Source organism: Paenibacillus camelliae (assembly GCF_023715345.1).
Lineage (GTDB): Bacteria > Bacillota > Bacilli > Paenibacillales > Paenibacillaceae > Pristimantibacillus > Pristimantibacillus camelliae.
On sequence record NZ_JAMBNY010000007.1, the window covers coordinates 57,672 to 173,014 of the forward strand.

Here is a 115,343-nt window from a genome sequence, read left to right on the forward strand (position 1 = left end):
ATAATGTCTATTTGTTCATTTATTGGGACAAATAAAGAATATATTAAATTAAATGATGCAATTAAAGATTATGTTTTAAGATCTGGTTATTCCTTAAATAAAGAATTTGAAGAAAGACTTATGAAAAACCTTGATGAATTCTTGGGAAATTACTCTTTTGAAGATTTTGAGATACCTGACTTTTTATTTACAATTAAAGAATCTATAAAACGAAATAAATCTATAGACACGAAATATCTAATACCTTCTCATTTTTTAAAAACAATGACTGAATTGTACGATATTCATAAAAATTATGGGGATGTAATTAGACTTGCTGATAAAGCACTAGAAAATATAGAGTTTATGGATGAAAAAATAGTATTTGAGATTAGATATTTTTTATGCCTTTCATTGGCAAGATTAAGAAATAAAAGGTTTTTGGAAGAAGTTCAAAATATAAATGGAGCGGAGCATAATTTTCTTTTAGGATACTATTATAGATTAGTAAATAATAATGAACGAGCACTTGAAGAACTTCAACGGAGTTTAGGTGTAAGACAAAATTTCTCAAGAGCTAAGCGGGAATTAGTTCAAGTATATATACAATTAGAAGAATATGAAAAAGCCAAACAATTAGCTAAGGAACATTACGAAAACGATAAGACTAATCCATATCATATTCAAGCTTATTTCACATGTATAATTAAATCAGATAGGCATTATTCAAATAAAGTGATTGTAGAAGAACTGTTGGAAAACCTAGTCAAAGTGAAATCTACCGTCGCTAAAGAGATGTTATTAAGATGTCAGGCATTGTTCAAAGCTTACTATAATAATGATAGAATAACTGCTTTATTTCTTATTGAGAAGGCGATTTCTGAATATCCTAATTTAACCTATGCTATTTATAATAAATTTGAAATTTGTGAAAGATTTAATATGGTTGACGAGATGGGGGAAATAGTTCGACATTTAGAAGATGAGAAAAAAATAAAAAAAGGTGACTATAATTTTCCTATGTATGTTAAGTCTAAAACCATATTCATATCAATGAAATATAGTTCTAATGAAGCTATGAAATTTTTAGAGTCTAACAAAAAATATCTGTCTGATTCGGTGTTTGCAAAGTTAATAAGAAGATTAGAAGATTCTGAGGATGTGACAGCCTAAAAATAATAGGTAAATAAACTAACGGCTTAAACACAACTAATCAATAGTTGTAAAAGGATATATGATTTAAAAGATGGCTTTTGAATTCATCAGAAGTCATCTTTTTATTATTCATTGTACCAACCTATTTTAACGTTAATTAAAGAGACTTGATGACACACTCATATTGTTGGCTAATTCCTCATTGAGGAATTCTACACCCGACTAGTAGTAGTATATCTCGCCAATCACAGTAAAGAATGGCACAGTTGTTGAGGCTTCTTCACTTTTTCTATCCTATGAGTATTATATAAGAAAAAGAAGACATGCTACTTAACCAAATTTGAAGCTGGTACATTTTTGATAGTTGACATGAATGAAACTAGCCTGGCTTTCGAAGAACTGTAGCGTTATTGCAGGGTTGAATTATGTGATACAATTGGAACTATCAACGATAATAAAAACAGAGAACGAACAATTTATAGATTTTAGATATAGAAATAATCATGCTTGAAGTAGTTGAATTATTTTCAAATTTTGAACAGATTGCTGCGCAGAAGATTGGTTAGGACATATGTATATTTACTGATTATGTTTTTTTCGTACTGCCTGAACTCAACTAATTAACACATGCCTAATGGAAGTGGCTTTCAACTTCACTTCTTACAGTAGCGTCATAGAACAGCTTGTTCGTCCCTGGACATGGCTAACGCCAATAAGATAATCAACTAGACCAACACTTGCACATTATTTGATAAGTTCCATGGTGTGTTGACGTACATTTTCCAGACAAAAAAGATATTAGTCATTGAGTTGCGTAATTATAAACGATTGAAAGTATTATAATTTATCGTGTTTTAATGGGGCACTAATGTTCAAATAAGTGATCGATCATTAGAAATTGATCACATAATGACGAACTTTTGGATACACTAATTAGACAGGACTGGTATATTGTTGTAAAATTTGTTGAAGGAGAGTTGTAATATGAGTGGAGCAGTAGTTTCTTTAGAGAAACATCAGCTGTGGTACAATAATATTAGAGAAAATCTTAGTGGTTTACAAATTATTAATTACTGGACCAATAACTGGATCCCAGATAAATCTAGACTCAGTGAGGGTGATACAATTTATTTTAGATTAGGCGGTGTTGAAGTAGCTCGAGGAAGTTATATGTTCTCAAAAAAACAAACCGTTGAAAAAGCGTTTTATGATTATGGGATATCAAATGGTATAAAGCAGAACCAAACTCACAGTCCGGAAGAGTTTTTATATTTGATAAATAAATCAATTGGAAAAAAAGAATTAAATTCAATAATAGGTTGTATATTAATTAAGGATCTAATTGTGTTTAAGAAGCCAGTTAGTATGAATTTGAAAAATAAAACGGTCACTAGAATTATGTATATTTAGAATTATTATTTTACGGGGGATACATATGAGTAATTACTTAACTGCTCAGCAAATTTATGAAAAGTTGATTAAAGATAATATCTATGAACATAAAGGCAGTATAACAATGTCTTTAGCTGGAATTGATGTAATAATAAAATCAACTGATACAGTAGGAAATAACATTCAAGAATGGTTAAATGACTGGTTATATGTTAACAACGTATACCACAGAACACCTGATAACAGCCAAAACTTCCCAGACTTTTACTTGTCTGAATCTCAAAATTCCAATTTATTAGAAGTTAAATCTTTTTATGCACCTAGAAGACCCGCATTCGATGTAGCAAACTTCGATTCTTATTGGAAATCGTTAGTCACTGATCCATATAGACTTGATGTAGATTATTTAATCTTTGCTTATGATCTTGTAGATGGCCAATTAAGTATTAGAAAAGTTTATTTGAAAAAAGTATGGGAAATAACAGGAAAGTCTACTGACTATGCTTTAAATTGCCAAAGGAAAAATGGACAAATATATAATATAAGACCAGTATCGTTTAACAGCACTAGGTCTAATATAATCCCTCCTTTTAATTCAAAAGAAAGATTTATTGCTGCAATTTATCGTGAACTATTATCCCATTTAAATCAAGCTGCAGTGGTTAAAAAATGGCTATCGGATGTGATTGAAGGGTATTACAACTATTCGAATCAAAACATTGAAGATGAGGTTAAGCAAATATTAAAGGATTATTAATAATAGGTAATTAGAGAGCGTTTACTAATTGATTTTTTCTGTAGATTAGACATTTATAAAAAGTATGTTCAACCTAGAGTTTTTTACATACTTGAATTTCAGAAAAGGGGATTTGGGGACACTGTGATAAGACAACTATTTTACCTAAAGAAAATAAACACACTTAGAAAATAAAAGCTTACTCATTTTACTGACCTTGACCTTATGACAGGTGAGAATATAAAAATGGTTATATTTATTTATATATGACTTATATGTCCGATTTTGTCTACCAAAGAAAAGAAATCCATACTTATAATGTCATCTGATAGAATCACATTGACATCGAAACTCACACAATGAAGAACAGTATAAATGTTATATTTCATAAAGATTCATTAAAAAATCGGACTTCAATAGCCATTAAAACGATAGCAGAGTTTTTGAAAAACTACACGGCTTGAATCAGTCCATGTAGCTGAGGGGCAAATGATGAGATAATGCCCCTCAGGTATTCTTCTTTGGTTAATTTAAAGGCTGAACTGGCTGACAAACAAATCAGTAAAAACTTTTACTGAGGTGTGAGTTTAAAGTCAAATAACTCATACATGACTCAATTACACACAGAGGAATCGCATAAAACGGCCGCTGTTCAGTTTGAATCAACTTTCAGCTGTTTTCTTTTCAGTGCTCTTGGCATAGATATTGAGATTATTATATATTTAGCCGCTCTATTCTATCTAACTGCTAAGGCTAAATTGTTCTTTATTATTAGTTTTAATATAACTCGAGCATAATCTTTCGGCAATATTAAAAATTACTGGCACAGTAACGGTATTCCCAAGTAAGTCAAAGCCTAATTGCATCTTCTTTGGATTATTATCTAAAAACTTAAGTGTGTAAGTCTCAGGATACCCGAACAAACGTAGTCCTTCTCTAAGAGTTAATTGTCTAATACCACTATTGTCAATAACCCCCAAAGTTGATACATCCATTGCAACCAATGTAGGAGCTATATCTCTGGGGTCTAATATTCGACTGAATTCAAAACTTAGCTTTCCAGAAACAATATTATAACCTTTAGGTTTTGTGATATCAGGAATTCGTTCAATCTTATATTGGTTATCAATGACAGGGATCTTCACTTGTTCTTTGGGATGCTCGTAAGCAAGATAACCTTTAGCAACTAGATCATCGAGCAACTCTAATAAATTTTTATGAGGAAAAAATGTCTCGATTTGTTCAATTGTTAGAGGCATACCATCCATCCAAGTAATACCTATTTTATCAGCCCAATGCTTTTTTCTTCTTTCTTTCAGAAGTGCGTTAAGTAATTCTTTCTGTTCAACAGTAACAGGTCCTTTTATTTCTAAATCCCAACTGTGTATGTTGTTTTTTCCGCCTCGTTTATCTTTTATTGATTTTCCATACAATTGATGAGGAGAATAGTGTTTGAACAGTGAATTTGTAAAGGGTGTATCAAGAGTAGGAAGGCCTTCTTCTAGAATATCACTTAATACAGTTTTAGATTGCTTAAAGTTATCAAGAGTAATTGATTCATGCTCGTTTAAGCTTCCTACAATATATATTCTTTTTCTTGACTGAGGTACTCCAAAATCCTTTGAATCCATAATTTTCCAGCAGACTGTATAATTTAAACTTTCTAACGATGTAACTATTGTTTTTAATGTTCGTCCGATTGGATCATGTTTGTTTTCTCTGTCATGAGTTACTAAACCTTCAACATTTTCAAGTATAAAGCCATAGGGTCTTTTAGATTGAAGTATTCTCTCGATTTCAAAAAACAAGGTACCTCTAGTATCTAAAAAACCGTGTCCTTTACCAGCTGAACTAAAGGCCTGGCAAGGGAATCCTGCTAATAGGAAATCAAAATCGGGGATTTCATCATTTTGAACTTTTGTTATGTCACCAACAAAGTTATGCTGAGGAAAATTCTCTTTTAGCGCATTAACTGCATGAGGTTTAATTTCAGATGTTAACACACACTCTGTTTTAAGACCGAACTTATTAAAAGCTTGTTCAAATCCTAATCTTAAACCTCCCATACCAGCAAATAAATCGATAAACTTTACTTTCTCATTTTGCATTAATTTTCTTTTCTCCATTTCACTGCTAATTAATCCATATACTTTTTCTGAAAAAGAATTGCCTTCACCATATTTTAATATATCTTCATAAACTGCCTGAGGAAAGTACACCTTAAAACCCTTTTTTCTTTCTTCTTCACTAAGAGGTGATCTTCCAGCTCCCACACGGGCTCCGCCTCTTTTGTAGTAAACCATCTAGAATACCTCCATAATTTTTAGTACTAGTCTATCATAATTCTTTTGAATTAGAAACCCTTAAATTCAAATGGGATGCTAAGGAAAGAAAGCTAATGTTAAATTTAATCACATAACTATAGTGATGATGCAGCATGTATTCGTTTAGCTTTGGATTATTTGGAGTAATGCTGAAAATATTCTGGAAGTAGAATTCTGGTTAAGGTAGTAACGAGGATACGGTTTGAAAAACACTTTTTAGGAAACCTATTGCATAAAAACCAAAGGTAAATCAAGGCGGAGTGGGGTAATCGCTCCGTTGATTATTTTCGTATTTTGTTTATATAAAGGGATAAAAAGAATAATTCCATGATTATAAGAACCAACACCAACTTTCATAGTCCTAAACAAGCAGTACGAATATCGGTTTATTTCATTTTAATCCGATATTCGCATTAAAACAATGGCACGAGCACGTATAATTAGGATGATTGGAGATTAAGTGTGTGAGACATTGAACTGAAGCACAGGTACAAGCAGGAACAGTATTACTAGAAAGTAAGTGAAATAGTAGCGAGGGAAACAATCATGAACGATTTGCTTAGTGAACTAGAAAGAGAAAGGCGGAAGCTCAATGAGCTTGGACAAGCCTTAATAGAACAATCCATCCCATTATGTAGTAGCAAAGAGCTCCAGCTGCAAAGCAGGCGAGTAGACGAGCTACTAATAAAGCTACATCACCTTATATCGATGGAGCATAACACATAACCTACATATTATTATTTCTTAACAACCACCATGTTAAACTCACCTCCTGCTTTCCCATCACGATCCCTTTAAACGAACAAAAACCCGACATAGCCGGGCCTAACACTCTTTTAACTCTAGAAAAATTTACACCACGATGATTTTACTGGAAGCTTCCTATGATATAATGACCGCAAACCATTATAGATGAGGGTGTGACTATGAAGCTGACGAAAGAAGAGAAATCCTGGATTCTATACGATTGTGGGAATTCAGCCTATTCGATGGCAGTGGCTACGGCTTTGCTTCCGATTGTGTTTGGCATGTTTGATAACGTTGGCACCAGTATGGATCTTGGTTATTTTAATTCATTAGCAAGCATTGTGATCGCAGTATTAAGTCCGATCCTTGGGACGATCGCAGATTATAAGAACAAGAAGAAGCGCTTCTTTATGTTTTTCGCTTTTCTAGGTATTCTATCAACGCTATCACTTGCATTTATCTCACCTGATAGTGGACAGTGGCATTTATTGATTGTCTTCTATGTGCTATCGGCCATTGGGTTCTCAGGGGCTAATATCTTCTATGATTCGTTCCTAGTAGACGTTACGAAGGATGATCGCATGGATAAGGTGTCGTCGCGAGGCTTTGCCTATGGCTACATATCTAGTGTAATTCCGTTCGGTATCAGTCTACTGCTGATCTTCTTCCTAGGCATGGATAAGGCGATTGGCTACCAGCTTGGCTTCATTATTACAGCGCTTTGGTGGGGCTTGCTGACGATACCAATGATAAGAGATGTGCAGCAGCGCTACTATGTACAGCCTGAGCCTCGACCTATTATGAACAGCTTCAAGCGATTAGGCTCAACGATTAAGCATATTCGCAGCTATCGTACGGTTGTTATCTTCCTTATTGCTTACTTCTTATATATTGATGGGGTAGACACCATTATTAAGATGGTCGTTCCTTATGCGACGTCTGTTCTTGGAGCCGATGCGCTAGATACGTTCTCGTTGCTCGGTATTCTGCTGGTCATTCAGATCATCGCTTTTCCTTGTGCGATCCTGTATGGCAACTTAGCTAAGAAATACTCGACTCGCGCATTAATTACTGTCGGGATCGTCACGTATATCATCTCTTGTATTGCAGCATTTTTTATTTCCTCGGTATGGCATATCTTTATACTTGGTGCGATGATCGGTTCCGCACAAGGCGGGATTCAAGCGCTAAGCCGGTCGTATTATGCAAGAATTATTCCAAAGGAAAACTCCAACGAGTTTTTCGGATTTTACAACATATTCGGCAAATTCGCAGCAATCATTGGCCCGCTGTTAATGTCCTTAACAACAACCTTAACAGGTAACGCTAGAGTAAGTATTTTCTCGATTATCCCATTGTTTATTATTGGCTTACTCGTATTTCTAGCTTTACCTAAGGAAAAGAGAATTGATAGTGACCCGATAGGTAGCTAAGAGGGGGAATAGGAGCCAGCGCACCGTGTAAAGTATTCGGTGCCGAAGCTCTCAAAGCTCCTGCGGGGGAGAAAACATTCCGGTAAACGGAGTGAGTCGCCTCCAAGTACTAATGCACCAAATCGTATTAACATAAGTGCATTGTCCTAAAAAATAGCACAGAAAGAAGCTTAACGAGCACCAGCGCCAGGAGCTTACAATCGAGAGCACCATCACGAAGAGCTTACAGTCAAAAGCTCCAGTGGTGGAAAAAGCAATTCCTGAAAACAGAGTGAGTCTTCTTCAAGTACTATTGCATCCAATCGCAATCACATAAGTGCAGTATCGACTGAAGCTTAGCGATCACCAGCGCAATGAGCTTACAATCGAGAGCACCAGCGCCAGATACATACAATCAAAAGCTCCAGCGTAGGAAAAAGCAATTCCGGAAAACGAAGTGTGTCGCCTTTAAGTCCTAATGCTACCTAATACATAATAATCGTAGCATTAGGATTTAAAAAGCGACTGCAGGAATGCTTTTCTCCGAAGCGCAAAAAAAGGGCGTCTCAGAGAATCCGTAAACACTGATCCTCTGAGACGCCCTTTGCATAAATATGTAGCTATAAATGCTATTGCATATAACTTATGATATCTCTTTAATCCCGCGTTGCTCAAATACGTTCATCACCTGCACCATCGCGCTGCACGCTTTAGGAAAGCCAACATATGCGGCACAGTGAATGACAAGCTCAACAATTTCCTTTGGCTTCATCCCTACATTAAGTGCGGCATTGAGGTGCAAGCCCATTTGCTCGAATGCGCCCTGTGAGATCAATGCTGTTAGTGTAATCGTTTCTCTTTGCTTCAGATCTAATGCTTCTCTAGAATATATTTCACCGAAGCCGAATGATATGAGAAAATCTGCAAAGTCAGGGTAGAAGTTTTTGAACGCCTCGATCGGCTTTGTTCCGTCTGCTCCTACCATCTCATGTAGAATGTCCATTCCCTTATTATAGCTATCAATATTTCTACTCATTGTTATCCCCTTTTCGTCGTTGGTGGAAGCTCGTATGGATCAACCATAACCTCGATCACAGCCGTTGTATTGGCCTGCTTAGCTGCTTCAATGGCCGCTCGCAGCTCTTTCGCATCGAAGCACTTGAAGGAGAGAGCCCCCATAGATTCTCCAAACCTTTGACCATCTAGCATCGTTCGATACACCGTTCCCACTGCTTTGCCTAGGTTCAGCGTCATTCCTGTATCGACCATATCGATCTTACCATTGTTGAAGATGACAAATATGACATTAGCTCCGTAATTTACAGCTGTAGAGATCTCCGTACCATGCATAAATGTGCAACCATCCCCAGTTAAGCAGACAACATGGGCTTCAGGCTTAGCAAGCTGGGCACCAACTGCATACCCAATCGCATGTCCCATCGTGCCGAATACATCGTCAAAATAAAACGTACCAGGTCTCTTAATCTCGTAATGCTTAATACCATAGAAGGTATGACTGCCATCATCACCAAAGATAATTGTCTCATCATCTAGCGTTTCGCTTAATACTTTAACCGCTTCAACGGCAGAGATTGGTGCTTTACTCTCCACAGCGGGCTCCGTCAGCTGGTAATCGCTAAGCTCGAACGGCATTTTAGTGATGTCCTTATCCTTAAGCCTTGCAAGCAGCGCTTGGAGATTCGTCTTAATATCTCCGATGACCGGCAAGGTTTCTACCTCAATCGATTTACCGATAAAGGTTGGGTCATAATCAAAATGAACCACCTGCTTCGGATACATCGAAGGCTTCAAGCCTGGGATAGACATGTCTGAAAGCTTAGAGCCGATAACAATCATCACATCTAAGCCTGACTCTACGTAGTTGCTTGCTTCCTCGGTACCCCCAAGTCCGAACGCGCCTAATGATAGATGGTGATTACTCTCAAATGCACCCTTGCCACCCGGTGTAGTCATAACTGGAATGTTGAAGATCTCCGCTAGCAGCTTCACCTCTCGATACGCTCTGCTAGAATGAACGCCCTTGCCTACAATAATCACCTTCTTACCAGGTGCATGGAGAGCATCGATGCATGAATCTAGGTTTGAAGCTACTGGATACATAACCTCTGGTAAATCAAGCTCGAATTCCTCGATGCTTTCAGCTAGCACATCTGCGGCGATCGACAGATGAACAGGGCCTTTAACGCCTGAGTAGGCTTTTTCAATCGCATGCTGAAAGTATGACTTAAACGTGTCGGCTCTCTCGACTCTGGCACTAAACTTCGTTACAGGCTCGAACATTTTAACGAGATCAGTTCCAAATATCGTGGAGTCCTGACCTAGCGCTTTACCAGTATCCTTGATCGAAGGATGGCCGGTAATGAATAATACAGGAAGATGTGACGCTTTGGCTTGTCCGGCAGAGGTTAATAGATTCGTACCACCAGGACCTGATGTTCCAATCGCAACCGCCAAGCTGTTATTCATTAAGGCGTATCCAGCGGCCTGAAAGCCAGCTCCTGACTCGTGCTTAGACAGCACAAACTCGATCCCATTGCTATGACAATCGACAATGAGTGGGGTGACGGGTTTACCTGGAATACCGAAGATGTGATGGATCCCCCATTTTTTGAAATGAATTGCTAATATCTCGGAAATTTTTTTCATTATAACTAACCTTCCATTTGATATGAGTAATTGGTCTTTATTACTTCGTTCAATTCATAAAACGTTTTTTCAAAATCATGAACAGAAAGTGGTTTACTAAAATAATATCCTTGAACAGCATCGCATTTTTTCAATTGCAAGAAATTGAGTTGATCCTTTGTTTCTACACCCTCTGCAACAACATCTAAATTCAAATTGTGTGCCATCGAAATGATCGTGCTGACGATATTGGAATCATTAACATCAATCATGATGTCTCGAACGAACGACTTGTCTATCTTTAAGGTGTGAATAGGGAACTTCTTCAAGTAATTTAAGGAGCTATAGCCAGTACCGAAGTCATCCATGCTAATCCTGACACCTAGAGCGTTTAATTGACTTAGCACATGAATGGCACGCTCAACATCCATCGTCATCGTTTCGGTAATTTCTAGCTCTAAATAGTTCGGATCCATTCCTGTTTTAATGAGTGTATTGGAGACGACGTCAACGAGCGTATCCTTTAAGAATTGCTGTGAAGACAGATTAACGGCCATTCGAAGCTTAGGAAGGCCCATATCAATCCAGCGCTTGCTTTGGCTGCACACCTCATGAAGGACCCATTCACCGACCTGCGTAATTAATCCGTTTTCCTCAAGAATCGGGATGAATACATCAGGAGAAACCATACCATGCTCGCGACTATTCCATCGTAAGAGAGCCTCAGCTCCAATGATACTCATATGCTTTAAGTCAACCTGTGGCTGATAATGCACGAAGAATTCGTTGTTTTCTAAAGCTTTCTTTAAGGATACCTCCAAAGAAAGCTTGGCCTTCTCGTCGCAGGTTGATTTCATATTTGCATCGAATAAGGTGTAATTGTTTCTACCCTTAGATTTCGATTTATACATGGCGTTATCTGCATAGACCATGAAGGCTTCTGCGTCCGTGCCGTCATTCGGATAGATCGCAATCCCAATACTAGCCGATACATGGAATCTAGAGCCGTTAATGGTGAAGGGTGTTTCGAATAAGTCGATAATTTGCTTTGCTCTATTCGTAGCTTCATGTGGCCCATGCAGTCTATGTAAGTCATGGAATAGGAAGATGAACTCATCTCCGCCCATCCGGAATACTTTGCCTGTATCACCTTGTACCTTTATAAGTCTACTAGATACCTGTTTTAGTAAAATGTCACCATTGGAATGTCCAAAGGCATCATTAATCGTCTTAAAGTGATCTAGATCCAAAAACATAAGCGTCAAGTCAATCTTGCTGCCAGATGCGATAGATGCAGAGATGTGATTAAACAATGTTTCTCGAAGTGATCGTCGATTAGGTAGTGACGTTAATTCATCGTGATAGGCCATGTAATTATGCTGCTTTTCAATAAGATAACGCTCCGTAATATCTCTAAGCTGAGCATATGAGCCGATAAAGTTGTTCGTTTCATCATAGATAGGCTGAGCGTCGAATAAGCATACAAGCTTTTCATTATCTACCGTTTGCAGCATCATCTGCACATTATCGAAGGAAACCTTGTCTTCTATAACCGTCTTCATATGCCGACTAATAAGACACTCTGTATCTCGCTCACTTCTTACGATAATATTGGTATCCTTGCGAAAGTTGAAATTCTCTTCTACAAAATCGTTCATGGAATCGATATTGCCATCAGCATTGGTTATGATAATACCATTTCTGTTTCTATTAACCATGATCTGATTTAACATATTTAGCTTTCGATTTTGCTTCCGAAGTAAAAGCTCTCTCTCGATGGAATCAACAACGGTAGATAGCATCGTTAGGAAGAATGGATTATGCATTTCTATCGCGGTCATAATACATATACTTCCGAGTAAATTGTTGATATCCGTGTAACGAAAGGCGACGCCATAGCACGCTGTGCCATGAAGAACCTTATGGTAATGATCGGAGCCTACAATCTGAACAGGATGGCTTTGCTGCAGCGATAAGCTCACGACATTCGTGCCCATATCCTCTTCTGTAAACTGCGCCCCTACCTGTATACCAAGCTGCTGCACCGTTTTTCGTATCGTTTCATCACCAATCATATGTAGCAGATAACCATTTTCATCGGACATGACAATTAATACCGGTGTTCCGCCTAAGGAGTTTAATATCTTTTTAGAAAAAAAGTTAACAACGGATAAAATTTCGCTGTAAATGCTTCGTTTATGTGCTAATTGCTGCTCTGACATATAACGTTTTGGTTGTCGAATCTCATCTGGATCCATTCCTGCCTCGAAGCATTTACGCTTGGACTCCACGATATAGTCCTCTTCATGTTTATGGTTGATATTAATCACCGCCCATCGACTTTAGCAATGTAAATAGTAATATAAAAATTATAAATAATATAGCTCTGTTTAACTGAAAATTAATAGGGAAATTATTAGTAATTATATCATTACTTAGATCAATATTTATATCATTCCAATATATGATATCACACTTTAGTCGTACATCTATATTTCAAGTGAACTAGTTATAGAAGTTTTATAGAGTTTATTCATTAATGCAAAAATAGAGCTCCGGAGAAGGCAATTCCTGAACGGAATGCTTACTCCGAAGCCTTATTTTTCTTTCATTCTCTTTCCTAGCTTAAATAAAAAATCAACCAAAATAATTGCTGCTATAGTGATAAAGACGATTCCCACCCAAAAATGAAAGCCTTCCTGTTGTGTAGCCTTGTACAAGCCAATACCAAGCCCAGCAACTATATAAAGTACTGAGCTCATAACTTCACGTCTTTCTATATCAAACAACACCCTTCTTATACTCATTCGGGCTAAGCCCAACATCCTGCTTGAATAGCTTCGAGAAGTACGAATAATTCGCATAGCCCACCTTCTTAGCAACAGCATACACCGAAAGTGTTGTCGTTTCTAGCAAATGCTTAGCTGCCGCAATACGAGCCTGCGTAATATAGCTCCCTAGGGAGATGCCCGTTTCCTTTTTAAATACTCTCGCTAAGTAATCGGGATTAAGATAAATAATTTCTGCTAGGCTGTTCCTCGATAAATCATCGCCGATATGGGAATGGATGTATTGCTTAACTTCCTCCACGACGGACTTCGATTGCTTGGTGAATTCCCGATATTCTGTAGCTGTTTCAACGAGATAGGCGATGTATTCCTCCATATTTTCAATCGAGTGGAGGGCATGCGCGAATAGCCGCTCATAGCTTTTACCGGAGTATAGCCTATGTGTCAGTATTTCCTTAGACTTCAGGAACGAATAGACAAGCTGCGTGATGTCTAGGCGGAACAGGCTTAGGATCGATTTATCGAGTACCTGATGCTCGACATAGCCTCGAAGATAGCTCGACGCTTCCTCAACAAACTCAGCGGGCTTGTTCTGATAGAGCAGCTCCTCTAACCGCTGCAGATTAGGCGGCTCATAATCTCTCTTCAGCTGACGCTCATATTGCTCCACGAAAAAGATCTGATTGCGAGACTTTGCCAGCTCTTCATTAATGCTTACTAGCTGCTTTATCGATTGACTGATTCGGCCCAGAGCAACAGCTATGCCAATGCTGCAGCTGGCATCTGCCTTCAAATACTGATTCGCCTTCACAATGAATGAAGTGCATAGCTCTTCCATGGTCTGATGATCCGGCGAGTCGCTCCACCTCACAATCGCGATCCAGTTATATTCCTTATATTCCATAATTGCCTCGACTGAAAAAGTGGAGCTCTGAAACGTCTCGTTCCACACATTGATGATTGCATAGTCGAACAAGCCCTTATCGGTAATGCCCATACTGTTGTTGTACGGAAACAGATGAATCAATAGCGAATGGAACGTATCCTCCATCCGGTATGGCAGCTGCTGCTCATCAATCGCAAGCGCAATATCGGCTGGCTTCATCGGGAACGATTGACTGCTGTTAATGAGCTGCCGCCAGAAATGCTCAAATATTTTCACTTGATTCTTCTTCCAGAAGTAGCCTTCCTGCTTGGCGAGCTCATTGCTTTGATGCTCCTTCGCTCGTGCTACCGCCTTCTGAATAATAAGCATCAGCTTGTCGAATTCGATCGGCTTAAGGAAGTATTCAAAGCTTTGCAGCTCAATCGCCTTCTGCGCATAGTTGAAATCAGCATAATTTGTTAGAATGATCGCTTGTATATCGTAGCCTTGATCGCGAATCCACGCGAGCAGCTCTAGACCGCTGCCTTGAGGCATATCAATATCTGAGATCAGGATATGAATCGGGTGATGGGTAATAATGTCCCGCGCTTGGGCGATATTGTCGGCCGTATACACCTGCTCAATCTGCAGTGTTCGCCAATCCATTCTCGTCTCCAGCGCCTTAATCACAAAGTAATCGTCATCCACAATCAATGCGTTCATGCTCCAAATCCCCTTTCTCTGTAGCTGGTAAGTAAAGCACAACACATGCACCACCACCGGTTGAATTTGAAAAGTGCACCTTAGCTCTATTGTCATACAGATACGCTAGCCGCTGCAGCGTATTCATAATGCCGATATGCTGTCCCTCCGACTGATCGAGCGGCAGACCTTTTCTCAGCTTCTCTAGTACATCCGGTGGAAAGCCAGGTCCCGTATCGGCAATGCGGATCATGGTTAGCTCTTCTCCTTCGATGAACTGCTGACTGACCTCAAGGCTGATCTCGACCTTTTTATCGCGAGAGACCGCATATTTCATCGCATTCTCAATGAACGTCTGTAGGATAAGAGGTGGGATGCACACATTAGCTGTTAATTCTGTAGAGACAATCAGATAGGTAAATGCGTTCTGATAGCGCTGTCGCTGAATATCAAAGTACACCCTTATATGCTCCAGCTCATCCTCTAAACGAACGAACTCCTGATCATTTTGGAAAATATATCTGAAGTAATTGGAGATCGACATCGTCATCCGCTGAATTTCCTCATGCATATGCATCTGCGACATACTGTAAATCGTCGTTAGGCAATTCAAGAAGAAGTGAGGCTTAATTTGCAGCTTCATGTAGCGCAGCTGCATACTTTGCTTTTCTAGCTCGCGCTCATACATCTCAATCTTAATATCCTTCAGCTGCTTTACGAGATCGATGAATTGCTTATTGGCCTTCTCTAGCTCTATAATTCTACTGTTTTCAAAGTCGATTGGCTCTCCCGTGCTCGTCAGTACGGTTAAATTTTTAGAGAAATTCTTAATCGGGATGAGCACCTTCTTCAGGAAGTACAGCATGATGAAGCATAGGTAGCAGGCAATCGTCACCGCAAGCAGTACGACGAGCAGCTGGGCGATCATAATTTTCTCAAAGGTACCGAATTGAATGACCAGCTTCACATGGAAGGTCGCATTCGAGAACGGCTGGTTCACCGTTTTGCCGAACTGGAATAGCTTGAGCAGCTTAGATTGCTCAGGGATCGGATCAGTTATACTTTCGCCATCACTTCCGATTAACGTCGCATAGCCTTCTCCGCCAAGGTCTAGCTCGCGCAGCGGAGAGATCAGCTTGTCTGCGGATATGAGACTGATCAAGTAGCTATCGTAGAATGGCACGATATTAATAATGTAGTAGCTTCCGTTAATCTCGATTGTTGTCCACTCGGAGTAATATTGCTCATATAGCATTTTGTCCTCCACAAGCTCGATAACCTGCTTCTTGAAGGCTTGATAATCGGGATAGGTTAGGTCCATCGGTGCGAAGTTGGAGAAGAATTGCTTCTCCTTGAGATAGACGAAGAAGTTGTACTCTGCACCAAGACTCTTTTGCAGCTCGGCATAGCGCCTAAACAGATTACGATTGGATTTAATAAACGCAGCATCGCTAGTCGTTTCATCATTCATGAGCTCCAGATCCTCATCGTTTGCAAGCGTCCAACCCATAAAATGATTCAGATAGGAGAAGTTATTGTTAATCCGATCGATATACAGCTCAGCCGTATTGCGCAGGTACTGAGCAGATTGCTGCTGGACGAGAGAGATCGATACGAGGCTAATGATTAGATCGAGAATTAATATAATGAAAGAAATAAAGAGCAGTCTCTTGACGTAATGCTTAATCGAAAAATTTCGGCCAGCTTCCTTCGTCTCCATTCACGAGCCCCCTATACATGTCTTCATCTATAAAGCCTTTCTAGCTACCCCCATTATAAATCGAAATCCAATGGAATAGATCACAGCTGAAGCGTTTCAAGCAAATATGTCCGAAAAGTGCTACATAAAGTCCGGATTCAAGAGGGCGGCAGAGTGCAGCGCCCGAGCCTTCAAGCGATGAAGTCCGAATCTTGAGCTTATAATGTCCAGATCTTTAATAGCGATGGTTCTATAATGAAGCTGTAGCTAGCTGTTAGATATTCACTCTAAGAAGGGAGGCGACTTGGTCTTGAGTCCATATACGCTGCGCATAAAACGTACCGCTGCGAGAATCAGTAAAAACTGGGGCTTATACCTACTGCTGCTGCCAGCTGTCGTGCTGCTCCTGCTATTTACGTATAAGCCGATGTACGGCGTGATCATTGCCTTCAAGGATTACAATCCTTCCCTAGGTATTACCGGAAGTCCGTGGGCCGGCTTCAAGTACTTTGAGAAGTTTTTTAACTCCTATCAATTCGAGGTCACGCTCAAAAACACGCTATACATTAGCCTGTACAGCTTTGCAACGTTCCCGATTCCGATTATCTTCGCGCTGCTGGTCAATCAGCTGCGGCACAATATGTACCGAAGGTTCTTCCAGACGGTAACGTACATGCCACACTTTATATCTACCGTTGTACTCGTCGGCATCATGATGATTCTACTGTCTCCAGGCAACGGACTAATTGGCAATATTTATCGCTTGTTCGGAGCTGAAGCGCCGAATTTGATGGGATCGTCCGGCCTGTTCAGCAGCCTGTATGTATGGTCCGATGTGTGGCAGCAGACGGGCTGGAACAGCATTATCTATCTTGCAGCTCTGTCAGCAATTAGCCCGAGTCTGTATGAGGCAGCGAAGGTAGACGGTGCGAGCAGATGGCAAATGGTACGGATGATCGATTTGCCGATGCTTATGCCGACGGCGATCACCTTGCTTATTCTGCGTATTGGCGGACTGCTCGGTGTTGGCTTCGAGAAGGTATATCTCATGCAGAACAATCTCAATATCTCGGGCAGCGAGGTGCTGTCGACCTACGTGTACAAAATCGGTCTATTAAGCGCCCAGTACAGCTTCTCCTCTGCCATCAACTTGTTTAATACGATCATCAATTTAATTCTATTAGTTACGGTGAATCAGATCTCAAGAAAATATAGCGAGAATAGCATTTGGTAGAAAGGGGGCCCTAAGCATGTCAGGCACTGCACAGCTAAACGTAGGCAGCAAGCGAAAACGGTGGTCCTCCGATAACATAAGCGAAATCATGCTATATGTGTGGACGGTCCTTGTACTGATCGTTACGCTGTATCCACTTTACTTTATTGTAATCGCTTCCTTTAGCGATCCGTATGCGGTGGGCAATGGACAGGTATGGCTATTGCCAAGCGGGTTTACGTTTGACGGCTATAAGGAGCTGCTGAATCATCCCCGTATATGGATCGGCTATCGCAATACGATTGCCTATACAATCGTCGGAACGCTTATCGGGCTGGCGGTTAATCTTTCAGCGGCCTATGCGCTGTCGAGAAAGGATCTATTCGGGCGAAAAACGATTACGTTATTCTTTATATTCACGATGTTCTTTAATGGCGGATTGATCCCAACATTTCTGACGATTCGCGACTTCGGATTATATGACACCTTTTTAGTGCTGGTGCTTCCATTCGCGGTTGGCGTGTTCGATATTATCGTGGCGCGCACATTTTTCCAGAATAGTATCCCTGCCGATCTGTGGGAAGCAGCTCAGGTGGATGGCTGTGGCAATCTGCGCTACTACTTCATGATTGTTCTGCCGCTGTCGAAGGCGATCATCTCGGTATTGGCACTATGGATTGCGGTCGGTCATTGGAACTCATACTTTAACGCCTTGATCTACATTAAGGATGATGCGCTGTATCCGCTGCAGCTCGTGCTTCGCAATATCTTAATTACGAACCAAATGCAGTCGGATATGGGAACGGGTGAAGCGGCACAGGTTGCACTGCGTCTGGCCAATATGCTGCGCTACTCTGTGATCATTGTCGCTACGATCCCGATTATGTGTATCTATCCCTTTGTTCAAAAGTACTTTAACCAGGGGGTGATGATCGGAGCCGTGAAGTCATAGACAAGGGTTTTTCGCCTAATTGAACGAATTTGTAATTAACCATTGAAGGGGGATTGCTTCCGATGAAAAGAGCATTGCTGTATCTTACTTTGCTATCGATGCTGGGCACTGTGCTATGGGGCTGCAGCAGCGATAACAAGAAGGAAAATACGGGAGGAACAAGTGCTACAGAAAACTTCAACAAGGAGGGCCTTCCGATTGTCAACGAGCCGATTACGCTTGATGTGCTGACGGTTCGCTGGGGCAATATGGGCGATAGCTTCACGACCAACACCTGGCTGCAGGAGCTAGAGAAGAACACTAACGTAAAAATTAACTGGCAGGTCATGTCCTCTAATGACTGGGGCGAGCAGAGATCGGTTATGCTGGCGAGCGGCAAGCTTCCAGATGTCATTATTGGCGACCAGGCATTCGGAGCCTCTGACATTATTAATAACGTAAGCTATTTCCGACCGCTGGATGACTTAATTGACGAGCATATGCCGAACCTGAAGGCCGCGATGGAGGAAACACCGCTGCTGAAGAAAATTAGTACCTTCCCTGACGATAAGATCTACTCCTTGCCTGCAAGGCTGCCAGCTCGTCCGAAATCTGGCGCTCAGCCGGTCATTAATAAAGCATGGCTTGATCAATTAGGACTGAAGGTGCCGACGAACATCGATGAGCTGTATACCGTGCTGAAGGCGTTCAAGGAGCAGGACCCGAATAATAACGGCAAGCAGGATGAGATTCCGGTCAGTAACTCGGGTGATATCGATGTCAATATGCTAAGCATCTTCGGCATTACCGATCTGCGAGGCAACAACATGATGGTTAAGGATGATAAGCTTGTCTACTATCCGACCTCCGAGGAATATAAAGAGGCGCTGAAATGGATGCATAAGCTGTACGACGAGGGCATCATTGACCGTGAGTCGTTCACACAGGATGAGACGATGCTTAGTGCTAAGCGTCAAAACCCAGATGCACCGCTTATCGGCTTCTCCTACCAATGGATTCCTGATGCTGTCTTCGGTCAATGGAGCGATCAATATATTACGATTGCGCCAATCAAAGGGCCAGATGGCAAAGGCTATCAGCTAGGTGAGCCGGATGGCTTAAGCTTTAGACGCAACGAGGTATTAATTACAACCTTCAATAAATATCCTGAGGTGACGGCTCGTTGGATTGACCAGTTCTATACGGGTGAAGCAAGTATCCAAAACTTCTGGGGCGCGATTGGCACCTCTATCGAGAAAAGTGAGGATGGTACGTACTCGTTAATGGCACCGCCTGAGGGTACGAGTGCAGACGCATGGTACTGGGAGAAGTCGCTGCGCGATTTCGGTCCGAAATACGTAAGCCCAAGCTTTGAGGAAAAGATCAAGCTAGATCCTACAACGGGTGACGGCTTAAAGCAGGAGCTCGATAAGCTAGGCGCAGATTATGTCACTGTTCCATATCCAGATGTACTGTACACAGCTGAGGAATACCAGGAGCTGCCGACTTTGACGACCGACATTAATAGCTACATTGCCAGCACACGCGCCCAATGGGTGTCGAAGGGCGAAATTGATGAAAACTGGGATGCTTATGTCAAGCAGCTAAATGATATGGGACTTCCGAAATTGATCAAAATCTACGAGGATGCGTACAACCGCTACATGAGCGTGGAGTAGGCATTGAGTAAGTGCTGAGAGTTGAATGTTTGGTGATAAGCTATGAATTTTAGAGGAAGAAGAGAGCAACAAGAAGCAAAAAAGCACAGGCAAACAACAAGTACTGGCTGATTATGTTCGCAACAAGCCTGGTAAATTGTTGCTGATAAAGAGTTGATTAAGCAGCGAGCGAATATTGATGAGTGTGAATAAGCCTGAAGTAAGCACTAGCGAAAGTGGATTAACGTTGCATATGCGATTAACAAGCATTGAATGAATGTTGATTATCGTTGAATAACCGTTAAATGAGTATTACATGAGCGCTGAATGAGTGCTGAATAAGTGTGGAGTAAGCTTACACGCAGCGCACAATCAACAAGGGTTGTCTAATAAGTAAGCTTCATAAGCCGCTTGCTCAACGCTCACCCTGAGCGAAGGAGCAAAGAGATTCTGGAAAACGATAGTGGCTCGCCTTTAAGGCCTGATTCTACCTTATTAACTCTAAGAGAATCAGGCTTTAAACGCGAGTGCAAGAACTCTTTGCTCCGTAGCGGCTTCATACGTGTCCACAGAACTTTATAGGCAACCCAATCTAAGACAGGAAACGAACAAGGAGTGTTGAGCCAACATGTTAAAGGTGACAGTATGGAATGAAAACCGTCATGAGCATCACAATCCAGCCGTAAGAGAGATATACCCAGAAGGCATTCATGGTGCGATTGCATCCTTTCTTAAGCAGGCAGGCTTTGAAGCAGGAACTGCGACGTTAGACGAGCCGGAGCACGGCTTAACTGATGACGTGTTAAGCAATACCGATGTTCTAATCTGGTGGGGACATCTAGCCCACGGTGAAGTGCAGGATGACATTGTTCGTAAGGTACAGCAGCGTGTGCTTAGCGGCATGGGACTAATCGTGCTGCATTCCGGACATTTCGCTAAAATCTTCAAAGCATTAATGGGTACGTCCTGCGAGCTAAAGTGGCGCGAGGCGGATGAGCGCGAGCGGCTCTGGGTCGTAGCACCAAGTCATCCGATTGTTGAAGGCATTGGCGAGTATATCGAGCTGGAGCAGGAAGAAATGTATGGCGAGCATTTTGATATACCAGCGCCTGATGAGCTGATCTTTACGAGCTGGTTCGAGGGCGGCGAGGTGTTTCGTAGTGGCTGTACCTATACACGAGGCAGTGGAAGGGTGTTTTATTTCCGGCCGGGGCATGAAACGTATCCAACCTATCACAACGAGCAAATTCAGCGAGTCATCATCAATGCTGTCCGTTGGGCTGCACCAGTAGATAGCGAGCGCCCGACTTATGGCAACGCAAAGCCACTAGAGCATATTTCCGCGAAATAAGGAGGAAGACAATATGAAGATCTATCGAATTGGATTAATAGGCTTAGGCGGAATGGCGCATGCTCACCGGCAATGGATGAAGGAAACAGGACGCTTTGACATTGTTGCTGTCAGTGATGTGAACGAAGAGGCACTGCAGCGATTCGGTAATCAGCTGGGGATTAATGAGGAGAAGCGCTACACTGACTTCCAGCAGCTTATACAGGATGCTGATGTTGAAGCGGTCGTATCGGTTACGCCGAACAACATTCATGCGAATATCATGCGAGCTTGTATCGAAGCGGGCAAGCCGTTTCTTGGAGAAAAGCCGTTTACGCGAACCCTCGAGGAGGCCGCTCAGCTGCTGGAGCTGTATGAGCGACAGCCCGTTGCTGCGATGATTGGCTTCAGCTATCGCTACACGCCTGCTTTCCGTTATGTACGGGAGCTGATACAGGAGGCGAGCATCGGCACAGTAAGGAGCTTCTCCCTGCAATATCTGCAAGGCTGGGGCAAGGCCGATCACCCTTATATATGGCGATACGACAAAGCGATTACCGGTACAGGCACGCTCGGTGACCTCGGCTCTCATATGATTGATCTGGCACGCTTTCTGTTTGGCGAATTCGAGGAGCTGTCGGCACAGCTGAAGACGATAATTCCTGAGCGGTTAGACGCTAAAAGCGGAGCGAAGGTCAAGATAGAGGTGGATGATTATGCAAGCTTCCAAGCTCGAATGTCTGGTGATGTGATGGGCATATTCCACACCTCACGCAATGCTGTTGGCTCGGGAAATCAGCACGAGGTATCGATCTATGGAGATACTGGCACGCTTCACGCCTCGACCTTGAATCCAGATCAGATCGTATGGATTCGAGAGGAAGCCTCCGGCCAGCTGTCGAGGATTACACTTGATGTGCCTAGCCATTGTAAGGTGAAGCAGTATAACGACTTCCTAGCCATGCTGGATGGAAAGTCCGGGGAATTGCTGCCGGGCTTCATGGATGGCTACCGTAATCAGCAGGTGCTCGATGCAATTGTAACGTCGAGCGAGAATAAGTCTGTTGTCTCGTTATAAAGTAATAACTTGAAAGGGATCTGAGCAAGGGATCTAAGCTCTGGATCTAAGAACGTGCTTTAAGCCTAAAGACTTTTAAGATTATTCACTGCGAATAATCTTAAAAGTCTTTTTTGCGTTTAAGCATCTACGCTCCTACCTGAGCTGCTCTATTTTAATTTAGATAACCAACGGTATCTTAATAATTGACAACGCTTTCTTAATATCGTTGGCTTATAGTGCCTGATCGTGGCAGATATAATGATTACAAAGGAGGGACGCTATTATGGAGGTTGAAACGAAAGTCAGTCACAGTGTCCAATGGAGTCATCGCCGAGCACAGTTTTTCAAGCAATTAAAGAAGCAAAGGGTGCTTCATCTGTTTGTTGGATTGGGAATGATATTTTTACTTATATTCTCCTACACTCCGATGTTCGGGATATTGATGGCCTTTAAGGAGTACTCCATTTCGAGTGGAATTAAAGGAATCTTTACGAGCGAATGGGTAGGACTTAAGCATTTTAATGAGTTTGTTAGCGATTATCGTTTTGGCGAGATTGTTCGTAATACACTCGTTCTAAGCTTTCTAAAGGTACTATTCACTTTTCCTGCTCCAATACTACTTGCGATTCTATTGAACGAAGCAAGAAATCTACGCTTCAAGAAAATCGTGCAAACCGTTAGCTACTTGCCACATTTCATATCGTGGGTTGTCGTGGCAGGAATCGCGTTCTCCTTTCTGTCTGCAGATATTGGCATGATTAACAAAGCTTTAATGAGCTTGGGGCTCATAGACAAGCCAATGGATATTCTGACGAACGCAGATCACTTCTGGGGGCTAGCCGTGGGAAGCGCGGTGTGGAAAGAGGTCGGCTGGTGGACGATTATTTTCTTAGCAGCTATAGCTGGAATAGATCCGACGCTGTATGAAGCCGCGCAAATTGACGGAGCAGGGAGACTGGCGCGAATTCGTCATATTACGTTTCAAGGGATGAAGGGTACCATCGTCGTAGTTCTTATTCTTACGATCGGAAGCATCCTAGGTGGAGGCTTGGTCGGTTCTAACTTCGAACAAGCATTTCTATTCGGCAACAGCATTAACAATTCCACCTCAGAAATTGTACAGACGTATGCCTTTAAGGTCGGACTAAGGGATGGTCGTTTCTCCTATGCCGCAGCGATAGATTTGATTCAGTCCATCATTGCTGTAATTTTGATCTTTTCTAGTAATTTTATTGCGAAGCGTGCATCAGGATCTAGCTTATTTTAGAGGGGAGGCATGGAGATGGGTCAAAAACAAAAGGACAAAATTATGGATAGCTTCATTACGATCATTCTGTTTCTTATTTTTATCGTCATGTTTTATCCATTCTACTATGTTTTGATTCTCTCATTTAATAAGGGAACGGACTCGCTCACGGGAGCCATTTACTTCTGGCCGAGATCCTTTACATTTGAAAACTATGAACGATTTTTGAGTGATCCTCATTGGTATAAAGCCTTTTTGGTGACGATTATGAGAACGCTTTCTGGCACTGTGCTGGGAGTGCTCCTTACGAGCATTGTCGCCTACGGGCTATCGCATCAACAGTTGTTGTTCCGCAAAACCTACTTCACCATTATTATCTTTGCAATGTACTTCTCAGGCGGCTTGATTCCATATTACGTCGTGCTACGTTCAATCGGATTACTTAACACCTTTGGCGTTTATATTATCCCTTCGATGCTCAGCACGTTTTTCCTATTGATCGCGATCTCCTTCTTTCGCGATATTCCAGGAGAGCTGAAGGAATCTGCACATATGGATGGAGCGAGCGAGCTGGTTATCTTTTATAAGGTGATTCTTCCTGTATCGATGCCGCTTATCGCCACGATGTCATTATTTACAGGTGTAGGTCAATGGAATTCCTGGCTGGACTCCGCTTACTTTGTCCAGTCGGATAACTTAAGAACACTTGCCTTCCGCATGATGGAGGTCATCAACAAAAGTAATATTCCAATGGATTCGCTTGCTATTGCAAACAGCTCTTCAGCAGGAGTTACAAGCTATTCGCTTCAGCTTGCTGCGATGGTCATATCAGTAGCTCCGATCGTATGCGTGTATCCATTTCTACAGAAATACTTTGTTCAAGGCGTCATGTTAGGCTCGGTGAAGGGTTAATGCTGATCTAAGTGCGGTATTAGAGCAGAAATGTGCTTTAATATATATTAGTTTGATGGAGGGGTGTTTAAGGATGAAGATACAGGGAACAAAAGGACTATTGCTAGCCTTGGTAACGGTATTGATGGTGTCCTTATTATCGGCTTGTGGGGGAAAAGATGCGAGCCCGAAGGGTAATAACGGCACGAATTCTAGTAATAACGGAGAAGCGGCAACAACGAAGGATGAAATTACGGAGCTGTCACTTTTTATCGATGCATCATGGTATCCAGTGAATGAATGGAAGGGACCTATTGCTGAGAAAATCACTGAAAAAACAGGCGTGAAATTAAAGGTAACGGTCGCTGCTGATGATAAGCAGCTTCCACTGATGATCTCCTCTGGAGATTTACCGGATCTTATTTTTACTTCCTCCCAGGTCACTCGACTATCTGACTCTAAGCTGTCCTATCCATGGAATGAGCTAATTGAGCAATATGCCCCTAACTTCATCATAGATGATACGAGAAAAGCTATTCATACGATGGAGGATGGGAACTTCTATACGGTAAGAAACTCCTTCGCTACACAAGAGGAGATGGCCGAGCATAAATATGCGATTGGCAGCGATGGTAACCCAGGAATTGCTGTACGTGAGGATATATTGGCTGAGCTTGGCAATCCATCGTTGAACTCGGTGGAGGATTTCGTCAATGTATTAGGCATGGTGAAGGAGAAATATCCTGATATGGTGCCGCTCACGATGGATAAGGACTGGATGGAGCAATATTTCATACAGCAATTCGGCGTTGAGGCGCTGCTCGACGGATGGTACGAGCGCGATGGGAAAATAGACTATGCAATCAAGCAGCCAGAAATACTAGAGTTCTTCAAGTTTATGAATCTATTGTATCGAAACGGCTATATTCTTGCTGAAAACTTCGCCTATACGAATGACCAAATCGATGATGAATATGCGGTTGGCGGGAAAGCATTTGCTCATAGTCATACGGTCAGCGTTGCCGATTCAGACAATGCCAAAATTAAAAACAATGGTGCTGATTATAGCTTTAAGATGCTGCCAAGTGCATTGTCCAAGGATGCTAAAATCGTAAGCTCAGGGCTAGGCTTTGCAGGAACTTTCATTACGAAGAACAACAAGAACCCAGAGGCTTCCATTAAATTTATTGAGTTTTTGGCGAGTGATGAGGGCAAGAAGCTAACGATGTTTGGTATTGAAGGAGAGCATTGGACGTGGAATGAAGAAGGATACCCGAACTTAAACTACGATCCATCGGATGCTGATTTTGTAAATGGTAATGGAATCAAATGGTGGTACCTGTACAATGATGGCGTAACGGAAGGGCTGCAGGGCTATGTGCCTGGTACGCAAAAGACGCAAGCATTGCTTGAACGAAAGGCAATCACCGTCTATAAACCAGAAATCGGATTGATTCAAACTGAGCCAGATTCTGAGGAAAGAACGATCAAAACAAAGATCGATGAAATGATTAAAAATGAGAAGGTAAAGATCTATCTAGCAAGCTCAGAGGAAGAAGCAATTGCAAACTATGAGAGCATGCTGAAAACGGCTGAGCAGATCGGTCTACAAAAGCTAGTGGACTGGGCAAACGAAACCTATCAAAAGAAAAAAGATTTATTTAAATAATTTATCAAAATCCGGTAGAGAAAGAAGGAACTCTGCCGGATTTTTCGAACTTACTGTAGTGATACATAAAATATAAGACGGAGGTTATTTAGTGATGAGTAAAAAGCAAGGCCTTAATCCTTACCTCCCATCGTGGGAGTACATTCCAGATGGTGAACCATACGTTTTCAACGGTCGAGTATATATTTACGGCTCACATGATCGTTTCAATGGACATGTCTTTTGTTTGAATGATTACGCATGCTGGTCTGCACCTGTAGATGATCTAGCCGATTGGCGCTATGAGGGAGAAATCTATGCGAAGACCGATGACCCTCTCAATCCGGATGGCAGTATGTGCCTGTATGCGCCAGATGTCACAGTAGGTCCCGATGGACGTTATTATTTATATTATGTTTTGGATAAGGTACCGGTTGTATCTGTTGCGGTATGCGATACGCCGGCTGGAAAGTATCAATTTTATGGTTATGTAAAGTATGCGGACGGTACTCGTCTAGGAGAAAGAGAAGGAGATCAGCCTCAATTCGACCCTGGCGTACTGACAGAAGGGGATGTAACGTACCTGTATACCGGATTTTGCTCCGTTGGTGATAAATCGAGAAAGGGTGCGATGGCGACTGTCCTCGGTCCAGACATGCTAACGATTGTCGAGGAGCCTGTATTTGTACTGCCAAGTGAGCCTTATAGTAAAGGCAGTGGCTTCGAAGGACATGAGTTTTTTGAAGCGCCTTCCATTAGAAAAAAGGGAGATACCTATTACCTTATCTACTCTTCTGTAGCGATGCATGAGCTGTGCTACGCGACAAGCTCATCCCCTACAGGTGGATTTCAGTATCAGGGAGTTATTATAAGCAACAGTGATCTTCATATTGATTCCTATAAGCCAGCGACTCAACCGATGTACTATGGCGGTAATAATCATGGAAGCATCGTTGAAATTAATGACAAGTGGTATATCTTCTACCATAGACATACGAACGGAACGGCGTTTTGTCGTCAGGGATGCTTAGAGCCGATTACTTTTCAAGAGGATGGCACCATTCCTCAGGTTGAGATGACCTCTTGTGGTCCTAACGGCGGGCCTCTTGTTGGCTTTGGTGAGTATCCTGCGTATTTGGCTTGTAACCTGTTCTATAAGGATCAAGCGATCTATACTGGAGGCTTTGGAGCTGGAGTATGGATGGACAGTAGATTCCCTAAAGTAACACAGGATGGAAAGGACGGAGACGAAGAGGTTGGATACATTGCGAATTTAACGGATTCGGCTACCGCTGGCTTTAAGTATTTTGATTGCAAGGGCGTTAAAAAAATAAGCATTAATGTACGCGGGTACAGTCAAGGCAGCTTCCAGGTGAAAACGACGTGGGATGGACCGGTGTTGGCCGAAATTCCAGTTGGATTTACGAATGTTTGGAAGGAATATTCTGCGGAGCTTGACCTTCCTGACGGCGTGCATGCGATATATTTAACCTTTACAGGAATGGGCAGTGCTAGCTTAGCATCATTCACCTTAGCTTAATATCATATCGTTAGAAAGCTGATTCATCGTCAGCGTACATCCGTGGATACTGAGGTAGCTTATTAGAGTAGCTAGGAGGGAAAGTATGAATATTACTCGGAAACTTACGCTAGGTTATATTATTCTCATACTAATACCTGTTATCGCATTTGGTTACCATTATTATTCTCAGATCCACGGAAGCCTGACGAAGCAGTTTGCCGAAAGCAGACAGAAGATTTTAGAGCAAGCCTATGCGAATATGAAGATGGATTTTACTCGTATTCAGTCCGTGCACCGGGTGCTGCAATACAATTCGTACGTTACTGACTATCTCGACGGTGTATATGACAGGGAGCTGGAGAGTGTATATTCATTCATTCGCTACATTAGTCCGTTATATGCTCAGTCGTATTTCGCCAATTCCGAGATTCATTCGATCGTCATCTACAAGCTGAAGGAAGATGTATTTACGATAACAGAGCATTTTGTTGATTCGACAAATCTTGATCCGCAGATAGAAGAAGCTACTCGTCATTTAAAGCCTGGATCTGGCATGTGGGTTCGGGTTAATCCAGATTCCCTTCACTCGGAGCTCATATATTACCAGCATATCTATAATACGCAATTTACCGAGAAAATCGGATTGCTAGAAATTAAAATCAACGATACGTTAATTGATAAGTTTTATGATGCTGCCGGCGTAGAAGAGCCGTGGCATGTTGTTTTATTAACCGAGCAGGATGAGCTTATAGGAGAATTTCCTAATGAAGCAGCCATTGATGAACAGACACTAGCAGACTTAAAGCAGGAGCATAACAAATTTGTCATTCATCATAAAAATATTATGAATCAATTAGAGCTAGAGGAGCTTGGGCTTCGTGTCATTGTAACAGGTAAGGTAAGCGATGTGTTCCATTCCCTTACACGTTCAGAGGTCGTAGTCATTATTATTATCGTCTTCTTATTAGTTGGTCTATCCTTCGTATATTATATGTTTGCTTCTACCATTACCAAGCGCATTTTAAGATTAGCTAGACATATGCGTACATTGGATAATGATAATTTACGACAGAACATCATCAAGCAAGATAAGCTCAAAGAGAACGATGAGATTGGATTTCTCATCGAAACGTATAATTCGATGCTTCAACGAATGGATGAACTGATCAATAATGTTCATCGTGTTGAAATGCTTAACAAAGAGGCTGCATATAAGGTTTTACAAGCGCAAATTAAGCCGCATTTTCTGTACAATACGCTGGAGACAATTAGGATGCTTGCAGAAACGAACAACGATCATGAGGTTGCGGATATATCGTTATGGTTCGGTAAATTAATGCGGTACAGCTTGTCCTCTGAGCATGAGGAGATTACGCTTGCTCAGGAAATTGAGATGGCTAAGTTTTATTTACAAATTCATAAGATGCGGCTTCAGCATAGATTAACGTATGAATTTGATGTATCCATTGATGATGCGGCGAAAGTGGTATGTCCGCGGTTTATGATACAGCCGCTAGTAGAAAACAGCATTATTCATGGAGCGTCAAAGGTTATACGTCCCGTACACATTCGCCTTGTTGCTGAGGAGAATGAGCAGGAGCTTCGCATATCGGTCATTGATAACGGTGACGGGATCGCGAAGGAAAAGCTAATCCAGCTTCAATCCACATTATCGGGAGGAACGAAGCAAGATAAATCAACATTAGTAACAGGTGTAGGCTTAATCAATGTTCATGATCGTATTAAGGCTTACTTCGGTGGAGCGTCCCGATTAGAGCTTAAGAGTGAGCCGGGGCTTCAAACCTGTCTATGCATCGTAATTGATAAAAGAGGAGCTGGTTGAGTATGAGATTATTGATTGTAGACGATGAACCATTGATTCTAAATGGACTGGTCAAGGTTGTCAGAAAAGTAGCTCCTGAAGGAACGGAGATTCGTGAAGCTCTTAATGCATACGAAGGGCTTAAGGTCATGCAGCAGTATATGCCAGATGTGACGATCACGGACATCAATATGCCTGAAATGAGCGGCTTTGAAATGATGGAAGAGGCTAAAGCACAGGAGTTATGTAACCGCTTTATCGTATTGACGGGATACGATGAATTTGAATATGTTCGTACCGCTCTGCGAGCAGGTGTCGTTGACTATATATTGAAGCCGATCGATCAAGCTGAAATTGGCATACTGCTCGAGCGTATTAAGCAGGAGCTCCCTGCTTCGACTGATGCTGATTATACTTCGCATGCCAATCGAATTCTTACCTATATGCAGGTTCACTTTAGAAAGGATCTCTCGCTTGATCACTTATCCGAGATGATGGACCTCCATCCTAATTATATTTGCAGCTTGTTTAAGAAAGAAACAGGAGAAACCTTCATCAATTATTTAAATGCGATGCGCATTCGTGAGGCGAAAAATTTACTGGAAAATGAGCATGATGCCTCTGTGAGCGCCATCGGAAAAATGGTTGGCTATGACAATAAGCACTACTTTACGAAAGTATTCAAGCGTTATACCGGTACTACACCTGGGGCATACCGGAAAAGTGTGCTTGAAGAGGAGTGTAACAGCTGATGATACCTTTTCGTTTGAAGGATGAAACTATGGGTTTAATTCTGTTATAATTAGCTAACTGCACAGCAGTCATACGAAATTACCTATTGAAGATAACATTGAGCGAGAACGAACAAACACATTAAGTGAATTTTCAGTAAGGGAGCTGCTTCTATGTCTAACATTTATCGTATTGGAATCATTGGCTGTGGAGGAATCGCGACGGGTAAGCATATGCCCGCACTGCAAAAGCAGCCAAACGCTGCAATGGTCGCTTTCTGCGATATCGATGAAGAGCGTGCCATTAAGGCTCGCGAAGCATTTGGTGCACCAGATGCGAAAGTATATACCGACTATCATGAGCTGCTAGCCGACCCAACGATTGATATCGTACATGTATGTACGCCTAATGACTCTCATGCTGAGATTTCGATTGCAGGGCTTGAAGCTAATAAGCATGTCATGTGTGAAAAGCCGATGGCCAAGACGGCAGCAGATGCGCGTCGTATGGTCGAAGCAGCAAAGCGCTCAGGGAAAAAGCTGACGATTGGCTACCAGAATCGTTTTCGCTCAGACTCTCAATATTTGAAGCAGCTTTGCGAGGATGGCGAGCTTGGTGATATCTACTACGCGAAGGCTCATGCGATTCGTCGTCGTGCAGTGCCGACCTGGGGCGTGTTCCTTGATGAGGAAAAGCAAGGCGGAGGTCCGTTAATCGATATCGGTACTCATGCACTCGATCTAACGCTATGGATGATGAATAACTATAAGCCTAAGGCTGTGCTTGGCACAGCATTTCATAAGCTTTCACAGCGAGCAAATGCCGCTAACGCTTGGGGCTCCTGGGACCCTGAAAAGTTCACCGTAGAGGATGCGGCGATGGGAATGATCACAATGCAGAACGGTGCTACGATTATGCTTGAATCGAGCTGGGCGATTAATATGCTTCAGACAGGAGAAGCGAAGACGACGCTATGCGGCACCGAAGGTGGTGCGGATATGGAGGATGGCTTGCGTATTAATGGTGAGAAGCATAGCAAGCTCTTCACAAACCGCATTGAGCTTGATGCAAGCGGCGTTGATTTCTATGAGGGCAGTAAGGATGACCCTGCGGAGGTCGAAGCTCGACTATGGCTTCAGTCGATTGAGAATGACACTGAGCCGCTTGTCACTCCTGAGCAAGCCTGCGTCGTATCTGAGATTCTCGAAGCGATCTATGAGTCCTCTAGAACTGGAAAGGCGATTTATTTCGAAGAATAGTAAAATGCAGAAAAGCCTGAGAGATCAGGCTTTTTTTATGTTTTTTGCATATAATGAGCAATAACTGTGATTAGAGGGGTTTACAGTTACAGTAGGGGCTTGTAAAATGATATTGACTTAATGTAAGCGTATACACACCAAGAGGGGATTAACCTAGTATTCTAGCTTCAACCATTTCAAAGGATGGGAGGAATGCGAAAGTAGTGTGATATAAGCTTAATTAAAGCAATAATTGATACCTCGATTTTTTCACCTCTACGTAGTAAGTGCTCATTATCCTCAACAAGAGATGCATGTTTGCCAATTCGATAAGTACTGGCGGTGCTCAGCTTGAAATACATAAATGTCATCAACTCCGATAGTGCTTGTATGCTAGTATGTATTTTACTTATGCTAATATGTTTTGTGTCTATACTTGTATGCTAGTATGGTTTTACCTATGCAACTAGCAGCATAGGGTATGGTGAATGTGCCTCCGGTCAGTCCAGAAATGTAAAGTGCCTAAAATATCTGGTATAAGGAGACTAAATCGAACATGCGAAATATGAAAAGGTACCTTTCTATCTTGCTTTCAGTTGTGTTGGTTTTTTCATTCTCCATCTCTGCAACGGCTAACGAGGCTGCTCCAAATCCATCAGAGCTACCTTCAACGGAGTCGCAGCTTCCTTCATCTGGTCTTAATTATGATCAATACCCTTCACTAAAAGACGTATATAAGGATTACTTTTTGGTCGGTACGGTCGGATCATTGAGTGGACCTAGATCTGGACTGATCGCACATCACTTCAATTCATACACACCTGAGAACGAAATGAAGCCGCAAAGTGTGCAGAACGTCAAGGGCGTGTTTACCTTTGACAACTTGAACAGCTTACTCGGTAATGTTACTGCATTATCTAACGATATACAGCTGATCGGGCACACATTAGCATGGCATTCGCAGTCGCCCAATTGGATGTGGGACTCCCCTAATTTCGATCGAGAGACTGCTTTAGACAATCTTAATACGCATATTCAAAGCGTTCTGGGCGAATATGGCGAGCAGCTTCATAGCATGGATGTGGTTAACGAAGCGATCGGTAATGCCAATCCGAATGATTGGAGAGCCTCCTTGAATAAAGGAGAAGGCTGGGTATTAGCGCTTGGCTCCGATTGGGTTGAGCTTGCATTTTTAGAGGCAGCTAGAATCGTTGACGAAAACGGCTGGGACATGAAGCTGTACTACAATGACTTCGGTCTTAACTCGGCTGCAAAAGCTCAGACGGTTTATGAGATGGTCAAGGAAATCAACGAAAAGTATGCTGACACTCGTCCAAATGGCAAGCCATTAATCGAAGGCATCGGCATGCAGGGGCATTATAATGGCAGCACGAATGCCGAGGACGTAGAGGCATCGATTAAACTGTTCGCGACTCTGCCTGGAGTTAGCGTAAGTATTACGGAGCTGGATCTGGAGTGGCCTAATCTTGGTTCGCTTACTCCAGAGCAGGAAGTAGAGCAAGCGCAAAAGTATGCTCAGCTGTTCCAAATCTTCAAAAATTATGCTGCAGGATCAGGGAATGCGTCGTCCAATCCGAAGGTAATTGAGCGCGTAACACTCTGGGGCACCAATGACGGCAACAGCTGGAAAGGCGAAGGTCGTCCGCTGCTTTTCAACGCAGTAAGCGGAGATGAGATAACGGCTAAGGAAGCATTCGTAGCCGTGCTTGATCCGGAAACGTATCTAGCAGAAAATCCAATCGTAGAAGATCCAGGATCAGAGCAGCCAATAGCTCCCATAGACGGAGTGTATGTCTATGATACAAGCAAAGGTGATGCTTATTCTGGAGCGAACATCATACTAGGCAATGACGCTAATGAGTGGCCTTGGTCAACAGCAGGCGAAGACGGTAAAGTAGCGTTTACTCCTGAGAAGGATGCAACGTATCGTATTACGGTCAACTATACGTCACTAGGTACGAGTGCATTACGTGTCCGCTGGATCAAGGATGAGTCCAATGGTGGCTATACGGCACAGGACGGTCAGGTTGTCGGTACTGCACCTCATAGCAACTCACTTACTCCAGATCAAGTGGCAACCATGATTCCTGCTTATTTTAATAGCGGCATGTCGGCTGGCAACAGCTACACGCTCGTTACAGAAATTAAGCTGGACGGAGCTCAGCAAGCTGATGGATTAATCGGTAACATTGCGATCCGCGGCGGAGCTGGAGGCAACAGCTTCTCGATTAATGAGCTGATCGTCGAGAAGGTCGGCGCTGAAGGCGAGGAGGATACGCTGCTGGTTAACTGGCCAGAAGGACTACCGAAAGCTGGAACGGAAGGGGTTCATGTCTATTCCGTAACTGACGGAGACAGCTGGTCTGGTGCCAACATTATTACAGGCAATAATGCAAGCAAGTGGCCATGGTCAACAGCAGGCGAGGACGGTAAAGTAGCATTCATCCCTGAGAAGGATGCAACGTATAGAATCGCCGTTAACTACACATCCATGGGCACAAGTGCGATCCGTGTGCGCTGGCTAAAGGATGACTCCAATGGCGGCTACACGGCACAAGATGGTCAATCGGTCAATGATAACCAGTATTCGGCCAGCGAAGTAGCTACTAAGATCCCTGCATACTTCAATAACGGCATGGTCAATGCAGGAACCTACACGTTAAATACTGAGATTAAGTTTGACGGCTCACAGCCTGCAGATGGCCTAATTGGCAACATCGCGATCCGTGGTGGAGCAGGGGGCAATAGCTTCTTAATTAACTGGATTAAGGTGGAGAAGCTCAGCATTGACGGTACACCTGATACGCTGCTCGTCAATTGGCCGGAAGGGATCGATGAGCCAATACCACAGCCTGAGCCTGAAGAGCCTGGATCGGATATTCCACCTGCAGGACAGACCTATGAAAACTACCCTGCGCTGAAGGATGTCTACAAGGATTATTTCTCAGTGGGGATATTCGGAGCGGGTGAAAACAATGCACTAATTCACAATTACGCCTCGTACGCGCCTGGCAATGAGATGAAGCCGGAAAGCACGCAACGAGAAAAAGGAAACTTCACCTATACTAGCGCAGACAATGCGTTCAACAATCTTGCTAGCAAGAACCCAGATATGCTGTTCTATGGACATACACTAGCATGGCATTCACAGTCACCTACTTGGATGTGGGATGCACCGCCAGCGAGATATGACCAGCCGGGTACGTTCGATAGAGATACCGCGCTGGAAAATCTTAATCATCATATCGAAAATGTGCTTGGATACTATGGCGAACGTCTTGTAGGCGTCGATGTGGTCAATGAAGCCGTCGGTACGGCGAATCCGAACGATTGGAAGGCGTCGCTTGCCAAAGGCGAAGGCTGGTATATGGCACTTGGCTGGGAATGGGTTGAGCTTGCTTTCCTGAAGGCAGCTGAAGTGGTCGACAGTAATGGATGGGATACGAAATTAATCTATAACGACTTCGGTTTAGACTCACCGAATAAGGCTCGCGTCGTGTACGAGATGGTCAAGGACATTAATGAGCGTTATGCGGACGTAAGGCCGAACGGCAAACCACTCATCGAAGTTATTGGGATGCAGGCACACTATAATCTAACGACGAATCCTGAAAACGTTGAGAATAATATTAAGCTATTTGCTACACTTCCAGGTGTAACACTTAACATTACTGAAATGGATATCGGTACGCCGCCAATCGGTACCCTTACACCTGAAAATGAGAACAATCAAGCGATGAAATATGCTGAGCTGTTCCATATCTATAAGAAGTACGCTGCTGGTCCAGCGAACGTGACGGATAATCCAAAGGTCATTGAGCGTATAGCCATTAGTGGTGTTAGAGACGCGGTCACTGGCTGGAGAGCTGGGGAATTCGCCCTGCTGTTCGATTCGAACGGATTGGCGAAGGAAGCGTTAGTGGCTGTACTTGATCCTGAAGCGTATCTTGAGACACATCAATACATTGAACCTGAGCCTGAGCCTGAGCTCACTCCTGTTGATGGTGTATATGTGTATGACGCAGGCAAAGGCGATGCATGGACTGGTGCCAACATTATATTAGGCGATAGCGCTGACGAATGGCCATGGTCGACCGCAGGAGGAGACGGCAAAGTAGCGTTTACTCCAGAGAAGGATGCAACGTATCGACTCTCCTTTAACTACACGGCAAAAGGAACAACAGCGATCCGTGTCCGCTGGATTAAGGATGATTCCAATGGTGGCTATACCGATGCAGATGGAGCTCTCGTTAATGAGTATCAATATGCAGCGGGCGATGTAGCTACTAAGATTCCTGCATATTTCAACAGCGGAATGGTCAATAGTGGAAGCTACACGTTAGTTACGGAGATCAAGCTGGATGGCTCAGAGCCGGCAAATGGTCTTATCGGTAACATTGCCATTCGTGGCGGTGGCGGCGGGAATGCCTACTCCATCAACTGGCTCAAGATTGAGAAGCTGGACAGTGAGGGAGAAGTCGAAGAGCTTCTCGTTAATTGGCCAAATACAGATGGATTAGCACCTGCAGTACCGGCTGATGTTTCTGCGCAAGCGAAAGGCGCAAGCGAAATTGAGCTTAGCTGGAAAGCATCGGATCGTGCAACTGGATATAACGTTTATCGTTCAGATGCAGCGGATGGAGCTTACAATAAGATCAACACTGAGACGGTAACTGAAACGACATACGTGGATACAGGTCTAGAGGCTAACTCAACATACTACTATAAAGTAACTGCTGTGAGCGGGGAAAAGGAATCTGAAAAGTCCGATCATGTAGCGGCAACAACAAGTGGTGCAAGTAGTGTGATGTACTATGAGGGCTTCGAAAACGGAAACACGCTTCAACAGAACGGCGATGCAACAATCAATCGTACAGAGGAACACGCTGCTGCAGGCACTAGCAGTTTGAGTGTAGCACCGACTGCTGCAAACAATTATAGCGGTGTTGCTCTTCGCAATAGTGCGCTTACAGAGCCAATGCTTCCAGGCGGTACGTATAAGCTAACAGCTAAAGCATTGAGTGCGAAGGATGCAACGTTGGGTGTCCGTGTAGAAACGAAGGATGCTGCGGGCGGTGATACCTACGGCACCGTTGGGCGAGCAACCGTTAATCTGACTGCTGGTGAGTGGGCAGATGTATCGCTAGAATTCACTGTACCGACAGAGCATCAGTCGGTTAGTGCCATCGTGTTCCACAATGATGCACAGATCAGTGATTTCACATTCTATCTAGATGAGGTCACGCTGCAGCTTATCAGCCCGCCTGTACCAGAAGAGCCAGGTGAGCCAGAGCTAAAAGAAGTACTGCGTATTGCATTCGATAACAAAGCTGAGCATGAAGCTCTCTTTACGTCGGAGATTTCCTCCGCTATTGAGTGGATCGATGAAGCTGGTGTTGGAAAGAACGACAGCACTGCTTTGAAGGTTAAGCATATTGCGGACACAAGCTACACGAGTGCCGATAACGCTGTGCGGCTAACGCTTGCTAATTCACTGCCTGAGGGCGGGGTTTATAACATCTCCGTATCCTTCTTTGCTCCTGCTGAAGGTAACGAGGGCAAGGGTGTTCTGACCGGACCTGGTATCGTACTCAATCAGGATTATGCGAACAGCGCAAGCAAGCTTCCAAGCAATCCTGGCACTTTGCCAATCGGTGAGTGGAAAGAGGTTAACGTTCAAACACCTCTAATGGATCGAGCGTTAGAAACGATTGATTTCCGTTTGGTGACGAACGATGCTGCTAATCATGCGGATGTATGGTACATCGACCAAATCGTCATCCATCAGGTTGGTGACCTTAAGGAGATCCCTAAGTGGGATCTATCACTTACTTCCATCGCCGATACGTATAAGGATTATTTCCTAATCGGTAACGTAATGAGTCCGAGTCAGACAATGGATGACGAGAATACGGCGATGTATAAGCATCATTACAATAGCATGACACCAGAGAATGAGATGAAGCCGCAATATTTGAGCTCGGCTAAAGGTGTGTACAACTATCGCAATGCCGATACACTCATTGAATGGGCTGAGGCGAACGATATCAACGTCCATGGTCATACGCTCGTGTGGCATTCTCAGTCGGCACCTTGGCTGACGAATGGCGAGGACAATGAGCCGCTAACTCGTGCAGAGGCTAAGGCGAATATGGAAGAGTATATTAGCAATGTTGCTGGGCATTACAAGGGTAAGCTTGCATCATGGGATGTTGTAAACGAGGCATTTGACGGTGGAAGAAGTATTCCTACGGACTGGAAAACAGTTCTCCGTAAAAATTCACCTTGGTACAGAGCCTATGAAAATGGTGCTGATGAAAGCAAGGGAGAAAGCGGCGCTGACTATATTTACGATGCGTTCGTGTATGCACGACTAGCAGACCCTGATGCGACGCTTTATTACAACGACTACAACGAGAATGAGCCTTGGAAGCGCGAAGCGATGGCGCTGATGGCTGAAGAGCTTAATGAAAAGTGGAAGACTGACGAACGTAATACAGATCCTGAGCGCTTATTAGTAGAAGGCATCGGTATGCAGGCGCATTATTGGATCCAAAGCTTGGACCCAGCTACGGTCGAAGCAAGTATTGCTCGTTTTGTTGAAGCAGGGGTGAAGGTTAGTATCACAGAGCTGGATATTCCATCATCAACAGGCACACTGACGGAGGAAGATGAGGCTAAGCAGGCAGAGCTATATGCGAAGCTATTCGTCATCTTCAAAAAATACGCAAGCGACATTGAACGTGTTACGATCTGGGGCAAGGCAGATTCTCAAAGCTGGCGTGCTTCCGGAAGTCCGTTACTGTTTGATCGAGCGTTGGCTGCAAAGCCTGCCTACTATGCAGTGATCGATCCAGAGGGCTACTTGAATATGGAGCCGGTCATTGAAGCACCGACTGGTGTTACGGCGCTATCAAAAAGCAGCAGCGAGATTGAAGTAAGCTGGACAGCAATTGAGGGTGCAAGCGGCTATAACGTTTATCGTTCTACTACCGCAGATGGCAGCTACGTCAAAGTAAACACGCAGCTAATTAATGATACGAAGTTCCTTGATCGTGGCTTATTGGCATCAACAACCTATTACTACAAGGTAAAAGCTGTTAATGACGCAGGTGAATCACTGCTATCTTCGGCAGCGCATGCAGTGACAGATATCATCTACACAGGTCCAGGTACTCCGCCAACAACACCGCCAGCACCAGTTGAATCTGACGAACTTAAAGCAGAAGTCGATTCGAACGGTCTTGCAAAAGCTACTGTTAAAGCTGAGCACTTGAAAAAAGCGTTGTCTGAAGCAAAGGCGGGCACGTTGAAGCTTGCAGTTGCTGGTGTCGACAGTGCTAAGCAGGTTACTGTCTCTATGCTTGCTGAGCAAGTGAAGGAAGCAAAAGAGGCGGGTATTAAGCGGATTGAGCTATCCTTAGGACTTGCGACTGTAGAGCTGCCTATCGCATTGCTTGAAGGAATGGCAGACACTGACAATATCCAATTAAGTGTTGCGATCGTAGATAACAGTACGCTGTCAGAAAATGCAAGAGAGCTTGTAGGGGAGAACACGGTATATGACTTCACGCTAAGTGTGAACGATAAAAATATTAGTGACTTCGGTCCAGGACAGCAAGTAAAAGTCGAGATCCCATACACGCTGAAGACAGGAGAAAATCCACATCAGATCGTGCTTTATTACTTATCTGATGAGGGCAGCATCGAAGTGATTAAAAATGCTCGTTACAACAAGGATACAGGTAAGGTTGTATTCAAAACGAAGCATTTCAGTAAATATGCACCGATCGCTAACCCTGTACAATTCCAAGATGCGAAAGCAGTAGCATGGGCAAGTGACAGCATTGAAGGTCTAGCAGCGCGCGGAATCGTAAATGGAGTAACGAAGGACTCGTTTGCACCTAACGATTCAGTGACAAGAGCAGAGTTCATTCACATGCTAATGCTTGCACTTGAACTAGATGCAGCGAATGCGACAAGCTCCTTCTCCGATGTGCAGCAGGATGCTTGGTATTACCGCTCAGTTGCAGCTGCACAGCAGCTAGGCATCGTGAACGGCCACAAGGATGGTTCGTTCGGTGTGAGCGATAAGATTACACGTCAAGAGATGGCTGCAATGGCTTACCGTGCTATCCAAACAGCAGGGCTTACGCTGAATGAGCAGACGTTAACAGCCTTCAGCGACGAGCAAGACATTGCAGATTACGCTAAGGAAGCAGTAAGTGCTATGCAGAAAGCTGGCATCATTAATGGCGTTGGCAACGGTAAGTTCGCTCCACAAGACACGGCAACTCGTGCTCAGGCAGCGGTTATGCTATACCAATTGCTAATGGAGACACTATAATATTGATCTAGCTAGGGGTTGAACAAAGCACCCTGTAAACCATTTGGTTTGCAGGGTGCTATTTTTGCATCCAATTTGTAGCCAATAGAATAAAGGCACTAAGCTGCCGGGTGTTATTCAATCTATCTAATAGTTCAAAATAACTATTAAATATTTTTATGTTAGGACTTCTATGGTAATATAAGGAATGATATTGTCGAATAAAGTATATATACCATGTAATAACGTTATACATATATTATAAGGGGGGCTGACCATGAATTATCTTATTATTCCTAGGTTTGTAAAACGAGATCAATTTGTAATAATCGGTAATTCAAGTGCCAGCTTCTTAGAACAATCAGAGGAACTCCTCTATTATCATTTGTATCAAAAATTTATTATCCATTATCAATATTTTCAGCAATGTTCAACGTTTATGCTGAAAGGTCAGTTTAGTAACTTTAGATTAAATGAGCTATTGGAGTCTAATGATTCATTTACAGTGACCAATCAAGATGATCTAGAATTTTTATATTTATCCAATGAATCCTACCAAGCTAATCTAGCAGCGAGAACAAAAAAGTTTAGTGATCAATTGGCTACTCGTTTTTCTCCAGCTTATCATAGCAATCACGCATTAAATGTCATGGACAAACCAATAAAAGCAGAGATATCAATTCCAGTCGATATTATGAAAAATGTACTAGATTTTAACTCGTGGCAAGCAAAGCAAATAAAGAGCGATACAGCGGCACCTCTCATGCTTCTGACAGTAGACAAGGAAAACAGTTGCTTATTTCATGAGCTTGCATATGAAACGTTCAAAAGCTTGCATTGGCTGCAGGACTTAATTCAATTTTTCATCGATTGCACCAACCACGACATTATGGTAGGGGTACCGTTAAGATTAAGTGATTTTTTGTATAGTGCTGAGAGTGGAATAAAAGGCTTCTGCCAATACCATCTTTTGTATCCTGCTCGTCGAACAAGCCGTGAGCTCGTTGAACAGCATAATATCCAGATGCTCATTGCCTCGCTATCTCAGATGATTAACAATGAAATTCAATTGTCCTCACAAGGCGGTCAATATATAGACGTAGGCTGGATTAATTCGCCATTTATGAAGCAATTGCTAGGTCAGCTGCCAACTGGCAAGTATCAGTATTTGCGAACTATCTTACAGGATGTTCAACAGCAGAAGGTTACTGGAGATGAACAGAGCAGGGATAGAATGAAAATTGGCGTGTTTTTAGATGCGGCTAACTTTTCCACATATTATGATATGTTTTCGATTGATTTCAATTCGATTTTAGTAGAGCTGTTCGGCAATTATATCGAGTCCAAAGTATTAAAGCGATACGGAGTAATGTTTGAACCTACGTGGGATGATGAGCAAAAAATGAAAACAGCGATGCAAAGGATGCAAGAGCACAAACAACGACTTGAAGCACAAGGCTTTCACATTGATATTGTAGGGAACGACACATCAAAGGCTAAGCAATGGCTGAACGAGGTCGAACGAGATGTGGATGATGAGCGGCTAATTGAGGAAATGGAAAAGCTGCTTCATCATCAATTTACACATGTTGTGCTGTTTACAGGAGATAAGCACTTTATTCCGATTATGCAAAGGTATAAAGAAAACGGTGTGAAGTGCGTGGTGATCGGATTTGGCGAAAAGAGTATGTCGAGTCGTTGGAAGGAGCTTTTCGAAACCTATACGTTAAGTGACTTTTATCAAACAGTTAAAATCTAACATGAACGGAAGTGCATAGTACGATGAGCCAGTTTATATCGGATATTGTCAATAATAATACGGCATCGATTATATTTATTGTTTTATTTGGCATTGTTTTTGTGAGCATTATGATTAATCAAGGCATTTACAAGCATCTGTCAAACCTAGTACAACGTTACCGCCATAAAATGACTCGAGATAAGGACACCAGTGAGTTAGAAATTGTAACCGAGTATTTATCTGTTAATAAGGATGCGGATCGAATGATGTCGCCTGCTACTTTTGTAGAGCAATATTATTCTCAATACGCACCTAAACGCGGAATGAACATAGTATCATGGTCCAAAATTATTAATCAGATGATTTCTATCTGTATATTGATTGGTGTACTAGGGACATTTATCGGCTTAACGATCTCCTTTCAATCCATCAATATTGATGACAGCTCTAGCTTGGCTAATGCATTGGCAGGAGCTAAAACCTCCTTTTATACGAGTATATTTGGTATTTGTTTTTCCTTACTGCTAACGATCGTCGTTAAGTTCTGGTATAACATCGAGCATAAGCTTACTGACCTTATGTATATTTCAGAGAATATATTAGAGTCATATTGCGAGAATCAGCTGGAGAATGAAAATCAAAAGCTATTAAAAAAACAAGTAGACCTATTAACGGAAATGGTTGCCGCTGAACGCAAGAAGCTCCCGATCATGAATAAGCAAGAGGTGTTTATGAAAAAAACGGAGGATTACTTGGCAAGTATGTCTGAGCAAGCCGTTGAGCAGTCCGATCAATTAGAGCAACTGAATGACAAATTCATGAGTCTTGATGATTTCTCAAGTAAGATGGCGCAATCAACGGAAAATCTGTCCGATGTTAATACTGTGTTCAAGACATATATCGAGGATATGCTGAGTCTAAGCAATAAGATGGAAGAAGCTCAGGACGCAAGCACTCAGCAGATCGAAGTGCTGTCCGAGAAATTTGAACAGCTTAATGAACTACTGTTGAATAAGGATGAGGAAATTTTACGTCAACGGGAGCAGCTAGAAGCTGCAATCGATCGCATGGATGAGGTTGCCAAGTCAGCGAAACAAACACAGGAAACGATAGGGACATCACAGCACTTTATTAAGCAATATTTTCAAACAGGTACGAGTCAGCTAGCTGAATTACAAGCTCAATTTATTCAATCGGTGAAGGATATTGAAGCGGAACGAGCACAGGTAAGTGCTAGCTTCGCAACGATGCTGAAGGTGCAGGAGGTTAACTATCAATCTCTAAATGGAATAACTAATGCTTTAGCTTCTATAGACAGCAGTATGAATACAGTATCTGAATCGCTCAATGTGGACGAGCTTAATGCAAACATGGATCGATTAGGAAGCAATATGGAGCAATTCAATGAACATCAGAAGCTGCTATTATCAAAACAAGATGCTCAAGTGGAAACGATAAATCGATTTACCGATTCCGTTGCGCTGAAGGATCACACGATAAAAGAAGCCGTGCAAGCCTTACACACCGTACATCATCAGCTTGAAGAGGAGCAGCAACGAGTTATGAATTCAATTCATGCTGCGATAACTTCTCTAGATCGAAGAGTAGAGCACGATACTAGATATATTGAAGACTCCGTGTCTAAGATTGAAAGCATGATGAGTGATATTGCGCTTAAGTTTAGTAAGGATAATAGTGAGCAGGTTCAGCGTATGCTTTCGCAATTTACCGATACGATCAATATATTAACGATGAAAATTGATCATAACCTTCAATCGATGGCTTCGACGAACGAATTTGTAGCTGTAGGAGGCGTATCGCAAATTACTAGCGTTATATACGAATTAAGAGAAGCAATTGATCAATTATCGCGGAAGGTAAGCTAATGGCGAAGCAAGGTGACAATTAGATGCGGAATAAATATAGACGTACGTTCGGATTAGATAAGGAAGAAGGGAACTTTTGGCCAACCTTTACGGATTTATTTGCATCCATTATTTTGTTTCTATTAATCATTATGGCGATTTATAATGGCATTCATAGTAAGAAATTAAATAGTATTGAAGAGAAGTACAATGAAACACATACGATGATTGAGAATTCATTTGGTATAAATACTAAAATTGTGGAAGCGTTGAAGGTCGCATTTGAAAAAGAAGATATTGCTGTCATGCTTGACGAAAAAACTGGTCAGCTTACGTTTACGGAAAAAATACTGTTTGAGACAGACAGTGCGACATTGACGAGTGAGTTTAAGAAGGAACTCGATCGGATTGTACCGGTATATTTTTCGGTATTGTTTAATGAAGAGTATAGAAGCATGATCGGCAGCATAGTAGTTGAAGGTCATACAGATGATGTAGGTAATTATTTCTCTAACTTGGATTTATCTCAGCGCAGAGCATTCAGTGTCGTCCGTTACATATTAAGTGAGGAATCCGTAGACTTTCCTGAAAAGCTAGAGTTAAGAACGATATTGTCTGCTAATGGTCGATCGTTCATGGACTTAAAATATGAAGAGGACGGAGTAACAGTGGATCGAGCTGCCTCCAGAAGGGTAGAAATTAAGTTTCAAATTAACGATGAAGAAACGTTGAAGGAAATTCAACGATATTTGCAGCAATCGAAGGATCAATGATATCAATTTACTGTCGAAGGGTGATTTCATGTCTGCCTTTAAGGAGCTTGGCGATGAGCTTGGTAAATTAACCGGTCAGCTATTAGGCGGTACTGTACGGGTTGCCGGTGAGTTAGTGAATAGTGAATATATTAAGGAAATCGGTGACAGCGTTGAAGCAGTGACACAAAAGACCGGAAGAATTGTTGGACAAACTGCGAGTGGAATTTTTGATGTAGGGGCAGGAGTATTACAAGGAGACGTTGAGCGAATTGACAGAGGCTTCGGTGATGTCGGTAATGCGGTAGTAACAACAGGTAAAGATCTAGTAAATGGTATAAAGTTTACTGGAGAGAGCTTAGGTCATACGGCGAATGGTTTGTTTAATGACGACCCGACACAAGTGAAAGAAGGCTTGAAAAACCTGGGGAAAGCTGCAGCGATCTCTCTAATCGGCTACGGTGTTATTGATGCGGTCGTTGATTCCAACGATGTTCTGCAGCACGAAGAGATCGCAGTGGCAGCAGAAGTGGAATATGAAGTGAATGCTTCGCCACAGCTCGCCTCGCTAACAGTCGATCCATATACGGGAACTCCTGATGTGTCGTACTCTACTGAGTTAACGTTGCCGTCAGCTGAACAGGTCTCCATTCACGAGCAAGATGTCGTGAGCATAACGACGATTAACGACTCACTTGATGGAGAGCTCCACCCTGTTACAGGCGTTCCGTATGAATCGCATAGCTTCATTCTGCCAGATGGCAGCGCAATAGAAGGTGTATTTCCTAGCTTTGATTCAGTTGCTAGCTATCAGCTGCCGAATGATATGTACTTCTCCTCGGATGCTGTCCATAATGCATACATGAACAGCCTATTATCAAATGAGGTGGCTACCAACGCCCAATTCGCAGAGCAATTCACTACAGAACAGCTGGAGGACATCTATCTCGGGCATACGCCGAGTGGTTATACTTGGCATCATTCGCAATATCCAGGCTTAATGGAGTTAGTGGATCAAGAGGATCATAGTATGTCCGCGCATACTGGAGGTAGAGAGCTTTGGGGCGGGGGCGAGGAATATCGTTAACGTTTGTCAAAAGATTATGAAAGCTGATAATATAGGGTAATATGGAAACTATACAGATTCCGATGAGTCGGTTTTAGGAGGTAATCATATGTCAAACGAAACAAGAGTGCTGGCGCCTGATCTAAGTGATGAGATATTTACATTATTGAAGGCACGCTTTGAGAAAAATATGGACCGTCACCAAGGGTTGGAATGGACAAGCGTTCAAGCCAAGCTTGAAGCTAACCCTGCAAAGCTGTGGTCGCTTTACGAGATGGAGAGAACCGAGGGTGAGCCGGATGTCGTAGGCTATGATGAAGCGACGGGCGAATACATATTTGTCGACTGCTCACCGGAGAGCCCGAAGGGCCGCAGAAGCGTATGCTATGATCGTGCTGCACTTGAAGCAAGAAAACAGCATAAGCCAGCGAACAGCGCCATGGATATGGCAGCTGAGATGGGGATCGAGATGCTGAATGAAGAGCAATATCGAGAGCTGCAGAAGCTTGGAAAGTTTGATACGAAAACGTCGAGCTGGCTAACGACTCCTCCAGAAATTCGTAAGCTCGGTGGCGCGATCTTCGGAGATTATCGCTATGGTCAAGTGTTTGTGTATCATAACGGTGCAGATTCCTACTATGGTGCTAGAGGTTTCCGTGGAACGCTGCGCGTCTGATGACTTAAAACGTTCTAAGCGAGACCGTTAACACACGGCATAGCTTACGAACAAGAGTGTTCTCTAACTATAATTTACTAAGCAAGCTGTACTGCACGTCCTAGTATCCATGCTGTCATGGAGGCTAGGACTTTTTTGGTTTGCTTTTTCTAGAGTTCAATAGGATAAAAGTTGATGTGAAAACAATAGAACGGTGAGGACAAGGATAATACTACTATTTCAATACATTACGCCATACACCCTACAGCACTCGTGATAGCTTGCGATATTCCACGGGTGGAATACCTTCGTGTTTGCGAAAGGATCGACTAAAATAATGAGCATCTTGATAGCCCACTTTCTCGCTAATGGCTTCGATAGACATACTCGTTTCACTTAATAACTGTCTTGCTAAGTGATGTCTCGTTAATTGAATGAATATTTTTGGGGAAGAACCTGTTACCTTCTTAAACAGCTTCGACATATAGTCCTCATGTACGTTCATTCTTTTCGCTAGAAGCTTATTATTCCAATCCTTCTCTGGATGAGCTTGAATCTCTTGAATGATTGCCTTTATTTGCATCGTATGTGGGGACAGATCCTCAAAGCGCTTTGTAATTTGTGTTCGAAGCAGAGCGGTTAATATTTGCAGTATAAGTGCTCTGCACATTAATTCATAGCCAGGCGGTCGTTTGCTAAATTCTTGAACGAGCGTTTTCATCAATTGAACACAGTTTGAGGATGGTTGATATAGTGGTTCCTTTGATAAAGCATGAAAGGGAGGCGTCACTGCCTCCTTTGCAATGCTTTTTTTGAGGACATGATCATCACTAATGATCATGTCCTCTTCAGTCATAATTTCAATCTCGTCAAAAAAATCAAAGTGAATGCCAATAAAGCTTGCAGTGGAGGAGATGACTTCATTCTGATGGTAAACATCAGCACTTAGAAATATTAAATCTCCTTCATGCAATACATATTGATGACCATTCATCTCGGTCGCAGCCACTCCTTTACTTACATAAAGAAGCTCAAAATCATATAGTCTTCTCCGCTCTAATTTACCTTTAGGCAACGTTTGAAATTGAGCGTAATGTATGCTTGGCGTCCAACTGCTAAATGGAGCAACAACCATCAAGATTCCCCCTCTACTCTAATTTTATCGGAAAAGTCCACCTATTATCTATTTTATCTAACGAATGTATCATTTCTTTTCTCTATAATCGTATTATATCAGAATTGATAGGGCTATATCAGATGGTGCTCGAAAGTGTGAGTTTTGGAGTAATGTCGGAAAAATACATTTGTTAAGGAGAATGATGTATGAAAAAAGGGATTAATATTTGGTCTTTTCCAGCAGATATGTCGATTGCACAGTGTATTACGACGGCTAAGGCTGCGGGCTTTGATGGAATAGAGCTCGCATTGAATGAGCAAGGGGAGCTGGGGCTTAGTGCCACAGAAAAGAATATTCGAGAAATTTCCAGCCGTTTGGAAGATGCACAATTGGAAATTGCCGGGCTAGCTACCGGACTTTACTGGGATTATTCGATGACCAGTGATTCTGCTGAAACACGCAATAAGGCGAAGGATATATGCAAAAAACAGCTGGAGGTCGCAGCACAATTAAAGGTTGATGCCATACTTGTCATTCCTGGAGCCGTTGGCGTAGATTTTATACCGAGCTGTGAAGTGATCAATTACGAGGTGGCCTATGACCGTGCATTAAGTGCAATCGATGAGCTGTCCGTAGTTGCGGAGCAATATGGTGTAAGCATCGCAATTGAAAATGTTTGGAATAAATTTCTATTATCTCCGCTGGAATTGAAGCAATTTATCGACCAGATCGGCTCTGAATATGTAGGCTCGTATTTTGATGTGGGCAATGTTGTGCATAGTGGATATCCTGAGCACTGGATTGAAGTGCTAGGAGCTCGAATAAAAAAAGTGCACTTTAAAGATTATCGTCGTCAAGCAGGTGGATTGCATGGCTTCGTTGACTTATTAGCAGGTGATGTGGATTATCCAGCAGTAGTGGGGGCGTTACAGAGGATCAACTACAACAATTACGTAACAGCAGAAATGATACCAGGCTATAACCATTACGGTGAGACGTTAATTTATAACACATCCCGCGCGATGGACGCTATTTTGGGGAGAAACTAATCCGATAAGGGGAGAGAAGAAAATGCTACGAGTTGGATTGATCGGCTTTGGCTTTATGGGGCGCATGCACTTTGATAATTATGAAAGGCTGATGCAGGAGATGCATAATGTCCAGTTAGTCGCTATTTGTGATTTGAAGATTGAGCAATTAAAAAATGAAAAAGCGAATGGAAATATGGCTACGGATAAAGAAATTTATGATTTAAGCGGCTATCGATTATATGAGCGAATAGAGGATATGCTTGCTTCGGAGCAATTGGATATGATCGATATTACGTTGCCGACACCGCTGCATGCTGACTTAGCGAGCTCTTTGCTTCAAGCTGGCTATCATGTTTTATGCGAGAAGCCAGCGGCAAGAACAGCTGCTGAAGCGCAGAAAATGTCTGATGCAGCGTTAAGCTCTGGGAAAAAATTAATGATTGGACAATGCTTAAGATTTTGGCCAGCATATGAGTACTTAAAGGAAGCGGTAAGCAGCAGACGCTTCGGCAATGTAACAGGTGCTCATTTCTTCAGGGGCTCTGGTGCGCCAGGTGGCTGGTTTATGAATGGAGCACTAAGTGGTGGCTGCTTACTGGATATGCATATACATGATACCGATATGATTCAATGGTTGTTTGGCAAGCCTGAAAGGGTATCAACGATAGGTAATAATGTTGTGTCGGAACAAGGCTATGATATTGTGTCTACTCATTACGATTATGGCGATGGAAAGCTGATTAATGCTCAAGCAGATTGGACACTCGAAGGTGATCATGGCTTCGAAATGAGCTACCGTGTCAACTTCGAAAAAGGTAACATCTTGTTCAAAAACAATGAGGTAAAGGTAAATCCTAACAATGAAGCAGGATTTACTGCTCAATTGGAGCCGGATACAGGCTATTACCGTGAACTACTCTACTTCATTAATGCTATTACCAATGATCAAACAATTGATATTAGCTCGCCTGAAAGTTCTGTAGTTACATTGAAAATTATTGAGGCTGAGGAGCAATCAGCTAATTTGAAGGGGCAATGGGTCAGCTTAACAAGCTGAACAGATACGCTGAACAAAAACGCTGAACAAAGTCCCTCTACATGTTAGCATTCAAGTCATAACGATTGACGCGAAGGAACCATTACTGCCTATGCAGTGATGGTTCTTTTTTATAGGCATAGTTAGCTGGCAGCCCATTATTTTTCGTAAAGCACGAAAAACGTTATAATATAGCTAATCAGAGAGACAGAGAGCTAATGGAGAAAGGAATGCATCATGAAAAAAGTAATTGTTATCGGTGGGGGAATACTTGGAGCTTCGGCAGCCTATCAGCTGAGTATGCTAGGTGCTGAGGTAACTATTATAGATCGTAAGGACACAGGGCAGGCAACGGATGCTGCTGCTGGAATCATCTGTCCGTGGTTATCACAGCGCAGAAATAAACGCTGGTATCGTCTCGCTAAAGCGGGAGCAAGGTTTTATCCATCGCTAATCGAAGAGCTGGAGAAGGCAGGGGAAGGAAATACAGGCTATGCAAAGGTCGGTGCAATCTGTCTTCATCACGATATGCAAAAGCTAGAAGCAATAAGGGAGAGGGCAGAGCAGCGCAAGGCTGATGCACCTGAGATTGGTGAGCTTACGATGCTAACAGAAGCAGAAGCGAACAAGCTGTTTCCTTTATTGTCGGAAGGCTACTATGCACTTCATGTATCGGGGGCAGCAAGGGTTGATGGCCGCGAGCTGAGAGACGCTTTGCTGCGAGCAGCAAAGCGTAACGGTGTGTGCTACATAGAGGGAGATGCAGAGCTGCAGCAGGAGCAATCTGAGATTACGGGTGTAAGGGTTGGAAGCGAGACCTATACAGCGGATGAGGTCATCGTATGTGCTGGCGCTTGGTCTAACGCTTTGCTGCATCCACTCGGAATCATGATGCAGGTTACGTATCAGAAGGCACAAATTATGCACTTGCAGCATGAGGAAGGCAGGGCTAATACCACTCAATGGCCAGTCGTTATGCCCCCTACTGATCAATATTTGCTTGCCTTTGCTGATGGGCGTCTCGTCATCGGTGCTACGCATGAAAATGATGTCGTAGGCTATGATACCTCTGTAACTGCAGGCGGCATGCATGAGGTTCTTAGCAAAGGTCTCCAGACAGCAGCTGGTCTTGCGACCGCAAGCCTCAAGGAGATTAGAGTAGGCTTTCGTCCGTTTACGGCAGATTTTCTACCTGTGCTGGGGAGAGTAGCGTGCTGGAACAAGTTAATTGTCGCTAATGGTTTAGGAGCATCGGGGCTGACGATGGGGCCATATCTAGGCCAGCAGCTAGCGAAGCTCGCAATGGAGCAACAGGTTGATATTCCGCTTGAAGATTATGCCGTTGAGTTAGCAACATGAGCATGATGTTGATGCTATGGGCTGCGCTAACACGGTCCCTATTAATGAAGGTTGCCTTTTTACGCGAACAGTCATTGAATCATAAAAGATAAAAATGGTTAGTATGGTATGTGAAAGGAGCTACCACTGCAAATGGATTGCGCAGGGATAGCTCCTTTATCGTGTCGTGTTATATGAACGTGATAGCATCTTCTCCTTATTCTGTCGCTTATCCTAGCTGAGGCTGATCGACAAATTCAAGCTGCAGGCGGTCCGTACCATCAGTTTCAAACACGATTATCTCATTGCTGCCTTGGCGTAGCAGTGGTGCAGGAATATAGAGCGTCTGTTGCGGACCGGCTTTCCAGTAGCGTCCGATGTTAAAGCCGTTAACGTAGACAATTCCCTTCGTCCAGCCTTCCAGCTTCAAAAACGTATCTGCAGGCGCTTCTTGAATCGTAAGCTCTGCGCGGTAAAATGCAGGTAAAGATTGCTGCCCAGATGTAGCATTAGGTACAGAATCAGACGCATCTAAAGCTGTGGCTGTGGAAGCTGCTGACCTTTCTGATAGAAGGGCATCATCGAGCACAGTCCAAGTTAAAGCTTGAAGGTCATCTAGTGGTAGCGTCCACACGGTCCAGTCATACAAGTATTGATTGCCGTGGCGTACGCCCTCGGTAATACCCTTCCGATCTGCAAGATAAGGTCCATAGTTGATTCGTCCCATATTTTCAACAAGTATACGCAGACGTACACCGCCTAATGGCACTGAAAACTGAACTTTCTTGCTTGCATCCCATCTCTCGACAACACCGTGAAATTCATCATTGACAAAGACGAGCGCCCGATCGTGGCAATCTTGGATAATAAGTTGCTGCTCTTCACGCGGACCTGTAATAAACGTGTCATAGACGATAAATCCGTTGCTTTGACCGTAGCGCTCCATCGGCTCTGGATACACAGCTTCTATCGGTGTAGTCAACGCAGGAAGCTGCTCGAACAAACTAGCCTTGCTTGTGATCTGTACTAAGCCATACGCTTGCTTTGGCAACGCTGGTGGAATGTCCAGCTCAGGCAGCTTCGTATAGCATGATAAAATATTGCGTACTGCATAGTACTTTTCTGTAGGATCTCCGGCTTCATTCAGCGGTGCATTGTAATCATAGCTCGTAACCGTAGGCTCATATTGTTCACGAGTTAAGCCATTGGCACCACTCGTAAAGCCAAAATTCGTGCCACCATGGAACATATAGAAGTTAACCGAGCCTCCTGCAGCTAGCATTTCCTCCAGCACCTCTGCAACCTCGTTACCGTCACGAACATGATGCTCCTCGCCCCAATGATCAAACCAACCATTCCAATATTCCATACACATGACTGGACCTTCTGGCTGATACAGTCTTAGCATTTGAAAGGCTTCTTCAGCTCTAGAGCCGAAGTTAACTGTCTCGAGTACACCGGGAACCATACCGCCTTGCAGCATATGATGCTCTGGTCCATCTGAGGTGAAAAGCAGCACATCAATACCACGGTTGATCATCGCTTGTTCAATGTATTGCAGGTAAGCCGTATCATTACCATAGCTGCCATATTCATTTTCAATCTGCATCGCAATGATAGGACCACCATTGGTACAAAGCAAAGGCTTCAGTCTTGGCATCAGTTCATCGTAATACGCGTCGACTTTATCGAGATATGGACGGTTCATACAGCGTAGCTGTACCTCGCGATCAGCAAGTAGCCAAGCAGGCAACCCTCCAAAATCCCATTCTGCACATATGTAGGGACTAGGTCGTACGATGACATATAAGCCAAGCTCTCCTGCTAACTGAACGAAGGCTTCAACATCTGCCATTCCATCAAAGTTAAATTTACCAGGTGCCGGTTCATGAAAATTCCAAGGAATATAGGTCTCTACGGTATTAAAGCCGCAAGCCTTTAGCTTTAATAGACGATCATGCCAATATTGAGGAACAACTCTGAAGTAGTGGATAGCACCGCAAAGTAAACGAATAGGCTGATCGTCGATAGTGAATTGATTCCCTTTAGTACTAAATGTCGTCAACTATAATCTCCTCTTTCTCCCTATGGATGTTTTATAGCTTTCATTCTATATGGAATGAAAATGCAAACAAATGGACAAAAGAAGATAATAATTGACCTTTTGTATTCAGTGCGATACGCTGTGTTTAAAGTTAAACATAAGCTAGCAAGTGTCTACAAAAAAGCATGGAACAATCGTTTGAGAACGAGTAAGCAGCAAGCCACTATGAGCAGCCTGGAGGTTTATGAACGATGGAAATTCAATATACACTGCCTAACCTAACGAGTACGCTGCAAATAATCGGGTGTCATATCGGAGAATTCCCTCCCCAATGGTCCTTCCCACGTCATCATCATTATCTGTTTGAGCTATTGTACTGTAAAGAAGGAGAGATTAAGCAAACGATCGGGGAGCATAGCTTTCCCTTTCGTAGTGGAGATTGGCTATTAATTAAGTCGGGTATTACTCACGCATCAGAAAATAGTCATGCCGCCAACTATAGCTTTCTTAATTTGCATTTTGATCTGGACGATCCAATCATTCGTGCACGGCTATGTAACGATGATTATATTCTAATTAACAAGGAGGAGGCTGCCGCCCTTTCTTTATCGACACATATCAGTGCGATGGAGGGCGCGATTTTGAGCAATAATCGTGAGGAAACGCTCGAGGGAGACAAGGCGCTGAACCGACTGATTATTCAATCACATACGTTAGCCATTATTAGTGAGTTTATCAAGTTTCGTGATAGGACAATTGATGTCGTTCCTGCATGGGGCGAGAGCACAAGTAACTCATCGGTCGCTGAAACGGAGCTAGCGCATGCGATTGAACAAAAGCTGCGTGAAGGCAATCATATGAAAATTGCAGAGGTGGCAGACGCTCTTGGCATTAGCCGCGGACATTGCACGCATCTTTTTACAAAGGTGTACGGTCAATCGCCGCGGCAGTATATGAGTAATCTTGTTCTTAACCAAGCGAAGCATTTGCTTGTACATTCGACCTATACGATGGAGGAGCTGGCTGAGCAGCTTGGTTTTCAATCAGCGAGCCACTTTTCTAGACAATTTCGTCGCTGGACGGGCATGCCGCCTAGTGCGTTTCGACCGAAATATGTCCGCTCTGCACGACGTAAGGAAGAGTAATTACTGTGCAGCCATCTTCGCCTGAATATCTACAAATGCAGCTTCCACTTGTTCCATCCATTCTTCGGTCGTCATAGCTCCAGTCATAACAGGAGTGATTGCATTCTTGAATAATGGAACTCTAATATCATCCTTAGCGTGCTTAGGGACAACCCTCCATTCCTGCATGATGGCTGTCGCCCCTTCATAAGCGCTGAACATTTCATATACACCTGGTGTTAAATAGTTCCTCGCAAGCTCCTGAGCGCCCTTCAAGGCCAATAAGCCGTTGGATTTTTCAGCAAATAAGATGACAGATTCATCCGTATATAGAAATTTCAAAAACTCCTTAGCAAGCTCTGGGTTTTTAGCCTTGAGCGGAATGGAGAACTGCTCATAGCTTGAGAGAATAAAGCGCTCATCTCCTTGCTTAAACACAGGGACCGGAATCATACCGAATTGAAAGCCCTCCTCTCTAGGAGAATCCTTCATCTCATTCTCCATCCAAGAACCGTTCACTATAAATAGTGCTTTACCAAGCATCATATCAGTTTGAGCTTGTGTATGATTTAGCCCGACCGTGCCCTCCAGTAAATAGCCCTCCGTCCCAAGCCTCGCTATTGTATCCAGAACTTTCTCTACAGGCTCCGTACTAAAAGAGCCTGGCTCATAGGAGAACATTCGTTTTAATTGTGCGATGCCGGCAGCGTTTGCAATAGCCGGGTAAACTATTTCCTCCAAATACTCTGGATAGATCCCCTGATACGTAAACAACGCTCGCTTTACTTTATTGCCGTGCTCGTCTATGACGAAATTTTCCTTCTTTTTAAGCTCCTCATCTAATGCGAAAAACTCATCCCATGTGACCGGCAGCTTCCAGCCCTTTTCTTCAAATAGATTTTTGTTATAGATTAGCCCCATAGGACCTGCATTAAATGGAGCCATATAAATTCGATCATCCTCATATGGTGAGAATCTCGTGCTTTCAAGAATACCGGGAAGAATCATGTCCTTTAATTGTTGATCCTTATCAAGGGCCTTCTCTTCAAATACGTCCGTTATATCCATTAAACCTCTTTCCTTCACTAATGAGGTCATAATTCCGCTTTGATCCGTATCAGTAATCGCCAAAAAGTCAGGAGGATTTCCTGCTACAATTTGAGACCTGATTACGTCTCCTATGCGCGGGCTTATCGTCAAATTAACCTGCACGCCAGGATAAGCTGCTTCGAATTTCTCAATAATTTCTTTCCAATATTCAGGACCATAGCCGCCTTGAAATACAGCGATGTTTAGCTGCTTATTTTTAAAGCGATTAGACACCTCTTCTGATTGATCTATTACATTTGCTTGATGACCGGGTGAATATCGTTCGTATACGAAATTGATGACTAAAATAGTTACAATCGTTAGCAATGCTGCTGCGACCAAGAGGACACTCATCGATCTTTTCATTTTGTTCACTCCAAATTTTTAGTCAGAAATAGATCCTTAACAGATCTATTATGAACAAGTTATCTTTAAGCGTACATGAACATTTTTATACAGTCTATGTACAAAATTATCTGAAAACATTGAAAATGCTTTCATTTGATGTTAATCCAGCTTTAACGTCGTAAAAGTTCAAGCTTGTGAATGAGTACTTATAGATAATATTTGCATACCAATGAGCGATATTATCCACTTGGGCAAATGCTATTGAACAGCACACGATGGACGATTAAGCTGAGCATGTAGAAAAAAACAAACAGTGTATGAGGAGGTCAATGAAATGAGAAAGAACGTAAGCTTAGCGCTTGCTGCTGTATTAATATTGGTGCTTGCAGCCTGCGGTTCAACGAGCAACAATACGGAGCAGAACCAATCAACGACGAATGCTAGCAACAGCTCAACCAATTCAACTAACTCCACCGCTACAGACACACCACCGGTAGAAGAGCGCACATTAAAGATTGCAGCCCTGGAAACAGCTTATGGTGCAGCGGTATGGGAAGAGGTAGCTGCAGCATTTGAGCAACAGGTTCCAGGGGTTAAGGTTGACCTGACAATCGACAAAAACCTTGAGGATGTCATTGGACCAAGCATGAAATCAGGCGAGTTTCCAGATATCATTCATCTTGCAGTTGGTCAACCGAAAGGGCTTACAGAAACATTTATTAAAGATAACAATATGACGGAGCTTACTGATGTGCTAAGCATGGTCATTCCAGGCGAAACAGAGACCGTTAGTAACAAGCTGATTCCTGGCTTTACAGAAACTACTATTACGAATCCTTATAACGATGGTAAAACGTTTCTAATGCCAATGTTTTACAGCCCTACAGGATTATTTTATAATGCGGGCTTGTTCGAGCAAAAGGGCTGGGAGGTTCCAACAACTTGGGATGAGATGTGGGCACTAGGTGATACAGCGAAGGCTGAAGGTATTGCTCTGTTCGCTTACCCTACAACGGGATACTTCGATTCTTTATTTTATGCTTTGCTTAACGAGGTAGGCGGAGCAGAGTTTTTCACAAAAGCGATGAACTATACGGAAGGAATCTGGCAAACACCTGAAGCATCACAAGCGTTTGATATTATAACAAAGCTGGCTTCCTACACAGAAAAAACTGTTCCAGCTAATGCGAATAAAGATAACTTTACGAAAAACCAGCAGCTTATTCTAGACAATAAAGCATTATTTATGCCGAATGGAACATGGGTTGTCGGTGAGATGGGTGAAGCACCGCGTGCAGAAGGCTTCAAATGGGGCTTTACTGCATTACCGGCGGTAACAGAGGGTGGAGATCGTTACTCCTACACCTTCTTCGAGCAAATCTGGGTTCCAGCTAAAGCGGAAAATGCTGATTTGGCAAAGCAATTTATCGCATATCTCTATTCAGATGAGGCTGGAGAGATCTTTGCTAAGGTTGGAGCAATTCAACCGATTAAAACAATGTCAAGTAAGCTGGATGGAGATAACAAATTGTTCTACAGCATTTATGATAGCGGAGCAAAAGCCGCGATGGGTGCATTTGCAACAACGGATCCAGTTGAGGGAGTTAATATCTCTGATACGGTATTTGGCGCGATTGACTCATTAGTAACAGGTGCAAAAACACAGCAAGATTGGGTAGAGTCTATTACAAAAGCAAGTGATGCACTTCGCCCAGCTCTAAAATAATGATGGACCAAGCAAAAGCATATCAGGCATAAAATAAACGTTGTTGCTACTAATTCGTTATATGTTTACTGCTCTATTAGTTTACAAACGTTTAATGGTGCTGTGGTCAGTGCAACGCTGACCACAGTTACTTTACATTGGAAGGAGCTCGGGGAATGCCATTCAACAGCGGAAGATCCCGTTTCATATTTTTTTGTCTGGCGCCAGCCGTAACGCTTTTTATTATCTTTTTATGTATTCCTACCTTTGATGTGTTTCGGATGTCGTTATACAAATGGGGAGGCTACACAGATACAAAAACATTTATCGGGCTTGATAATTTCGTTAAGCTGTTTCAGAGTGATAAGTTTTACCAAGTATTTCAGAACAGTATACTACTCATCGTCGTGGTCACCATCGTCACTTTCGCTTTTGCTCTAGTTTTCGCAGCTATTCTTTCACGGAGTAAGCTTAAGGGACGTGACTTCTTCCGAGTCGTATTCTACATTCCAAACATATTGTCTGTCGTCGTCATTAGTGCGATTTTTTCAGCGATCTATGATCCGAATAATGGACTGTTAAATTCTATCGTAAATTTATTTCGTAATGAAGACGTCCCTGTATTATGGCTAGGGGATCAGAAAATTGTTATCTTCAGCCTTGCGGGGGCAATGATCTGGCAAGCTGTTGGTTACTACATGGTCATGTATATGGCGAGTATGGCTAACATACCAGAAAGCTTATATGAATCCGCTGATCTGGAGGGAGCAACACCGATCCATCAATTTTTCGCGATTACCATTCCGCTTATATGGACGAATATTCGTACCACATTAACCTTCTTTATAATTAGTACGATTAATATGAGCTTCCTGTTCGTTACGGCAATGACGAGTGGCGGACCTGACGGAGCAACTGAGGTGTTCTTGAGCTATATGTATAAGGAAGCCTATACGAACTCTTCCTACGGCTATGGAATGGCGATCGGTGTCGTTGTGTTCGTGTTCTCGTTTGCTCTTGCAGGTATCCTTAACGCCGTTACGAAGCGTGAACATTTAGAGTACTAAGGAGGGAAGACATGAATACAAGCAACGGTGCTTTTATAAAGAGCAGCGGAAAACTATATAAGGCGCTGTCATATCTCATACTAATTTTACTAGCAGTTGTCATCCTTGTCCCAGTCATGTGGGCGTTCATGGCTTCTATCAAACAAAATGTAGAATTTTATGGCAGTCCGTGGGCATTACCAGAAGGATTTTATGTTCAGAACTTTGCTGATGCGTGGCTCAAGGCTAATATGGGGAACTTTATGCTTAACTCCATATTGCTCACGGCGATGTCCATCGTGCTATTGCTGATCATTGCACTTCCAGCTGCTTATGTGCTTGCACGTTATCAGTTCAGAGGAAATGCACTATGGAGTACGATGTTTATGGCGGGCTTATTTATTAATATCAACTATATTGTTGTGCCGATTTTTCTTATGTTGAATAATGGAGATAAGCTGGCACGTAATGTTCTTGGTCAGCCGATCTTCTTAAACAATCTATTTATATTAGCACTTGTATATACCGCTATGGCGTTACCCTTTACGATCTACTTGCTGTCAGGCTATTTCAAAACATTGTCTAAGGAATATGAGGAGGCTGCTTCTGTTGACGGAGCTGGACACTTCCGAACAATGGTGCAAGTGATTATGCCGATGGCAAAGCCTTCAATTATTACCATCATATTATTTAATTTTCTATCGTTCTGGAATGAGTATATTATATCGATGACCTTACTGACGAAGCCAGAGTTTAAGACATTGCCAGTAGGATTAATGAATCTATTAGCCGCACAAAAATCAGCGGTGGAGTACGGACAGCTTTATGCAGGACTTGTGATCGTTATGCTGCCGACGCTGCTACTATATATTCTAGTACAAAAGAAATTGACCCAAGGTATGACTATGGGCGGGTTGAAAGGGTGAGGTGCTAAGATGAGAATATTGCTCTACTTAATCCTGTTCGTCATAGGAATATCACTTACTATCTTTGGACATCGTTCGATTGGTCCAACGGGACTTGCTATTATGCTGGCTGGGCTTGGGGTGTTGGTGACATTTTTATGGATATACAATAGAAAGCACAGATAGAGGAAGTTCAATACCTACACCCTTAATCACGAAGCTCAACTGAAGGCTTAATCGGCGTCGAATCTTGAACTTAGCCGGGTCTTCCGGTGCTCACGTACAAGCACGTACGCTGCGCTCCTCAGCCCCTAGCTTCGTCCAACCTTCTTGGTGCTGAAAGGTGAACGTATTGAACATTAATTAGAAGAGGAAGTTCAATACCTACACCCTTGATCACGAAGCATTGCCTATGAAAAGAAGATGATGTCTGATCATCTTCTTTTTAATGTATTTTGTGTTACTATTAGCTTAACAAGATCAAGGAGCTATGCTATGCTGCGCAAATTTAAGATACAGCATCGATTAATTGGAACGTTTTTAGTCGTGTCGGTTATTCCTATTTTATTTCTAGGTTATTACGCTTATAAGCTTTATTCGGAATCGATAAGCGATAAGCTTAGCGCATCTACTTATCAGGCGATCACTTTAGTGAATAAAAATTTACTAGCAGAGCTGCAAAACTACCAGTATCTTAACGGATCGATCTCTACGAATGAGTTTGTCCAAGCAAACCTATCTAATCAGCTACCGCAACAAGTGACCGAAACATCAAAAGAAGCTGCAATGGATGCGATATTCCGAACTATATTTCCGGCACATGTTGTAACCGTTAGCATTTATGATACAGAGCACCGACCTTTCTATGAGCTTGGCTTTGAAACGATTAGCAATGCATCGCTAGAAAGGGCGATTTCAGATGTCGATAATAACTCTCCTTATGACGGACTTACTTACGTTAGAACGGCAAGATCCTACGATACGATTGCTGTAGGGAGAAAAATACATGCAGAGCATGATAGCTCTGAGCAGATTGGCTATGCATTTGTCTTTGTTAGTGCTGATATGTTTTCAAAAAACATTCTTTCAAGTGTTGACTTAGGAGCTGGCTCTAAGCTGGTTATTTTGGGCCGCGACGGGACAGTGCTTTCTGCAAGTGATAAAAGCGTTGTACTAGGAGAACAGTATGCGGATCAATCGTTATTCAAAAGCATCAATGAACAGCGAGCACGCGGAGTAGCTTCATTTTCAGGAGTTATTGATGCTGAAGATCAGCAAGTATCCTATATATATAATGAGCAGATTGGGCTTTATCTCGTATCGCTCATGCCCTATTCCTACATCAACTCTGAAATTAGTCATATAACGACCAGTATTATACTAATTAGCTTGGTCATTATCATCGTTTGTATTATCATAATATATTTTATGAACAATAGTATTGTAAGACCTATTAAAGGTATTATTGCTTTCAGTAATCAGATCTCGAGTGGAGAGCTGTCTAATCGGATTCATGATGATAACGATGATGAAATGAGCGTATTATCCCGTAAAATTAATAGCATGGTAAGCGAGATTGAGCGGCTTATCGATAATCAAAAGCTCGATGAAAGAAGGAAGCGTGAGCTGGAGTTGCAAATGCTGCAGTCTCAAATCAATCCCCATTTTTTATTCAATACATTAAATACGCTTCGCTGGCTTGCAGTCATTAATCAGGTGCCTGTCCTTAATAACGGAATTAGCTCCTTGTCTGAGCTATTACGCAGTACGATTTTGGATCATAATGAGGAAATTACGATTGAGCAGGAGCTTGAAAATCTAGCTCACTATTTTGAAATTCAAAAAATACGATATGCGGATCGCTTCCAAGTGCATTACGAGATTGATAAAGAGCTGCTTCATTGTTTCATTCCAAAATTAATTCTACAGCCAGTTGCAGAAAATGCCATCATCCATGGGATCTCGGAGCATGGAAAATCTATCGATATTTTAATAAGGGTTCAACAGGTCGATCAGCAGCTTCATATAGAAATTAAAGACAACGGCAAAGGCTTCGATACCAATCGCTTCCTCCAATCGGATAATGCAAATAAGTTGTCCGGCATAGGGATTACCAACGTTAATGAACGTATTAAGCTCCATTATGGCGAAGGCTTCGGTCTATATATTTCTAGTGCTGTAGGAGAAGGAACGAGCTGTAAAATCATTCTTCCCATACATCAACCAGAGGGAGGTTAATAGTGATATATGATCAATATTTTACTTGTAGATGATGAGCCTATTGTGAAAATTGCGCTACGAACCATGATCGATTGGGAGAGTCTTGGATTTCATATATGCGGCACTGCCTCTGACGGAGTAGAAGCTTTAGCATTAGTAAAGGAGCTGCAGCCCCACATTATCGTGACAGATTTGAAGATGCCCAATATGGATGGGTTAGAGCTTATAAGAGAGCTGAATCGGCTAGAGTACAATGGGAAGATTATTGTGGCAAGTAACTTTGGTGAATATGAGCTCGTTCGTGAAGCACTTCTGCTTGGTGCAGTCGATTATTTACTGAAAATTAGTATTAAGACCGAGGGGTTGATTGAGCAGCTACAGAAGACAGTAAAGCTTCTAGAGGAGGAACAGCAAACATTACAAGAGCAGGTCCAAAGGGAACAGGTGCTGCGTAGCAATATGAAAAGCGTGAAAAATGCTACGTTAAAGGATTACTTCACGAATAGCTATTACGACGCTGCTCAACTGCTACAACGAAGAGATATCCAATTATATTTAGAAAAAAAATCAAGCTATCTTTTTTACATTGATGCAGCTGTCGATCGGGCGAGTGAAAACGACAACTCTAACGTATCCATATCATTTATCGAAAATATGATTCTTGATGAAGTTGAATCAGAGCATGATGTAGAAATATTTCAAGTTGATGCTCATGTGATCGTCGTTTTGATTGCTAAGGAACGATTGCAGCAATGTGGCTTTGAGCCATTAACCTTCGTTCAAAGAATACAGAATTTACTGAAAATGTATATGACGCTTGAGCCTGTTATCGTTTATTCTGATGAAGTGTCTGGATATGTCGAAGCTAAAGAAACATACAATGCTTGTACAGATGCGATCAATATCAATTTTTATGAACGTCATTCTGTATTGTTCAACAAGGAAGTTCAAATGAAGCAAGATATTGAGTTTGTTAATTATGTCGATTTTTCTAGCGCTTTATTACAGCACGTTTACGAGGATGACACAGCTGCCGTCTCATCTATGTTGAAAGCCTTTACAAACCAGTGCCAGCAAAATAAAATCCATCCGCTGGCACTTAAAACATTTTTGCATAAATGTCTGGATTACATCCCTTTATGCGCCAGTAGATTAATTGTGCTTGATACTGAGCTTTACGAGGACTGTATAAGTAAAATCAAGGCTTGTAAGAGCTCAGATTCGTTATTAACCTATGCTATTAAGGCGTTAGATGAACTGCGAGTAGAGGCTGATCGTTCAAGCTCCCCTCATACACTTGCCGTAAAAAAGGAAATCGGGGAAGTTATAAAATATGTTAACTTGCATTATAAAGATAAAATTACGTTGGAAATGATCGCAGATTATGTTAATTTTAGTGAAAACTATTTATGTCGCGTATTTCGTGAGCAAATGGGCACAAGTCTTATTCACTATATTAATAGTGTACGTATGAACAAGGCGGCAGATTTAATTATGAAGGGCCATACGTATATGAAGGAAGTTGCAGCTTTGGTAGGAATCAGTGATCAATTTTATTTTAGTCGAATGTTTAAGAAACACTTCGGCGTTTCTCCAACTGATTATCGGGCACATATTTCGGAATCATATAGTAGAACTAACTAATCTAACAATATACGACAAATAAGACTGTGACCATCGCATGGAGCAGTCTATTTGTCAATCTACTTAAATAGTGGCTGTGATGCGCTGTTAGCCTTTAGATCTATCGTTATGCCGCTTGAAGCTGCTAGGCGTTGTCCCCATCCATTTGCGAAATTGCCGAATAAAATGATTATAGTTATGAAACCCAACCTCGAATGAAATCTCCGAGGCACTGCGATTCGTATGCTCTAACAGCAGTGCAGCTTGACGTATTCGCATCTGGTTTAATGCATCGATGATGGATTGACCTGTTTGCTCTTTGAACAGATGAGACATACGTGAGGCTGATAGTCCGATCGTTCTAGCAAGCTCCTCAATCTCCACGGAGTGCCTCATATGATTAGATAGATAATGAAGCACCTCCTCGACTCGGGGGTCGAGCGTATGATTCTTCTGCTGGGCAAGTACAAGTAAGATTTCGCGCAGCGAATTCAGACAAAGGTCTTGCCAATATTCATGACGTTCTCTTGAATCTGACAGAATTCTGCGGAAAGCACGATGAACACGCTTATAGATTGAGAATGGCTCGATTGTGTGAACGTACAAAGGCTCTGCTGGCAGCAGGCTGTCACCAACGGATAGTGGAGAAAAGTGCGCCCATATAAAATTCCACACCTCTCCCTTTACCGTGCCATACTTATGTGGCACACCGGGTCTCATTAGTACAATATCTCCCCGCGAGCATCTTGTTTCACCTTCAGGCGTAATGAAATAGCCCTCTCCACTTAAAGTAAACGTAATTAGCCAGTCATCCATCCCACCCGGCCGATGTGTACTATACGAGTCGTTAACGTGAAAGTGACCACTAATAAACAGACCATGCGACTGTCCGTCATAGCTAGAAGGCTCATCAAACTGTGTCACGGTGCTCACCATCCTTGCCATTATATGTTGCTTTATTATATCGAAATGCAATGCAGCATTCCATACAATAGCAGAATTGTGTGAGAAAAAAGCAGATTTGTTACTACATTATGATTAGTGAAGAAGTTACACTTTAAGTAATGAAACGAGGGGGGATGTATCGTGTATACACTTAAATTTTTGAGTGAAGAACAGAAAAAGCAATTCGAGAACGAAGGCTACCTAATTGTTAAGGGCTTGTTCAAGGCAGAGCAGCTAAAGGAGATTGAGGAAACCTTTGAAGCCATTAGTCATACAACGGTACCAGGCTTTTTTGAGCCAGACTTATCGGAATCGGTAACCGATCCATTAAAGCGCTATCCGAGAGTCATGCATCCACATCGCTTTAATGAAATAGCCAAAAAATATATGCTTCATCAGCCTGTGCTCCGCGTGCTCGAGGATTTGTATGAGGAGCAGGCACTCGCTGCGCAAAGCATGTATTACTATAAGCCACCTGGAGCTAGAGGTCAGGCACTTCATCAGGATAACTTCTATCTTAAGGTCGAGCCAGGTAATTGCATTGCTGCGTGGACCGCGGTTGATGCCGCAGATGAAGAGAATGGCAGCTTGCTCGTCGTTCCTAAGACGCAGGAATACGAGATCGTATGTCCTGAATACTCGGATGCGAAGGAATCGTTCACGACACATTATGTTAAGCCGCCTAAGGATCAGAAGGCAATGCCTGTTGTGATGGATGCGGGTGATGTGTTGTTCTTCAACGGAAATCTAATTCATGGCTCCTACCGCAATAAAACGAAGGATCGCTTCCGTAGATCATTTATTTGCCATTATGCAAATGAATCTGCTACGCATATTAGTGAATACTATCGCCCACTTTACAGAGCTGACGGCTCCGAGGTAGAGCTGGTTACGAATCCAGATGGAGGACCATGCGGCGTTGAATTCGAACCATTCTACCCACACTAATACGTTCAACGATCCGAGGCTCGAGGTTCATATGTCCTGGTGGGGGATGAACGGCCTAGAGCGCAGCGCAGAGTATTCTCTAGAACAGAAGATAGAGATGATAGCGGAAGCTGGATTTGATGGAATCAATGGATTTATACCTAGTCCTAAGGATGCGGAACGATGGAGCAAGCTGCTTGAGCGCTATCGTTTAAGCTTAAGTGTTAACGCATACCCGAAAACCTGTAATGACATGGCTATACTGCTTAAGCAAGCCAAGCAATACGGAGCCATCCAGCACATTAATGTTCAAGTAATGACACCGTTTCTAATTGATAATGGAGCAATTGAACTGCTGAGAGGAATCCATGAGTTATCAGAGAAAGCTGGCATACCTGCATATATCGAGACGCATCGCGGTACCATTACGCAGGATTTACTCCGAACGGTCTCATATGTTGAAGCGCTGGAGCAGCTTCGATTAACGATTGATATGTCACATTACGTCGTTGCAGGAGAGATGCACACCATATCTAATGAGGCGGAGGCCTTGATGCAAAAGCTGCTTGAACGCACCTCTGCTATTCATGCAAGGGTTTCAAATGGTGAGCAGGTGCAGGTTGATGTTGGTCCGTCAGGTGAGCACCCTATGCTGCAGCATTTTGAACGCTGGTGGAGCAGCGGTATGAAGCATTGGCGCAAAGTAGCACGCAATGGCGATGTACTTCCGTTCATTGTTGAGCTCGGCCCACCACCATATGCGATAACGGTTGATGATTACGGGCAGCGGAGGCAGGAGATAAGTGATCGTTGGGAGCAGTCATTGCTCTTCCTGCGTACAGCGCGTCGCATCTGGTCAGAGACAGCAAGGGTGTAATATGTTCTTTTCATATAGTCATAGGCTCAATTAATAATCATCCGTTAAGCCAGCAGTATAGGCTTAACGGATTTTTTTACTATAAATTAGAGCTAGCATGTATCGTATGGTTATATATTGTTCGAGCTAGCTCATAGCGCGCCCTATATCTATAAAAATATTAAGCCCTGTCTGTAGGAATAGAGACTAACCGTAAGCAATACATGTATAGTAATGAGGTTACTCTAGGAGGCGAATAAGTGTCCAATGGGTTTGTTGTGCGGTCATTAGATGAGATAAAGTTTTGGTCACGCATCATGAAGGAGCATTCATTATTCCTTCGGCTTGGGTTTAGAAGTGAAGACACTCAATTGATTAATGAAGCCAATCATTATTACTCAACTTTTGAAGCTATTGAACATCGAGCACAGGCTTTCGATGTTGGTACCGATCCGCAAGTTATTCAACGATTTAATGTTGAGGTTCATACTGCCGCATCACACATTTGGGCATTTAAAAGAAAAATATTAGGTCTCATTTTAAGCTGCCAGCTTCCCGGAGCAAATAATTTTCTTTTGCTTGTTGATCATACGAGCAGAGAAGCGTTTTATTTTAGAAATAGATTGGAGGAGCTTAATGCTGGTAATTTAGACCCTCTGCCAGACGCTATTATTAATGAAAATGTATTCTTCCTAAGAATAATGGCAGATCATGCGAAATTCATTGGACATCTTCTTGATCCTTCCGAACGAAAGCTAGTGGAACAAGCTCGAGAATTTAGTGAGGACTTCGATAAGCTGCTTTATCAGGCGCGAGACCTTGATTCGATGCGCCCTGAATCTCAAACCGCACCTTTACTTGACCAGTTTCTTGATCAGAATAGAGTTTCAGTGCAATCGCTCAGAGACTTTAAGAAAACAGCCCGAGACTTGATTGAAGAATGCCGAATTAAAAGTATTATCCATCCACTACTAGCAGATCACGTATTCCGTGAGGCAGAACGGTTTCTCTTCATTATCGACATGTTCGAGCACACCCTTACCGGAAAGCCTGTTCAGAATATGCAGTTTGATTGATAGTAATTCTATTAAACAATCAAACAAAGCCTGCAGATCAATGTCTGATTTGCAGGCTTTTTTCGTGCTATAACGACGTAACAGCTATGCGAATGCGAAACTAATCGCCCCATTTATACGTCTAATAAACATAGGAGAAATAAGCACGAGCTGTATCTATATTCAATTACTAGAAAGGATGTGAGAAGCGATTATTATGATGAAACGGGTAAGCATTATCGTCATTATACTATCGTTATTTATTGCGAGCAGCGCCTTTGCGTACGAAGCTCAGCTTCAGCCATTTAAGGATGTGGGGGAAGATTATTCAACGGAGTCGATCTATTCCTTGTCCGCATTAGGCATTATTAATGGATATACAGACGGTACTTACCGTCCGAATGATGCGTTGTCCAGAGAAGCGTTCATTAAGCTGCTTGTTATGGCAAATCAGATGGAGGAAGATGCAGTGGGACGCCTCCCTGCTGGATTAGATAAGGGACGTTGGTCTGCTTCTTATATTTCTACTGCATATGAGAATCAATGGATTGATAGCTTGCTAGATTCAGATGGCAGCTTTAATCCGTCGCAAACGATTACTAGACAAGAGGTTGCTATGCTGGTAGGAAAGGCATTGCTAGAATCGGAGAAGGAAGAGGTGCAGCAGCAATGGCTGAGCACAGAGTGGACAAAGGAGCGGGATGCGCGCGCATTTAAAGATCACGCTTCTATAGATGCAGAGCTGCAGCCATATGTGTACTACGCGGCGAAGCGTGGCATTATGGAAGGGGATCGCGTAGGCTTTAAGCCTAAGGAAGCATTAATTCGCAAGCAGGCAGCAGCCGTCATTTATCGATTCATTGATATGCGAGTTTCCGATGAAAAGCTAGATTTTACAGGCTATTATGCGATTCAATCCTATTCAGCAATCAATCAGATGAAAAAGCTGTCACATGTAATATTCGGATGGTCTCACCTGGAATACAGCGAGGCTGGTTCTGCTTCGTTAAACACATCAGTGACTGTTAATCGAATACCTAGCGGCTATGAAGAGGCACTGGCTGCAGCTGATTCAGCACATATTACGAAGGAGCTGATGGTGTTTTACGACAATAGCAATTTGAAGGAATTCCTAAGAGATAAAGCAGCGCAGCAATCCTTTATCGAATCGTTGTTGAATCTATTAAATGATCCCTCTTACTCCTTTACAGGCGTAAGTATAGACTTTGAAGGGCTGAAAGAGGAGGAGTATGCTGCCGATTATGTTGCATTTCTTAAGGAGCTGAAGGAGCAGCTCGGCACTTATTCGCTGTCTGTTGCTGTCCCGCCGATCTATTACTACAAGGGCTATGATCTAGAGGCGATTGGCAAGCTTGCGGATACGGTCATTCTGATGGCGTATGACTTTACCCATCATGAAAGTAAGCTGCCGTCAGCACCGCTACCACTGGTGAATGACGTCGTTACAACAGCATTACAAGTCATCCCTAAAGACAAATTAGTGCTCGGTATTTCCAAGCAAGCGAACCAATGGATTACCACTAATGGAGTAACAGCTGCGCCGCTTAGTCCGGCCATTGCTGATGTGGAGAAGAGACTAGTAATGCCCGGCGTTGTGAATGAGTGGGCAATGCCATATTTTCTTGCGAAAGCTGAATTTTCAGATGAACGTGGCAGTCATCTTCTATATTACGAGGATACGCAAAGCATAGAAAAGAAAATTTGGCTTGCGAAGTTTTATGAGCTTAAAGGCGTCTCACTGTGGTTTATGGGCAGCTACACCTCCTCAGACTGGGAGCTGATCGGTGATCATTCTAATAAGTTGTAGGAGCGATACGAAAATGAATCGGAATATATATGATGATAACGTGTTTTTCGAGAAGTATAGTCAGATGGAGCGCTCTACAAAAGGACTTTCTGGTGCTGGAGAATGGGAAACACTGCAGCAGCTGCTGCCTGATTTTAATGGCAAGCGGGTATTGGACTTAGGCTGCGGCTTCGGCTGGCATTGCCAATATGCTATAGAGCACGGTGCTAAAGCTGTCACAGGAGTCGATGTCTCTGAGAAGATGCTAACGGTAGCGAAGGAAAAAACGAGCTCTACAATACGTTATATTCACATGCCGATTGAAGAGGCTGCTTTCGACGAACAATCCTACGACGTCGTTATTAGTTCACTTGCCTTGCACTATATTGAATCCTTTGAACAGGTTGCGCGAAAGGTTGCTCGATGTCTTGTAGCAAATGGAGATTTCGTATTCTCAGTAGAGCACCCGGTCTTTACTGCATACGGAAGCCAGGATTGGTATTATGCTGAAGATGGAAGCATTGCACATTTTCCAGTTGATCGATACTTTTATGAGGGAGAACGAACCACAAACTTTCTAGGGGAAAACGTCGTTAAGTATCATAAAACACTTACAACCTATCTACAAGCGCTGATTGGAGAAGGCTTCGAGATAACAGCAGTTGTGGAGCCACAGCCTTCTCAGCATCTCCTTGATACGGTGACTGGTATGAAGGATGAGCTTCGCAGGCCAATGATGCTGATCATCGCTGCTAAGAAAAAGTAAATGCTTATAAAACGATGAAAACAGCGTAATATTGAGTATTGCCAATGAGCCGGCTGAAGCAGCATAAGCCAGACCAAGCATTGAAGTTCAAAGCTTGGTCTGGCTTATATGTTTTTATCTACTACTATACAACGATACTGTTTTAGGTACGTTTGTGATCTATGGCTCGAATGATGAGCTCCGCAGTTATGAGCAATATGGCGATAGCTCCATAGATGCCGATCGTATAGCTAGAAGGATAGCTGAAATGAAATACCTGATGCAAAAGTGCTGTAATCAGATGAATGATCATATTCGTAAAGCAAAAGGCATAGCTGCGAATCATCCAGTTGCGATGACTTATTATACGTTTCCTCTTAATTTGAACAAAGGCGACTGCCGTAATAAGCATCCATACTATATTAAGGATATTGAAGCCTATGCTGCTTATTTTCCCACCTGTAGCATATGGCGCCATATAACCTGATGTTAGTATGACGAGCAGTACAGACAGCAAGTAAATGTAACCACTCCAGCGATGAAGCTTGCGGCTCTTTTCAAATAAGCGATTAGAGAAATTAAGCAACCCTGCAGCCATAGCAATACATGCGAATGCAACATGAACATACATCACATTCAACCACAATGGCAGCTTAAGCTCGCGTTTTAAATCAGTTTTGAAGCTTAGAAAATGGACAGCTTCAGGATCGACCACGTAGATTTTAATTAAGGCGTATACAATAAATACGCTGCTGACACAAGCTAATGCCCGATAAAAAGAAATTTGAAGCTTCATCTGCTAACAATCCTCTCTGTTTAAATCAATGTTATCTGGCGGCTCAGCCTATTCGCTTGCCTGTTAATTTCGAAGCAGGTAGAACGCCAGCTTTAGCGGTTCCGCTCATAACATCACCATGTACAGCCACTTCAAATTTTAGATTTAATCGCATGGGCTTCGTAATTGGAAGTAACCAGACAAGCTTATTGCTGTGCAGCATTGGATCTATAAAGCTCACCGTCTCATCACCTTGGGTAGCTGTACCTTGAATCACTCCATTATTTATTGCAATGGCGAGCTTGACCTGCAGCTTTCCTACTGGTGTTGCAATGGTTGTATCCCATTGACCATCGAATCTTGCTGCATCATCATGTAGGTGTGTATGTTGGTTACCCATGGTAAATAACTGCTGATCGTCTACTGGAGGAATGTCAGTGCTCGTCTGATTCTCACGTTGTGTATCAGAATGTGTAAAATGAGTTGGCGTAAGGCCCTGCGCCCGCCATACCGTCCCTCTTCGTTCATAGTCGAACAATTGCTCCACCGAGTGTGCAATTTGAGGACCAAGCTCACGCTCTAGCATATACAAGGCGACATCAAGTCCTGAGGTAACAGCTCCTCCAGTAATAAGATTGCCATCTTCAACTACTCTGGCAGAAATAGGTATCGCTCCAGTCGCCTCAAGTAAGCCCATCCCTTGATGATGTGTTACTGCTGGTCGACCTTCAAGCATGCCAGCCATAGCTAGCACAAGAGAACCGCCGCACACCGTCGCAACAATGCAGTCTTCTCGATCTAGTGCCTCTCTAATGAGCTCTGCTAGTTCAGTCTGCGACGCTCGACTTAGAATCATTGGAACAGAATCAGGACCATCCCCGTCAACGTCCCCAGATGCACCCGGCACAACGATCATATCGGCAAGCTCTGGATCGAGCTTGCCAACGGCTTCAAGCTTTACTCCATTCGTACCACTGCTAACTAATCTAGCTCCTTCAGCGGTAACGAATTGAACATTTAACTTCTTATCAGTCTTCATCGCAGCAACGCAAAAAACCTCATACGGTGCAATTGCATCGAGTAGATCGAATCCATCAAAAAGAACAACATGAACAGTTAACATCATAAAACCCCCTAATTGAATTGATATTGTATAAGCCGACGTATAAGCCGAACGTAGTCATAATTGAATGATAGTCATTGAATATCTCAAATAAAGCGATAAAAAAGTCACAAAATAATAAACAAATCATCACAAAGCGCAAGGAGGTAATGGTAGCTGCACAAAAAGTGCTAAAATAATGGGTAAAGGTGGGATAGTAATGAGTGAGTTAAGGACAATTCTCGTTGTAGATGACGATAAAAGCATCGTTGAATTATTAAGAGACTTTTTGGAAAATGATCATTTTCATGTTTTAACAGCCAATGATGCCACTGAGGCCTGGACTGCATGTCAGCAGTATACAGTTCATTGCATCATTCTTGATATTATGATGCCGGGGCAGAATGGGTTTGAATTAGCTCGTCGAATTCGCACGATGAGCGATGTACCTATTCTTTTTCTGAGCGCTCGCAGCGATGATGTGGACAAGATTAGGGGGTTGACGCTTGGCGGTGATGATTACATCGTTAAAACTGCTTCACCGGGGGAAATTGTTGCCAGAGTAAAAGCGGTGCTGCGGAGATCCACATCTTCTCGTCAGTCGAGTAATGAGAAAATACTGGATTACGGACGCTTAAAGCTTAATCTGTCGACGCGAGAAGTAATAGTGGAAGGGAAGGAAGTATTGCTCACGCCAAGAGAATATGAATTGCTTCGATTGTTCGCTGAGCATCCAAGACAGGTGTTTTCGTATGAGCAATTGCTCAATAGGTTTTGGGAAGGTGTAGGCGATAAACATACGATTCGGGTTCATCTCAGTCGACTGCGTGAGAAGCTTGAAGCTGATCCGAACGAGCCTCAATATTTGATCAATGTATGGGGAATAGGTTACCGCTTTGAAGGTGTTCGCGTATGATGAACGTTAGAATTCGCACATTTACTTTGCTTTGTTTCGTGCTAATCCTTCTCATGCCTTGGGTATTCTTTGTGATCGCACATTTCATCGATACGAGATCCTTTAGCCTTTCACAAGCTAATGGCTATACCGTTCAAATGATCGGGGCAATAGCTGGATTGCTGCTTTCGTTTTTTATTATTGGGGTACAGATGAGGAGACTTCTTCTAAAGCCGCTTGAAGGAATGAGCTTGGCGTCTAGGCAAATTGCAGAGGGTGATCTAGACGTGTACATTCCTCTATCAAGGATTTCAGAAATTGCTGAAGTACGTGAAGGCTTTGAGGCTATGGTGACAGGACTTCAAAAGTCACATCGAAAACAGATGGAGCTAGAGAATAATCGGAGATTTGTGATCGCTGCTGTTGCGCACGATTTGCGTACTCCATTATTCGCCCTAAGAGGATATTTGGATGGATTGGAGCAAGGCATTGCCCGGTCTCCTGAGCAAGCAGCAAAGTATGTTTCCGTCTGCAAGGAAAAGTCCGCACAATTGGATCGGCTCGTTGAGGATTTATTCACATTTACAAAGATGGAATATGTAGAGGGGAATCTAAGCAGCGAGACAGTGGATCTTCACGGAGTACTACAGAGGTCAGTCGATAGCTTACGGCCGTTAGCGCAGAAAAAAAATATTACTATAGTAAGTGAGGATGCAGGCACAGAGCATTGCATCATTCATGGTGACGCTCACCTATTGGAGCGGGCAATGAACAACCTAATGGACAATGCGGTAAGGCATACTCCGGATGGAAAAATTATTGTTCGATGCTATAGGGATGAACAAAAACTGATATTTTCCGTTACAGATTCCGGAGTAGGCTTTTCAGAAGAAGATTTGCCGCATGTATTTGAGCCGCTTTACCGTGGTGAGCAGTCTAGAAATCGAGCAACAGGAGGCAGCGGCTTAGGGCTGACTATATCGCAGACGATTGTAAGAAGACATGGAGGTGAGCTTGAAGCGAGCAATCATCCACGAGGTGGTGCGCTGCTCGAAGGCTGGCTCCCTATTCATTCATTCAATCATGAAGCCCGTGTTGACAGATGATTGAGTCATCTAGCCTTTCATCATCATACGGATGGAAACGATAATTAGAAAAACAGCCAGCAGCTTTAACAACAGCTTTGCAGGGACACGTTTAGCTAAACGAGCGCCTATTTGTCCGCCTAATATAGCTCCTGGTGCTAGAAACAGCAGCATTAGCCAGTCAACATTCATGGAGAAGGCATGAGTAGTCGTGCTTACTATGGATGATAGAAAAATCTGCAGCATAGAGGTAGCTACGGCAATATGAGCTGGAAAGTTCAACAGCAGCGTCATCGTAGGAACCATTAGACTGCCACCGCCTATGCCAAATAAGCTTGCTGCAAAGCCAACGATAAAGCTAATAACAATGCCTGTACTAAGATGATAGCTATAGCTAAATTGCACACCGTTGTGATCAACGAAGCTGCGCTGCACAGTCGCTTTGAATGGCCATGCTATTGGGGAGCTAGGTTTGAATAGCAGGAGCAAGGAAACGAGTATTAAAAAAATACCGAAGCTAATGAAGAAAAAGCTCCCTTTGATGTGACTTACGTAAAGTGCTCCTGCTATTGATCCTGGAATCGAGGCAGCAAAAAACTTCAAAGCAGCTTCATAATCAATTCTTTTTTGCTTGGCGTACACATAAGTGCTTGAGATAGAATTGCACAGAAGCATTGCCATGGATGTCCCAGCTAAATGAGCCGGGGACATGTCTGGAAATAAAAACGCAAGTGCAGGGACAACGATAAACCCCCCGCCTAGGCCGACTAGAGAACCGCATAAGCCCGCTGCAAGACCGATTCCTATGAGTATGAAGTACATTAGCATCGTTATGTCTCCCTTAAAATTGAGGTGTTATTCAGCTATTAGTTTTTATTTATATGATCAGTCTTTCCTAAAAAAGCGTCCTTTAAGTAGTACGTCTTCTAACCATTTACGCTGATGAGGCTGCAGTCGTTCATCGATGCTCATACGGTAATTAATTTCTTGTTGCTCGAGCTTTGAACTCCTATGTACAATGACTTCCTCCAAGCCTGCATCAAGGGTAAGAATGTCAGGTGAATCATCGTTACCGCTCCAGTGCTGCCACTTGGGTAACGAGCTGTGGTTTGGATTTCCCGTGTGTAAGAAGTTTTTCATGTAGCTGTGAAGCAATGACGAGAGCTCTTCACGTCCGGGCCTATTAGCTTCCGTAATGATGCCATGAGTAAACATGCTGGTCATCCCTGCATAATCACCAGTTAAAAATGGAATATCAACACCATGTGGTGCTCCGAGCAGTAAGCGGATCGTAGGATCAATGACGCCGTCCTGCATTCCCCAACAGAAGCGATAGGCGAAAATGGGTGCGCTAGGCACAGTCTCAGCAATTGCCTGAGCCGTCTGCTCTACATTAAAGGCTGCATTCAGCTCGCTTCCATATTGAATGGCTGCCTCGTACAAGTCCTTTTGTTCTATCACTTTCCTACGCAGTTCGTCCATCGTTGGAGCAGAAAAATAAGGATCAAATAGTGTGAAGATAGAAAACTCTGTATAAGTGCTGCCGAGTATCATTGGCAGTGTAGGGAAGCTCCTATGCTGAAGCTGCTCAAATCCCCCTATAGGCAATACCGTTCCGTCTTCAAATAAATGAGGAAATCCTTCCATTCGTAAGCCAGTGTCATAAGTCATAAGTACTTTGGAGAATGAGTCGGCTGGCTGAGCGTAAAGAAATTGTGCAATCGTATCTGTTGATTGCTGTGAGCTCCATGCTAGTGCTTCGTCTGGTTCGCTGGCTATACCGCTACTGATCACTAATGCTGTTAGAAGCTCATTAGCCTTAATGTCCCCTTGCTGAGCAGAAGACGTAGTCATGCCGCCACTCATCACGAATAGCTTATGGAATAGACCTTCACCTAGCGGCGAAAGGTAGGCAGCCAGTGAATTTCTTGCTCCTGCAGATTGCCCTGCGAGTGTTACGTTGTCTGGGTTTCCTCCGAAGGAGACGATATTGCTCTGTACCCACTTTAAAGCATGAAGGATGTCCAGCAAACCGTAGTTTCCGGAATCATCTAACGGATCACCGCTTCGAAGTGCTGGGTGACGAAAAAATCCCATTGCCCCTAAACGGTAATTCATCGAAATAATGATGCTATTGGTTGCGCTCGCCAATTGCTCGCCTGAGAAATCCTGACCGGAGCCACCTAGATTTCCACCTCCATGTGCAAACACAAAAACAGGCAGGTTATGTTCAGAATGATCTGGGCGCCATATATTTATATATAAGCAATCTTCACTGCCGATTGTATTGCCCTCGAATAATTGAACGCTACGGTTGCCATACGATTGTGCACGTAATATCCCCTCCCATGGCTCAAGCTTGCGCGGAGCCTTCCAGCGAAGCTTCCCTATTGGAGGCTGCGCATAAGGGACCCCGAGCCAAGCAATAACTTGCGACTGTGAAGGCCGAATACCTTGCAGGCGACCATCAGCAATAATAACCGATTCATTTCCAGTCCATTGTCTGCTCATTCACTCTATATTCCTCTCCGTTTAGTTTTACTTTAAGTATAGTTGCTTGTTCGTATAATAAATAATATATTGTTTTATATATATTGATAACCCAGCGGTTATAAATTGGAGGGAAGTCAATGGACTTGCTATCCTTACGTTATTTTCAAGTTGTCGCTAATGTACAAAGCATGACGAAGGCAGCAGAAATACTGCATATATCTCAGCCGGCTCTAAGTAAGATGATTAAACATCTGGAAAATGAGCTGACGGTCGAGTTGTTCGACCGGACAGGAAAGTATATTCGATTAAACGAATATGGGCGACGTTTTCTAGAAAAAGTAAACCTTTCCCTGCAAACGTTGGAGGATGGGAAGCAGGAGCTTCTTGATCTGGCTGAACGCTCAGTTGGCACGATCGTTATTTTAGTTCAGGTAGGCTCATATTTATTGCCTGATATGATTACTAAATTCCGTGAGCTGCATCCAGGCGTTCAATTTAAACTATTACTACATGATCAAGACGCTGCGACGTATCCTTTATTTGATCTATGCATCTCATCAGCTCCCTTTCGAATACCGGGCACATCTGCAGAGCAGCTGCTGACGGAGGATATTATGCTCGCCTTACCAAGCGATCACAGATATGCTGAACGAAAAAGCATTCGGTTGGATGAGCTTGCGAAGGATGGATTTATTAGTTTGAAGTCAGGGAAGAGGCTGCGTGAGACAACGGATCTACTCTGTAGAACAGCAGGCTTTACCCCGCAAATTGTTTATGAATGCGATGATCCTGCGATGGTACGGAGTCTTGTACAGGCTGGGCTAGGGATTTGCTTTTATCCAGCAATAACATGGGGGAAATCTGGTGGCACCTCTGTCATATTGCTTCCAATTGAAGATGTGTCAAGCAAACGAACAATTGAGATTTCATGGTATTCTAAGCGTTATATGTCCAACATAGCCAGAGCATTTAAAAGCTTTGTACAAGAGTACTATAAGCAGTTAAACTGAGAATATAGTCAAGAGCAAATTGAACGGATTGAATGAGAGGTGGGAACTGAAAAATATGGGGAATATTATGGATTATTTGGACTGGAGAGGTGATCTTCTACTTGAGCACTCACCGTTCAATGAAGTAGACAACCTTATATTATCTCAGCTCGTATATGTAAATTTTGATTATATTGTACCTGCTAGATGGAGTGCGATGAAGATAACGGTGCGAGAGGCAGCAGATCGTTATTTCGAGCGATATAGCGAGGAGGAGATTGAACAGTTCAGCTATATTGTACGCATCTCAGTGCCTTTACTGCGCAAGCTGGCACAATGCCCGCGATTTGCAGAGGCAAAGCTGTGCAAGTTTGAGAAGTCAATCGATCTTGATCAAATTAAGCAGTTTGCAGCTATGCATATCGAGCTAAGCGATGGCTCTACCTTTATTGCGTACAGAGGAACAGATAATACGATTGTCGGCTGGAAAGAGAATTTTAATATGAGCATTAATACGCCGGTTGCCGCACAATATGAAGCGGTTCGCTACTTGGAGGATACGACCGAGGAAGGAACGGAAGCACTTCGCCTTGGTGGTCATTCCAAGGGCGGTAATTTGGCAGTGTATGCTGCAGTCATGTGCGATGCTGACATAAAGCCGCGCATTATAGAGGTCTATAACAACGATGGTCCTGGATTCGATACTAAAATGCTCAAAAGCGAAGCCTATCAACAAATGCGAGAGCGAATTCGCACCATTGTTCCGCAATCGTCCGTTGTTGGCATGCTGCTGGAGCATGAGGAAGAATATATTATTGTGCAAAGCCATGTATCGCTTTTAATGCAGCATGAGGCATTTTCTTGGGAGGTATTAGGAGGCAGCTTTGTCAGAGGCGAGAACCTAGAGAAAAAGAGCGAGCTGCTTGATATCACCTTGAAGTCCTGGCTCAGCCAGCTTGATAAAACAGAGCGCAAGCAGTTTGTCTCAGCGCTATTCCACGTATTTGAAGTAGGGGATATAAGAACATTTGAAGATCTAGGACGTGCCAAATGGCAGAAAATCAATGAGATGATCCGCGCTTTGAATCAGTCTAAGGAGTACAAGGTCGTTCTTATTAAAACGTTGAAGCTACTGTTGAAGGAAGGGAGAAAGGTATTTCTATCTGCAGGCAAGAAAAAATCTCAGCAGCAAGCGCAGGATGTAAGAATGCTGGAATAACATATGTATAAAGCTTGATCTTGCTCTATGCATTAGAGCAGTCAAGCTTTATACACGGGAATCTATATTATTGATAAAGCTGATCGCTATTACCAACGATAGGGTTTTGATAATTCGCCGTATACTGCTGCATCTGTGCAGAGTTTTCAGGGACAATCTGATACATTGCTCCTATTTTAGCGGTTTGTTCCTGTGATGCGATCTCAACAGGGTAATACCCTTTCTTAGCCATATACTGCCACATGTCATACGCATGGGAACAGCTCATCATAAAGGCTGTTTGACAGAAGGAACGAATCTCTGGATTACACATTTCCATAGCTGCCCACGCATACTCACGCCCCGCTCTTTTCAACGTCAACAGATAAGCTGTAGCCATTTCTCGATCATTCATATTTTCTACCATCGTTCTTGGCTGTACAGCTGGAGCGGGTGGAATCGTCTGCAGTAGCTCGTCACTCACATGCTGCTGCTCACTAATTAAAGGAAGTTCTTTTTTAGCACCTTCCATTTTAGTTAGAAACTCGACCTTCATATTATAATCTCGAATATGAAGAGGAAGATGTCGTTCAAGAATCATTTTAAATTCGGGATCTTGAACATGATGAAGCATATAACCCATGTTCGTAATGGAGTTAACGCAGCTCATCGTTAGCTCGTTCAAGTCATATAATTCGTGTGCACCTAATTTCAAAGCATAAACCTCCAAGCATGTATTGGTTGAATCCGTTATATGATGCTCACTAGTCAGTGAAATAATGCGTTAATGTTTATCAGCATGGATATCACAAGTTTTACACCCGTTTTACATCCTTTTTACTATAACCGACATTTCAGATGGTACAATAGTCTCACATAAAGCAATACACTATGATCTGATAGGATGATACAACGTGGGAGTCTACGCTATGCAAAAAATACAACGGTCTAATGAGTTAGAGCATGAGTTGTCATCGATATTACATGCTCGCAGAATACATACTTTATATCAGCCGCTAGTTAATTTGAGCTCTGGAAAAGTGATGGGCTATGAAGCATTAACTAGAGGGCCGAGCTATAGTGCACTACACTCTCCACTGAAGCTGTTTTCTGCAGCGGAGCAGTTTAAGAAGCTTGATGCATTAGAGCGTTTAGCACAGGAAACGGCGATTGTGAATGCAAAATTTGATTCCGATGAGCAGCTATTATTTATTAACTTCTCCTCGCAGCTCATCAACAGCAGTAACTTAGTTTCCTTGGATCATCTAGAGCTATTGCAGCGTTGTGGATTCTCACCCTCTAATATTGTGTTCGAAATAACGGAACGCAGCTCGATTGAGGATTTTGAGCAAGCGAAGAGATTTTTGGATAAGTACCGCAAGCAAGGCTATCGAATAGCGATTGACGATGCTGGTATTGGCTACTCATCACTACATGCCATCGCACAAATTCATCCGGATTACATAAAGATCGATCGATCACTCATTCAAAACGTTCATCAAGACGTCATGAAAAAGTACTTGCTTGAAGCATTCGTTACATTTACACAGAGAATGAACATTGGTTTAGTCGCAGAAGGAATAGAGCAGGAAGAAGAGCTTGCTTTACTTACAAGTATGGGAGTCCAATTTGCGCAGGGCTATCTACTTGCAAGGCCACATCAAACACCTCCGGTTATTCCTTCTCACATCGTGCAATTTATTCATCAGCATCAAAAGCATGGTCAACATGAGATGTACGAATAGATTAAAAATATAACATTGGAGTGTGTTCAAAGGTGCTTAACTGGAATGTCGTTCCGTGTTTGAAAGAGCTTCATATACAACCTGGTCATACTGTGGATGAGGATGAGAAGTTAGGCGATTTAGTTAATCATATCAAAGTACAAAAATCAATCAGGCGTACATATGTAGTATTAAGAGATCTTGTCCCCGTCGGTATTATACGCAGTGTAGATATGTATGAATTGTTAGGTACAAAGTACGGCATGGAATTAAACTATAAGAAGAAGCTCAAAGATGTTATGTACGAGAATATACTAATTGCAGACAGCTCGATGCAGGTAGACGAGCTCTCGAGGATTGCGATGGCGAGACCTTATGAGGATATTTACGATGATATTATCGTAACTAACAATGGAAGGTTTATAGGCGTTATACCTGTGTACGAGCTGTTAACCTTTATGACGGAATATAAGCTGAAAAATGCGATGCAACAAAGTCCGTTAACCGGATTGCCTGGCAATGAAAGCATCGAGCAATATATTAGTCACAAGCTAGAGATGAAGCAGCCATTCTCAATTATCTATTCGGATATCGATCACTTTAAAGCCTACAACGACGTTTACGGGTTTAAATTCGGTGATGATGTCATCAAATGGGTCGGTAAAATCCTTACCTCGTTCTCCATACCTGATCTGTTTGTCGGTCATATTGGTGGAGATGACTTTGTAACGATTATTCCGGAGGCCTATGTCCATGATTATTGTGATCTAGCAATTGAAAGATTTGAGGTTGAGAAAAAACAGTTTTATGCCCATGAGGATTATATGAAGCAGTATATTGTATCCTTAGATCGAGAGCATCGACTGAAGAAATTCCCTTTTATCAGCATATCCATGGCGGTTATTAATGTTGGTATTAACCAATATACGGATTTATCTGCAATATCGATCACGGCTGCACAGCTCAAAAAGAAGGCTAAAAATGCATCAGGTAGTATCTACGTGACGGCCTAAAGCAATTAACAATGACTCATATAGAAAAGCCCACAGACGTAAGCTCTAACGTAAGGTCCTAGTCTAATGGGCTTTTTTTGCGTTTTTAATGCTTTATCCCTGTATAAATGATTCTTATAACCCTCGATAGTACATACATTTTAAGGATATAATGGTTCTGTTTGTAACAAAAAAGGAGGTAGATGAATGAATAGTCAGCCTTTGTCGCTGAAGCAGTGCTTGCGAATCGCTATATGCTTTGCCGCTGTCATCATGATCGTGCTAAGCGTACAGCAGCTAAAAGCAAGTGCACAGTCCACTAAATCTGACATAAAGGTGTCCTTGGATACAGAGGAATTAACGTTCGAAGTACCGCCAATGATTAAAAAAGGGACCACGCTTGTTCCGTTTCGAGCGTTATTCGAAGCACTTGATATGGAGGTCCGATGGGATCAGGCTAACAATAGAGTAACGGGCAGCAATAGCAGCTTAACGATATCACTTACTATTGGTGAGAAAACAGCCATTGTAAATGGTAAAGCCATTACACTGTTAGAGCCTGCTCAGGTTGTACAAGGGAGAACGCTTGTCCCGTTGCGGTTTATTAGTGAATCCACGGGAGCTTTAGTCTTCTGGGATCCTTATAATTATGAAGTAACGGTCATCACACAAGCTTATCTAGCTGCCAATCAGTTAACGAAGGAGCAGGTTGAAAACGCAGTAAAGGAATATTTAGAAGAGCGGGCGAAGGAAGAGGAAAAGAAGAAGAAGGAAGAAGCAAAAAAGAAAAAAGATGAACAAAATGCTAAGCCACAGGAGCCGAGCAAGCCTGTCGATCTAAACAAGCTAGACGGGATGTATTACGGCTTCAGAATGGATATGGATGGCTATGAATGCGGCGGTATATGCTGGGATATGTACACCTTCTTAGCTGGTAACAAGATCTTTCTCGGCGTGCCGGAAAATGGTGGACCAGAAACAATTGATTGTAAAACAGATGAATGCTATAGCTATACAATCAGTAAAGGGAAGCTAAACTTAAGCAATGGCGACTCATACGATATAGAGAAGAATAGTAAGGGCTTCCTTGTCATTAATGGTGTGCAGCTAGATTCCGTTCTCCCCGTTAAGAAAGGCATAAAGATCGACAATGATTTTGTCTATATGGGCTTTAGAGGCTTAGTTGGCATAAGTCCTGCCTCGCAATCATGGACCTATTATTTAACGCTTAATGCCGATGGTACCTTTGAGCAAAGTGGATTCTCGCTGGCTTCGCTAGGCGTTGACCCGAAAACAAATGTAGCTACGAGTAATGAAGAAGAATCAGGCACCTATACGATCGAGAACAATACGATCACGCTGCGATCAGATACAGGTAATGTATATAAAGGACTTTTCTTTATTCATAACACGAGTCTAAAAGACAACCCAGATGATATCCAAATCGGCAGTCGCAATTATTATGTGTCCTACGATTAGTCAGTTCATGAGTGCTGTTTAATACGATGATATAGATGCAGCACAATATAGCTCGGACAGCTGGTGCTTACAGTTTAATGCTGTGAGCATCAGCTTTTTTATTGAATGATCCCTGTAGAGCTATATTAGAGCTGCATTGGATTCTGTAGTAAGATAGAGCTATAACGAACGATAGGTGATGATAGATTCATGCATAACGAACAGCATAGCATTGACGAGAGGATAACGGCTGACAATTATCAAATATTTGCTTATGTAAGTAGATATCTCAATGATGCACCTGATCTGATTCAGAAGGAAGAAATTGAGGAGATCGTACAATTAGGTGTTACAGAGGAATACGCATTTGCCGTTATATTAGCGTCAGCATTCGGCCTAGATATCGTAGATAACGAGGATGATAAGCAGTTGTTCAACGATTACTTTGAACCGATGATCCATAAGCTGGATACGCAGCAGTATAGAAATAATCCCTATTACCAAAACATCACGTTCCCTTCAGTGATGCATGGGAGCAGTGAATTGAAGGTTGAGAGCTACGAGCCCTATGAGGGCTTTGTTTGTAATGATATTATACGGACCAACAATGGAAGGCAGATTCCACAGATCGGATTTTTCGATACAGCATTTCAATACCCGGCAGTATTAGAGCATGATCGAATATGGATGACCGTAACTCCTAATGAGATTGAAACAATGAAGGAACCGATTGAGCAAGCCTTTGGCAATGTACTGACCTATGGGCTTGGCCTTGGTTATTATGCCTATATGGTGTCAGAGAAGGAGAATGTTGACCGTGTAACGATCGTGGAGATGAATGAAGACGTCATTTCGCTGTTCAAGACACATATATTGCCACAGTTTCAGCATGCGCATAAGATCACCATTGTTCAAGCAGATGCTTTTGAATACGCAGAGCAGGAGATGGCTAAAGGCAAGTACGATGTTGTATTCGCAGATATATGGCATGATGTTTCGGACGGCTTAGATATGTATTTAAAAATGAAGACGTATGAGAAGCTCAGTCCAAGCACGATCTATACATACTGGATAGAACAATCGATTTTATGCTACCTTTAATATAAAATAGGAAATTAAAAGGAATATTAAGCTATGGAGGGGATATAAGATGGATGTTATGTCAGCAATTGAACAACGGAGGGAGATTACTTCGTTCAAGGATCAAGCAATTGCTCCGGAAACGCTGGAGCAGCTAGTACGAGCAATGTATTTATCTCCAAGCGGCAACAACCTGCCTTCTCGTGAATGGATTGTCATTACAGATCGAGACATGCTGAATAAGCTTAGTTCAACGACACCTTATATGAAATGGCTTGAGCAAGCTGCTGCAGGCTTTGTCATCGTAGGCGATTCTGCGCTAAGCAAGTATTGGCTACAGGATGCGACCATTGCAGGCTCCTTTCTATGGCTTGCAGCAACCTCCTTTAAGCTAGGAGCAGCATGGGGAGCTGTATATCACTCGGAGGATACAGAAGAATCGAAGCAGAGAGAAAGCTATGTGCGTGAGCAGCTTAACATACCAGAGTCGCTGCGTGTGGTAGCTATAATAGGTGTAGGGCATCCAGCACACGAGCCAGCTCCTAAGCAAATGTATCCGCCACAGCGCGTCGTGTCCTATGAGCAATACGAGATGAAAGAAGAGTAAGCATAACGACAGGGTCATGTCCAATCTTTATGCAAATAATAACCGCTGTATAGTCATCCGATGGGTGCGATGCAGCGGTTAAGTATCGTTGGTTTAATACAAGAGGTTGCATTGATATATAGCGAAAAAATATTAAAGGTCAATGAATTAAGAAAGGCTAATCAAGATGAATCTACTGTCAGCGGATGAAAGGGTATATTCCAGATGATAAATGTAGCAGCTGCGATTATAGAAAATGATGAGGGCCAGCTATTAATTGCTAGACGTAAAGAAGGAAAATCACAAGCCGGGCTTTGGGAATTTCCAGGTGGGAAAATAGAGAAGGAAGAGACAGCTGAGGCATGTCTCATACGCGAGCTGCTCGAGGAAATGAACATTTTGATCGAGCCATATCAATTTCTCGGCGAGCACACGCATGATTATGGAACTGTCCACATATCATTAATCGCCTACCTAGCCAGATATGTGAGTGGTGATATACAGCTTTATGATCATGACCAATATGCTTGGGTAGCTCGACAGGAGCTTAGCAGGTTTGAGCTGGCACCAGCGGATCTTCCATTTGTTAAGAAGCTTATTCATGGTGAGTGTGAAGAAAAATGATTGTGCATCACAAAAAAGTTTGGAATAATGAATCCATACCTAGCAATTACCTAAGAATGGAAGTGCGAGTGTGGAAAAATTAATTCTTCTTGTTGAAGATGATCGAGAGATTAATCAGTTAGTGAAGAGTCAACTGGAGCAGGAAGCATTTAAGGTTGTAACAGCATATAACGGTGAGGATGCCTTACACCTGCTGCAGCAGCATGAGATAGATTTAGTATTGCTTGATCTAATGCTTCCCAAGCTTAATGGATTAGAAGTACTGAAGCAGATACGTTCCACTAAGCATATACCTGTGCTTATCATCTCTGCGAAGGATAGTGAACTGGATAAAGCGCTAGGACTGGGCTTTGGGGCTGATGATTACATAAGCAAGCCGTTTTCATTGATCGAGCTTGTTGCAAGAGTTCATGCAGCTATTCGCAGAGCTACGCAATATGCGGTACCAGCTGAACCAATGCAGCGTGAGTCAGTAGCAGTTGATAGCCTGCAGTATAAAGACCTTACATTGGATATGGCAACATTTACCGCACAGGTAGAGGCACGAACGGTTCAGCTTACCTCAAAGGAGTTTCAAATTCTAAAGCTATTTATGACGAATCCGCGAAGAGTTTTCACGAAGGAGCAAATCTTTCATTTCATATGGGAAGAAGATTATTACGGTAGTGAGAATGTTATTAATGTTCATATTCGCAGACTTCGGGAAAAAATCGAGCAGGACCCATCTAACCCTCAATATATTCGTACGATCTGGGGCATTGGCTATAAGCTAGGTGATGCATAATGACGACAGTATTCATCATCATTATTGCTGCACTACTTGTCGTTGTTGGCTTGCAGTATGCAGCTCACATGACGTTAAAAAAGAAGCTTACACAGATGTCGATGGAGCTTGCACGTATTGTTGAGAATGAAAGTGCGGAAAAGCTGCTAATCCATACTGATCAATCAGTGGTAAAGAAGCTATTGATTGGAATCAATCGATTGCTTGATCATAATCAGCGGGTAATTGCAGACTATAACCGAACGAAAGACAGCTTAAAGAAGATGACATCGAATATGTCGCATGATATGAGAACCCCGCTAACTGTTATATTAGGCTACGTAGAGAGGTTAAAGCATGATCAAGTGATGACCGATGAGCAAAGGGAAGAGATTATCGGGCGGTTACATAGCAAGATCGAAAATATTATTGTTCTACTTAATCAGTTTTTTGAGCTCGTTAAGCTAGAATCAGAGGATTATACGATGCCCTTAAGCAGACTATGCATGAACGAAGTCTGCAGGAAGAGCGTGCTTGAGCATTATGAGCTGCTGCAGTCGAAGCAGCTTAAAGTAGAAATCGACATACCTGAGGAGAATTTGTACATGCTCGGTAATGAGACGGCCGTTCAACGCATCTTAAGTAACTTGATATCGAATGCCATCCGTTATGGAAGTGACGGCGGTGTATTTGGCTTAACATTAAGGGAAGCGGGAGATCAAGTAGAGATCGAAGTGTGGGATCGAGGCAAAGGTATAGATGAGATTCATCAAAGCCGTGTGTTTGATCGTCTCTACACGCTGGACGATGCTAGAAATCCCAACTTTCAAGGGAGCGGGATCGGTCTGAGCATTACGAAGCAATTAACCGAAGCAATGAAGGGAACGATTCGTCTCTCGAGCAAGCCATATGAAAAAACAGCGTTCACATGCACATTTCAGCGCATGATGTACTAATGGTTATAGGAGAGGTTGTTCATAGGAGCAGCCTCTCTTTTTGTAATTTCAGCTGAGCTTAAGAAATTTGTAAGGAATGCGAAAGAAATATGTTGAAAGTGAGCTGTAATATGAAGGAAAAGGAGGAGGGTTCGCATGGATCAAATCATTAAAACGACAGGACTTACTAAGCGTGCAAAGGACAGAGTACTGGCTGAAAATATTCAGCTTGATGTATACAAGGGTGAAATATACGGCTTGCTAGGAAAGAATGGGGCAGGAAAAACGACCATCATGAAGATGCTTGTTGGTATGACTACGCCTTCGAGCGGTGAAATTGCACTGTTTGGAAAAAGTTTTAATGAGCATTCGAAGTCACTGTTAAGAAGAGTAGGCAGCTTAATTGAATATCCTACCTTTTATGAGCATTTGACGGCAATGGAAAACTTGCAGCTGCACTGTGAGTATTTAGGATATTACGATGAGCAAGGGATAAAGCATGTATTAGATTTAGTTCAGCTTAAGGGCATAGAGAATAAGAAGGTTAAGGAGTTTTCGCTTGGGATGAAGCAGCGTCTCGGGCTAGCGCGTGCAATGGTTGCTAAGCCGGAGCTTATTATATTAGATGAGCCGACCAATGGACTCGACCCTATTGGCATTAAAGATATTCGTGATCTTATTCTAGTGCTGAATAAGGAATATGGCATTACGTTCCTGCTATCTAGTCACATATTAGGTGAGATGGAACAGGTCGTTGATCGAATTGGTGTGATTGAGCAAGGTCGACTTATTAAGCAGGTTGCATTGGAGGAAATACGCAAGCAGCATACCGATTATATTGAGCTGCTTACCACCGATGCCAAGCGAACGGTGTACTTGCTTGAGGATCAGCTCGGCATTTCGAATATGAAGCTTGTTCAAGGGGATCGTATTCGTATCTATGATCTGACCTATACACAGCAGCAAATTTCAAGGATGCTCATTGAGCATAATATAGGGCTTGAAGAAATACAAAAGCGGAATAGCTCGCTCGAGGATTATTTCTATAAGCTTATTCATGGGGGTGGAAGTCATGATTAAATATATGCGTTTAGAATGGCGAAAGCTTGATCGATTAAATGTATGGATTGAATTATCGATTTACTTTATCATTATGATGTTTTTACCGACTTTTTTTATTAACGTGGTTCTTCCAGAATACGGTCAAAGCTTTACACAAGCGATTGAGCTAAACAGCTATATACAGATGGGGATTGTTTTATTTGGCGGATCATTAATTAATCATGTTTTCATCGAGCAATATAAAAACAAAACGATGGCCTTATCATTCGGTTACCCCATAAGTCGTAAAACATTGTTTACCGCTAAAATTTTGTTTATAGCAGCAGCTGTATTCGCCGCTTCGATTATTTCCTTCATATTATCTGGTCTTTCAACTTATGTCATTAACTTGTTCGCTCCATTTATTGAAGGCCCACTAAGCGCAGCAGATGTTATCCAGTATGCTGGTACAATGCTCACCCGTTCACTGCTTATTACGGTGATTAGCTTTGTTCCTTTATTTTTATTTGGAATTTGGAAAAGAGCAGTGGTTCCTACCATCGTATGCTCAATTGGTTCGATGCAGTTACCTAATTTCTCTTCCTTCCTTCATGTTCATCCAGAGACTGTTGTTGCCGTGCTTGCCGTATTAGGTGCAGTTAGCTTGACAGCTTCCATACTAACAGCGGAGAAGCTTGGAGAGGTGTAATGTTTCAGTTGGAATTATGAGGTAAGTAATAAATATCGATAACCTTATCCTTTGACGGTATGAAATTGTTCCAGTTGGAAATATTATAAATAATTCTAATGAGGAGCTGATAAGGATGAGAACTCTAGATGCTATCGCGTTAACTTTACTGATCGTAGGAGGACTTAACTGGTTGTTAGTTGGTCTGTTCCAGTTTGATTTGGTAGCTGCGATCTTTGGTGGCCAAGATTCTGTTCTATCTAGAATTATTTATGTCCTTGTAGGACTGTGTGCGATTTACTCGTTCAAGTTTTATGGACATCAAAGAGCAGAAGAACACGCAAGATAATTCAATATTTATTAATAGGGATGTCCTGATCGGTTCAAGTGCGATTAGGATTTCCCTTATTTTTTGGAGGTTAGAAGATGACAAGCTTAATTATTAAATTATTTTCCGTACCTATTGGAATAATAATAGCTTCATGGATCTTTCCAAACGTAGAATATACCAGATTATATCAGCCCATAATCGTTGGTCTAATTTCTGCAGGCGTAGGGTTGATTATGGAGTTTATCATATTAAGAAGAAAGACATTATGGCTAAGCACATTTTCAGATTTAATTGTGAGCTGGGTTATCGTATTTGGGATTTCGTTAATGTTTAATACTGCGTATGTCAGCATTTGGGGCGCATTCTGGACAGCTGTACTGCTAACTGTTATGGAATATTTCCTGCACCGTTTCTTAATCGAAAAGGGCTTAACAAAAAAACATGCGTAATATATGACTGAAATTATTAAAACAGTCATAACATAATCGGTGATCAACGCCATATCACCTATTTGGAGGAGAATAATGGATACAGAAACGTCTATGTCATATGGAAGTGATTATCACCCTCTTCCAATGGTTTCACTCAAAAATGGCACTGAGCAGGAGGTTGCACACCATGTGTGGTGCAAAACGATACAAATCGTCAATATTTGCGGAATTAAGGATGAGAACAGTGGGGACTGGGTGCTAGTTGATGCCGGTATGCCAGGCTCTTCTCAGCAAATCATTGCTGCCTGTGAAGAACAATTTGGAGCTGGCAATAAGCCGAAATGTATTATATTAACCCATGGGCATTTTGACCATGTCGGCGCGATTATTGAGCTCATCGAGCATTGGCAGGTGCCTGTCTATGCTCATGAGCTGGAGCTTCCGTTCTTAACGGGGAAAAGCAGCTACCCTGCACCAGATACGTCCGTCGAAGGCGGGCTGGTAGCGAAGCTAAGCTTTACCTTTCCAATCGAGCCAATTCAACTAGGGAAGCAGGTTCAAGTTCTCCCTACTGATGGCAGCGTTCCATTCCTAACAGAGTGGAGATGGCTGCATACCCCTGGCCATGCTCCGGGTCATATCTCACTGTTTAGGGAGAAGGATCGCGTCCTAGTTGCAGGAGATGCCTTTGTCACGGTAAAGCAGGATGAGCTGTATAAAGTGCTTACTCAAGAACTAGAGGTACAAGGTCCTCCGCGATACTTGACTACAGATTGGAAGCAAGCGAAGCAATCAGTCATCCTGCTGGAGCAGCTACAGCCATCCGCTGTTGTAACAGGTCATGGCATGCCGATTAACGGTCAGGAACTAAAAGAAGGACTCAGTCGCCTAGTAGCAAACTTCGATAATCTAGCCGTGCCCGATTATGGGAAGTATGTTCAGTAGAAAATAACAACCCACAAGACACCCCAGAGGAGTAATGGTGAGGTGTAAACATCGTGGTACACCTAAGAAGCCGCTACAGCGGAGTAATGGTGAGAGTGACTACGTTGCAACAACTCACGAAAGACCCCAGCGGAGTAAATAGTGAGAGTGGAAAAGCGAAGCGGTTGCCTTTGTCCTCTGATTTCTACATTAAATATACTTCAAGAATTCAGAGAACAACAGCAATTGAAACCTCACTATTTACGGAGCGCCAAAACCAAGCAGGGCACTCAAAGTTTTCATCGACTTTGAGTGCCCTGCTTCTTATCGTTCATGAACATCGTACAACACACGCGTAAGTAAATTCTGACTGTAGTTGCCAAAGCTTTTTCCGAAGATCGTTAAGCCTCCTTTATTTTGAGAGTGCTCAGGGATCGCTATTCGGAAGGTAAGGTCGCTTTTATAATCAAGCTTAATATGTGAAAGTGTAATGTTCGAGATACGACAGCCATCAATAAAGCTGCCATCATTCGTAATTCGAATAAGCTTTAGCATACCGTATTGATTCAAATGTGGCGGCCACCAATCTGGAGTGAAATTTCCACGCATATCCCCGAAATCCCCTGGGCTGGTCCACGAGCCTATCTCAACATTATTTAAGTAAAAATATATATCTGACGGAAAATGATTGTTGTAGCCAGGTGCCTCGGAGCTTAGCTCCATAGAGAATTGAATCTCCTTGAAGGTCTGATTTGGCTTTAAGTAATTTGGGATGCGATATTCAAGATAGCCTTCAGTAAGCCAAATAATTTCTGCATGAATTCTTTGCGGATCTGCAAAAAATCTAGGGTCATCAAAATCACCGATAATGCTATCCTTCGTTGCCAAGCCACAGGTAGGCGTTGCAAAGTAGTTGCTAAAATGCCCTACCTCAATATCTACCTCATACAAATTTTCTTTCTCACTACTACGCATATCAACAAGAAGCTTATCTTCGTTCAAATAACACATTTTTTGAATGCCGTGCTTGCCAACGGTGGAGTTGATCTGAATGATACCGCTTTCTTCAAGCTTTTTAATATGCATCGTAATTGCACCATTAGAAAGCTTAAGCTCGCTAGCAAGCTCGTTAAGATTCATGGAAGAATTGCGGATTAGCAGCTCAATGATTTGAATGCGAACCTCTGAGCTGAGCGCCTTAAAGATTGGCAAGCCACTCATTAAATCTTTAATATAGATCATCTCGATAGCTCCTTATCGTTATTTGTTTTCATCATATACGAAGCAGTAGCTGAAAGAAAGGGTAAAAGCTAAGGGAAATGATATTTACTTTATACTTCATTAAAACAAACATAGTACTTTCGGTAGAAGTTTGTTGAAATATTAGTGTCGAAGATTAACACTTTAGGTTCTTTTGAATTATTTCACATTTATGTGTTTACAAAAGATTTTTCATATGCTATTTTATTCCTGCAAACGCATTCAAAACTAATACAGGCGTAAAGAGAGGGATAGTACATGACAGCGTCACAACTAAAAGCGAAAATGATCGTTGATAAGGATTTCAAAATAGCTCAAGTTGACTCTCGTATTTTTGGCTCCTTCATTGAGCATCTTGGTCGTGCAGTATATGGGGGGATCTATGAGCCAAACCACCCAACAGCCGATGAAGCAGGCTTTCGTAGTGATGTGAAGGAGTTAATTAAGGAGCTGCAGGTGCCTATCATTCGTTATCCAGGAGGGAACTTTGTATCTGGATACAATTGGGAGGATGGAGTCGGACCAGTTGAGGAACGACCAAAACGTCTGGAGCTTGCATGGCGTGTATTAGAGCCCAATTACGTTGGAACGAATGAATTTATCAATTGGGCGAAGCAAATTGGCACTGAGGTCATGATGGCTGTTAATCTTGGTACACGTGGCGTCGATGCTGCACGCAATTTGCTTGAATATTGCAATCATCCGGGAGGAACCTATTGGAGTGACTTGCGAATTAAGCATGGTTACAAGGAGCCTCATAAAATTAAGACGTGGTGTCTTGGTAATGAAATGGACGGACCTTGGCAAATTGGTCAAAAAACTGCAGATGAGTATGGAAGATTAGCCAATGAAACAGCAAAAGCGATGCGTCTAGTTGATCCTGATATCCAGCTTGTATCCTGCGGAAGCTCAGGCAGTGGAATGCCAACCTTCCCAGAGTGGGAAGCAACAACACTTAACCATACGTACGAGGTGACTGATTTTATATCGTTACATCAGTACTACGGCAACCGAGATGGTAATTCAGCGAATTACTTAGCAAGAACGATGGATATGGACCACTTTATTCAAACGGTCATTTCTACATGCGATTATATAAAAGCGAAAAAACGCAGCAAGAAAACGATGTATCTAAGCTTTGATGAGTGGAACGTCTGGTATCACTCTAACGATCAGGATAGAAAAATTGAACCGTGGACGATTGGCCCGCCTCAGCTCGAGGACATTTATAATTTTGAGGATGCCTTGCTTGTAGGTAGCATGCTTATTACGCTGCTTCGTCATGCGGATCGAGTGAAGATGGCATGTCTTGCCCAGCTCGTCAACGTCATTGCACCGATTATGACGGAGGAAGGCGGAAAGGCATGGAAGCAGACAATCTTTTATCCATACTTACATGCATCAGTGTTCGGTCGTGGCATATCGTTGCTGCCGATTACTGATTCACCTAAATACGATGCAACGGATTATACGGATGTTCCTTATTTGGATAGCGCTGCTGTCTACAACGAGGAGCAAGACGAAGTAACGATCTTTGCATTAAATCGTCATCTCACAGAAAATATGCTGCTTACTTGCGATGTTCGCAGCTTTGACAATTACACCATTGTAGAGCACATCGTACTTGAACACGATGACTTAAAGGCGGTAAACACTGCTCACGATGAGAAGGTTAAGCCTCATTCCAATGGTGCGTCTGAGCTGAAGGACGGCTATGTAACTGCAAACTTGAATAAAGCATCATGGAATGTGATTCGTTTGAAAAAATTAAGCGATTAATTTTAGGGGGTCATTCATGATGAAAAAATGGTTAAGTCTAAGTCTGGCATTAATGCTTGTGGTGATGACAGCAGCAGCTTGCTCTGGTGGTTCAAAAGGCTCTGGAGGCAGTACGGGGGAAGCACAGGAGTCAATTATTGACGGGGGTGCTGGTGAATCCGCGACAGAGCTATCTTACTGGACGTTTGTCGAGCTTCATGGACAGCATTTTGAAAAGATGCTAACGAAGTGGAATGCAGAAAACACGGATCGTCAGATTAAGCTGAATGTATCCGTTATGCCCTATGATGATATGCATAACAAGCTTAGCATCGCACTGCAAACAGGTGTAGGTGCACCAGATCTAGCTGATATTGAGCTTGGAAAATTTCCCGATTTCTTATCAGGAACTCCACAGCTAGAGCCACTTAACGATGTCATTGATCCATACCGTGATACGTTAGTACAATCACGTGTAGATCTTTACAGTAAGGACGGTCAAAACTACGGTGCTCCTACTCACGTCGGCGCATCCGTTGCGTTCTACAACGTAGAGGTGCTAGAGGAAGCTGGCGTCAATTACGAGGATATCGTGACTTGGGCAGATTATAAAGCTGCTGGTCTTAAAGTATATGAGGCTACTGGTAAAACGATGGGCACTGCTGATACAAGCGCACTTTGGCAGCTATCTCAACTACTTGCACAGCAAGGCACAGACTTAACCGATTCTAATGGAACCCCTCAAGTGAACACACCTGAAGCGATTCGTGCTTTAGAGATGATTCAGGATTTACAGCAGAATAATATTGTTTCAACGATTGCAGGCGGTCAGCCAGATACAGAGGAAGCCTATGGTGAATATAACTCAGGCAACTATGTATCTGCGTTTATGCCGCTATGGTTTATGTCCCGTTACGTCAACTATATGGGTGATTTGTCTGGCAAAATAGCGATTGCGCCTATCCCAGTGCTTGAAGCGGGAATGCCGGCATCCGTTGGTGGCGGCGGTACGGGAACGGTCGTAACGAAGACAGCCAAGGACGTGCAGCTTGCGAAAGAGTTCCTAGCTTTTGCTAAGCTGACGGAGGATGCCAATATTGAAATATGGAATACGCTTGGCTTTGATCCAGTTAATATGGGCGTGTGGGATATGAATGATGTAACACATAATCCAGATAACACGTTCGTGCAATATTTTGTGAACAATCCATTCGACGTATTGAATGAGATTAGAGATGAGATTCAATTGATTAAGTCTACATCCGCTTCCCCAACAATTAATAACGTGCTTGGAACCATCACCTTGAATGAGATTTTCGAGGATGGACGTGATGTAACAGAGGCGCTGAACGATGCACAGGAGCAAATTGAACAAGAGCTTCAATAATTGCTCGTCATCATAAAGCCGCGAGATGAATGCAGAGAGCTTACTACTTCTTAGTTTGCGCTTTAGCTGCCAGCTCGCGGCTTTTTCTTTAGATGAAGTTCAAAAAGTTCACCTTTGATCACGAAGCAATTATTGAACGTTTATTCGGCATCGAATATGAAACGCTACCGAAAACTCTGGTGCTCACGTACCAATTACGTACGCTGCGCTCCTCGCTTTCTAGTATCGTTCCATCTTCTCGGTGCTGAAAGCTGAACTTTTTGAACGCTTATTTTAAATGGAAGTTCAAAAAGTTCACCTTTGATCACGAAGCAATTATTGAACGTTTATTCGGCATCGAATATGAAACGCTACCGAAAACTCTGGTGCTCACGTCCAATTACGTACGCTGCGCTCCTCGCTTTCTAGTATCGTTCCATCTTCTCGGTGCTGAAAGCTGAACTTTTTGAACGCTTATTTTAAGTGGAAGTTCAAAAAGTTCGGGCTTGATGATGAAGCAGTGCTGAACGTTTATTCGGTATCGAATATGAAACGCTACCGAAAACTTTGGTGCTCACGTACCAATTACGTACGCTGCGCTCCTCGCTTTCTAGTATCGTTTCATCTTCTCGGTGCTGAAAGCTGAACTTTTTGAACGCTTATTTTAAGTGGAAGTTCAAAAAGTTCACCTTTGATCACGAAGCAATTATTGAACGTTTATTCGGCATCGAATCTTGAATTAAACTTGAAGGGGGAAATGACTGTGATCAAACGATTTATTTATTCGCAAAAGGTCGCACCTTATGTTTTCGTACTGCCCTTCATTCTAGTTTTTACAATATTTTGGGCCTATCCTTTGCTTGATTCGTTTGAGATGAGCTTTCAGAAGGTCGCACTTGGGCAGGAGTCTAACTGGGTAGGCTTCGCCAACTATGAAAAGCTCCTCGGTGATAAAATATTTCTGAAAGCACTAGCAAACAGCGCTATTTATATGATTCTGACGCTAGTTATACTTATTCCATTTCCGATGATGTTCGCTGTTTTGATTAATAGCAAGCTGATGTGGGGGAGAGAGTTTTTTAAGGCGTCCTTCTTTTTCCCTGCATTAACCTCTGTTGTCGTTGCCGGCACCATATTTCGCTTAATGTTCGGTGAGATGGAAGGCTCGTTAATTAACAGCTTTCTTAGCCTCTTCGGCATTGAGCCGATTAAGTTTTTAAAAGGTCAGGTAACAGGCTTTGTTGCTTTACTGGCTCTTGCGACTTGGCGCTGGACAGGTGTCAATATGCTTTATTTTTTATCAGGACTGAAAAACATCCCTGACGATTATTATGAAGCTGCAGCTATTGATGGAGCATCTAAATGGCAGCAATTCACTAGAATAACGATTCCTCTATTAAAACCAACATCGATCTACGTGCTCACGATTAGTATTTACGCAGGGCTGGCGATGTTTATTGAAAGCATGATGCTATGGAACGGAAACAATTCACCGAAGAACATCGGCTTAACGATTGTAGGCTACCTATATCGACAAGGCATCGAGAAAAATAATTTAGGCTACGCGGCTGCGGTTGGTATCGTCCTTCTTGCAATAACGATGATTATTAATGTGACGCAGCTATCGATATCTGGACTGTTCAAGAAGGAGGATCAATCATGAGACATGAGAAAATGACGAAGATTGGTCTTTTTTTCATTTTTGCGATCGTCTGCTTCTTTATTTTAATTCCATTTTATGCGATTGCGCTCGCATCCTTTAAGCCGGGCGGTGATCTTGTTCGTTATGGCTTGAATCTGAGCTTTGATCTTTCAGTGATGAGCTTAAACAACTTTGTGTACTTATTTACTGGCTCTCATAGCTATTTTAATTGGTTTTTCAATTCGGTGTTTTTAACGATTGTGCAGGTCGTTCTGACGCTGCTTATTAGTGCCACCGTTGCTTATGGCTTTGCAGCTTATAACTTTGTCGGTAAAAACTTCTTATTCATTTGCGTGCTTATGATTATGATGGTGCCGTTTGAGATATTGCTGCTGCCATTGTATAAGCTCACTAATGATCTTGGCTTGATGAATACATATTCTGCGATCGTGCTTCCAGGCATAGCCAGTGCGGCAACGATCTTTTTCTTCAGACAATATATTAGCGGTATACCGAAGGAGATTATTGCAGCTGGGCGGGTGGATGGAGCATCTGAGTATGGGATCTATGTGCGATTAATAATACCGGTGATGAAGCCTTCCTTTGCAGCGATGGCGATATTGAACGGAATGAACAGCTGGAACAATTTTATATGGCCGTTTATGGTACTCTCTGAAACAGTGAAATACACCTTGCCGATCGGGTTAAAGACGCTGCTAACGCCATACGGTAACAACTATGATCTGCTGATTGTTGGCTCATTTTTCTCCATTGTGCCGATTCTTATCTTATTCCTCGCCTTTCAAAAATACTTTATTGACGGTATGACAGCTGGTGCAGTAAAGGGTTAATAGCTTGAAGGGTTAAGAGAGGGCGTCACAGTATCTAAAGATATCTTTGATATAGGGAGTTCATCTCGTCTTATTATAGTATCGTTAGATCATTGCTTAATGAGAATCTGAAAGGTGCTCCTTTGTGCCTTTTATCGCACTAAGATGCGATCTTATTCCGAATCATTCATGAGCGAATTCTAGCTTCATACGATAGAAATGAGTCATAGAAAGACTCTAAAGAAATAAAAAAACACCTTCATGTATGTCTTCTCTAAGAGAAGGGACATATCATTGAAGGTGTTTTCCATTATGATAAGAAGTGTGCACGCATCTGTTAGCAAAAGGCTATCTGTTCATCCAGCCGCCATCTACGCAAAGAACGTGACCATTTACATAGTCGGAAGCATTAGAGGAAAGGAATACAGCCGCTCCTTTTAAATCCTCGTTCGTGCCCCAGCGTGCCGCTGGAATACGCTCTAAAATCTGCTTACTGCGAACCTCGTCAGCACGCAGCGCAGCGGTGTTATCCGTTGCCATGTACCCTGGAGCAATCGCATTGACCTGGACGCCTTTTGATGCCCATTCATTAGCAAGTGCTTTGGTTAGCCCAGCTACCGCATGCTTACTAGCTGTATAAGCTGGGACATTAATGCCACCCTGGAAAGAAAGCATGGAGGCAATATTAATAATTTTACCGGAGCCTTGCTCAATCATTTCCTTGCCGGCAAGCTGACTCAATGTGAAGACGGAATCAAGGTTCGTAGATAACACGGCTTGCCAATCAGCAAAGGAATAATCAACAGCAGGCGTACGGCGAATAATTCCTGCATTGTTGACAAGGATATCGATGCGGCCAAAAGCTTGCTTAGCCTGCTCGATAATTACTGGCAGCTGTGCTTGATCACTAACATCGGCCTTTACGATAATGGCCTTCTGACCAAGCTTCTCGATGTGCGCCTGTGTTTCCTCAGCAGGAGATTGATTCGTAACAAGTACGAGATCTGCGCCAGCTTCAGCAAGGCCAATCGCAATCGCTTGTCCAAGACCTCTAGCCGCACCGGTAACAATCGCAGACTTTCCTTTCAAATTGAAAAGATTCATAGCTCGATGCATCCTTTCTATTAAAATAGTTCCTAAATTAACTAGGAGTTCGCAACGCAGACCTGCGCTCCTGCTTGCTGCATCAGCTCGATATCAGAAGCGGCAATGCCTGCATCCGTAACAAATTGCTGGATTTGATCAATCGTTGCAAAGGTATGTAATGCACCTCTGCCAAATTTGCTATGATCCGCTACACATATTACTTCTTGAGCGGCTTGTATTAGTGCTTTTTTCATTGCTAGCTGCTCATTGGAGAAGATGGACAAGCCGTAGTTAGGATGAATGCCTGACGTTGATAAAAACAGCTTGTAGATATTAATCTCCTGCAGCCATTCTAGCGGATGCGAAGGAATGAGAAGATTATGCTTACTATAGCCACCAGGCACGATTAGCTTAATATGCTCCTTCATCATAACCTCGCGCATAATGAGCAAGTCATTCGTAAGAATCGTTAGTGGTATATTGTCTAGCTGTCTTGCGATTTCTAATGTGGTGCTGCCGCTATCTAATGCAATAATATCGTGCTCTTGAATCATGTGGCTCACGACATAGCTTGCAATTAATTCCTTTTCGCTAGGGTTAACTGTATTAGGCAGTTTTAATGCAAAGTCAGGCTGCTCAGAGGATTCAACGTAAACCGCGCCTCCGTGTATGCGCTTGAGCCATTGCTGCTTTTCAAGCTTCATCAAATCTTCACGTATCGTTTTTTCGGTTACGTCAAATTGCTGGCTAAGCTCCGATACCTTCACGAAGCCGTTACTTTGCAATTGCTCAAGAATTTTTTTATGTCTCGTTGCTGCTAACACAGTAAAACCCCCATCTTATCTATCTAAGTTGATCCATTTTTACAGGTTCCATATCGGTAAATGTATAGTTTTCTCCTGCCATTGCCCATATGAAGGAATAGTTGCTCGTGCCAGCACCGGAATGAATAGACCAGTTTGGAGAAATAACGCCCTGCTCATTGGATACAACAAGATGACGTGTTTCAGATGGTTCACCCATGAAGTGGAAGACGCGTGCATCTTCATTTAGATCAAAGTATAAGTAAGCTTCCATACGACGATCATGAATATGAGCAGGCATAGTATTCCAGATGCTGCCTTCTTTCAGAATCGTAACACCGAGCATTAGCTGACAGCTTTGCACTGCACCAGCATGAATGTATTGATAAATCGTACGCTCATTACATGCTTCCTTAGAACCGAGATGGTTCGGTGTTGCTTTTGCAAGCTCGATTTTTGTTGTAGGAAGAACAGCATGTGCTAGGCTGGAGCAGAAGTAAATTTTAGCAGGATTGGATGGATCCTTACTTGATAATAGTACTTTTTGCGTACCTTTACCAACATAAAGTGCATCAAGCTTCGTTAGCTCATAGCTTTGTCCATCAGCTTCGATGACTGCTGGTCCACCAATATTAATGAAGCCAACCTCTCTACGCTCAAGGAAGTAATCTGTTTTTAAAGTTTCTGCATCAGCAAGCTCTAAGCCTTCTTGCAATGGTACTGCACCACCAATAATCATACGATCATGATGACTGTACACCATTTGCAGCTTACCAGACTCAAATAAGTTCTCAATTAAGAAGCGCTCGCGCAGCTCAGGTGTAGTAAGTCTTTTAACATCAACAGGGTTTGTAGCGTGACGAATTTCCATAAATCAATCATCCACCTCTCACCAAAATGTTCGTTTTCGTTCGTTTCAAACCTAGTATAGTACGGTTTGTTCTGTTTGTAAACAGTAAAAAACACACATAAACGAACATTGAGAGTGAAATGAGATAAGCTTACACAAGCCCAGCGGAGCAAATGTTGAGGTGTTACGGCGAAGCAACCCGAAGCACCGCTGACGACAACAACCAGTGGAGTAATGATGAGGTGTACAACAAAGCACCACCCACGATGAACCTCAGCGGAGTAACGGTGTGGGGTACACCGAAGCGCCGCCCACGATAACAACCAGCGGAGAAGAGGTGAGGTGTACTTCGAAGCATCACCCCCGTTGACATCCCAGCGAGATAAAAGGTGAGGTGTACTCCGAAGCGCCGCCCACGAGATACCCCAGCGGAGTAACGGTGAGGTGTATTCCGAAGAGACACCCACGATGATACCCAACGGAGTAAAAGGTGAGGTGTTACGGCGAAGCAATGTCCACGATGACGCTCCAGCGGAGTAACGGTGAGGTGTACTCCGAAGTGACGACCCACAAATCCGCTCCAGCGGAGTAAAGGTGTTAGTGGAAAAGCGAAGCGGTTGCCTTTGTCCTCTGATTTCTACATCGATTATTATTCTAGAAATCAGAGGGCAACAGCAATTGAAACAACACCTTTGCGGAGCGCTGAAATCAGAGGGCAACAGCAATTGAAACAACACCTTTGCGGAGCGCTGAAATCAGAGGGCAACAGCAATTGAAACAACACCTTTGCGGAGCGCTGCAATCAGGGCGCATCAGCAATTCAACCTCACCTTTACGGAGCGCTGCAATCAAGGCGCATCAGCGGTTTAAACTCACCATTTACGGAGCGCTGCAAACACGACGCATCAGCGAATCAACCTCACCATTTACGGAGCGCCTTAAATTTGTTACAGTTATCCATGGTCGTCGACATAGCTGAAAAGACCCACGGAGTATGGCGGCTCGCGGTTCGGAACCATCCCGCGATACCAAAACTAAGGAGGAAGACATAACAGATGTTTAACATTGGCTGGGGAATATTATTTATAGCAGTGAATTTTGCATTATTTTTGATCTGCTATCGAATGTTTGGAAGAGTAGGCCTATATGCTTGGATCGGATTTGCAACGGTTATCGCCAATATCCAAGTAACGAAGACGATTGAGCTATCTGTGCTATCATTTGGGATTATTATGACGCTCGGCAATACGATATACACGACAATCTCAATGAGCACCGATATGCTGAACGAGAAATATGGACCTAAGGAAGCGCGCAAGGCGGTATGGTTTGGTTTTTTCACGTTAATTGCCTCTACCATTATGATGCAGATGGTGCTTAAGTTTGAGCCGCAGGCTACGGACTTCGCACAGGAATCAATGCAAACCTTGTTTGGATTAATGCCGAGACTTGCAGCGGGCAGCTTACTCGCTTATCTTATTAGCCAATTTCTTGATGTGCAGGTCTACGGATATTTGCGACGCCGATTCGGAGCGAGTAATCAGTTTTGGATTCGTACCAATGTAAGTACAGGGTTCAGCCAGCTCGTTGATTCCATTGTTTTTTGTACGGTTGCTTTCGCTGGAACAGGACTGTATACGTTGAACGAATGGCTGCAAATCGCATTTACGACATATATATTCAAATTCATCATCTCAGTCGTTTCCACGCCGGTGCTATACTGGGCGCGCAGCTTTAAGCCGAAGGAAGATTAGTGTATGAGCAGTACACATTAAAATCAAAATAGACAAGCTTCAGCCGACCATTAGTTTAGACACATGAAGTGTCGAACGTAGCAATGGTTTTAAGCAGAGCTTGTCTTTCTTTTTTAAATGAGTAAAAATAATTGCCATAATTAGATAACAGCATGTGAATGCTGTTGGATGGAACCACATTAACTTATGCTTATGCTTCATTACGCTTATCGAAACGCTCGACAAATTTCCGAGCAACTGTGGAGAGTGGTACGTTACGCATATTCATAATACCTACCTGTGAAGGAGGTAGCTTAACGTCAAGCTTAATTTCGAACAAAGAGCCATCCTCCAGCTCATTAGATACAAATTCCCGTGTTACGTAAGAGATGCCAAGTCCTTTGCGTGCGAACTCAATGAGCAAATCGACACTGCCCACCTCAATGGATGGCTTCAGTTCATAACCATAGCCGTGGACAAGCTCATTTATCGCCATACGCGCGCGGCTATTGCGAGAGAACAGTACGAGCGGGTACTGCATGAGTTCTTCAAGTGATAACTCCACACCATTTAATTCCGAATAATGAGCTCCTGCAACGAAGCAATCCTGCAGCTCAATCCCTTCTCGAAACTCCAGCTGTGGATCGGATATAGGCATACGCACGACACCAAGATCAATTTTACCTTCCTTCAAGTAGTTAATGATCTCTGGGGTCGTTCCATGGATAAGCTGAAGCTTAATCGCTGGGTGCTCGTGATGAAACGCCTCTAAGTGAGATAGCATAAAGTGCTTGAACAATGAGTCACTGCCACCGATTCTCAGCTCACCACTCGTTAAATTTTTTAAAGCTTCCATCTTCTCCTCAGCAATCGTAATTAATACCTGTGACTGCTCTATGTATGAAAATAAGACAGAGCCTTCCTCCGTTAAGGCGACACCCTTCGCCGTTCGATAGAACAGCTTCATCTTGAATCGATCCTCTAGCTGTTTAACGGCATAGCTGACGCTAGGTTGTGTTAAATATAGCGACTTTGCTGCTTTTGTCAGGCTTCCTGTTTTCGCAGCCCAGTAGAACACTTTGTATAGCTCATAGTTAGTCATAGACATCATCTATACCCCCTGTCAAATATATTGATTACTTGTATACCTGCTATAAGTATTATAGTAGATGTATGTAGCTTAAGCCAGTACGTAATTATTGGTACGCGATAACCTTAACATATAGCTGCTAGAAGGGAAGAGTGAAATGGAGGCAACAACATTTGTATTGTTTGGAGCGACAGGAGATTTAGCAAAGCGCAAAATTTATCCTGCTCTATATAATCTTTTTATTGATGGAAAGCTGCCGCAAGCATTTCGCGTCATCGGCCTAGGCAGACGATCATTCTCAGATGACATCTATCAAGCGAGTGTACAGCAATCAGTACACACTTTTTCCAGACGGCAAGGAAGCGATGCGGAGCTTGAACGTTTTCTGCAAAGCTTTTCCTATTGCGCCTTGAATATCGATCATCAGGATGACTACAAAAAGCTGCTTCAGCACGTTGAGCAGAATGAAGCAGAGATGCCAGGCACACCGAACCGAATGTTCTATCTATCTGTTGGTCCTGAGTTTTTTGAGACGATCGCTCACAATATTAAAGCAAGCGGACTAGGCGATACGAAGGGCTGGAAGCGACTAGTCATCGAGAAGCCTTTCGGTCATGACCTATTGTCAGCACAGCAATTGAATGCGAAGCTTAGCGAATCATTTGAGGAGCATGAAATTTATCGTATTGACCATTATCTCGGCAAGCCAATGGTGCAGAAGCTTGAAATTCTGCAGCAAAGCAACCCGATCCTACAAGCGTTATGGTCAAATCGCTATATATCCAATGTGCAAATTACAGCAAGTGAAACGGTTGGCGTTGAAGAACGCGCTGGCTATTACGATCATGTTGGGGCGATTCGCGACATGTTCCAAAACCATATGCTGCAAATTTTAATGATGCTAACGCTGCATTTGCCAGAAAACAGTACACCTGACGTTGTTCGGTTCAAGAAAAAGAAAATTCTTGAAGCGCTTGAGCCGCTGCATAAAGACAACGTGGGCGAGCATGTCGTACGCGCTCAATATCAGACGGGTACAATGAATGGGCAGCTCGTTGCAGGTTACACCGATGAGCCAGGCATTCCAGCAGGCTCAATGAATGATACGTACATTGCAGCGAAGCTGGAAATTGACGATCCGTTCTGGCGCGGTGTTCCGTTCTACATCCGTACAGGCAAGCGAATGAGTGAGAAATCCACTCGTATTGTGATTGAGTTTAAAGAAGCGTTAAAGTCAAGCACGAAAGCACAAGACGACAGCAAGCATGCAAACTTACTCATTTATGAAATTAGTCCGAATGAAGGGATCACCTTCCAGCTTAATACGAGAGATCCGCAAAACAAGGAGCAGTTCAAGCCGATTCATATCGATTTCCACTCCAATGGTGATGAAGCACCTGAGGCGTATGAAAGCTTGATTTTCGATGCATTTAACGGAGATCCGACCTTCTTTGCGCATTGGGATGAGGTTGAGTTGTCTTGGAAATGGGTGCAGCCAATACTTAACGCCTTCGCAGAACAAGCAGTACCACTACATTATTACCCAGCTGGCTCCAACGGTCCGGAAGCAGCAGAAGCGCTGTTAGCGAAAAATGGTCATCATTGGTGGCTGGATCGTAAGCCAGAACAAAATACAGAAACAACAAAAGGAGAACAGCAATATGTCTACACAAACCATTGATCAATTGTCTATTACGACACTTCGCACATTATCTATTGATGCGATTAATGCAGCAAATTCAGGTCATCCAGGTCTTCCTATGGGAGCAGCGCCGATGGCGTACACACTTTGGGCTAAGCAAATGAACCACAACCCAGGTCATTCTAAATGGTTTAACCGCGACCGCTTCGTATTGTCTGCTGGTCACGGCTCTGCGCTTTTGTACAGCCTGCTTCACACATTTGGTTATGAAGTAACGATTGATGATGTTAAACAATTCCGTAAGCTGAACAGCAGAACACCAGGACATCCAGAATTCGGTCATACAGATGGCGTAGATGCAACAACAGGTCCGCTTGGTCAAGGGATCGCAATGGCTGTTGGTATGGCTATGGCTGAGGCTCATCTTGCAGCTACGTTCAACAAGGAGCAATTCCCTGTCGTTGATCATTACACGTATGCACTTGCAGGTGATGGCTGCTTGATGGAAGGTGTCGCGTACGAAGCGATGTCTATGGCAGGTCATATGAAGCTAGGCAAGCTAGTGGTTCTATATGATTCCAACGATATTTCACTAGATGGTGAATTGAATCTATCCTTTAGCGAAGATATTAAAAAACGTACTGAATCTGTGAACTGGCAGTATCTACGTGTTGAAGATGGTAACGATATTGATGCGATCGAGAAAGCTATTGCAGAAGCAAAAGCAAATACAGATCAGCCAACTCTTATCGAAATTCGCACAATTATCGGCTACGGCAGCAAAAAGGTTCAAGGAACAAGCAAAGCTCACGGTAATCCGCTTGGTAAAGAAGAAGCGATTGCTACTAAGGCTGAATATGGCTGGGAGCATGAAGAATTTACAGTTCCTGCTGAAGTGAAGGCACATATGGAGCAGCTAAAAGAGCAAGGTGCTGAGAAGGAAAAAGCATGGGTTGAGTTAGTAAAAGGCTACACTGCTCAATATCCTGAGCTAGCAGCTCAATTCAATCAAGTTATCGATGGTAAAGTAACGATTGATGCTTCTGATATTCTTACATTCGACGCTTCAAAAGCGATGTCTACGCGTGTAGCGAGCGGTCAAGCGATCAATCATTTTGTTAAATCCGTACCTGCTATCTTCGGTGGAAGCGCGGATCTATCTGGTTCTACAATGACAGATATCGCAGGTGAGCCTGTGTTCGCTGTTCAGTCCTATGCAGGCCGCAACGTATACTTTGGTGTGCGTGAGCATGCGATGGGAGCAGCAGGAAACGGTATGGCATTGCACGGCGGCGTGAAGCCTTTCGTGAGCACATTCTTCGTGTTCAGTGACTACTTGCGTCCATCCATTCGTCTTGCTGCATTGCAAAAGCTTCCTGTAACGTATGTATTCACGCACGATTCCATTGCAGTTGGTGAAGACGGCCCAACGCATGAGCCAGTCGAGCAGCTAGCTGCACTTCGTACGATTCCAGGTCTTACGGTTTTCCGTCCAAGTGATGCGAATGAAACAGCAAGCGCATGGGCTTATGCTTTGCAAAAAACAGATGGTCCAGTTGCTCTAATTCTAAGTCGTCAAAACTTGCCGATCTTCGAAGAGACGAAAGCAAATATTGATAATGTAGCAAAAGGCGGATACGTGCTTACTGAGACGAACGCATCTCCTGATGTTATTCTTGTTGCGACAGGTTCTGAGGTTTGGTTAGCAGTTGATGCGAAAGCGAAGCTTGAAGCGGAGCAAGTGTCTGTTCGCGTCGTAGCAATGCCTTCTCGTGAGCTGTTCAATGCACAGGATGCAGCATATCGTGAGTCAGTACTACCTGCAAGCGTGAAAAACCGCGTTGTTATTGAAGCGGGAATTTCTCTAGGCTGGGATCGTATTGCTGGCCCTGAAGGCAGCATTATTTCAATCGAAACATTCGGTGCTTCTGGTCCTGGTACTGAAGTGCTTGAATACTTCGGCTTCTCTGTAAGCAATGTTGTAGAGCAAGCGAAAAACTTGTTGAAATAACATAGGGTTAATATGAAAAGCCCAAGAATGCTTATTAACGGCATTCTTGGGCTTTATTTTTGTTTGTTTTGAAAGTGCTACACTCTTTAGCTATCTAACTGCTCTAAATCCTCAATGTGGTATGGCTCAGTTGGATTATGAATAGCCCATTCGAGCATTTCAATTTGAGCCTTCAAGGTAGCTAGCCGCAGTGGATCCTGACTATTTTGGATCAATTGATTCAGCTCATACACTTTACTTTTGATTTGGTCTTCACTTCTCATGACGATGCTCCTATCACATTTATTATCTACGCGATATAGCATGCCCGATATAGGGAAGAAAATAACAAAATACAATGATGTTTGCTTAGTATGAGCCGCGAATATGCTCATGCACCTCTTGATCGTAGAAGCTTTCTAATTTTTTTAGCTCTTCCTCGGTAAACGATGGAACGTTGAGCGCACCCAAATTGTCCAGCACCTGCTCGCTGTTTTTGAAGCCAGGAATAACCGTGCTAACTGCTTCATGCTCAAGAATCCAGCGCAGCGCTGCACGTGTCATATTTCCTTTCCCATCAGCAATCCAGCCTAGTTCACGGCTAAGCTCCTGTCCTTTTTCAAATGGAAGACCTGCAAAGGTTTCACCAACGTTGAACGCATCACCATTACGATTATAGTTACGATGATCGCTGGAATCAAAGCTTGCCCCTTGATTGAATTTGCCAGTAAGAAGTCCACTTGCTAACGGAACACGAGCAAGAATGCCGACCTGCTTTTCAAGTGCGACTGGAAGCAGCTCTCTAGCTACCTTCTGTCTGAAAATGTTAAAAATTACTTGCAGTGCAGCTACGTTTGGCTGCTCCATGCAGAATAGGCCTTCCTCCACACTTTCTACACTAACACCATAGCTGCGAATTTTACCTTCAGCCTGCAGCTTGTCTAATACTTGGAATACTTCACCTTGCTTAAGAATGTCAAAAGCCGGACAGTGAATTTGATATAGATCGATTCGCTCACGCTTCAATCGCTTTAAGCTGGCTTCACAATAAGCGCGAACCGTTGCTTCAGAATAGTTGTTAGGGTCATGAATATCTCCTTGACGACAAAATTTCGTCGCAATATAAATCTCATCCTCTTTACCCTTTGTTGCTTCGGCAAGCAGCTCTTCGCTGCGTCCGCCGCCATATACGTCAGCGGTATCAAAGAAGTTGACCCCTTGCTCCATTGCAGTATGTAAAGCCTTTAAAGAAGTTGCATCATCGGTCTTGCCCCAGTCTCCACCGATGCCCCATGTTCCAAAGCTGATTTCACTAATGTTTAAACCTGTTTTGCCTAGTGCTCTATATTTCATAACGTTACTGCTCCTTTAATACAAAGTTATATCATTATTTTAACATAACACAGCTGTCTAACCTATGGCACACTGTATGGTGATATTGTCTAACGTGATGAATAAATTGCTTGGTTATGATAGCGATATATACGTATGCTGCTTAGTGACCTGCTATAATAGGGTTAATCGTAATTTTACATAGGGAGCGGCTTTATAGATGAATAAAACGATAGGAATTCTCGCACATGTGGATGCTGGGAAAACAACCTTTTCCGAGCAATTGTTATTTTATACGAAGAGCATTAAGCAAAGAGGACGAGTGGATCATCAAAATTCATTTTTAGATAATCACGATATCGAGAAGCAGCGTGGTATAACCGTATTTGCAGAACAGGCAAATTTTCAATATAACGATAACCGCTATACATTGATCGATACACCTGGACACATCGATTTTTCACCCGAAATGGAACGGGCAATCGCTGTCCTTGACGCAGCCATTATCGTTGTTAGCGCGGTTGAAGGTGTAGAGGCTCACACGGAAACAGTTTGGCAGCTGCTGCGTAAGCATCGCATACCGACGTTCTTTTTCATTAATAAGATCGACCGCACAGGAGCTAGTGTTGATCGTGTTGTGAAGCAATTACAGCAGGAGCTGTCGAACGATATTGTGTACATAGAGGCAGCAGATAGCGGCTTGCAGTGGTCGGAGACATTAATTGAACAGATTGCTGAACGTGATGAGGGGCTGCTTGACACCTATATGGAGCATGGCTTTGAGCAGCAACGTTGGCTCGAGGTTATGCAGCAGCTCGTTATGACAGGTGACCTATATCCAAGCTTTGCAGGCTCTGCGCTACACGATATCGGAGTGGAGTCGTTTCTGAAAGCGTTTGATCGATTGACTGTTACAGCATATGATGCGGATCTGCCGCTTACAGGGCGAGTCTACAGGCTTCGCTATGATCAAAACAGTACACGCATTACCTTTGTTAAACTGCTAAGTGGCAAGCTTTCGGTTCGTGATGAGCTAAGCTATGGAGATCACTTCAAGGATAAAGTGACGCAAATTCGTCGTTACAACGGTATGCAGTTCGAGGCAGTGTCGACAGCCTATGCTGGCGAGCTTGTTGCTGTGATCGGATTAGCCGAGGCTCGTATCGGGGACGGGATCGGCGAATTAACTGAGCGTTTTGAATACGAGCTGCAGCCGACACTGCGCTCTAAAATCGTGTTCGAGCAGCAAATTAATCCAAAGGAAGCACTAAAGTATTTTCGCATGCTCGAGGCAGAGGACCCATCTCTTCACGTTGAATGGGAGGAGAAGCATGGCGATATACAGCTGCATGTGATGGGGAAGATTCAGCTAGAAGTGCTGAAGCAGATCGCGGATGATCGTTTTGGACTGCTAGTACATTTTGCTCCACCGGAAATTTTATATAAGGAAACGATTGCGGAAGAGGTTATTGGCTACGGTCACTTTGAGCCGCTGCGCCATTATGCCGAGGTGCATTTGCGATTAGAGCCAGCGAAGCGAGGCGAAGGAGTCAGCTATGCTTCGATTTGCCATGTTGATGAGCTTTCTGATTCTCTGCAGCGATTAGTCGGCCAGCATGTGCTGGAGCGTGAACATCATGGCTTGCTTACAGGCTCGCCATTGACCGATGTAAAGGTGACGCTGCTTCGTGGGCGCGATCATAACAAGCATACACATGGCGGGGATTTCCGAGAGGCTACGCTTCGTGCGATTCGTCAAGGACTAGAAAAGGCTCAAAATGTGCTCCTAGAGCCATATTACCAATTCAAAATTATCGTGCAATCTGAGCAAATTGGTCGGGTGATCTCAGATATACAACGTGCCAATGGCGAGCTAGATCCACTTATTACTGAAGGGGAGAGAGCAGTCGTTACAGGAAGAGCCCCTGTCGCCACCATATTAGATTATCCAAGTGAGCTAGCATCCTTCACGCAAGGGAAGGGGAAGATCCATCTCAGCTTCGGTGGCTATGCTCCATGCCATAATACTAGTGAGGTCATTGAGCGGATTGGCTACAACAAGGATGCCGACCCTGAATATACATCCTCCTCGATCTTCTGCGCTAAGGGGGCGGGGTATTCGATGCAATGGCAGGAAGCAGAACAAATGATGCATATAGAAATTCAAAAAGCACGACTTTGATGACGATGCTGGGCGTTGAGGCTTAATCGGCGGCGAATCTTGAACGCTACCGAAAACTCCGTTGCTCACGTACCAAGTACGTACACTGTGCTACTCGTTTTCTAGTTTTACCCCATCTTCTTGGTCCTGAAAGCCAAGCTTTTTAAGCTTTTATTGGAAAGGTAGTTCAAAACATCCAACTTTGATGACGATGGGCGTTGGGGATTAATCAGGATTAGGATTATACACTTTATTTGCAATATATTATTTCATATAATAAGGGGCAAGCCCGGCGACGACGAGTATTGAAACCTATAGGGGGCAGCTAAGATGACAAAAAATAAGGAATTTCAATATGTACGAGTTGTTAATTTTATCGTTGTAATCGTAAGTTGGGTAATGGTCGTTATCCTGTCTGCTGGGTTTTTTATTGAATTTGAAAAAGGGACGCGATCATTAGGCTACTTGCTCTTTATATTGTTGATGGGCTTCGGATCAGTTATAGCGGGTACGTTATTTTACGTTAAAGATCAATTATCTCGATATGTACGCTATGTCACTTTTGGTGGATTTTACATTATGTACGTTGCTTCCTTGCTAACAGCAACTACTGATATTACTTTCACGTTTGTTTTTCCTTGCGTGACGCTATTCTGCATGTATATTGATCGTTGGTTTATGTCCATTGTATGTTCCCTCGTTTTAATCCTAAACGGGGTTTATATTGTACATAAGTTCAATACAGTGAGTAAAGAAGACTTAGGTGAAGTAGCTTATAACCAATTTACTACGGTGATGTTAATACACGGCTTCGTTTTACTGTTATTTATGGCTAGTCTTCTAGCTATCGTGTATGTATTTTACCGATTAATGAGGGCTATGGATCATAAAGTTAAGGAAGCGGAAGAAGCTAAGATTACGGAGGAAAGGCTATACTTTCGTGCTACAATAGATGGTTTGACCGGAGTATTTAATCGGAGGCATTTTCACGAAATTGTACAAGAACAGCTAGATGACACGAGCGAGGAATCCACCCTGTTGCTTCTGGACATCGATGATTTTAAACAAGTGAATGATCAGTATGGTCACTTAGCAGGGGATCAGGTATTGATTGAATTCTCTAGCATACTGAGGAATACAATCCAAAATCAAGGTGTGATCGGGAGAGTTGGTGGAGAAGAGTTCGCGGTATTCATTAAAGGAAGAAGCGAGTTAGAAGTTCAGGAAGTGGCCGAACGCTTGCGGAATACGATCAAGAATTATTGGATACGCCTTAATGAATCGAAGCAAATTACGATCACGATCAGTGGAGGCATCGCTTACTCTAAGAAATCCGACACTACCTTCGAGGAGCTATATCAACAAGCAGATAAGGCGTTATACCAATCTAAAGAAAGTGGAAAAAACAAGATAACACTGGCACATTTCATTTAATAAATATGTATAAAAAACGCTCTTTAGCCTTTAAAGCCTCAGCGAAGCTAACCATCTCTAAAGCGACCTCCTGACGAAGGAAGGCCGGAGCGTAGAGAAGGTTAAGCAGAGCGCTGACCCATCCCAATCAACGGAGATTAAACTTCAAGATAGGCTTTTTAGGGTTTAGAACCCCAGCGAAGCTAACCATCTCTAAAGCGACCTCCTGACGAAGAAAGGTTCGAGCGTAGAGAAGGTTAAGCGAAGCGCTGAAGGTTCGAGCGTAGAGAAGGTAAGCGAAGCGCTGATCCATCCCAATCAACGAAGGTTAAACTTCAAGATAGCTTTTTAGCATTTAAAGCCTCAGCGAAGCTAACCATCTCTAAAGCGACCTCCTGACGAAGGAAGGCCGGAGCGTAGAGAAGGTTAAGCGAAGCGCTGAAGGTTCGAGCGTAGAGAAGGTAAGCGAAGCGCTGATCCATCCCAATCAACGAAGGTTAAACTTCAAGATAGCTCTTTAGCCTTTAGAACCCCAGCGAAGCTAACCATCTCTAAAGCGACCTCCTGACGAAGGAAGGCCGGAGCGTAGAGATCGTTAGCGTAGCGCTGAAGGCCGGAGCGTAGAGATGGTTAGCGTAGCGCTGATCCAATACCAGTGAAAAGCAGCACCGCAAATATCAAGTTGTTCCTACCTCAACGATGTATGATGTTTATTGAAAGGAGGCGGTTAGCGATGAATATGCTTCGGCAATTCAATGATGCGATAGCCTATATTGAGAGCAACCTACTGCATGACATTGATTACAGACAGATGGCACGCATTGCAGGCTGCTCGGAATATCATTTTCGCAGAATGTTTTCATTTTTAGCGGGTATGTCGTTGGCGGAATATATCAGGCGTAGAAAGCTGTCGCGTGCAGCTGAGCTATTGCAGGCAAGCGACATTAAAATCATTGATTTAGCGCTACAGCTTGGCTACGAATCACCAGAAGCCTTTAGCAAAGCGTTTCAAGCGTTGCACGGTGTGCTGCCGTCCCATGCTAAAAAGCATAATACGATGCTAAAAATGGTCTCGCCGTTATCCTTTCAATTAACGATAAGAGGTGGTAAAGAGATGAATTATCGTCTTGTTGAGAAAGAGCCGTTTTATGTAGTTGGCTACAAAAAAACTATTACGCTGCAGTTCGAAGGGGTCAACCCTCAATTGAATGAACTATATAGCCGATTAACGCCAGAGGTAATCGCCGAATTAAAAGCGCTTAGTAATATTGAGCCTAACGGAATAGTTAATGTTTCAACGAATTTTACAGATCGGACGATAGAAGGCTCTGAGCTTGATCAATATATCGGAGTAGCCACGACAACGGAGCGTTCTGATCGATTCGATGTTTTGCCCGTTGCCGCATCACTATGGGCAGTTTTTGAGGTGATTGGTCCATTTCCGCAGGCTCTTCAGGACACATGGGCGAATATCTATGCGCAGTGGTTTCCTTCCTCTGGCTATGAATTAACAGGTGGACCTGAGATGCTATGGAACGAAAGTCCAGATACGTCAAAACCCAACTATCGCAGTGAAATATGGATTCCAGTACGCTCTATCGAGTCGTAATAACCTATAAACCGAATAAGCTCTCCTGACGGCGAACCGTCACAAAAATACCCTACTGCATGGCTTGCGGTAGGGTATTTTTGTAATTCTAATAAAGCTGGGTGAGGATGTCTTACACCCAATCAAAGTGCTATTTTACCTAATGACAGTTCCATCACAAGCAATGAAAACGCTGTTATCATAATGAAAGCGAATAACAAAAAGCGGTTACATTACAGAGATTAGACAGTCAGGAGAGGATACACGCATGCACGAAAAGGGATTAAAGCGGTTCGCGGGCGGAATGTTTTTTATGGGTCCAGCACTGCTTATTTTTATCGGTATTATTATCATTCCGATCCTTATGAGTATGTATTACAGCTTATTTCAATGGGACGGTATATCACAAAAAATATTTACATCAATGGATAATTACTCACGCTTGCTGAAGGACCCAGTATTATGGATCTCTCTCAAAAACTCAGTATGGCTAACCATTGGAGCATTAATTATCCAGCTTCCTGTAGGGCTTATGTTCGCCATTATCTTAGGATATAAGCTAAGAGGCTCAAATTTTTTCAAGTCAATCTATTTTACTCCAGTTATGCTGTCCACTGCCGTACTCGGCATCCTATGGAGTCAGATCTACGATCCAAACTTCGGTCTGCTGAATGAAATGCTAAATTCACTTGGCTTACAAAGCTGGACTAGAGCTTGGCTAGGGGAAGAATCTACCGCATTACTGTCCGTCATTGCTGTCGTTGCATGGCAGTATATCGGATTCTATATTATTGTGTATGTCGGCGCGCTGCAGGGAATATCTGACGAGGTGCTGGAGGCTGCACGGGTTGAAGGAGCAAGTGAGTGGCGGATTATTTTCAACATCCAAATCCCTCTGATTTGGCCAACGATTACCTTTACGGTGCTGAACTGTGTCATTAACTCACTGAAGTATTTTGACTTAATTTATATTATGACTGGCGGTGGTCCGAACAATTCCAGCGAGGTCATCGCGAGCTATATGATGAAAAATGCGTTCCGACTGATGGACTTCGGATATGGCAGCACGATATCAACCTTCTTATTGCTGTTTGGACTAGCACTTGCTTTTATCATTTCTACTGTGCTTGGACAAGGCAACAAGAAATTTAGTTAATAGGAGGTCATCACGAATGAAAGGCATAGGACGCATTGTTTTATATGTGCTATTGTTTGTACAGCTAGTTATTACAGGCTATCCCTTTGTATGGATGACGATATCAGCATTTAAGGATAACAAGGAGTACTTCGCTAATCCCTGGGGATTGCCTTCTGTCTGGAAGTTTAGCAACTTCGCTGATGCATGGAATCAAGGCATTAGCAGTTATCTGTTCAACAGCTTATATATTACGTTTTTCTCTGTCGTAGGCTTATTGCTAGTTGCAACGCTGATCGGTTACTACTTGTCAGTCCGCCCGTTTAGAGGATCAAAGCTGCTGCTCGGAGCATTTTTTCTAGGAATGCTTATCCCGATTCATAGTACACTAATTCCACTGTTTACCATTGCTAATGCAACGGGTACCTACGATACATTTTGGTCATTGTTCTTCCCGTATATCGCGTTCAATTTACCGATCGCTGTATTTTTATCGTATAACTTTTTTACTGCAATTCCTAAGGATCTGGAAGAGGCTGCTGTCATGGACGGCTGTGGAATCTATCAAACCTTCTTCCGCGTGTATTTTCCGCTAGCGAAGCCTATTCTCGCTACGGTTACGATTCTATCCTTCTTTAACATTATGAATGATTTTGTATTCCCACTCGTTATGGTTTCGAAGGAATCGTTGAAAACACTACCGCTTGGGCTAATGATGTTCAAGGGCAATTTTAGTGCCAACTATTCGCTTATTAGCGCTGCGCTAGTGATAACTACAGCACCAATCATCATTTTATATACGTTTCTGCAAAAATACATCCAAAAAGGAGTGACGGCAGGGGCGGTAAAAGGTTAAATGCTTGATTGGGTCATCAATATAAACAACAAGATTAAAAAGGAGAGGTTATTATGAAAAAAGGATTGATCTCATTACTAGCTTTGGTCATTGTTCTAATGACGGCTTGCTCGAATAACAGTAATCAGCCAGCTGCTAGTGGTACAAGCTCAGAGGGAAGTGCTTCATCAGAGGTAACACAGCTGACGATGTGGAGTATGGAAACACGCAATAAAGATATTATTGAAGCATCGATTGATGAATTTAATGCTCAAAACCCAGACATCGTTTTGAAAGCGGAGTTTTTCGAGGATGAAGCATTAAAAACGAAGATGAAGGTTGCTATTGCAGGTAATCAGGTTCCAGATATTATTACGTACTGGAGCGGTGAAACATTCGATACACTCGTGCAACAAGGCATGCTTGGCGAAATTACAGAATACTTGAACGAAGATCCAGCATTCCGTGACGATGTGCTTAATGGTGGTCTGGAGACCTTCACTTATGATGAGCGCAACTACGGCATTCCAGTTTTATTCAGTGGCGTTTCACTATGGTATAATAAGCAAATTTTCGCTGAGCAGGGATTAACGCCACCGACAACCTATGATGAACTGCTTGCAGTCGTTGATGCATTGAATGCAAATAATATTATTCCGATAACCGTAGCGGGTAAAGAACGTTGGCCTCTGCTTCACTGGTACTCCTATCTAGCACAGCGCATCGGTGGTACGGAGCCATTTGAAAAAGCAAAAAGCGGTGAGACAGACTTCACTGAAGAAAGCTTTGTCCAAGCTGCTGAGCTTCTGCGTGAGCTAGCTATAGATCATAAGGGCTTTGTGAATGGCTTCCTAGGTCTTGATTATGCTTCTGCAGAATCCCTATTTACAACAGGACGTGCTGCTATGTATCTACAAGGTGAATGGGCAATGGATTCCTTCCTTGAGGATGAGATTTCTGAGCAGCTTGACTTCGTACCTTTCCCAACAGTAGAAGGTGGTAAAGGAGACATTAACGTCTATCATGGTGGCTTTGGTGCGGGAATGGCGATTTCAGCTAAGACGAATCAAGAGGCTGCTTACAAAGCAATTCGTTTCCTAACAGATCCTGTACAGCGTAAAGCGATTAATGAGGGAGCGAATATTAGTCCGATGAAAAATGCAGGACTTGAGGAAGCGAATATGCATCCACTTGCTTACAAATATGACAGCTATATCGGTGAGAATCTAGCAGGCTTCTTCAGCTACTATGACCAATCTCTAGATGCGAAGCGTGCGGATCAATTCTTGAATTCTATCGGCGCTATTGTAGGTGTAGCTGATGCGAATATTGTAGAAGAGCTTGCAAAAGTAAAATAATATAATATAACCAATGGATTGATATATATTAAGTGAAGCGTTTTCGTTATAAGTGAAGGAAAACGTGCAAGAGTGAAGAACAACTAAGTGAAATGAAAAATTAAGGAGGGGCCTGCAATGGCAAATATTACAAATCCAATTTTGCGCGGCTTTAATCCCGACCCATCCATTATTCGTGTAGGTGACGATTATTATATCGCAACCTCAACCTTTGAATGGTTTCCTGGTGTACA

General features: G+C 42.9%; 91 protein-coding genes (2 of these 91 cut by a window edge). 68 read left to right on the forward strand and 23 right to left on the reverse strand.

Annotation, left to right across the window (positions count from 1 at the left end; all coding sequences use genetic code 11):
• From M3180_RS13005 to M3180_RS13015, 3 genes are all read left to right on the forward strand, one after another.
• Window positions 1-1,152, forward strand: partial view of a toll/interleukin-1 receptor domain-containing protein gene (locus M3180_RS13005; protein ID WP_251668135.1) — the final stretch only. It extends 1,341 nt beyond the left edge of the window; the window shows 1,152 of its 2,493 coding nt (coding positions 1,342-2,493); the start codon falls outside the window, past its left edge; it ends in the stop codon at window positions 1,150-1,152.
• A gap of 966 nt (window positions 1,153-2,118) precedes the next feature.
• Window positions 2,119-2,544 (forward strand): hypothetical protein, encoded by a 426-nt coding sequence (locus M3180_RS13010; RefSeq protein ID WP_251668137.1) that lies wholly within the window; start codon window positions 2,119-2,121, stop codon window positions 2,542-2,544.
• Between the two features lie 25 nt (window positions 2,545-2,569).
• Window positions 2,570-3,283 (forward strand): NgoBV family restriction endonuclease, encoded by a 714-nt coding sequence (locus tag M3180_RS13015; RefSeq protein WP_251668139.1) that lies wholly within the window; start codon window positions 2,570-2,572, stop codon window positions 3,281-3,283.
• Window positions 3,284-4,002: 719 nt separating this feature from the next.
• Here the strand turns inward: M3180_RS13015 and dcm are convergent.
• Entirely contained in the window at window positions 4,003-5,565 is a 1,563-nt protein-coding gene (gene dcm, locus M3180_RS13020; protein WP_251668141.1) for a DNA (cytosine-5-)-methyltransferase, read from the reverse strand.
• Between the two features lie 947 nt (window positions 5,566-6,512).
• Between dcm and M3180_RS13025 the strand changes: the two genes are divergently transcribed.
• A complete protein-coding gene (locus M3180_RS13025) occupies window positions 6,513-7,766 on the forward strand; it encodes an MFS transporter (protein WP_251668143.1) in 1,254 nt (417 codons plus the stop codon).
• A 622-nt stretch (window positions 7,767-8,388) separates the two neighbouring features.
• Here the strand turns inward: M3180_RS13025 and M3180_RS13030 are convergent.
• The 6 genes from M3180_RS13030 to M3180_RS13055 all read right to left on the reverse strand — a co-directional run bounded on the left by M3180_RS13030 (window position 8,389) and on the right by M3180_RS13055 (window position 16,467).
• Window positions 8,389-8,781 carry a carboxymuconolactone decarboxylase family protein gene (locus tag M3180_RS13030; RefSeq protein ID WP_251668145.1) on the reverse strand — a complete coding sequence of 131 codons (393 nt, stop codon included), beginning with the start codon at window positions 8,779-8,781 and terminating at the stop codon, window positions 8,389-8,391.
• A 2-nt stretch (window positions 8,782-8,783) separates the two neighbouring features.
• The gene (locus M3180_RS13035; RefSeq protein WP_251668147.1) at window positions 8,784-10,412 is read right to left on the reverse strand and encodes a thiamine pyrophosphate-binding protein; all 1,629 of its coding nucleotides are present in this window, start codon (window positions 10,410-10,412) and stop codon (window positions 8,784-8,786) included.
• Window positions 10,413-10,417: 5 nt separating this feature from the next.
• Window positions 10,418-12,682 (reverse strand): EAL domain-containing protein, encoded by a 2,265-nt coding sequence (locus tag M3180_RS13040; protein WP_251668149.1) that lies wholly within the window; start codon window positions 12,680-12,682, stop codon window positions 10,418-10,420.
• A gap of 306 nt (window positions 12,683-12,988) precedes the next feature.
• A complete protein-coding gene (locus tag M3180_RS13045) occupies window positions 12,989-13,183 on the reverse strand; it encodes a hypothetical protein (protein WP_251668151.1) in 195 nt (64 codons plus the stop codon).
• Window positions 13,173-14,768 (reverse strand): response regulator, encoded by a 1,596-nt coding sequence (locus tag M3180_RS13050; protein ID WP_251668153.1) that lies wholly within the window; start codon window positions 14,766-14,768, stop codon window positions 13,173-13,175. The genes M3180_RS13045 and M3180_RS13050 overlap by 11 nt, the downstream gene beginning before the upstream one ends.
• The gene (locus M3180_RS13055; RefSeq protein WP_251668155.1) at window positions 14,746-16,467 is read right to left on the reverse strand and encodes a sensor histidine kinase; all 1,722 of its coding nucleotides are present in this window, start codon (window positions 16,465-16,467) and stop codon (window positions 14,746-14,748) included. Before M3180_RS13055 ends, M3180_RS13050 begins: the two co-directional genes overlap by 23 nt.
• 289 nt (window positions 16,468-16,756) lie before the next feature.
• Here M3180_RS13055 and M3180_RS13060 point away from each other — a divergent pair, with 289 nt between their 5' ends.
• The 18 genes from M3180_RS13060 to M3180_RS13145 all read left to right on the forward strand — a co-directional run bounded on the left by M3180_RS13060 (window position 16,757) and on the right by M3180_RS13145 (window position 46,184).
• Window positions 16,757-17,680, forward strand: coding sequence for an ABC transporter permease (locus M3180_RS13060; protein ID WP_251668156.1), 924 nt, complete (start codon window positions 16,757-16,759; stop codon window positions 17,678-17,680).
• Between the two features lie 16 nt (window positions 17,681-17,696).
• The gene (locus M3180_RS13065) at window positions 17,697-18,611 is read left to right on the forward strand and encodes a carbohydrate ABC transporter permease (protein ID WP_251668158.1); all 915 of its coding nucleotides are present in this window, start codon (window positions 17,697-17,699) and stop codon (window positions 18,609-18,611) included.
• Between the two features lie 62 nt (window positions 18,612-18,673).
• Window positions 18,674-20,269 carry an extracellular solute-binding protein gene (locus M3180_RS13070; protein WP_251668160.1) on the forward strand — a complete coding sequence of 532 codons (1,596 nt, stop codon included), beginning with the start codon at window positions 18,674-18,676 and terminating at the stop codon, window positions 20,267-20,269.
• Between the two features lie 607 nt (window positions 20,270-20,876).
• Complete coding sequence (locus tag M3180_RS13075; RefSeq protein WP_251668162.1) at window positions 20,877-21,599, forward strand: ThuA domain-containing protein; 723 nt, start codon at window positions 20,877-20,879, stop codon at window positions 21,597-21,599.
• A gap of 13 nt (window positions 21,600-21,612) precedes the next feature.
• Window positions 21,613-22,656 carry a Gfo/Idh/MocA family protein gene (locus M3180_RS13080; RefSeq protein ID WP_251668164.1) on the forward strand — a complete coding sequence of 348 codons (1,044 nt, stop codon included), beginning with the start codon at window positions 21,613-21,615 and terminating at the stop codon, window positions 22,654-22,656.
• Between the two features lie 265 nt (window positions 22,657-22,921).
• Window positions 22,922-23,905, forward strand: a complete 984-nt coding sequence (locus M3180_RS13085) for an ABC transporter permease (RefSeq protein WP_251668166.1) — start codon at window positions 22,922-22,924, stop codon at window positions 23,903-23,905.
• A gap of 9 nt (window positions 23,906-23,914) precedes the next feature.
• Window positions 23,915-24,796, forward strand: a complete 882-nt coding sequence (locus M3180_RS13090) for a carbohydrate ABC transporter permease (protein WP_251668168.1) — start codon at window positions 23,915-23,917, stop codon at window positions 24,794-24,796.
• Window positions 24,797-24,869: 73 nt separating this feature from the next.
• The gene (locus M3180_RS13095) at window positions 24,870-26,444 is read left to right on the forward strand and encodes an extracellular solute-binding protein (RefSeq protein WP_251668170.1); all 1,575 of its coding nucleotides are present in this window, start codon (window positions 24,870-24,872) and stop codon (window positions 26,442-26,444) included.
• Between the two features lie 94 nt (window positions 26,445-26,538).
• Window positions 26,539-27,963 carry a family 43 glycosylhydrolase gene (locus tag M3180_RS13100; RefSeq protein WP_251668172.1) on the forward strand — a complete coding sequence of 475 codons (1,425 nt, stop codon included), beginning with the start codon at window positions 26,539-26,541 and terminating at the stop codon, window positions 27,961-27,963.
• 85 nt (window positions 27,964-28,048) lie between these two features.
• Complete coding sequence (locus M3180_RS13105) at window positions 28,049-29,788, forward strand: sensor histidine kinase (RefSeq protein WP_251668181.1); 1,740 nt, start codon at window positions 28,049-28,051, stop codon at window positions 29,786-29,788.
• Window positions 29,789-29,790: 2 nt separating this feature from the next.
• A complete protein-coding gene (locus M3180_RS13110; RefSeq protein ID WP_251668183.1) occupies window positions 29,791-30,519 on the forward strand; it encodes a response regulator transcription factor in 729 nt (242 codons plus the stop codon).
• A 153-nt stretch (window positions 30,520-30,672) separates the two neighbouring features.
• Window positions 30,673-31,758, forward strand: coding sequence for a Gfo/Idh/MocA family protein (locus tag M3180_RS13115; protein ID WP_251668185.1), 1,086 nt, complete (start codon window positions 30,673-30,675; stop codon window positions 31,756-31,758).
• Between the two features lie 535 nt (window positions 31,759-32,293).
• A complete protein-coding gene (locus M3180_RS13120; RefSeq protein ID WP_251668188.1) occupies window positions 32,294-40,105 on the forward strand; it encodes an endo-1,4-beta-xylanase in 7,812 nt (2,603 codons plus the stop codon).
• A gap of 256 nt (window positions 40,106-40,361) precedes the next feature.
• Window positions 40,362-41,843: an NYN domain-containing protein gene (locus tag M3180_RS13125; protein ID WP_251668190.1), complete on the forward strand. Its 1,482-nt coding sequence runs from the start codon at window positions 40,362-40,364 to the stop codon at window positions 41,841-41,843.
• A gap of 23 nt (window positions 41,844-41,866) precedes the next feature.
• Window positions 41,867-43,711, forward strand: coding sequence for a MotA/TolQ/ExbB proton channel family protein (locus tag M3180_RS13130; RefSeq protein WP_251668192.1), 1,845 nt, complete (start codon window positions 41,867-41,869; stop codon window positions 43,709-43,711).
• A gap of 23 nt (window positions 43,712-43,734) precedes the next feature.
• Window positions 43,735-44,463 carry an OmpA family protein gene (locus M3180_RS13135; protein ID WP_251668194.1) on the forward strand — a complete coding sequence of 243 codons (729 nt, stop codon included), beginning with the start codon at window positions 43,735-43,737 and terminating at the stop codon, window positions 44,461-44,463.
• 28 nt (window positions 44,464-44,491) lie between these two features.
• The gene (locus M3180_RS13140; protein ID WP_251668196.1) at window positions 44,492-45,529 is read left to right on the forward strand and encodes an HNH endonuclease; all 1,038 of its coding nucleotides are present in this window, start codon (window positions 44,492-44,494) and stop codon (window positions 45,527-45,529) included.
• Window positions 45,530-45,617: 88 nt separating this feature from the next.
• Window positions 45,618-46,184, forward strand: coding sequence for a DUF4256 domain-containing protein (locus M3180_RS13145; RefSeq protein ID WP_251668199.1), 567 nt, complete (start codon window positions 45,618-45,620; stop codon window positions 46,182-46,184).
• A gap of 241 nt (window positions 46,185-46,425) precedes the next feature.
• Here M3180_RS13145 and M3180_RS13150 read toward each other — a convergent pair whose 3' ends face one another.
• Complete coding sequence (locus M3180_RS13150; protein WP_251668200.1) at window positions 46,426-47,298, reverse strand: helix-turn-helix transcriptional regulator; 873 nt, start codon at window positions 47,296-47,298, stop codon at window positions 46,426-46,428.
• A gap of 188 nt (window positions 47,299-47,486) precedes the next feature.
• Here M3180_RS13150 and M3180_RS13155 point away from each other — a divergent pair, with 188 nt between their 5' ends.
• From M3180_RS13155 to M3180_RS13165, 3 genes are all read left to right on the forward strand, one after another.
• Window positions 47,487-48,329, forward strand: coding sequence for a sugar phosphate isomerase/epimerase family protein (locus M3180_RS13155; RefSeq protein ID WP_251668201.1), 843 nt, complete (start codon window positions 47,487-47,489; stop codon window positions 48,327-48,329).
• A 22-nt stretch (window positions 48,330-48,351) separates the two neighbouring features.
• Complete coding sequence (locus M3180_RS13160) at window positions 48,352-49,368, forward strand: Gfo/Idh/MocA family protein (RefSeq protein WP_251668202.1); 1,017 nt, start codon at window positions 48,352-48,354, stop codon at window positions 49,366-49,368.
• Window positions 49,369-49,584: 216 nt separating this feature from the next.
• Entirely contained in the window at window positions 49,585-50,706 is a 1,122-nt protein-coding gene (locus M3180_RS13165) for an NAD(P)/FAD-dependent oxidoreductase (protein ID WP_251668203.1), read from the forward strand.
• Window positions 50,707-50,914: 208 nt separating this feature from the next.
• Here the strand turns inward: M3180_RS13165 and M3180_RS13170 are convergent, their stop codons facing one another.
• A complete protein-coding gene (locus M3180_RS13170) occupies window positions 50,915-52,750 on the reverse strand; it encodes a glycoside hydrolase family 35 protein (RefSeq protein WP_251668204.1) in 1,836 nt (611 codons plus the stop codon).
• A gap of 230 nt (window positions 52,751-52,980) precedes the next feature.
• Between M3180_RS13170 and M3180_RS13175 the strand changes: the two genes are divergently transcribed.
• Window positions 52,981-53,874, forward strand: a complete 894-nt coding sequence (locus M3180_RS13175) for an AraC family transcriptional regulator (protein WP_251668206.1) — start codon at window positions 52,981-52,983, stop codon at window positions 53,872-53,874.
• Here M3180_RS13175 and M3180_RS13180 read toward each other — a convergent pair whose 3' ends face one another.
• A complete protein-coding gene (locus tag M3180_RS13180) occupies window positions 53,875-55,308 on the reverse strand; it encodes a carbohydrate ABC transporter substrate-binding protein (RefSeq protein WP_251668208.1) in 1,434 nt (477 codons plus the stop codon). It lies immediately after the preceding gene.
• 316 nt (window positions 55,309-55,624) lie between these two features.
• Here M3180_RS13180 and M3180_RS13185 point away from each other — a divergent pair, with 316 nt between their 5' ends.
• The 6 genes from M3180_RS13185 (at window position 55,625) to M3180_RS13210 (ending at window position 62,810) form a co-directional block, all read left to right on the forward strand.
• Window positions 55,625-57,016 carry a carbohydrate ABC transporter substrate-binding protein gene (locus tag M3180_RS13185; RefSeq protein ID WP_251668210.1) on the forward strand — a complete coding sequence of 464 codons (1,392 nt, stop codon included), beginning with the start codon at window positions 55,625-55,627 and terminating at the stop codon, window positions 57,014-57,016.
• Between the two features lie 155 nt (window positions 57,017-57,171).
• On the forward strand, window positions 57,172-58,062 hold the full coding sequence (locus M3180_RS13190) for a carbohydrate ABC transporter permease (RefSeq protein ID WP_251668212.1): 891 nt from the start codon (window positions 57,172-57,174) through the stop codon (window positions 58,060-58,062).
• A gap of 11 nt (window positions 58,063-58,073) precedes the next feature.
• Complete coding sequence (locus tag M3180_RS13195) at window positions 58,074-58,967, forward strand: carbohydrate ABC transporter permease (RefSeq protein ID WP_251668214.1); 894 nt, start codon at window positions 58,074-58,076, stop codon at window positions 58,965-58,967.
• 9 nt (window positions 58,968-58,976) lie between these two features.
• On the forward strand, window positions 58,977-59,132 hold the full coding sequence (locus M3180_RS13200; protein ID WP_251668216.1) for a DUF6903 family protein: 156 nt from the start codon (window positions 58,977-58,979) through the stop codon (window positions 59,130-59,132).
• Window positions 59,133-59,441: 309 nt separating this feature from the next.
• Window positions 59,442-61,184, forward strand: coding sequence for a cache domain-containing sensor histidine kinase (locus M3180_RS13205; protein WP_251668218.1), 1,743 nt, complete (start codon window positions 59,442-59,444; stop codon window positions 61,182-61,184).
• 9 nt (window positions 61,185-61,193) lie between these two features.
• Window positions 61,194-62,810 carry a response regulator transcription factor gene (locus tag M3180_RS13210; RefSeq protein WP_251668220.1) on the forward strand — a complete coding sequence of 539 codons (1,617 nt, stop codon included), beginning with the start codon at window positions 61,194-61,196 and terminating at the stop codon, window positions 62,808-62,810.
• A gap of 87 nt (window positions 62,811-62,897) precedes the next feature.
• Here the strand turns inward: M3180_RS13210 and M3180_RS13215 are convergent, their stop codons facing one another.
• Window positions 62,898-63,713, reverse strand: a complete 816-nt coding sequence (locus M3180_RS13215; protein ID WP_251668222.1) for a helix-turn-helix domain-containing protein — start codon at window positions 63,711-63,713, stop codon at window positions 62,898-62,900.
• Window positions 63,714-63,872: 159 nt separating this feature from the next.
• Here M3180_RS13215 and M3180_RS13220 point away from each other — a divergent pair, with 159 nt between their 5' ends.
• The 5 genes from M3180_RS13220 (at window position 63,873) to M3180_RS13240 (ending at window position 69,145) form a co-directional block, all read left to right on the forward strand.
• Entirely contained in the window at window positions 63,873-64,682 is an 810-nt protein-coding gene (locus M3180_RS13220; protein ID WP_251668395.1) for a phytanoyl-CoA dioxygenase family protein, read from the forward strand.
• Window positions 64,654-65,538: a sugar phosphate isomerase/epimerase family protein gene (locus M3180_RS13225; protein WP_349774485.1), complete on the forward strand. Its 885-nt coding sequence runs from the start codon at window positions 64,654-64,656 to the stop codon at window positions 65,536-65,538. Before M3180_RS13220 ends, M3180_RS13225 begins: the two co-directional genes overlap by 29 nt.
• A 239-nt stretch (window positions 65,539-65,777) precedes the next feature.
• On the forward strand, window positions 65,778-66,593 hold the full coding sequence (locus M3180_RS13230; RefSeq protein WP_251668224.1) for a DUF2935 domain-containing protein: 816 nt from the start codon (window positions 65,778-65,780) through the stop codon (window positions 66,591-66,593).
• Window positions 66,594-66,789: 196 nt separating this feature from the next.
• On the forward strand, window positions 66,790-68,400 hold the full coding sequence (locus tag M3180_RS13235; protein WP_251668233.1) for a glycosyl hydrolase family 18 protein: 1,611 nt from the start codon (window positions 66,790-66,792) through the stop codon (window positions 68,398-68,400).
• Between the two features lie 13 nt (window positions 68,401-68,413).
• Window positions 68,414-69,145, forward strand: a complete 732-nt coding sequence (locus M3180_RS13240) for a class I SAM-dependent methyltransferase (protein ID WP_251668235.1) — start codon at window positions 68,414-68,416, stop codon at window positions 69,143-69,145.
• Between the two features lie 142 nt (window positions 69,146-69,287).
• Here the strand turns inward: M3180_RS13240 and M3180_RS13245 are convergent, their stop codons facing one another.
• Window positions 69,288-69,920, reverse strand: a complete 633-nt coding sequence (locus M3180_RS13245; protein WP_251668237.1) for a DUF2306 domain-containing protein — start codon at window positions 69,918-69,920, stop codon at window positions 69,288-69,290.
• 43 nt (window positions 69,921-69,963) lie between these two features.
• Window positions 69,964-71,022 carry a DJ-1/PfpI family protein gene (locus M3180_RS13250; RefSeq protein WP_251668399.1) on the reverse strand — a complete coding sequence of 353 codons (1,059 nt, stop codon included), beginning with the start codon at window positions 71,020-71,022 and terminating at the stop codon, window positions 69,964-69,966.
• A 199-nt stretch (window positions 71,023-71,221) separates the two neighbouring features.
• Here M3180_RS13250 and M3180_RS13255 point away from each other — a divergent pair, with 199 nt between their 5' ends.
• On the forward strand, window positions 71,222-71,917 hold the full coding sequence (locus M3180_RS13255) for a response regulator transcription factor (RefSeq protein WP_251668239.1): 696 nt from the start codon (window positions 71,222-71,224) through the stop codon (window positions 71,915-71,917).
• Complete coding sequence (locus M3180_RS13260) at window positions 71,914-73,002, forward strand: sensor histidine kinase (RefSeq protein ID WP_251668241.1); 1,089 nt, start codon at window positions 71,914-71,916, stop codon at window positions 73,000-73,002. The genes M3180_RS13255 and M3180_RS13260 overlap by 4 nt, the downstream gene beginning before the upstream one ends.
• A 9-nt stretch (window positions 73,003-73,011) precedes the next feature.
• On the opposite strand, the gene M3180_RS13265 is transcribed toward M3180_RS13260, so the two are convergent.
• On the reverse strand, window positions 73,012-73,809 hold the full coding sequence (locus M3180_RS13265; RefSeq protein ID WP_251668243.1) for a sulfite exporter TauE/SafE family protein: 798 nt from the start codon (window positions 73,807-73,809) through the stop codon (window positions 73,012-73,014).
• A 57-nt stretch (window positions 73,810-73,866) separates the two neighbouring features.
• On the reverse strand, window positions 73,867-75,492 hold the full coding sequence (locus M3180_RS13270) for a carboxylesterase family protein (protein ID WP_251668245.1): 1,626 nt from the start codon (window positions 75,490-75,492) through the stop codon (window positions 73,867-73,869).
• A gap of 119 nt (window positions 75,493-75,611) precedes the next feature.
• Here M3180_RS13270 and M3180_RS13275 point away from each other — a divergent pair, with 119 nt between their 5' ends.
• Together M3180_RS13275 and M3180_RS13280 are read left to right on the forward strand one after the other, a co-directional pair.
• Window positions 75,612-76,484: a LysR family transcriptional regulator gene (locus tag M3180_RS13275; RefSeq protein ID WP_251668247.1), complete on the forward strand. Its 873-nt coding sequence runs from the start codon at window positions 75,612-75,614 to the stop codon at window positions 76,482-76,484.
• 55 nt (window positions 76,485-76,539) lie between these two features.
• Complete coding sequence (locus M3180_RS13280; protein WP_251668249.1) at window positions 76,540-77,682, forward strand: Mbeg1-like protein; 1,143 nt, start codon at window positions 76,540-76,542, stop codon at window positions 77,680-77,682.
• 67 nt (window positions 77,683-77,749) lie between these two features.
• On the opposite strand, the gene M3180_RS13285 is transcribed toward M3180_RS13280, so the two are convergent.
• On the reverse strand, window positions 77,750-78,376 hold the full coding sequence (locus M3180_RS13285; protein ID WP_251668251.1) for a spore coat protein: 627 nt from the start codon (window positions 78,374-78,376) through the stop codon (window positions 77,750-77,752).
• A 214-nt stretch (window positions 78,377-78,590) separates the two neighbouring features.
• Here M3180_RS13285 and M3180_RS13290 point away from each other — a divergent pair, with 214 nt between their 5' ends.
• The 13 genes from M3180_RS13290 to M3180_RS13350 all read left to right on the forward strand — a co-directional run bounded on the left by M3180_RS13290 (window position 78,591) and on the right by M3180_RS13350 (window position 89,259).
• Complete coding sequence (locus M3180_RS13290; RefSeq protein WP_251668253.1) at window positions 78,591-79,406, forward strand: EAL domain-containing protein; 816 nt, start codon at window positions 78,591-78,593, stop codon at window positions 79,404-79,406.
• A gap of 32 nt (window positions 79,407-79,438) precedes the next feature.
• Window positions 79,439-80,398 carry a GGDEF domain-containing protein gene (locus tag M3180_RS22920; protein WP_251668255.1) on the forward strand — a complete coding sequence of 320 codons (960 nt, stop codon included), beginning with the start codon at window positions 79,439-79,441 and terminating at the stop codon, window positions 80,396-80,398.
• 186 nt (window positions 80,399-80,584) lie between these two features.
• Window positions 80,585-81,856 (forward strand): stalk domain-containing protein, encoded by a 1,272-nt coding sequence (locus M3180_RS13300; protein ID WP_251668265.1) that lies wholly within the window; start codon window positions 80,585-80,587, stop codon window positions 81,854-81,856.
• 189 nt (window positions 81,857-82,045) lie between these two features.
• The gene (locus M3180_RS13305) at window positions 82,046-82,936 is read left to right on the forward strand and encodes a spermine/spermidine synthase domain-containing protein (RefSeq protein WP_251668267.1); all 891 of its coding nucleotides are present in this window, start codon (window positions 82,046-82,048) and stop codon (window positions 82,934-82,936) included.
• 49 nt (window positions 82,937-82,985) lie between these two features.
• The gene (locus M3180_RS13310) at window positions 82,986-83,522 is read left to right on the forward strand and encodes a nitroreductase family protein (protein WP_251668269.1); all 537 of its coding nucleotides are present in this window, start codon (window positions 82,986-82,988) and stop codon (window positions 83,520-83,522) included.
• A 204-nt stretch (window positions 83,523-83,726) separates the two neighbouring features.
• On the forward strand, window positions 83,727-84,125 hold the full coding sequence (gene mutT / locus M3180_RS13315) for an 8-oxo-dGTP diphosphatase MutT (protein ID WP_251668271.1): 399 nt from the start codon (window positions 83,727-83,729) through the stop codon (window positions 84,123-84,125).
• A gap of 70 nt (window positions 84,126-84,195) precedes the next feature.
• Window positions 84,196-84,909, forward strand: coding sequence for a response regulator transcription factor (locus M3180_RS13320; RefSeq protein ID WP_251668273.1), 714 nt, complete (start codon window positions 84,196-84,198; stop codon window positions 84,907-84,909).
• Window positions 84,909-85,844, forward strand: coding sequence for a sensor histidine kinase (locus M3180_RS13325; protein ID WP_251668275.1), 936 nt, complete (start codon window positions 84,909-84,911; stop codon window positions 85,842-85,844). The genes M3180_RS13320 and M3180_RS13325 overlap by 1 nt, the downstream gene beginning before the upstream one ends.
• A gap of 135 nt (window positions 85,845-85,979) precedes the next feature.
• Window positions 85,980-86,903, forward strand: coding sequence for an ATP-binding cassette domain-containing protein (locus M3180_RS13330; protein ID WP_251668276.1), 924 nt, complete (start codon window positions 85,980-85,982; stop codon window positions 86,901-86,903).
• Window positions 86,896-87,573, forward strand: coding sequence for an ABC transporter permease (locus tag M3180_RS13335; protein WP_251668277.1), 678 nt, complete (start codon window positions 86,896-86,898; stop codon window positions 87,571-87,573). Before M3180_RS13330 ends, M3180_RS13335 begins: the two co-directional genes overlap by 8 nt.
• A 115-nt stretch (window positions 87,574-87,688) precedes the next feature.
• Complete coding sequence (locus tag M3180_RS13340; protein WP_251668278.1) at window positions 87,689-87,901, forward strand: DUF378 domain-containing protein; 213 nt, start codon at window positions 87,689-87,691, stop codon at window positions 87,899-87,901.
• Between the two features lie 77 nt (window positions 87,902-87,978).
• On the forward strand, window positions 87,979-88,332 hold the full coding sequence (locus M3180_RS13345; RefSeq protein WP_251668279.1) for a DUF2512 family protein: 354 nt from the start codon (window positions 87,979-87,981) through the stop codon (window positions 88,330-88,332).
• 75 nt (window positions 88,333-88,407) lie between these two features.
• Window positions 88,408-89,259: an MBL fold metallo-hydrolase gene (locus M3180_RS13350; protein ID WP_251668280.1), complete on the forward strand. Its 852-nt coding sequence runs from the start codon at window positions 88,408-88,410 to the stop codon at window positions 89,257-89,259.
• Between the two features lie 303 nt (window positions 89,260-89,562).
• Here M3180_RS13350 and M3180_RS13355 read toward each other — a convergent pair whose 3' ends face one another.
• Window positions 89,563-90,480, reverse strand: coding sequence for an ArsR/SmtB family transcription factor (locus M3180_RS13355; protein WP_251668281.1), 918 nt, complete (start codon window positions 90,478-90,480; stop codon window positions 89,563-89,565).
• A gap of 276 nt (window positions 90,481-90,756) precedes the next feature.
• On the opposite strand from M3180_RS13355, the gene arfA reads away from it, so the two are divergent.
• The 4 genes from arfA (at window position 90,757) to M3180_RS13375 (ending at window position 96,115) form a co-directional block, all read left to right on the forward strand.
• Entirely contained in the window at window positions 90,757-92,277 is a 1,521-nt protein-coding gene (arfA, locus tag M3180_RS13360) for an arabinosylfuranosidase ArfA (protein WP_251668282.1), read from the forward strand.
• A 16-nt stretch (window positions 92,278-92,293) separates the two neighbouring features.
• Window positions 92,294-93,643 (forward strand): extracellular solute-binding protein, encoded by a 1,350-nt coding sequence (locus tag M3180_RS13365; protein ID WP_251668283.1) that lies wholly within the window; start codon window positions 92,294-92,296, stop codon window positions 93,641-93,643.
• A gap of 742 nt (window positions 93,644-94,385) precedes the next feature.
• Entirely contained in the window at window positions 94,386-95,285 is a 900-nt protein-coding gene (locus M3180_RS13370) for a carbohydrate ABC transporter permease (protein ID WP_251668284.1), read from the forward strand.
• Entirely contained in the window at window positions 95,282-96,115 is an 834-nt protein-coding gene (locus tag M3180_RS13375; protein ID WP_251668285.1) for a carbohydrate ABC transporter permease, read from the forward strand. The genes M3180_RS13370 and M3180_RS13375 overlap by 4 nt, the downstream gene beginning before the upstream one ends.
• A gap of 327 nt (window positions 96,116-96,442) precedes the next feature.
• Here M3180_RS13375 and kduD read toward each other — a convergent pair whose 3' ends face one another.
• The 3 genes from kduD to kduI are packed head-to-tail and all read right to left on the reverse strand — an operon-like array spanning window position 96,443 to window position 98,854.
• Window positions 96,443-97,198: a 2-dehydro-3-deoxy-D-gluconate 5-dehydrogenase KduD gene (gene kduD / locus M3180_RS13380; protein WP_251668286.1), complete on the reverse strand. Its 756-nt coding sequence runs from the start codon at window positions 97,196-97,198 to the stop codon at window positions 96,443-96,445.
• A gap of 41 nt (window positions 97,199-97,239) precedes the next feature.
• Window positions 97,240-98,004 (reverse strand): DeoR/GlpR family DNA-binding transcription regulator, encoded by a 765-nt coding sequence (locus M3180_RS13385; protein WP_251668287.1) that lies wholly within the window; start codon window positions 98,002-98,004, stop codon window positions 97,240-97,242.
• A gap of 19 nt (window positions 98,005-98,023) precedes the next feature.
• Window positions 98,024-98,854 (reverse strand): 5-dehydro-4-deoxy-D-glucuronate isomerase, encoded by an 831-nt coding sequence (kduI, locus tag M3180_RS13390; protein WP_251668289.1) that lies wholly within the window; start codon window positions 98,852-98,854, stop codon window positions 98,024-98,026.
• Between the two features lie 1,034 nt (window positions 98,855-99,888).
• Between kduI and M3180_RS13395 the strand changes: the two genes are divergently transcribed.
• Complete coding sequence (locus tag M3180_RS13395; protein ID WP_251668292.1) at window positions 99,889-100,587, forward strand: queuosine precursor transporter; 699 nt, start codon at window positions 99,889-99,891, stop codon at window positions 100,585-100,587.
• A 190-nt stretch (window positions 100,588-100,777) separates the two neighbouring features.
• Here the strand turns inward: M3180_RS13395 and M3180_RS13400 are convergent, their stop codons facing one another.
• A complete protein-coding gene (locus M3180_RS13400; RefSeq protein WP_432806938.1) occupies window positions 100,778-101,674 on the reverse strand; it encodes a LysR family transcriptional regulator in 897 nt (298 codons plus the stop codon).
• 139 nt (window positions 101,675-101,813) lie between these two features.
• On the opposite strand from M3180_RS13400, the gene zwf reads away from it, so the two are divergent.
• Entirely contained in the window at window positions 101,814-103,337 is a 1,524-nt protein-coding gene (gene zwf / locus M3180_RS13405; RefSeq protein WP_251668293.1) for a glucose-6-phosphate dehydrogenase, read from the forward strand.
• Complete coding sequence (tkt, locus tag M3180_RS13410) at window positions 103,318-105,309, forward strand: transketolase (protein WP_251668295.1); 1,992 nt, start codon at window positions 103,318-103,320, stop codon at window positions 105,307-105,309. The genes zwf and tkt overlap by 20 nt, the downstream gene beginning before the upstream one ends.
• An 86-nt stretch (window positions 105,310-105,395) precedes the next feature.
• Here tkt and M3180_RS13415 read toward each other — a convergent pair whose 3' ends face one another.
• Together M3180_RS13415 and M3180_RS13420 are read right to left on the reverse strand one after the other, a co-directional pair.
• Window positions 105,396-105,572, reverse strand: coding sequence for a hypothetical protein (locus M3180_RS13415; RefSeq protein ID WP_251668297.1), 177 nt, complete (start codon window positions 105,570-105,572; stop codon window positions 105,396-105,398).
• An 85-nt stretch (window positions 105,573-105,657) separates the two neighbouring features.
• Window positions 105,658-106,641 (reverse strand): aldo/keto reductase, encoded by a 984-nt coding sequence (locus M3180_RS13420; RefSeq protein ID WP_251668299.1) that lies wholly within the window; start codon window positions 106,639-106,641, stop codon window positions 105,658-105,660.
• Between the two features lie 199 nt (window positions 106,642-106,840).
• Here M3180_RS13420 and M3180_RS13425 point away from each other — a divergent pair, with 199 nt between their 5' ends.
• The 7 genes from M3180_RS13425 to M3180_RS13455 form a co-directional block, all read left to right on the forward strand.
• Window positions 106,841-108,802 carry an elongation factor G gene (locus M3180_RS13425; RefSeq protein WP_251668301.1) on the forward strand — a complete coding sequence of 654 codons (1,962 nt, stop codon included), beginning with the start codon at window positions 106,841-106,843 and terminating at the stop codon, window positions 108,800-108,802.
• A gap of 309 nt (window positions 108,803-109,111) precedes the next feature.
• The gene (locus tag M3180_RS13430) at window positions 109,112-110,215 is read left to right on the forward strand and encodes a GGDEF domain-containing protein (protein WP_251668303.1); all 1,104 of its coding nucleotides are present in this window, start codon (window positions 109,112-109,114) and stop codon (window positions 110,213-110,215) included.
• Between the two features lie 712 nt (window positions 110,216-110,927).
• On the forward strand, window positions 110,928-111,803 hold the full coding sequence (locus tag M3180_RS13435) for an AraC family transcriptional regulator (protein ID WP_251668305.1): 876 nt from the start codon (window positions 110,928-110,930) through the stop codon (window positions 111,801-111,803).
• 247 nt (window positions 111,804-112,050) lie between these two features.
• Window positions 112,051-112,938 (forward strand): carbohydrate ABC transporter permease, encoded by an 888-nt coding sequence (locus tag M3180_RS13440; protein ID WP_251668307.1) that lies wholly within the window; start codon window positions 112,051-112,053, stop codon window positions 112,936-112,938.
• A gap of 16 nt (window positions 112,939-112,954) precedes the next feature.
• Entirely contained in the window at window positions 112,955-113,773 is an 819-nt protein-coding gene (locus M3180_RS13445; RefSeq protein ID WP_251668309.1) for a carbohydrate ABC transporter permease, read from the forward strand.
• A 53-nt stretch (window positions 113,774-113,826) separates the two neighbouring features.
• The gene (locus M3180_RS13450) at window positions 113,827-115,110 is read left to right on the forward strand and encodes an ABC transporter substrate-binding protein (protein WP_251668311.1); all 1,284 of its coding nucleotides are present in this window, start codon (window positions 113,827-113,829) and stop codon (window positions 115,108-115,110) included.
• 117 nt (window positions 115,111-115,227) lie between these two features.
• On the forward strand, window positions 115,228-115,343 hold the 5' end (the start) of the coding sequence (locus M3180_RS13455; RefSeq protein ID WP_251668313.1) for a glycoside hydrolase family 43 protein. Its footprint extends 1,492 nt past the window's final position; 116 of the gene's 1,608 nt are visible here — the first part of the coding sequence; the start codon lies at window positions 115,228-115,230; its stop codon lies beyond the right edge, outside the window.

Coding starts and splice junctions, on each gene's coding strand:
- M3180_RS13280 (WP_251668249.1), top strand. CDS start 76,540: ATGGGGAATATTATGGATTATTTGGACTGGAGAGGTGATCTTCTACTT.
- M3180_RS13270 (WP_251668245.1), bottom strand. CDS start 75,492: ATGAGCAGACAATGGACTGGAAATGAATCGGTTATTATTGCTGATGGT.
- M3180_RS13310 (WP_251668269.1), top strand. CDS start 82,986: ATGGATGTTATGTCAGCAATTGAACAACGGAGGGAGATTACTTCGTTC.
- M3180_RS13095 (WP_251668170.1), top strand. CDS start 24,870: ATGAAGATACAGGGAACAAAAGGACTATTGCTAGCCTTGGTAACGGTA.
- M3180_RS13135 (WP_251668194.1), top strand. CDS start 43,735: ATGCGGAATAAATATAGACGTACGTTCGGATTAGATAAGGAAGAAGGG.
- M3180_RS13180 (WP_251668208.1), bottom strand. CDS start 55,308: ATGAAAAGATCGATGAGTGTCCTCTTGGTCGCAGCAGCATTGCTAACG.
- M3180_RS13195 (WP_251668214.1), top strand. CDS start 58,074: ATGAATACAAGCAACGGTGCTTTTATAAAGAGCAGCGGAAAACTATAT.
- M3180_RS13255 (WP_251668239.1), top strand. CDS start 71,222: ATGAGTGAGTTAAGGACAATTCTCGTTGTAGATGACGATAAAAGCATC.
- M3180_RS13100 (WP_251668172.1), top strand. CDS start 26,539: ATGAGTAAAAAGCAAGGCCTTAATCCTTACCTCCCATCGTGGGAGTAC.
- M3180_RS13245 (WP_251668237.1), bottom strand. CDS start 69,920: ATGAAGCTTCAAATTTCTTTTTATCGGGCATTAGCTTGTGTCAGCAGC.
- M3180_RS13445 (WP_251668309.1), top strand. CDS start 112,955: ATGAAAGGCATAGGACGCATTGTTTTATATGTGCTATTGTTTGTACAG.
- M3180_RS13290 (WP_251668253.1), top strand. CDS start 78,591: ATGCAAAAAATACAACGGTCTAATGAGTTAGAGCATGAGTTGTCATCG.
- M3180_RS13365 (WP_251668283.1), top strand. CDS start 92,294: ATGATGAAAAAATGGTTAAGTCTAAGTCTGGCATTAATGCTTGTGGTG.
- M3180_RS13430 (WP_251668303.1), top strand. CDS start 109,112: ATGACAAAAAATAAGGAATTTCAATATGTACGAGTTGTTAATTTTATC.
- M3180_RS13440 (WP_251668307.1), top strand. CDS start 112,051: ATGCACGAAAAGGGATTAAAGCGGTTCGCGGGCGGAATGTTTTTTATG.
- M3180_RS13070 (WP_251668160.1), top strand. CDS start 18,674: ATGAAAAGAGCATTGCTGTATCTTACTTTGCTATCGATGCTGGGCACT.
- M3180_RS13145 (WP_251668199.1), top strand. CDS start 45,618: ATGTCAAACGAAACAAGAGTGCTGGCGCCTGATCTAAGTGATGAGATA.
- M3180_RS13350 (WP_251668280.1), top strand. CDS start 88,408: ATGGATACAGAAACGTCTATGTCATATGGAAGTGATTATCACCCTCTT.
- dcm (WP_251668141.1), bottom strand. CDS start 5,565: ATGGTTTACTACAAAAGAGGCGGAGCCCGTGTGGGAGCTGGAAGATCA.
- M3180_RS13420 (WP_251668299.1), bottom strand. CDS start 106,641: ATGAAATATAGAGCACTAGGCAAAACAGGTTTAAACATTAGTGAAATC.
- M3180_RS13345 (WP_251668279.1), top strand. CDS start 87,979: ATGACAAGCTTAATTATTAAATTATTTTCCGTACCTATTGGAATAATA.
- kduD (WP_251668286.1), bottom strand. CDS start 97,198: ATGAATCTTTTCAATTTGAAAGGAAAGTCTGCGATTGTTACCGGTGCG.
- M3180_RS13055 (WP_251668155.1), bottom strand. CDS start 16,467: ATGGAGACGAAGGAAGCTGGCCGAAATTTTTCGATTAAGCATTACGTC.
- M3180_RS13035 (WP_251668147.1), bottom strand. CDS start 10,412: ATGAAAAAAATTTCCGAGATATTAGCAATTCATTTCAAAAAATGGGGG.
- M3180_RS13105 (WP_251668181.1), top strand. CDS start 28,049: ATGAATATTACTCGGAAACTTACGCTAGGTTATATTATTCTCATACTA.
- M3180_RS13150 (WP_251668200.1), bottom strand. CDS start 47,298: ATGGTTGTTGCTCCATTTAGCAGTTGGACGCCAAGCATACATTACGCT.
- M3180_RS13185 (WP_251668210.1), top strand. CDS start 55,625: ATGAGAAAGAACGTAAGCTTAGCGCTTGCTGCTGTATTAATATTGGTG.
- M3180_RS13085 (WP_251668166.1), top strand. CDS start 22,922: ATGGAGGTTGAAACGAAAGTCAGTCACAGTGTCCAATGGAGTCATCGC.
- M3180_RS13265 (WP_251668243.1), bottom strand. CDS start 73,809: ATGCTAATGTACTTCATACTCATAGGAATCGGTCTTGCAGCGGGCTTA.
- M3180_RS13395 (WP_251668292.1), top strand. CDS start 99,889: ATGTTTAACATTGGCTGGGGAATATTATTTATAGCAGTGAATTTTGCA.
- M3180_RS13355 (WP_251668281.1), bottom strand. CDS start 90,480: ATGATCTATATTAAAGATTTAATGAGTGGCTTGCCAATCTTTAAGGCG.
- M3180_RS13435 (WP_251668305.1), top strand. CDS start 110,928: ATGAATATGCTTCGGCAATTCAATGATGCGATAGCCTATATTGAGAGC.
- M3180_RS13175 (WP_251668206.1), top strand. CDS start 52,981: ATGGAAATTCAATATACACTGCCTAACCTAACGAGTACGCTGCAAATA.
- M3180_RS13190 (WP_251668212.1), top strand. CDS start 57,172: ATGCCATTCAACAGCGGAAGATCCCGTTTCATATTTTTTTGTCTGGCG.
- M3180_RS13240 (WP_251668235.1), top strand. CDS start 68,414: ATGAATCGGAATATATATGATGATAACGTGTTTTTCGAGAAGTATAGT.
- M3180_RS13210 (WP_251668220.1), top strand. CDS start 61,194: ATGATCAATATTTTACTTGTAGATGATGAGCCTATTGTGAAAATTGCG.
- M3180_RS13075 (WP_251668162.1), top strand. CDS start 20,877: ATGTTAAAGGTGACAGTATGGAATGAAAACCGTCATGAGCATCACAAT.
- M3180_RS13200 (WP_251668216.1), top strand. CDS start 58,977: ATGAGAATATTGCTCTACTTAATCCTGTTCGTCATAGGAATATCACTT.
- M3180_RS13205 (WP_251668218.1), top strand. CDS start 59,442: ATGCTGCGCAAATTTAAGATACAGCATCGATTAATTGGAACGTTTTTA.
- M3180_RS13450 (WP_251668311.1), top strand. CDS start 113,827: ATGAAAAAAGGATTGATCTCATTACTAGCTTTGGTCATTGTTCTAATG.
- M3180_RS13235 (WP_251668233.1), top strand. CDS start 66,790: ATGATGAAACGGGTAAGCATTATCGTCATTATACTATCGTTATTTATT.
- M3180_RS13425 (WP_251668301.1), top strand. CDS start 106,841: ATGAATAAAACGATAGGAATTCTCGCACATGTGGATGCTGGGAAAACA.
- M3180_RS13165 (WP_251668203.1), top strand. CDS start 49,585: ATGAAAAAAGTAATTGTTATCGGTGGGGGAATACTTGGAGCTTCGGCA.
- tkt (WP_251668295.1), top strand. CDS start 103,318: ATGTCTACACAAACCATTGATCAATTGTCTATTACGACACTTCGCACA.
- M3180_RS13305 (WP_251668267.1), top strand. CDS start 82,046: ATGCATAACGAACAGCATAGCATTGACGAGAGGATAACGGCTGACAAT.
- M3180_RS13030 (WP_251668145.1), bottom strand. CDS start 8,781: ATGAGTAGAAATATTGATAGCTATAATAAGGGAATGGACATTCTACAT.
- M3180_RS13010 (WP_251668137.1), top strand. CDS start 2,119: ATGAGTGGAGCAGTAGTTTCTTTAGAGAAACATCAGCTGTGGTACAAT.
- M3180_RS13120 (WP_251668188.1), top strand. CDS start 32,294: ATGCGAAATATGAAAAGGTACCTTTCTATCTTGCTTTCAGTTGTGTTG.
- M3180_RS13140 (WP_251668196.1), top strand. CDS start 44,492: ATGTCTGCCTTTAAGGAGCTTGGCGATGAGCTTGGTAAATTAACCGGT.
- kduI (WP_251668289.1), bottom strand. CDS start 98,854: ATGGAAATTCGTCACGCTACAAACCCTGTTGATGTTAAAAGACTTACT.
- M3180_RS13400 (WP_432806938.1), bottom strand. CDS start 101,674: ATGTCTATGACTAACTATGAGCTATACAAAGTGTTCTACTGGGCTGCG.
- M3180_RS13260 (WP_251668241.1), top strand. CDS start 71,914: ATGATGAACGTTAGAATTCGCACATTTACTTTGCTTTGTTTCGTGCTA.
- M3180_RS13115 (WP_251668185.1), top strand. CDS start 30,673: ATGTCTAACATTTATCGTATTGGAATCATTGGCTGTGGAGGAATCGCG.
- M3180_RS13375 (WP_251668285.1), top strand. CDS start 95,282: ATGAGACATGAGAAAATGACGAAGATTGGTCTTTTTTTCATTTTTGCG.
- arfA (WP_251668282.1), top strand. CDS start 90,757: ATGACAGCGTCACAACTAAAAGCGAAAATGATCGTTGATAAGGATTTC.
- M3180_RS13080 (WP_251668164.1), top strand. CDS start 21,613: ATGAAGATCTATCGAATTGGATTAATAGGCTTAGGCGGAATGGCGCAT.
- M3180_RS13250 (WP_251668399.1), bottom strand. CDS start 71,022: ATGTTAACTGTTCATGTTGTTCTTTTTGATGGATTCGATCTACTCGAT.
- M3180_RS13325 (WP_251668275.1), top strand. CDS start 84,909: ATGACGACAGTATTCATCATCATTATTGCTGCACTACTTGTCGTTGTT.
- M3180_RS13050 (WP_251668153.1), bottom strand. CDS start 14,768: ATGAACGCATTGATTGTGGATGACGATTACTTTGTGATTAAGGCGCTG.
- M3180_RS13125 (WP_251668190.1), top strand. CDS start 40,362: ATGAATTATCTTATTATTCCTAGGTTTGTAAAACGAGATCAATTTGTA.
- zwf (WP_251668293.1), top strand. CDS start 101,814: ATGGAGGCAACAACATTTGTATTGTTTGGAGCGACAGGAGATTTAGCA.
- M3180_RS13090 (WP_251668168.1), top strand. CDS start 23,915: ATGGAGATGGGTCAAAAACAAAAGGACAAAATTATGGATAGCTTCATT.
- M3180_RS13130 (WP_251668192.1), top strand. CDS start 41,867: ATGAGCCAGTTTATATCGGATATTGTCAATAATAATACGGCATCGATT.
- M3180_RS13330 (WP_251668276.1), top strand. CDS start 85,980: ATGGATCAAATCATTAAAACGACAGGACTTACTAAGCGTGCAAAGGAC.
- M3180_RS13015 (WP_251668139.1), top strand. CDS start 2,570: ATGAGTAATTACTTAACTGCTCAGCAAATTTATGAAAAGTTGATTAAA.
- M3180_RS13160 (WP_251668202.1), top strand. CDS start 48,352: ATGCTACGAGTTGGATTGATCGGCTTTGGCTTTATGGGGCGCATGCAC.
- M3180_RS13415 (WP_251668297.1), bottom strand. CDS start 105,572: ATGAGAAGTGAAGACCAAATCAAAAGTAAAGTGTATGAGCTGAATCAA.
- M3180_RS13275 (WP_251668247.1), top strand. CDS start 75,612: ATGGACTTGCTATCCTTACGTTATTTTCAAGTTGTCGCTAATGTACAA.
- M3180_RS13065 (WP_251668158.1), top strand. CDS start 17,697: ATGTCAGGCACTGCACAGCTAAACGTAGGCAGCAAGCGAAAACGGTGG.
- M3180_RS13335 (WP_251668277.1), top strand. CDS start 86,896: ATGATTAAATATATGCGTTTAGAATGGCGAAAGCTTGATCGATTAAAT.
- M3180_RS13340 (WP_251668278.1), top strand. CDS start 87,689: ATGAGAACTCTAGATGCTATCGCGTTAACTTTACTGATCGTAGGAGGA.
- mutT (WP_251668271.1), top strand. CDS start 83,727: ATGATAAATGTAGCAGCTGCGATTATAGAAAATGATGAGGGCCAGCTA.
- M3180_RS13300 (WP_251668265.1), top strand. CDS start 80,585: ATGAATAGTCAGCCTTTGTCGCTGAAGCAGTGCTTGCGAATCGCTATA.
- M3180_RS13025 (WP_251668143.1), top strand. CDS start 6,513: ATGAAGCTGACGAAAGAAGAGAAATCCTGGATTCTATACGATTGTGGG.
- M3180_RS13155 (WP_251668201.1), top strand. CDS start 47,487: ATGAAAAAAGGGATTAATATTTGGTCTTTTCCAGCAGATATGTCGATT.
- M3180_RS13110 (WP_251668183.1), top strand. CDS start 29,791: ATGAGATTATTGATTGTAGACGATGAACCATTGATTCTAAATGGACTG.